General features: G+C 65.5%; 103 protein-coding genes, 1 tRNA gene and 1 pseudogene (1 of these 105 running past the window's edge). 55 read left to right on the forward strand and 50 right to left on the reverse strand.

Annotation, left to right across the window (positions count from 1 at the left end; translation table 11 throughout):
- Together A5779_RS34890 and A5779_RS18995 are read left to right on the forward strand one after the other, a co-directional pair.
- The coding region (locus tag A5779_RS34890) for a non-ribosomal peptide synthetase (protein ID WP_413784926.1) at positions 1-2,820 on the forward strand (2,820 nt) is incomplete at its 5' end.
- Between the two features lie 40 nt (positions 2,821-2,860).
- Positions 2,861-3,526, forward strand: a complete 666-nt coding sequence (locus tag A5779_RS18995; protein ID WP_064884550.1) for a methyltransferase family protein — start codon at positions 2,861-2,863, stop codon at positions 3,524-3,526.
- 16 nt (positions 3,527-3,542) lie between these two features.
- Here A5779_RS18995 and A5779_RS19000 read toward each other — a convergent pair whose 3' ends face one another.
- From A5779_RS19000 to pks2, 4 genes are all read right to left on the reverse strand, one after another.
- Entirely contained in the window at positions 3,543-4,877 is a 1,335-nt protein-coding gene (locus A5779_RS19000) for a WS/DGAT/MGAT family O-acyltransferase (RefSeq protein WP_064884552.1), read from the reverse strand.
- Positions 4,878-4,957: 80 nt separating this feature from the next.
- The gene (gene htpG, locus A5779_RS19005) at positions 4,958-6,910 is read right to left on the reverse strand and encodes a molecular chaperone HtpG (RefSeq protein WP_064884554.1); all 1,953 of its coding nucleotides are present in this window, start codon (positions 6,908-6,910) and stop codon (positions 4,958-4,960) included.
- Between the two features lie 69 nt (positions 6,911-6,979).
- Positions 6,980-7,798: a GAP family protein gene (locus A5779_RS19010; protein WP_064884556.1), complete on the reverse strand. Its 819-nt coding sequence runs from the start codon at positions 7,796-7,798 to the stop codon at positions 6,980-6,982.
- Positions 7,799-8,251: 453 nt separating this feature from the next.
- A complete protein-coding gene (gene pks2 / locus A5779_RS19015) occupies positions 8,252-14,509 on the reverse strand; it encodes a sulfolipid-1 biosynthesis phthioceranic/hydroxyphthioceranic acid synthase (RefSeq protein WP_413784927.1) in 6,258 nt (2,085 codons plus the stop codon).
- 476 nt (positions 14,510-14,985) lie between these two features.
- Between pks2 and A5779_RS19020 the strand changes: the two genes are divergently transcribed.
- The 6 genes from A5779_RS19020 to A5779_RS19045 all read left to right on the forward strand — a co-directional run bounded on the left by A5779_RS19020 (position 14,986) and on the right by A5779_RS19045 (position 24,585).
- Complete coding sequence (locus tag A5779_RS19020) at positions 14,986-16,722, forward strand: AMP-binding protein (protein ID WP_064884558.1); 1,737 nt, start codon at positions 14,986-14,988, stop codon at positions 16,720-16,722.
- Between the two features lie 22 nt (positions 16,723-16,744).
- Positions 16,745-17,542, forward strand: a complete 798-nt coding sequence (locus A5779_RS19025) for an alpha/beta fold hydrolase (protein WP_064884560.1) — start codon at positions 16,745-16,747, stop codon at positions 17,540-17,542.
- Between the two features lie 363 nt (positions 17,543-17,905).
- On the forward strand, positions 17,906-18,325 hold the full coding sequence (locus tag A5779_RS19030) for an MmpS family transport accessory protein (RefSeq protein WP_064884913.1): 420 nt from the start codon (positions 17,906-17,908) through the stop codon (positions 18,323-18,325).
- A complete protein-coding gene (locus A5779_RS19035) occupies positions 18,322-21,240 on the forward strand; it encodes an MMPL/RND family transporter (RefSeq protein WP_064884562.1) in 2,919 nt (972 codons plus the stop codon). Before A5779_RS19030 ends, A5779_RS19035 begins: the two co-directional genes overlap by 4 nt.
- A 35-nt stretch (positions 21,241-21,275) precedes the next feature.
- Positions 21,276-24,110, forward strand: coding sequence for an MMPL/RND family transporter (locus tag A5779_RS19040; protein WP_064884564.1), 2,835 nt, complete (start codon positions 21,276-21,278; stop codon positions 24,108-24,110).
- Positions 24,111-24,366: 256 nt separating this feature from the next.
- The gene (locus A5779_RS19045; RefSeq protein ID WP_330220075.1) at positions 24,367-24,585 is read left to right on the forward strand and encodes a hemophore-related protein; all 219 of its coding nucleotides are present in this window, start codon (positions 24,367-24,369) and stop codon (positions 24,583-24,585) included.
- A gap of 4 nt (positions 24,586-24,589) precedes the next feature.
- Here A5779_RS19045 and A5779_RS19050 read toward each other — a convergent pair whose 3' ends face one another.
- A complete protein-coding gene (locus A5779_RS19050; RefSeq protein WP_064884569.1) occupies positions 24,590-25,495 on the reverse strand; it encodes an IclR family transcriptional regulator in 906 nt (301 codons plus the stop codon).
- Between the two features lie 100 nt (positions 25,496-25,595).
- Here A5779_RS19050 and A5779_RS19055 point away from each other — a divergent pair, with 100 nt between their 5' ends.
- The 4 genes from A5779_RS19055 (at position 25,596) to A5779_RS19070 (ending at position 29,837) form a co-directional block, all read left to right on the forward strand.
- Positions 25,596-26,723 (forward strand): hypothetical protein, encoded by a 1,128-nt coding sequence (locus tag A5779_RS19055; RefSeq protein WP_064884571.1) that lies wholly within the window; start codon positions 25,596-25,598, stop codon positions 26,721-26,723.
- Between the two features lie 3 nt (positions 26,724-26,726).
- A complete protein-coding gene (locus A5779_RS19060) occupies positions 26,727-27,509 on the forward strand; it encodes an SDR family oxidoreductase (RefSeq protein WP_055117783.1) in 783 nt (260 codons plus the stop codon).
- 70 nt (positions 27,510-27,579) lie between these two features.
- Positions 27,580-28,731, forward strand: a complete 1,152-nt coding sequence (locus A5779_RS19065; RefSeq protein WP_064884573.1) for a sulfotransferase family protein — start codon at positions 27,580-27,582, stop codon at positions 28,729-28,731.
- Positions 28,732-28,814: 83 nt separating this feature from the next.
- Positions 28,815-29,837 carry a TIGR03617 family F420-dependent LLM class oxidoreductase gene (locus tag A5779_RS19070; RefSeq protein WP_064884575.1) on the forward strand — a complete coding sequence of 341 codons (1,023 nt, stop codon included), beginning with the start codon at positions 28,815-28,817 and terminating at the stop codon, positions 29,835-29,837.
- Here A5779_RS19070 and A5779_RS19075 read toward each other — a convergent pair.
- The 3 genes from A5779_RS19075 to A5779_RS19085 all read right to left on the reverse strand — a co-directional run bounded on the left by A5779_RS19075 (position 29,834) and on the right by A5779_RS19085 (position 32,219).
- Positions 29,834-30,313: a hypothetical protein gene (locus A5779_RS19075; protein WP_064884577.1), complete on the reverse strand. Its 480-nt coding sequence runs from the start codon at positions 30,311-30,313 to the stop codon at positions 29,834-29,836. The genes A5779_RS19070 and A5779_RS19075 overlap by 4 nt on opposite strands.
- Positions 30,313-31,476 (reverse strand): 3-ketosteroid-9-alpha-monooxygenase, oxygenase component, encoded by a 1,164-nt coding sequence (locus tag A5779_RS19080; RefSeq protein WP_064884579.1) that lies wholly within the window; start codon positions 31,474-31,476, stop codon positions 30,313-30,315. Before A5779_RS19080 ends, A5779_RS19075 begins: the two co-directional genes overlap by 1 nt.
- Positions 31,477-31,583: 107 nt before the next feature.
- The gene (locus tag A5779_RS19085) at positions 31,584-32,219 is read right to left on the reverse strand and encodes a hypothetical protein (RefSeq protein ID WP_064884581.1); all 636 of its coding nucleotides are present in this window, start codon (positions 32,217-32,219) and stop codon (positions 31,584-31,586) included.
- 61 nt (positions 32,220-32,280) lie between these two features.
- On the opposite strand from A5779_RS19085, the gene A5779_RS19090 reads away from it, so the two are divergent.
- The gene (locus tag A5779_RS19090; RefSeq protein ID WP_055120744.1) at positions 32,281-32,805 is read left to right on the forward strand and encodes a gamma carbonic anhydrase family protein; all 525 of its coding nucleotides are present in this window, start codon (positions 32,281-32,283) and stop codon (positions 32,803-32,805) included.
- Positions 32,806-32,889: 84 nt separating this feature from the next.
- On the opposite strand, the gene A5779_RS19095 is transcribed toward A5779_RS19090, so the two are convergent.
- Genes A5779_RS19095 through A5779_RS19115 form a run of 5 tightly spaced genes read right to left on the reverse strand, consistent with a single transcriptional unit; the run spans position 32,890 to position 37,455 of the window.
- Positions 32,890-33,321: a nuclear transport factor 2 family protein gene (locus A5779_RS19095; protein WP_064884583.1), complete on the reverse strand. Its 432-nt coding sequence runs from the start codon at positions 33,319-33,321 to the stop codon at positions 32,890-32,892.
- Between the two features lies 1 nt (position 33,322).
- Positions 33,323-34,201, reverse strand: coding sequence for a TIGR03619 family F420-dependent LLM class oxidoreductase (locus A5779_RS19100; RefSeq protein ID WP_064884915.1), 879 nt, complete (start codon positions 34,199-34,201; stop codon positions 33,323-33,325).
- Between the two features lie 5 nt (positions 34,202-34,206).
- Complete coding sequence (locus A5779_RS19105) at positions 34,207-35,391, reverse strand: thiolase family protein (protein ID WP_064884585.1); 1,185 nt, start codon at positions 35,389-35,391, stop codon at positions 34,207-34,209.
- Positions 35,391-36,452 (reverse strand): thiolase family protein, encoded by a 1,062-nt coding sequence (locus A5779_RS19110; protein WP_064884587.1) that lies wholly within the window; start codon positions 36,450-36,452, stop codon positions 35,391-35,393. The genes A5779_RS19105 and A5779_RS19110 overlap by 1 nt, the downstream gene beginning before the upstream one ends.
- Positions 36,453-36,465: 13 nt before the next feature.
- A complete protein-coding gene (locus tag A5779_RS19115) occupies positions 36,466-37,455 on the reverse strand; it encodes a Zn-ribbon domain-containing OB-fold protein (RefSeq protein WP_064884589.1) in 990 nt (329 codons plus the stop codon).
- A gap of 58 nt (positions 37,456-37,513) precedes the next feature.
- Between A5779_RS19115 and A5779_RS19120 the strand changes: the two genes are divergently transcribed.
- From A5779_RS19120 to A5779_RS33875, 4 genes are all read left to right on the forward strand, one after another.
- A complete protein-coding gene (locus A5779_RS19120) occupies positions 37,514-38,545 on the forward strand; it encodes an LLM class F420-dependent oxidoreductase (RefSeq protein ID WP_064884591.1) in 1,032 nt (343 codons plus the stop codon).
- Positions 38,546-38,655: 110 nt separating this feature from the next.
- Positions 38,656-39,363: an acetoacetate decarboxylase family protein gene (locus A5779_RS19125; RefSeq protein WP_064884917.1), complete on the forward strand. Its 708-nt coding sequence runs from the start codon at positions 38,656-38,658 to the stop codon at positions 39,361-39,363.
- Positions 39,360-40,565, forward strand: a complete 1,206-nt coding sequence (locus A5779_RS19130; RefSeq protein ID WP_064884593.1) for a cytochrome P450 — start codon at positions 39,360-39,362, stop codon at positions 40,563-40,565. The genes A5779_RS19125 and A5779_RS19130 overlap by 4 nt, the downstream gene beginning before the upstream one ends.
- 159 nt (positions 40,566-40,724) lie before the next feature.
- Positions 40,725-40,925, forward strand: a complete 201-nt coding sequence (locus A5779_RS33875) for a hypothetical protein (RefSeq protein ID WP_165609804.1) — start codon at positions 40,725-40,727, stop codon at positions 40,923-40,925.
- Positions 40,926-40,984: 59 nt separating this feature from the next.
- Here the strand turns inward: A5779_RS33875 and A5779_RS19135 are convergent, their stop codons facing one another.
- Positions 40,985-42,265, reverse strand: a complete 1,281-nt coding sequence (locus A5779_RS19135) for a sensor histidine kinase (protein ID WP_064884595.1) — start codon at positions 42,263-42,265, stop codon at positions 40,985-40,987.
- A 113-nt stretch (positions 42,266-42,378) separates the two neighbouring features.
- Positions 42,379-43,179, reverse strand: coding sequence for a crotonase/enoyl-CoA hydratase family protein (locus tag A5779_RS19140; protein WP_064884597.1), 801 nt, complete (start codon positions 43,177-43,179; stop codon positions 42,379-42,381).
- 69 nt (positions 43,180-43,248) lie between these two features.
- On the opposite strand from A5779_RS19140, the gene A5779_RS19145 reads away from it, so the two are divergent.
- The 3 genes from A5779_RS19145 (at position 43,249) to A5779_RS19155 (ending at position 46,973) form a co-directional block, all read left to right on the forward strand.
- On the forward strand, positions 43,249-44,898 hold the full coding sequence (locus A5779_RS19145) for a medium/long-chain-fatty-acid--CoA/3-oxocholest-4-en-26-oate--CoA ligase (protein ID WP_064884599.1): 1,650 nt from the start codon (positions 43,249-43,251) through the stop codon (positions 44,896-44,898).
- Positions 44,899-44,912: 14 nt separating this feature from the next.
- The gene (locus A5779_RS19150; RefSeq protein WP_064884601.1) at positions 44,913-46,034 is read left to right on the forward strand and encodes an NAD(P)H-dependent flavin oxidoreductase; all 1,122 of its coding nucleotides are present in this window, start codon (positions 44,913-44,915) and stop codon (positions 46,032-46,034) included.
- 102 nt (positions 46,035-46,136) lie between these two features.
- On the forward strand, positions 46,137-46,973 hold the full coding sequence (locus tag A5779_RS19155) for a class I SAM-dependent methyltransferase (RefSeq protein WP_110777530.1): 837 nt from the start codon (positions 46,137-46,139) through the stop codon (positions 46,971-46,973).
- A 5-nt stretch (positions 46,974-46,978) separates the two neighbouring features.
- Here A5779_RS19155 and A5779_RS19160 read toward each other — a convergent pair whose 3' ends face one another.
- A complete protein-coding gene (locus tag A5779_RS19160) occupies positions 46,979-48,532 on the reverse strand; it encodes a succinic semialdehyde dehydrogenase (protein WP_064884603.1) in 1,554 nt (517 codons plus the stop codon).
- Positions 48,533-48,659: 127 nt separating this feature from the next.
- Between A5779_RS19160 and A5779_RS19165 the strand changes: the two genes are divergently transcribed.
- Positions 48,660-49,055 (forward strand): VOC family protein, encoded by a 396-nt coding sequence (locus tag A5779_RS19165; RefSeq protein WP_064884605.1) that lies wholly within the window; start codon positions 48,660-48,662, stop codon positions 49,053-49,055.
- Here A5779_RS19165 and A5779_RS19170 read toward each other — a convergent pair.
- A complete protein-coding gene (locus tag A5779_RS19170) occupies positions 48,992-49,717 on the reverse strand; it encodes a helix-turn-helix domain-containing protein (RefSeq protein WP_064884607.1) in 726 nt (241 codons plus the stop codon). The genes A5779_RS19165 and A5779_RS19170 overlap by 64 nt on opposite strands.
- Positions 49,718-49,759: 42 nt before the next feature.
- On the opposite strand from A5779_RS19170, the gene A5779_RS19175 reads away from it, so the two are divergent.
- Positions 49,760-50,314 (forward strand): TetR/AcrR family transcriptional regulator, encoded by a 555-nt coding sequence (locus A5779_RS19175; RefSeq protein WP_064884609.1) that lies wholly within the window; start codon positions 49,760-49,762, stop codon positions 50,312-50,314.
- On the opposite strand, the gene A5779_RS19180 is transcribed toward A5779_RS19175, so the two are convergent.
- Positions 50,300-51,274 (reverse strand): NAD-dependent epimerase/dehydratase family protein, encoded by a 975-nt coding sequence (locus tag A5779_RS19180; RefSeq protein WP_064884611.1) that lies wholly within the window; start codon positions 51,272-51,274, stop codon positions 50,300-50,302. The two genes, A5779_RS19175 and A5779_RS19180, sit on opposite strands and share 15 nt — an antisense overlap.
- Positions 51,275-51,314: 40 nt before the next feature.
- Here A5779_RS19180 and A5779_RS19185 point away from each other — a divergent pair, with 40 nt between their 5' ends.
- A complete protein-coding gene (locus A5779_RS19185) occupies positions 51,315-52,481 on the forward strand; it encodes an NADH:flavin oxidoreductase (RefSeq protein ID WP_061262997.1) in 1,167 nt (388 codons plus the stop codon).
- Here A5779_RS19185 and fadD17 read toward each other — a convergent pair.
- The 3 genes from fadD17 to A5779_RS19200 are packed head-to-tail and all read right to left on the reverse strand — an operon-like array spanning position 52,478 to position 56,284.
- Positions 52,478-53,989 (reverse strand): long-chain-fatty-acid--CoA ligase FadD17, encoded by a 1,512-nt coding sequence (fadD17, locus tag A5779_RS19190; RefSeq protein ID WP_064884613.1) that lies wholly within the window; start codon positions 53,987-53,989, stop codon positions 52,478-52,480. The two genes, A5779_RS19185 and fadD17, sit on opposite strands and share 4 nt — an antisense overlap.
- A 2-nt stretch (positions 53,990-53,991) precedes the next feature.
- Entirely contained in the window at positions 53,992-55,089 is a 1,098-nt protein-coding gene (locus tag A5779_RS19195; RefSeq protein WP_064884616.1) for an acyl-CoA dehydrogenase family protein, read from the reverse strand.
- A gap of 13 nt (positions 55,090-55,102) precedes the next feature.
- Entirely contained in the window at positions 55,103-56,284 is a 1,182-nt protein-coding gene (locus A5779_RS19200) for an acyl-CoA dehydrogenase family protein (protein ID WP_064884618.1), read from the reverse strand.
- Between the two features lie 165 nt (positions 56,285-56,449).
- Here A5779_RS19200 and A5779_RS19205 point away from each other — a divergent pair, with 165 nt between their 5' ends.
- The 12 genes from A5779_RS19205 (at position 56,450) to A5779_RS19260 (ending at position 68,273) form a co-directional block, all read left to right on the forward strand.
- Positions 56,450-56,641 carry a ferredoxin gene (locus tag A5779_RS19205; RefSeq protein WP_036391771.1) on the forward strand — a complete coding sequence of 64 codons (192 nt, stop codon included), beginning with the start codon at positions 56,450-56,452 and terminating at the stop codon, positions 56,639-56,641.
- Between the two features lie 12 nt (positions 56,642-56,653).
- Positions 56,654-57,571, forward strand: a complete 918-nt coding sequence (locus A5779_RS19210; RefSeq protein WP_064884620.1) for a 3-oxoacyl-ACP reductase — start codon at positions 56,654-56,656, stop codon at positions 57,569-57,571.
- 271 nt (positions 57,572-57,842) lie between these two features.
- Positions 57,843-58,607, forward strand: coding sequence for an MlaE family ABC transporter permease (locus tag A5779_RS19215; RefSeq protein ID WP_064884622.1), 765 nt, complete (start codon positions 57,843-57,845; stop codon positions 58,605-58,607).
- A 58-nt stretch (positions 58,608-58,665) separates the two neighbouring features.
- Positions 58,666-59,508 carry an ABC transporter permease gene (locus tag A5779_RS19220; protein ID WP_064884624.1) on the forward strand — a complete coding sequence of 281 codons (843 nt, stop codon included), beginning with the start codon at positions 58,666-58,668 and terminating at the stop codon, positions 59,506-59,508.
- 6 nt (positions 59,509-59,514) lie between these two features.
- The gene (locus A5779_RS19225; protein ID WP_064884627.1) at positions 59,515-60,717 is read left to right on the forward strand and encodes an MCE family protein; all 1,203 of its coding nucleotides are present in this window, start codon (positions 59,515-59,517) and stop codon (positions 60,715-60,717) included.
- A complete protein-coding gene (locus A5779_RS19230; RefSeq protein ID WP_064884629.1) occupies positions 60,717-61,766 on the forward strand; it encodes an MCE family protein in 1,050 nt (349 codons plus the stop codon). Before A5779_RS19225 ends, A5779_RS19230 begins: the two co-directional genes overlap by 1 nt.
- The gene (locus tag A5779_RS19235) at positions 61,759-62,817 is read left to right on the forward strand and encodes a virulence factor Mce family protein (RefSeq protein ID WP_064884631.1); all 1,059 of its coding nucleotides are present in this window, start codon (positions 61,759-61,761) and stop codon (positions 62,815-62,817) included. The genes A5779_RS19230 and A5779_RS19235 overlap by 8 nt, the downstream gene beginning before the upstream one ends.
- Entirely contained in the window at positions 62,814-64,208 is a 1,395-nt protein-coding gene (locus A5779_RS19240) for a virulence factor Mce family protein (protein WP_064884633.1), read from the forward strand. Before A5779_RS19235 ends, A5779_RS19240 begins: the two co-directional genes overlap by 4 nt.
- A 71-nt stretch (positions 64,209-64,279) precedes the next feature.
- Positions 64,280-65,401 carry an MCE family protein gene (locus tag A5779_RS19245; protein WP_110777503.1) on the forward strand — a complete coding sequence of 374 codons (1,122 nt, stop codon included), beginning with the start codon at positions 64,280-64,282 and terminating at the stop codon, positions 65,399-65,401.
- Positions 65,402-67,090 carry an MCE family protein gene (locus A5779_RS19250; protein WP_064884637.1) on the forward strand — a complete coding sequence of 563 codons (1,689 nt, stop codon included), beginning with the start codon at positions 65,402-65,404 and terminating at the stop codon, positions 67,088-67,090. It begins immediately after the preceding gene.
- The gene (locus tag A5779_RS19255) at positions 67,090-67,788 is read left to right on the forward strand and encodes an Rv1363c family protein (RefSeq protein ID WP_064884638.1); all 699 of its coding nucleotides are present in this window, start codon (positions 67,090-67,092) and stop codon (positions 67,786-67,788) included. Before A5779_RS19250 ends, A5779_RS19255 begins: the two co-directional genes overlap by 1 nt.
- Entirely contained in the window at positions 67,788-68,273 is a 486-nt protein-coding gene (locus A5779_RS19260; RefSeq protein ID WP_064884640.1) for a hypothetical protein, read from the forward strand. Before A5779_RS19255 ends, A5779_RS19260 begins: the two co-directional genes overlap by 1 nt.
- Before the next feature lie 53 nt (positions 68,274-68,326).
- Here the strand turns inward: A5779_RS19260 and A5779_RS19265 are convergent, their stop codons facing one another.
- The 5 genes from A5779_RS19265 to A5779_RS19280 form a co-directional block, all read right to left on the reverse strand.
- Positions 68,327-69,778 carry an alpha,alpha-trehalose-phosphate synthase (UDP-forming) gene (locus tag A5779_RS19265; protein WP_064884642.1) on the reverse strand — a complete coding sequence of 484 codons (1,452 nt, stop codon included), beginning with the start codon at positions 69,776-69,778 and terminating at the stop codon, positions 68,327-68,329.
- Entirely contained in the window at positions 69,778-69,942 is a 165-nt protein-coding gene (locus A5779_RS33595; protein ID WP_110777506.1) for a hypothetical protein, read from the reverse strand. The genes A5779_RS19265 and A5779_RS33595 overlap by 1 nt, the downstream gene beginning before the upstream one ends.
- 45 nt (positions 69,943-69,987) lie before the next feature.
- On the reverse strand, positions 69,988-70,377 hold the full coding sequence (locus A5779_RS19270; RefSeq protein WP_082941754.1) for an intersectin-EH binding protein Ibp1: 390 nt from the start codon (positions 70,375-70,377) through the stop codon (positions 69,988-69,990).
- Between the two features lie 104 nt (positions 70,378-70,481).
- A complete protein-coding gene (locus A5779_RS34065; RefSeq protein WP_082941755.1) occupies positions 70,482-70,799 on the reverse strand; it encodes a hypothetical protein in 318 nt (105 codons plus the stop codon).
- A 71-nt stretch (positions 70,800-70,870) separates the two neighbouring features.
- Positions 70,871-71,266, reverse strand: a complete 396-nt coding sequence (locus A5779_RS19280; protein WP_064884646.1) for a hypothetical protein — start codon at positions 71,264-71,266, stop codon at positions 70,871-70,873.
- 268 nt (positions 71,267-71,534) lie between these two features.
- On the opposite strand from A5779_RS19280, the gene A5779_RS19285 reads away from it, so the two are divergent.
- Positions 71,535-72,443 (forward strand): enoyl-CoA hydratase, encoded by a 909-nt coding sequence (locus tag A5779_RS19285; RefSeq protein WP_064884648.1) that lies wholly within the window; start codon positions 71,535-71,537, stop codon positions 72,441-72,443.
- An 11-nt stretch (positions 72,444-72,454) separates the two neighbouring features.
- The gene (locus A5779_RS19290) at positions 72,455-73,291 is read left to right on the forward strand and encodes an SDR family oxidoreductase (protein WP_064884650.1); all 837 of its coding nucleotides are present in this window, start codon (positions 72,455-72,457) and stop codon (positions 73,289-73,291) included.
- A gap of 4 nt (positions 73,292-73,295) precedes the next feature.
- Here the strand turns inward: A5779_RS19290 and A5779_RS19295 are convergent.
- Positions 73,296-74,189, reverse strand: a pseudogene (locus tag A5779_RS19295) (NAD(P)-dependent oxidoreductase); the annotation flags it as partial.
- A 118-nt stretch (positions 74,190-74,307) separates the two neighbouring features.
- Here A5779_RS19295 and A5779_RS33065 point away from each other — a divergent pair.
- The gene (locus A5779_RS33065) at positions 74,308-74,379 is read left to right on the forward strand and encodes a hypothetical protein (protein ID WP_236734822.1); all 72 of its coding nucleotides are present in this window, start codon (positions 74,308-74,310) and stop codon (positions 74,377-74,379) included.
- Here the strand turns inward: A5779_RS33065 and A5779_RS19300 are convergent.
- The 4 genes from A5779_RS19300 to A5779_RS19315 are packed head-to-tail and all read right to left on the reverse strand — an operon-like array spanning position 74,357 to position 78,813.
- Positions 74,357-74,863, reverse strand: a complete 507-nt coding sequence (locus A5779_RS19300; RefSeq protein WP_064884652.1) for a (2Fe-2S)-binding protein — start codon at positions 74,861-74,863, stop codon at positions 74,357-74,359. The genes A5779_RS33065 and A5779_RS19300 overlap by 23 nt on opposite strands.
- The gene (locus tag A5779_RS19305) at positions 74,856-75,740 is read right to left on the reverse strand and encodes an FAD binding domain-containing protein (RefSeq protein WP_064884654.1); all 885 of its coding nucleotides are present in this window, start codon (positions 75,738-75,740) and stop codon (positions 74,856-74,858) included. Before A5779_RS19305 ends, A5779_RS19300 begins: the two co-directional genes overlap by 8 nt.
- Entirely contained in the window at positions 75,737-76,441 is a 705-nt protein-coding gene (locus A5779_RS19310) for an SRPBCC family protein (protein WP_064884656.1), read from the reverse strand. The genes A5779_RS19305 and A5779_RS19310 overlap by 4 nt, the downstream gene beginning before the upstream one ends.
- A 2-nt stretch (positions 76,442-76,443) precedes the next feature.
- Positions 76,444-78,813, reverse strand: coding sequence for a xanthine dehydrogenase family protein molybdopterin-binding subunit (locus A5779_RS19315; protein WP_064884659.1), 2,370 nt, complete (start codon positions 78,811-78,813; stop codon positions 76,444-76,446).
- A gap of 218 nt (positions 78,814-79,031) precedes the next feature.
- Between A5779_RS19315 and A5779_RS19320 the strand changes: the two genes are divergently transcribed.
- Positions 79,032-79,925 carry a DUF5995 family protein gene (locus A5779_RS19320; protein WP_131811660.1) on the forward strand — a complete coding sequence of 298 codons (894 nt, stop codon included), beginning with the start codon at positions 79,032-79,034 and terminating at the stop codon, positions 79,923-79,925.
- Here the strand turns inward: A5779_RS19320 and A5779_RS19325 are convergent.
- Complete coding sequence (locus tag A5779_RS19325) at positions 79,873-81,579, reverse strand: hydroxysqualene dehydroxylase (protein WP_064884663.1); 1,707 nt, start codon at positions 81,577-81,579, stop codon at positions 79,873-79,875. The two genes, A5779_RS19320 and A5779_RS19325, sit on opposite strands and share 53 nt — an antisense overlap.
- Positions 81,576-84,758 carry an ATP-binding protein gene (locus A5779_RS19330; protein ID WP_064884665.1) on the reverse strand — a complete coding sequence of 1,061 codons (3,183 nt, stop codon included), beginning with the start codon at positions 84,756-84,758 and terminating at the stop codon, positions 81,576-81,578. Before A5779_RS19330 ends, A5779_RS19325 begins: the two co-directional genes overlap by 4 nt.
- Before the next feature lie 103 nt (positions 84,759-84,861).
- Between A5779_RS19330 and A5779_RS19335 the strand changes: the two genes are divergently transcribed.
- The 3 genes from A5779_RS19335 (at position 84,862) to A5779_RS19345 (ending at position 87,527) form a co-directional block, all read left to right on the forward strand.
- The gene (locus tag A5779_RS19335) at positions 84,862-85,500 is read left to right on the forward strand and encodes a M15 family metallopeptidase (protein WP_003879835.1); all 639 of its coding nucleotides are present in this window, start codon (positions 84,862-84,864) and stop codon (positions 85,498-85,500) included.
- Between the two features lie 85 nt (positions 85,501-85,585).
- Positions 85,586-86,290 (forward strand): cutinase family protein, encoded by a 705-nt coding sequence (locus A5779_RS19340; protein ID WP_064884667.1) that lies wholly within the window; start codon positions 85,586-85,588, stop codon positions 86,288-86,290.
- A 91-nt stretch (positions 86,291-86,381) separates the two neighbouring features.
- The gene (locus A5779_RS19345; protein ID WP_064884669.1) at positions 86,382-87,527 is read left to right on the forward strand and encodes a glycoside hydrolase 5 family protein; all 1,146 of its coding nucleotides are present in this window, start codon (positions 86,382-86,384) and stop codon (positions 87,525-87,527) included.
- Between the two features lie 197 nt (positions 87,528-87,724).
- On the opposite strand, the gene A5779_RS19350 is transcribed toward A5779_RS19345, so the two are convergent.
- The 3 genes from A5779_RS19350 to A5779_RS19360 form a co-directional block, all read right to left on the reverse strand.
- Positions 87,725-88,129, reverse strand: coding sequence for an HNH endonuclease (locus tag A5779_RS19350; RefSeq protein WP_064884671.1), 405 nt, complete (start codon positions 88,127-88,129; stop codon positions 87,725-87,727).
- Positions 88,130-88,171: 42 nt separating this feature from the next.
- Positions 88,172-88,246 (reverse strand) — tRNA-Thr (locus A5779_RS19355).
- A gap of 21 nt (positions 88,247-88,267) precedes the next feature.
- Positions 88,268-89,083, reverse strand: coding sequence for a hypothetical protein (locus tag A5779_RS19360; protein WP_064884673.1), 816 nt, complete (start codon positions 89,081-89,083; stop codon positions 88,268-88,270).
- Positions 89,084-89,179: 96 nt separating this feature from the next.
- On the opposite strand from A5779_RS19360, the gene A5779_RS19365 reads away from it, so the two are divergent.
- Positions 89,180-89,899: a response regulator transcription factor gene (locus A5779_RS19365; RefSeq protein WP_064884923.1), complete on the forward strand. Its 720-nt coding sequence runs from the start codon at positions 89,180-89,182 to the stop codon at positions 89,897-89,899.
- Between the two features lie 30 nt (positions 89,900-89,929).
- On the forward strand, positions 89,930-91,363 hold the full coding sequence (locus A5779_RS19370; protein ID WP_064884676.1) for a sensor histidine kinase: 1,434 nt from the start codon (positions 89,930-89,932) through the stop codon (positions 91,361-91,363).
- Here A5779_RS19370 and A5779_RS19375 read toward each other — a convergent pair.
- The 10 genes from A5779_RS19375 to A5779_RS19420 all read right to left on the reverse strand — a co-directional run bounded on the left by A5779_RS19375 (position 91,323) and on the right by A5779_RS19420 (position 99,238).
- Positions 91,323-91,739 (reverse strand): HIT family protein, encoded by a 417-nt coding sequence (locus A5779_RS19375; RefSeq protein WP_064884678.1) that lies wholly within the window; start codon positions 91,737-91,739, stop codon positions 91,323-91,325. The two genes, A5779_RS19370 and A5779_RS19375, sit on opposite strands and share 41 nt — an antisense overlap.
- Before the next feature lie 42 nt (positions 91,740-91,781).
- A complete protein-coding gene (locus A5779_RS19380) occupies positions 91,782-92,609 on the reverse strand; it encodes an SDR family NAD(P)-dependent oxidoreductase (RefSeq protein WP_064884925.1) in 828 nt (275 codons plus the stop codon).
- Positions 92,610-92,638: 29 nt separating this feature from the next.
- Complete coding sequence (locus A5779_RS19385; protein WP_064884681.1) at positions 92,639-93,067, reverse strand: nuclear transport factor 2 family protein; 429 nt, start codon at positions 93,065-93,067, stop codon at positions 92,639-92,641.
- Between the two features lie 90 nt (positions 93,068-93,157).
- Positions 93,158-94,291 (reverse strand): NDMA-dependent alcohol dehydrogenase, encoded by a 1,134-nt coding sequence (locus A5779_RS19390; RefSeq protein ID WP_044520554.1) that lies wholly within the window; start codon positions 94,289-94,291, stop codon positions 93,158-93,160.
- A gap of 92 nt (positions 94,292-94,383) precedes the next feature.
- The gene (locus A5779_RS19395; RefSeq protein ID WP_064884683.1) at positions 94,384-94,932 is read right to left on the reverse strand and encodes a nuclear transport factor 2 family protein; all 549 of its coding nucleotides are present in this window, start codon (positions 94,930-94,932) and stop codon (positions 94,384-94,386) included.
- The gene (locus tag A5779_RS19400; RefSeq protein ID WP_064884685.1) at positions 94,929-95,141 is read right to left on the reverse strand and encodes a ferredoxin; all 213 of its coding nucleotides are present in this window, start codon (positions 95,139-95,141) and stop codon (positions 94,929-94,931) included. Before A5779_RS19400 ends, A5779_RS19395 begins: the two co-directional genes overlap by 4 nt.
- 10 nt (positions 95,142-95,151) lie before the next feature.
- Complete coding sequence (locus A5779_RS19405; RefSeq protein ID WP_064884687.1) at positions 95,152-96,549, reverse strand: lanosterol 14-alpha demethylase; 1,398 nt, start codon at positions 96,547-96,549, stop codon at positions 95,152-95,154.
- 7 nt (positions 96,550-96,556) lie between these two features.
- Positions 96,557-97,366 (reverse strand): SDR family oxidoreductase, encoded by an 810-nt coding sequence (locus tag A5779_RS19410; RefSeq protein WP_064884688.1) that lies wholly within the window; start codon positions 97,364-97,366, stop codon positions 96,557-96,559.
- 26 nt (positions 97,367-97,392) lie between these two features.
- Entirely contained in the window at positions 97,393-98,604 is a 1,212-nt protein-coding gene (locus tag A5779_RS19415) for a cytochrome P450 (protein ID WP_064884690.1), read from the reverse strand.
- Between the two features lie 22 nt (positions 98,605-98,626).
- Entirely contained in the window at positions 98,627-99,238 is a 612-nt protein-coding gene (locus tag A5779_RS19420; RefSeq protein WP_064884692.1) for a TetR family transcriptional regulator, read from the reverse strand.
- A 189-nt stretch (positions 99,239-99,427) separates the two neighbouring features.
- Between A5779_RS19420 and A5779_RS19425 the strand changes: the two genes are divergently transcribed.
- From A5779_RS19425 to A5779_RS19450, 6 genes are all read left to right on the forward strand, one after another.
- Positions 99,428-100,897: an aldehyde dehydrogenase gene (locus tag A5779_RS19425; RefSeq protein WP_064884694.1), complete on the forward strand. Its 1,470-nt coding sequence runs from the start codon at positions 99,428-99,430 to the stop codon at positions 100,895-100,897.
- Positions 100,898-100,980: 83 nt separating this feature from the next.
- Entirely contained in the window at positions 100,981-101,733 is a 753-nt protein-coding gene (locus A5779_RS19430; protein WP_003879855.1) for an SDR family oxidoreductase, read from the forward strand.
- On the forward strand, positions 101,730-102,611 hold the full coding sequence (locus A5779_RS19435) for an NAD(P)-dependent oxidoreductase (RefSeq protein ID WP_064884697.1): 882 nt from the start codon (positions 101,730-101,732) through the stop codon (positions 102,609-102,611). The genes A5779_RS19430 and A5779_RS19435 overlap by 4 nt, the downstream gene beginning before the upstream one ends.
- A gap of 10 nt (positions 102,612-102,621) precedes the next feature.
- The gene (locus tag A5779_RS19440) at positions 102,622-103,065 is read left to right on the forward strand and encodes a carboxymuconolactone decarboxylase family protein (protein WP_064884702.1); all 444 of its coding nucleotides are present in this window, start codon (positions 102,622-102,624) and stop codon (positions 103,063-103,065) included.
- Positions 103,055-104,281, forward strand: a complete 1,227-nt coding sequence (locus A5779_RS19445; protein ID WP_064884704.1) for a hypothetical protein — start codon at positions 103,055-103,057, stop codon at positions 104,279-104,281. The genes A5779_RS19440 and A5779_RS19445 overlap by 11 nt, the downstream gene beginning before the upstream one ends.
- Positions 104,282-104,428: 147 nt before the next feature.
- Complete coding sequence (locus tag A5779_RS19450; protein ID WP_064884706.1) at positions 104,429-105,136, forward strand: M15 family metallopeptidase; 708 nt, start codon at positions 104,429-104,431, stop codon at positions 105,134-105,136.
- 14 nt (positions 105,137-105,150) lie between these two features.
- On the opposite strand, the gene A5779_RS19455 is transcribed toward A5779_RS19450, so the two are convergent.
- Both A5779_RS19455 and A5779_RS19460 read right to left on the reverse strand, forming a co-directional pair.
- The gene (locus A5779_RS19455; protein ID WP_064884708.1) at positions 105,151-105,780 is read right to left on the reverse strand and encodes a TetR/AcrR family transcriptional regulator; all 630 of its coding nucleotides are present in this window, start codon (positions 105,778-105,780) and stop codon (positions 105,151-105,153) included.
- A 26-nt stretch (positions 105,781-105,806) separates the two neighbouring features.
- Positions 105,807-107,051, reverse strand: a complete 1,245-nt coding sequence (locus A5779_RS19460; protein ID WP_064884710.1) for a cytochrome P450 — start codon at positions 107,049-107,051, stop codon at positions 105,807-105,809.
- A gap of 101 nt (positions 107,052-107,152) precedes the next feature.
- Between A5779_RS19460 and purD the strand changes: the two genes are divergently transcribed.
- The gene (gene purD / locus A5779_RS19465; protein ID WP_064884712.1) at positions 107,153-108,421 is read left to right on the forward strand and encodes a phosphoribosylamine--glycine ligase; all 1,269 of its coding nucleotides are present in this window, start codon (positions 107,153-107,155) and stop codon (positions 108,419-108,421) included.
- An 83-nt stretch (positions 108,422-108,504) separates the two neighbouring features.
- Here the strand turns inward: purD and A5779_RS19470 are convergent, their stop codons facing one another.
- A complete protein-coding gene (locus tag A5779_RS19470; protein ID WP_064884927.1) occupies positions 108,505-109,338 on the reverse strand; it encodes an alpha/beta hydrolase in 834 nt (277 codons plus the stop codon).
- A gap of 126 nt (positions 109,339-109,464) precedes the next feature.
- Here A5779_RS19470 and A5779_RS19475 point away from each other — a divergent pair, with 126 nt between their 5' ends.
- Together A5779_RS19475 and A5779_RS19480 are read left to right on the forward strand one after the other, a co-directional pair.
- On the forward strand, positions 109,465-110,094 hold the full coding sequence (locus A5779_RS19475) for a TetR/AcrR family transcriptional regulator (RefSeq protein WP_064884713.1): 630 nt from the start codon (positions 109,465-109,467) through the stop codon (positions 110,092-110,094).
- Between the two features lie 17 nt (positions 110,095-110,111).
- Positions 110,112-111,566, forward strand: coding sequence for an APC family permease (locus A5779_RS19480; RefSeq protein WP_064884715.1), 1,455 nt, complete (start codon positions 110,112-110,114; stop codon positions 111,564-111,566).
- On the opposite strand, the gene relZ is transcribed toward A5779_RS19480, so the two are convergent.
- Complete coding sequence (gene relZ, locus A5779_RS19485) at positions 111,563-113,287, reverse strand: bifunctional ribonuclease/(p)ppGpp synthase (RefSeq protein ID WP_064884717.1); 1,725 nt, start codon at positions 113,285-113,287, stop codon at positions 111,563-111,565. The two genes, A5779_RS19480 and relZ, sit on opposite strands and share 4 nt — an antisense overlap.
- 50 nt (positions 113,288-113,337) lie before the next feature.
- Here relZ and purB point away from each other — a divergent pair, with 50 nt between their 5' ends.
- Positions 113,338-114,756, forward strand: coding sequence for an adenylosuccinate lyase (purB, locus tag A5779_RS19490; protein ID WP_064884929.1), 1,419 nt, complete (start codon positions 113,338-113,340; stop codon positions 114,754-114,756).
- Between the two features lie 2 nt (positions 114,757-114,758).
- A protein-coding gene (locus A5779_RS19495; protein WP_064884931.1) for a cytochrome P450 crosses the window boundary here: on the forward strand, positions 114,759-115,343 show its start. Its footprint extends 621 nt past the window's final position; 585 of the gene's 1,206 nt are visible here — the first part of the coding sequence; the start codon lies at positions 114,759-114,761; the stop codon falls past the right edge of the window.

The following is a 115,343-nucleotide window of genomic DNA, read 5'->3' on the forward strand; positions in this document are numbered from 1 at the left end:
TCGGAACGCTGGGACGACGCCGGCGAACCCGCAGGCATCGGCGGCACTGTCGAGTTCCGCACCGATGTATTCGACACGGCCAGTATCGAGGTACTGGTCGAACGGTTCAATCGAATGCTGGCAGCGATGGCGGTGGATCCCAACCGCCGCTTGTCTTCTGTGGACTTCCTGGACGAGGACGAATACAACCGGTTGGATGCCATGGGCAACCGATCGGTGCTCGCGGAGTCGGTGGTGCCGGTGTCTGTTCCGGCGGTGTTCTCGCGGCAAGCAGCATGCACACCCGACATGGTGGCGGTGAGTTTTGAAGGCCGCTCGTTGACGTACGGGCAGCTGGATGAGGCGTCGAACAGGCTGGCGCATCTCTTGGTCTCTCAAGGCGCACAGGCTGGGCGGTATGTGGGTTTGTTGATGGGCCGTTCTGCTGATGCGATAGTTGCGATCCTTGGTGTGCTCAAGTCTGGAGCGGCGTACTTGCCGATTGATCCGGCGGTACCCGACGACCGGGTGCAGTTCGTCCTGGCTGATGCCGAGCCTGTGGTGATGCTGTCCTCAGGTGGTTCCGTCGGCCGATTGGCCGAATGCGATGTGCCTGTCATAGACGTCTGCGATCCGTGTATTGCTGATCAGCCCTGTACCCCGTTGCCGGCGCCCGCACCCGATGACGTTGCCCACGTCATTTATACGTCGGGAACGACTGGAGTTCCGAAAGGTGTTGCGGTTACCCATCAGAACGTGACGCGGTTGTTCGACGGACTGGACGTCGGTGTCGAGATGGGGCCCCAGCAGGTGTGGGCCGCGTGTTCTTCTTTGGCATTCGATTATTCGGTGTGGGAGATCTGGGGGGCTCTCCTGCACGGTGGACGGCTGGTGGTGGTGCCCGATTCGGTCACCCGGTCGCCCGAGGAACTGCAGGCGCTGCTTGTTGAACAACGGGTGTCGGTGCTGAGTCAAACACCCTCTGCGGTAGGGGTGTTAGATCCGAGTCTGTTGGGTTCAGTGACGGCGTTGATGGTGGCAGCCGAGGCGTGCCCGCCGGATGTGGTGGATCGCTGGGCACCGGGCCGGGTGATGATCAACGGGTACGGTCCGACGGAGACGACTGTCTATGCCACGATCAGCGCGCCGTTGAAGGAAGCTGGGCCAGCCGGTCCGGCTGTCGTTCCGATCGGGTTCCCGGTTCCCGGTGCGGCATTGTTCGTCTTGGATCGATGGTTGCATCCAGTGCCTCCAGGTGTGATGGGTGAGCTGTACGTGGCCGGTCGCGGTGTGGGTGTGGGTTACGTGCGCCGGCCAGGTTTGACCGCATCGCGGTTTGTGCCATGCCCGTTCGGGGCCCCGGGTTCGCGGATGTACCGGACCGGAGATCTGGTGTCGTGGGGTCCGGATGGGCAGTTGCGGTATGCCGGGCGAGCCGATGAGCAGGTAAAGATCCGCGGTTATCGCATCGAATTGGGCGAGATCCAAACAACGCTCATCAATCTTGACGGTGTGCGTCAGGCAGCGGTGGTCGTCCGGGAAGATCGGCCGGGCGACAAACGTCTCGTCGGCTACATCACCGGCACGGCAGATCCGGTAGATGCCAGGGCGATCCTGGCAGAGCGATTGCCCGGCTATATGGTGCCGGCCGCGTTGGTGCTGCTCGACTCCCTGCCGCTGACCGTCAACGGCAAGCTGGACAAGCGTGCCCTGCCTGCGCCTGAATACAGCGACAGTGACGGATACCGCGCCCCGACGAATCCTGTCGAAGAGATGCTGGCCGCAATTTACGGCCAGGTGTTGGGGTTGGAGCGCGTCGGTGTCGACGATTCCTTCTTCGATCTGGGTGGCGATTCTCTGTCCGCCATGCGGTTGATCAATGCGATCAACGCCAGCCTCGATGCAGACCTGGCAGTAAGCGCCATATTTGACGCACCGTCGGTGCGGCAGCTCGGCCAACGAGTGGGCAAGGCGAGCAGCGCCGAGCAGGTGGTACCCGTTGAAGTGCTCAAGGAAGGCAGCGGCGTTCCGTTGTGGTGCATCCATGACGGTTATGGCCTGAGTTGGTCCTATCGGGCGTTGGGTGAGTTCGTGGACCGCCCGATTATCGGCGTCAACCAAATTTCCAGAGTCGGTGAAGCCGCAGACTCAACAATTCGGAGTATGGCGGAAAGTTATGCCGACAGGCTCCAGGCCCTTCATGGACGTGGGCCGTATACGCTTCTTGGTTGGTCTTTCGGCGGCATCGTCGCGCATGCATTGGGAGTAGAACTCCAGCGCAGAGGTTGCGAGGTCCGGCGACTGGTGTTGGTAGATGCGGTACTGAGCACAAGCAAATTCAGAGCCAGCGTAGTTCGGGCAATCGCCAATAATCGAAACGCCATCGAGGGCTGGGTTCTGGATTACCTTCTACAGACCAACAATATCGCCGTGCCGTTGCACTGGGGGCCGCTTACATACCGACGGGCTGAAGAACTTGTTCGGCGCCAGAACGCCTCTGGTTTCACCCTGCCGCCGAAGGCGCTGATCGAGTTCATGGCGCAGAGTGTCAGCACTGACCAGATGTGCCTCTTGAAGCACATGCCCGAGGTGTTCCACGGAGATGTGGTCGCCTTCTCTGCACTGCGGCGGGTGAGCCACGGAAACGCGGGTACTCGCTCGCGCTCGGGATGGAGCAGGTTCCGCAGTCGGGCGGCCGTTCGGTCCTGTCTGAAGAGTTGGGGACCGTTTGTCGACGGTGATATCGAGGTGACCACTGTGGACTGCACGCATTTCCAGATGTTCAATGCCGAGTCGCTGAGCGAGTATGGCGGGCACCTTTCGACTTCACTGGATTGCTGACGTAGCCGGTCCAAGTCTCGCGTTTAACCCAGGAGGGGTGATGAGGAACATTTTGCGAATGCTGTTCACGGGCACGCTGGGGCTGGTGTCCTACGCACTGTTCGTGTTTGTGCCGGCCGGCACGCCGAACTACTGGCAGGCCTGGGTTCTTTTGGCCGTGATCGCAACCACCGGATGGGTCTCGAGCATCTATTTCCTGCGGACGAATCCCGAGGTCTTGGAGCGACGAATACCGACCGCGGAGACCCGCCCGTTTCAAAAAGTGGTCGTGAGCGGAGTGTTTCTGCTCGGCGCGGCAATGCTGATCGTCAGCGCCCTCGACCACCGATTTGGCTGGTCCGCAGTGCCGACAGCGATGTCCATAGTCGGAAACATCCTGGTCGCAATCGGAATCACCATTGTCCAAGTGGTGCTCGTCCAGAACAGCCATGCCGCGGTCACGGTGCGGGTGGAAGCCGGCCAGCAACTCGTCTCTACCGGTCTCTACGGGCTGGTGCGGCACCCCATGTACACGTGCAACGCATTTCTGCTGGTAGGTGTGCCTCTGGCGCTCGGATCCTACTGGGGGTTGATCTTCATCATCCCGTCTGTGCTCGTCTTCGCGTTCCGCATCCACGATGAAGAAGCGCTGCTTCAAGAAGAGTTGGCCGGCTATCGCGAATATATGCAGAAGGTTCGCTATCGCCTGGTGCCAGGCGTTTGGTAAGTGGTGGCGTCGCCCTTCACAGAAAAGTGCCGGTGAGCGAGAACTCCTTCAAAGCGGTCGAAAGATCAAGGCGCAGTTCATCGTTCGAGTTAGCGCGTCCAGGCAGGTAAGAAATCAGCGAGATGAAAAACTGTCCGTTCACAGTTCCCGAGAGCATGGTCTGAACACCGCCGTACCGGTGCAGCGTCGACGCGGACACCCCGAGGTGGTGCAACCTCAAGGCGAACAATGCGGCGTCCGTCCCATCTGCCCGGCCGGCGGCGGGATCGACCTCTCCGACGTTCGACGCGCCGACGAGATTGAAGGGGTTGCCTCTGGTCGCTCCCCGGGCGGCGTTGAGGATCCTCTCGGACATGAGGGGTACCAGGGCATTCAGGACCTGCTGAGGGTCGGGCTCTTCCGAGTGCCGAATGAGTTCCTGCTTGACTGCTGCTCGGATACTGCGTAGGTCAGTCGTCGCCGATGCGGGATCGACCGTGGCACGTACGCCGCCGATCGCGTTGGCGCGGGTATCGCCCGGGGTGCGTTCGTTGACTGGGAGCGTGACGACCACCGAACCGTCTGTCGCAACACGTCCGGCACGTTGGGCAAGACGAGCCGCCAGCCCCACCAGCAGCGTGTTTCGGGTACCGCCGAGTGCGTGGGCGCAGGCGTCCCATTTGTCGGCATCGATGAAGATGGTTGCCGTTGGGAGAAGATGAGATTCGTCGGTTTCCGGCGGCGCAGGCGAAGCAGCGGTGGGCGGCGCGGCAGCTCCGGTGCCTTTGCGCCCTTGCTGCCCCAGTCGTATCGCGCCGACGATCGCACGGCCTATGGCCGGAATGTCCCTCACGGTTTGTCCGGCATCTTGCCGGATGGCCTGCCAGCGTCCGCGCGACCCGGCAGGCGGCCAGTTGATCGGGTCGTCCTGGCCGAGCGCGGCCTCCATCATCGCCTGCCACAACCCGACGCCATCGGCCAGACAGTGCGAGATGACCAAACTCACGCCCGCCCCACCCTCGGTGAACGGCAAGGTCGCGAGATGCCAACCGGGTCCGTGCTCGGAATCCAGTGGGCTGGTGACCTGCTCGTTGAGCCAATCATCGAATGCCGCACGCGGGCGCGCCAACTCGACGATCTCCAGCTCAGATGAGTTTTCGGGCTTCACCCACCGGCTGCGGCCGAACGGCAAGGGTGACCGGGCGATGCAGCGAGAAAGCCGCCCTCGCTGGATATGGCCGTGAAACCGCTGTAGACCGGCGATGTCGATCGGACGGTCGTACTCCCAGACACACTGCAGCAGAGTGCTCGATCGGGTGGCTTGGTTGATGTCGTACATGGTCTGATCGAGCAGGTCGAGTACGTTGCTCATTTTTGTACGGTACGAGGCCGAACGCCGATTTACCTGACAATTGCAACGAAATGTTCCGGAATCTGCTGCGATAGCACCTTTTACACAGTGTTGGCCAAGCGGTCGGCGAGAATTCCGGCGAACCTGGCCGGATCGTCGGGCAGCCCGCCTTCGGCAAGAAGAGCTGTGCCGTAGAGCAATTCAGCGGTCTCGGCGAGCCGATGGGAACCGGCATCATCGCCGCTCGTAGAATGTGCCTGACGCAAGCCGATGACCAGCGGATGGCTCGGGTTGAGCTCGAGGATCCGCTTGCCGATCGGAACGGTCTGTCCGGACGCCCGGTACATGCGCGCCAATGCCGGCGTGATTCCGAATGTGGGGGTGATCAGACAGGCCGGGGATTCGGTCAAGCGACTGGACAAGCGCACTTCGGAGACCCGTTCGCTCAGCGTCTCCTTCAGCCAGGCCATGAGTTCGGCGAACTCCTGCTTCTGAGCCTCTCGTGCGGCCTCATGTGCGGCTTTGTCTTCCTCGGAGTCGAGATCGACCTCACCCTTGGCGACCGACTGCAGTGGCTTGCCGTCGAATTCAGGTACCGAGCCAACCCAAACCTCGTCGACCGGGTCGGTGAGCAGGAGCACCTCGTAGCCTTTGGCCTTGAACGCCTCCAGGTGTGGTGACTTTTGGAGTTGCTCTACAGAGGGCCCCGTCGCGTAGAAGATCTGTTCCTGCCCATCCTTCATACGTGCGACGTACTCCGGCAGCGTCGTCACGCCCCTGTCGTTCTCGGGGTCGGAGAACGTGGTGGCGAAGGACGAAATCCGCAGCAGCGTGTCCTGATTGTCCACGTCCGACATCAGACCCTCTTTGAGGACGGCGCCGAATTGTGTCCAGAAGGTGCGGTAGTCCTCGGGCTTGCCGGCCTGCAGATCCGCGATGGTCGACAGGACCTTCTTGGTCAGCCGGCGGCGAATCGCGGTGACCTGCCGGTCTTGTTGCAGGATCTCGCGAGAGACATTGAGTGACATGCCCTGTGCGTCCACGACGCCCTTGACGAAGCGCAGGTAGCCGGGCATGAGCTCTTCGCAATCTCCCATCACGAAGACGCGCTTGATGTAGAGCTGGACGCCGGTCTTGGCGTCCCTGGTGAACAGGTCGAACGGGGCATGCGACGGAATGAACAACAGGGCCTGGTATTCGAAACTGCCCTCGCCCCTCATCGAGATGACGGCGAGTGGATCGTCCCAGGCGTGGGCGATGTGCTTGTAGAACTCGTGGTATTCCTCTTCGGAAACCTCGTCTTTGGGCTTGGCCCACAACGCCTTCATCGAGTTGAGCGTCTGCGTTTCCACCGTGACGGTGTCTGGACCGCCTTCCTCGGCAGCCGGCGTGTGTTGCTCGACCTGCATGCGGACGGGCCAGGCGATGAAGTCGGAGTACTTCTTGACAAGCTCTCTGATCTTCCACTCAGCGGTGTAGTCGTGAAGCTGGTCGTCGACGTCCTCGGGTTTGAGGTACAGCGTGACCGACGTGCCCTGCGGTGCCTCATCGACGGACTCGATGGTGTAGGTGCCGTCGCCGCTCGACACCCAACGGGTCGCCCCACTCTCCCCGGCCTTTCTGGTGAGCAGTTCGACCTTGTCCGCCACCATGAACGTGGAGTAGAACCCGACGCCGAACTGTCCGATCAGTTCCTCGGAGTCGGCCGACTTCTTGGCTTCCTGTAGTTGCCGGCGCAGCTCGCCGGTGCCGGATTTGGCGAGGGTGCCGATCAGGTCGACTACTTCTTCGCGTGTCATCCCGATACCGTTGTCGCGCACGGTCAGCGTTCGCGGATCCCGCCCGACCTCGATATCGATGTGGAGGTCAGAGATGTCAGCGGTCCGGTCCTTGTTCCGCAGCGTTTCGAGGCGGAGCTTGTCCAAGGCGTCGGACGCGTTCGAGATCAGCTCTCGAAGAAACGAGTCCTTGTTGGAGTAGACCGAGTGGACCAGCAGATCCAGGAGTTGGCGTGCCTCCGCCTGAAACTCCAACTGTTCGACAGGTGCAGACATGTGATTCCATCCCCACAGATCAACCTACGTTGGCTAGCAAGGAGGAGAATACCGAGCCGCCGCAATCTCTCAGAGGCCTCCCATACCCCTGGCCATGAGTGACAGCCCCACAACGGCGAGGATGGCCGCGACGAACTTTCGGCGGTGGGTGTGTGCCCATTCGTGCAACCGACGGAGTACCGCTTGAGTTCTCGCCGGTGCGACGACGTTGCTGATGAGGATGAACTCCTCCACGAGCAGTACGCCGAAGACGAAGGCGATCAGCGCGATCAACTGGACTTCGAACGAGGCACCCGAGGCGACGACGATGGCGAGCGCGAACAGAATCCCGTCGAGCGGCGGGACCACGATGACCCCGATGACGAACGGGATCCAGGGGGAGCCGTTCTGCCAGGCTTCGCGAAATCGTCCGATCAACCGCCGTGATTTCGGATCGGCATCGCCGTCGGAATCGGCTGGGGTGGAGTACAACAGCCGGGTGATGGCCGGCGGTGCGCCCGAGTCGTCCACGAGTGTCGAGGTGGCGCCGGCCCCGTCTCCCGCCACCCTCCGATGACTGCCCACGGCGACCGGTTTGCGCATCAATCCGCGGGCCACCATGAACGCGGCGATCGCCAGGAGCAGGACCCCTATGCCGATGGTGATGCGCTGCGTGAGCGGGTCGGCGGTGGGATGAGCGAATTTTCTCGCGAACGCGGACGACGCCGGAGTGGAGTGGAGCACGATCAGCGGAATGACGAGGCTGGCCATTCCGATCAGCACTGCGCCGGCCCAGTAGGCGAGCAGATTCTGCACGGGCCGCGGACGCGAGAGCACCAAGAGGATGATTCCGAGGCGTACCGGATTGATGGTGGTCAAAAGCGCTAGTACTACCAACGAGCCCCACATGACCGGAATCCTACCTTGGTTGTTATTTGCTGTTCGGGTTCTTGAAACTTCATCATGTCTATTCCGAGCTCGATTGGCCATGCGAATCCATGGGGCTGCGCAAGTTGTGATGTGTGGTCTCTCTCGGCTGCGCGCGCCCCTCGGGATCGGCTCCCGTCGCTCTCGGTGCTATTCTGCTGTTCTTCCCCGCTCTTTCAGCAACGTGTACTCCAAATTGACTGCTACATAGTCTATTTAAGCCACTTTATGCACGTGTCCACTGAATCGTGAAGTGGTCGATACCGAACGGCTCGGGGGCTCCCGCGGACCGAGTAAGCGAGCGTTGACGGACGTGTCCGACCCACCTCAAGGGGTTCGGCCCCAGGCTTCGTGGGCCGCTGGGCGCAGCGATTCATATGCCGGTTGCAGAATTTGCTGTAGAGAATCTGGCTCAACCGCTTCCCGCCCGGCATGTCAGGCAGCCCCTGCGGGCAGGAGTTTTTCGCACAGCAGGTCTGCCAAGCCGTGTACGGTCGTGATCCCTGTTGCCGAGATGCGTATTCCGGTTTCGTTCTCGATGCGGGTTCGTAATTCGAGTGCTCCCAGTGAATCCATGCCGTACTCAGAGAGCGGGCGGTCCGGGTCCACACTGCGCCGCAGGATCACGCTCACCTGATCGGAGATGACGTGCCGCAACTTGCCTGCCCACTCTTCCGGGGGAAGCTCGTCGAGCTCGGCGTGCAGCTTGCTTGTGCCCGTTGAACTCTGGCCGGTCGACCGGAATGCCTCGGCGAACGGACTGCGTTCGGCGAACACGCTCAGCCACGGCGCGCCGATGATCGGCGCGTAGCCGGTGTACGCCCGGTCGTGGCGCAGCAGTGCTTCGAACGCATACGCACCTTCGTCGGGCGCGATGGCGATTCCGGCGTTCTCGGCCAGCGCGGTGCCGCGGCCAATCTGCCCCCATGCGCCCCAGGCGATGGCGGTGCCCGGTAATCCCTTGGACCGGCGCCACAAGCTGAAGGCGTCCAGCCAGCTGTTAGCCGCGGCGTAGGCGCCCTGCCCGGGGGAACCGACCAGCGCTGCCGCCGAGGAGAACGAACAGAACCAGTCCAGCGGCTGGTCGGCGGTCGCGGTGTGGAGATTCCACGCGCCGTAAACCTTTGGTGCCCAGTCCCGCTCGATGAGCTCGTCGGTGATGTTGGTCAGCGCGGCGTCCTCGATCACGCCCGCCGCGTGCAACACCCCCCGCACCGGGAGCCCGCCGGCGGTTGCCACTGCGACCAATCGTTCCGCAGTGCTCGGTTCGGCGATGTCGCCGCATTCGACGAGGACGTCGACACCGGTCGCGCGGATGCGATCGATGATCTTCGACGCCGGTTCGCTCGGCTGGGAACGAGAAGACAGCACGATGCGTCCGCATCCGTTGGCCGCCATTCTCTCGGCCATGAACAGTCCGAGGCCTCCGAGACCGCCGGTGACGATGTAGGCGCCGTCCGGCCGGTACACCCGCACCTGAGAAGGCGGAACCACAAGCCGGGTGGAGCCGGTGTGCGGGATGTCGAGAACGAGCTTGCCGGTGTGTTGCGCGCCGCTCATCATCCGGATGGCGCTGGCCGCGTCGGCGAGCGGATAGCGGGTGAACTCGGGCATCGGCAGGTCGCCTTCGGCGCTCAGCAGATACACCGTGGACAACAGCTCCCGCAACTGGTCCGGATGGCTGACGGACATCAGCGCCAGGTCCACGGCATAGAACGACAGGTTGCGCCGGAAGGGGAAGAGCCCCAACCGGCTGTCACCATAGATGTCGCGCTTGCCGATCTCCACGAATCGCCCACCGAACGCCAGCAATTCGAGCCCGGCCCGTTGGGCTGCACCGGTCACCGAATTGAGCACGATGTCCACCCCGTAGCCCTGGGTGTCCTGACGAATCCGATCGGCGAACTCCAGGGTTCGCGAGTCGTAGACATGTTCAACGCCCATGTCCCGCAGCAACTGCCGGCGCTGCTCACTGCCTGCCGTGGCGAAGATCTCCGCGCCGACGGCGCGGGCGATGGCCATGGCGGCCTGGCCGACCCCGCCGGTGGCCGAGTGGATCAGTACCTTGTCGCCCGCCTTGATGCGGGCCATGTCGTTGAGACCGTAGTAGGCGGTCGCAGTCGCGATGGTCAGCGCCGCTGCCTCGGCATCGGACAACCCGGTCGGCAAGGTGGTGGCCAGCCGCGCGTCGCAGGTGACGAATGTGCCCCAACAGCCCTCGGCACACAAACCGCCCACATGGTCACCTACCTTGTGATCGGTGACGTCGGGTCCGACCGCGGTCACCACCCCGGCGAAGTCGATGCCGAGCTGGGGAAGCCGGCCGTCGAAGGCGGGGTAGCGGCCGAAAGCGACCAGCACATCGGCGAAGTTGATGCTGGAGGCGGTGACCGCGACTTCGATCTGTCCCGGGCCCGGCGGAACATGTTCGCAGGCCACGAGTTCCATCGACTCCAGGTCCCCGGGGGTGCGGATCTGCAGCCGCATCCGATCGCGTTCGTGATGGGCGATGGTGGTCTGTCGCTCCTCGGGACGGAGGGGGGCCAGGCACAGCCGGGCGGTGTACCACCGCCCGTTGCGCCATGCGGTCTCGTCTTCCTCGGATCCGCTGAGCAGCTGGGCACCCAACTGCTCCACGTCGACGGTCTGGTCCACATCGATCTGCGTGGCGGCCAGATGCGGGTGTTCGGTGCCGATGACCCGGATCAGGCCGCGTAGTTCGGCTTGATCCAGATTGGCCACATCGCCGGCCAGCACGGTCTGTGCATTACGGGTCACGACGTACAGGCGGGGCAGTTCGCCGCTTATCTCCGGCAGTTGGCGGGTCATGTGGACCAGATGACGAACGTATTCACGACCCAACAACGGTGACTGCTCGGCGTGTTCACCGTCATTCGGCGCCGTCACGATGACCACCCCGGTGAAGCGGCCGGCCCGTAGATGGTTGGCGAGCTGCTCACAGGTGAGTGAGTCGTCGGCCTGGTTGGGCCAACTCATGCTGGTGCACAGTGCGCCACGGTCTTTCAGGATGTTGCACAGCTTGTCGGCAACCACGTCCGGGCCGGCGGCGGCGCTGATCACCAGCCATGAACCGGCATCGGCGTACTCCACCTCCGGCAGCTCCCGCTGACGCCATTCGACGGCGAGCAGTCTCTCGCTGAGAACCTGGTCGTCATGCGCGCCTGCGGATGCGCCGGTGCCCAGGCGTAAGCCCTGCACACTCAGTAGCACGGTGCCGTCGGTGTCGAGAACGTCGATGTCGGCCTCGATGCCCGTGGTGTCAGCGGCGGTCAACCTTGTGTAGCAGTAGTGCGCGTTGCGGGCCGGGCCGTATGTGCGCAACCGCCGGACCCCCAGCGGCAAGCCGAGCACGTCTCCGCCGAGCGCCTGGACATCGGGATGAGCCTCGACCGATTGGAAACAGGCGTCCAGCAACGCCGGATGTACCCCGTAGGCGTCCTGCTGTGAGCGGATCGAACGGGGGAGCACCACCTCGGCAAGCACCGTGCGTGCCTCTGTCTCGCCGGTGTACACGGTGACCAGACCGGTGAACGCCGGACCGTACTGAATACCGTGCCGGCCCACCCGGTTACGGACCTCTGAGCCATCCTCGTCGCAGGGATGGACGGTCAGGATCGCGGAGATGTCGTAGCTGGGCGGAATCTCATCCGCCGCGGCCCGCAGGACGGCCGTTGCGTGCCGCCTCTGCTGGCCCTCCTCGTCGGTTTCCACGGTGAAGTCGGCCACGCCGGGAGCCGATACCGTCGCCGAGGCGCCCACCACCGTCTGTTCGTCCAGCAGCAGCGCCTGCTCGAACCGGATGTCACGGACTTCGGAAACCTCACCGATCACGGTCCGTGCAGCAGCCAGCGCCATCTCGCAGTACGCGGCACCGGGGAGCACGGCGACCGAGCGAACCTGATGATCCTCGAGCCACGGCTGGGCTCCGGTGCCGACATCGGACTGCCAGACGTACCGTTCCGGTTCCTCGTGCAGTCGGACGTTGGCCCCCAACAACGGATGCACCGCGATGGTGCAACCGCCGTGGGTCGGAGCTTCCTGTCCACCGCCGCTGAGCCACAGCCGGCGGTGCGTCCAGGTCGGCAGCGGTGCGTCCACCAGCTGCCCGGTGGGGCACAGCACCGAGAAGTCGACCTCGGCGCCGGCGCTGTGAAGGTCTACCAGGAGATCGCGCAGTCCGTTCGGCATCGATTGTTGACGGCGCATCGCGGCCAATGCGGCCATCGGTGTCTCGCGCGCGGCGGCGGTCTGTTCCAGTGCGCGGGTGAGCAGCGGATGGGGCGAAAGTTCGGCGAATACCCGGTGGCCGTCCTCCAGCGCAGCTTGTACCGCGGTGGCGAAGCGCACCATCTTGCGCATGTTGGTCACCCAGTACTGGGCATCGCACACCGGCTGTTCCCGCGGGTCGAAAAGGGTCGCCGAATAGAACGGGATCTCCGGTGTCATCGGCTTGAGATCCGCGAGAGCCTCGGTGAGATCGCTGACGATCGGTTCCACCTGGGGCGAATGGAAGGCCACGTCGACGGGGACTTCGCGGGCCATGATCCCACGTTGTTCCCAGTCCGCCACCAGGTCTCGCACTGTCTGCGTGGTACCGGCGACGACAGTGGACTTCGGCGAAGCGACCACTGCCACCACGACGTCGTTGATGCCGCGGCCCGTCAACTCCGAAAGTACTTGTTTCGCAGGCATTTCCACGGCTGCCGTGGCGCCCTTGCCGGCGATCCTGGACATCAGCCGGGACCTGCGGCAGATGAGTCGTAGGCCGTCCTCCAGCGAGAGCGCCCCGGCGACGACAGCTGCTGCGCCCTCACCCAGGGAGTGGCCGATGACGGCACCGGGGTGCACCCCTTGCGCCCTCATGGTGGCGGCCATGGCGACCTGCATGGTGAACAATGTCGGCTGCAGCCGGTCCTGGCCGGTCACGGTTTCCGGCGACGACATTGCCTCGGTCACAGAGAATCCCGACTCTGCGGCAATGATCGGTTCGGCCTGCGCCACGGTGGCGGCGAACACGGGTTCGGTCGCCAGCAGATCGGCGCCCATTCCCGCCCATTGCGAACCCTGGCCGGAGAACACCCAGACCGGTCCCCGGTCGTCGCGCCCCACTGCGGCTTGATGGGGGGTGTCACCCTCGGCGACCGCACGCAGGGCGGCGACCAGTTCCGGTCGGCTGCCGGCGCTCACGGCGGTGCGTACCGGCCGGTGTACCCGGCGGCGGGCCAAGGTGTAGGCCAGATCCGTCAGGGCGACATCGTCATGTGCGTCGACCCAGTCGGCCAGCCGGCCCGCTGTGCGACGCAGCTCTCCGGCCGAGGTTGACGACAGTGGGAACAGCAGGGACACCGGCGACTGGGCCGCTACCGGCTCCTGGGCCGATACCGGTGCCTGCTCCACGATCGCGTGAACGTTGGTACCCGAAAGGCCGTACGAGGACACCGCTGCGCGCCGGGGGCGGTGCCCGTTGGTGCACCACGGAGTAGTCTGCTGCGGCACAAACAGATTGGTCGGAATCGCGGCGAGTTTGTCCGGCAGGCGGGTGAAATGGAGGTTCTGCGGAACCTCGCCGTGCTGCACGGCGAGGACCGCCTTCATCAGCCCAACGGCACCCGAGGCCGCCTGCGCATGTCCGAGGTTGGTCTTCACCGACGCGAGTGCGCAGGGGCCGTCGATGCCGTAAACCTTGGCCAGACTGGCGTATTCGATGGGGTCGCCCACGGGTGTCCCGGTGCCGTGCGCCTCGACCATTCCGACGGTGCCGGGATCCACGCCGGCTGCGGCCAGGGCCGCCCGATAGACAGCGGTCTGGGCGGCATCCGAAGGGGTTGCGATGTTCACGGTGTGGCCGTCTTGATTGGCGGCGGTGCCACGTACTACCGCAAGGACACGGTCGCCATCCCGCACGGCGTCGTCCAGTCGTTTGAGCAACATCACGACGCAGCCTTCCCCGCTGACGAACCCGTCGGCCGCGACATCGAAAGCGTGGCAGTGCCCGGTCGCCGACAGCATGCCCTCCGCCGAACCGGAAGCGAACTTGCGCGGATCCAGTGCCAGAGTTGCGCCGCCCGCCAGGGCGAAATCACTCTCACCCTCGTGCAGGCTGCGACACGCCAGGTGTACCGCCGTCAGACCGGAGGAGCATGCCGTGTCGACTGTGAGCGCAGGGCCGTGCACCCCGAGCGCGTAGGCGATCCGGCCGGAAGCCAGGCTGAAGTTGTTGCCGCTGAAGCCATATGCCGCTTCCAGGACTTGAGCGTCGGCTGCCAGCATCTGGTAGTCGGCGTGCGTCAGTCCGACGAACACACCCGTCAGTGAGTCGGCAAGCGCATCCCGTGTGAGTCCGGCGTGCTCCATCGCCTCCCAGGCGGTCTCCAGCAACAGCCGTTGCTGCGGATCGAGTGCGGCACTTTCACGTTCGTTGATGCCGAAGAACTCGGCGTCGAAGCCGGCAACGTCATCCAGGAAGGCACCCCACTTCGACACCGACCGGCCGGGCACCCCAGGTTCCGGGTCGTAGTATTCGTCGGCGTCCCAGCGGTCTGACGGAACCTCGGTGACCAGATCGTCGCCTCGGATCAAGGCCTCCCACAGGCGCTCCGGGGAGTCGATGCCGCCCGGGAGCCGGCAGGACATTCCGATGATGGCGACCGGCGTGACGGGTGCGGCAGGCACACGGGCGGTACCGATCCCGGTATCCGATCCCGGAAGCCCTCCACGCACGATTTCGGATGCATTCAATTCGCACTCCTCCCGGCAGGCCTTTCCGCGGTTCATCCGCGATGAGGCCAGATACCTGCATTCGAACGCCGGGCCGCAGAATTTGATCGCCGGTAGCGAGCGTCCAATAGCGGCTCAACGCCCGTCGCGGGCGCTCACAAACGTTAACAGTATGTTCGCTGCGCAAAGTTGTCTCGCGATCGGATCAATCCACAGGTGAGATGCAGGCGATTTCAACTACTTCGGGGTCTTTCGCCTGCTCAAGCCTTAACAGTCAAGATCAGAGGCGTTTCGCCGCCGTCGTGGTCCTGTTTCGCTCATTTCGTCCCACTAGTGCGGAATGACGTGGCTGTGATTCATAAGGCTACTCAAATATAGTTTGCTGACGGTTCTGGATATCTCGGCGCGCTTACCGCGATACCCTGACTCCCGTGGGCGAGGCATCCATTTTGACGTTGCTGCAGGAGCGAGCGGGTCTGCAGGGCGACGACACGGCGATGACGTTTGTTGACTATGAACATAATTTCGACGGGTCGGCAGAGAGCCTGACGTACTCGCAGCTGTACCGGCGTGCGTGCAACGTGGCGCGGGCGCTCGGCGGCTTCGGCTCACCCGGCGACCGCGCCCTGATCCTTGCGCCACAGGGGTTGGACTACATCGTCGCCTTCTACGGCGCGCTACAGGCGGGCCGGATCGCGGTTCCGTTGGCGGTTCCCATGGGAGGTGTCAGCGATGAGCGGGTCAGCTCGGTGCTGCAAGATGCGGAGCCCACGGTGATCCTGACCACCTCCGCGGTCTCCGGTGCAGTCACCGACTACCTCAGGGCCAATTCCCTGGCCGCACCGGCGATCGTCGAGGTCGACACCCTGGATCTCGACGCTGCAGGCGGGCTGGCATCACACAGCGAAAATCCCACGGATACCGCGTATTTGCAGTACACATCCGGGTCGACCCGGCAGCCGGCCGGGGTCATGATGTCGCACCGAAACCTCTTGGCCAACTTCGAACAGCTGATGTCCGGTTACTTCGCCGACTTCGGAAATGTCGTCCCAGAGGGCTCGGCCATCGTGTCGTGGCTGCCCTTCTATCACGACATGGGTTTGTACCTCGGAGTCTGCGGGCCGGTGCTGGCAGGAGTCCCCGCCGTCCTGATGAGCCCGGTGGCATTCCTGCAACGCCCCGCACGGTGGATGCAGATGCTCGCGACCAACGGCCGTACCTACACGGCTGCACCGAACTTCGCGTTCGAACTGGCGGTGCGCAAGACGTCGGACGCGGACATGGCCGGGCTCGATCTCTCTCAGATTCTCGTCATCATCACCGGTAGCGAGCGGGTTCACCCCGCAACGCTCGAGCGCTTCACCCAGCGGTTCGCCAAATTCAACCTGGACCCCGCGGTGATACGGCCTTCCTACGGGATGGCCGAGGCCACGGTGTACATCGCAACCCGCGAAGCGGGTGAACCGCCGGCGATCGTGCGTTTCGAATCCGAAACGCTGACCGCCGGCACCGCGCAGCGCTGTGAGGCCGGAACGGGCACCCCGCTGGTCAGTTACGGCATCCCGGTCTCGCCGACGATCAGGATCGTCGACCCCGAGACCAACGCCGAGTGTCCGCCCGGAACCGTCGGGGAGATCTGGGTATACGGCGACAACGTCGCAAGCGGCTACTGGAACAGGCCGGATGCAACCGAGTCGACCTTCGGTGCGAGGATTGCCGCTCCGGCGGTGGTTACGCCCGAAGGCCCGTGGCTGCGCACCGGGGATTCGGGATTCATTTTCGACGACGAGTTGTACGTCATCGGCCGGATCAAGGATCTGCTGATCGTGTACGGGCGTAATCACTCTCCCGATGACATCGAGGCGACCATCCAGGAGATCAGCCGGGGCCGGTGTGCGGCCATCGCGGTCCCGGACGGCGCTACCGAAAAGTTGGTCGTGATCATCGAATTCAGGAAGCCGTCGGAATCGGTCGATGGACCGGCCGAGCAAATCTCGGCGGTCAAGCGTGATGTCACCTCGGCCATCTTCAACACCCACAGTCTGGGAGTGGCCGACCTTGTTCTGGTGCCTCCAGGTTCTATCCCGATCACCACGAGCGGCAAGGTCCGGCGTGCGGCCTGTGTCGATCAGTACCGGCAGGGCGAATTCGCCAGGCTGGACGCGTGAGTGCCTGTTCGGGGAATGGAACGTGAACCTTGCCTACGCCGATCACGGCGGCGACGGGGAGCCAGTGTTGTTCATCGCCGGTCAGGGCGGGGTAGGGCGGACCTGGGATCTCCATCAAGTACCCGCATTCCGCGCCGCCGGATATCGGGTGATCACGTTCGACAACAGAGGTGTGGGCGCGACGTCGGACGCCGAGGGCTTCAGCTCGGCGACAATGGTTGCTGACACGGCCGAGCTGATCGAGCGACTCGATCTTGGGCCCGTCCGGGTGGTGGCGGTCTCGATGGGCTCATATATCGCACAGGAATTGATGCTGTCCCGTCCCGAACTGATACGGCAGGCCGCATTGATGGCAACCCGGGCCCGTCACGACCGCACGCGGGAATTCTTCCGTACCGCCGAAGAGGATTTGGCCGGTGCCGGGGTGCGGTTGCCGGCCACCTATGATGCGAAACTACGCTTGCTTGAGAGCTTTTCACCGAGAACGCTGAATGATGAGGAAGCCGTACGTGACTGGATCGACATGTTCACCAGGTGGCCGGCGAAGGTGACACCAGGTATTCGCGCTCAATATGGCGTCGCGCCGCGAAGCGATCGGCGACCCGCCTACCGTACGATCACCACCGACGTCCTCGTCATCGGATTTGCCGACGATCTCGTGATGCCGCCGTACCTGGGAGCAGAGGTGGCAGATGCGTTGCCCAACGGGCGATATCTCGAAATCGCCGATACCGGACACCTCGGTTTTCTGGAGCGGCCGAACGTCGTAAACGAGGTAATTCTGGACTTCTTCCTGGTTGGTGCCTGCGGACGTGCGTAGAAATCGCGAAATGACCCCGACCCACAGCTGTCCCGCAGCGATTGCTCAGAGATGCGAGACTATTAGCTGCGTTAAATTCCGTTCCCACTTCGACGGTGTGCGATATGGATTACGATCCCGTATCACCTTGGGAATGGGCCGATATGGAGGTGGCCTGAATGATCTACTTGTCAGGTTCGAACTGTCCTGCCCGAGCTACCGTGTGTCTGCCGTGACCACAGCGCCCGGCTGGGTTCGAATGCCAACCGCATCAGTGTTGCCGATGCCTCGCCGAGGATCGCGGTCGATGTACTTCGCCGGCTCCTGTGGCGTGGATGGTCCGGACTAGACCGCGGATTCAGGGGGTACTTGAACGTGGGGGTTCTGAAGCGGGTTTGGATTCCGCTGTTGATATTGGTGGTCCTGGGTGCAGGAGGATTCACCGTCCTTCGGCTGCATAAGGTTTTCGGTTCCGAGACCCGCCCTGCTTATGCCGACACCGAGCTTGAGGAGCGCAAGCCCTACGACCCCAAGCAGCTGGTGTACGAGGTATTCGGCCCACCTGGGACGGTCGCCAACATCAGCTATTTCGACGTCGACGCCGAGCCGCAGTTCGTCGAAGGTGCAAGCCTGCCATGGTCATTGAAGTTCCCGATGAGCGAGGCCACCTCGATGGTCAACGTCATCGCGCAGGGCGACAGCGACAGAATCGGCTGCCGCATCATCATCGATGACAAGGTGAAGTCGGAAAGAGTCGAGAACGGCGAAAGTGCCTTCACCTACTGCCTTCTGAAGGCCGCATGAGCAGCCCGACGGCGAGCCCGAATCCGAACCCGACGGAGAGTCCGACGCCAGGGGCCAAACCGCCGTTCATCGCGAGGATGATCCGCACACTCGCGGTCCCGATCATCCTCGGCTGGGTGGTGATCGCATATGTCCTGAGCGCCGTCGTACCTCCGCTGGAGCAAGTGGAGAAGGAGCACTCCGTATCGCTGATCCCCGGCGACGCGCCGTCGTTCGAGGCGGTCCAACGCATGGGGAGGAACTTCCACGAAGCCACCTCGAACAGCGCGGCGATCATCGTGCTCGAGGGAGAGCAACCACTCGGCGATGAGGCGCACCGCTACTACAACGATCTGATCCGCCAGCTGAAAGCCGATCCGGCCCACATTCAGCATGTGCAGGATTTCTGGGGCGACCCGCTCATGGCCGGCGCGGCCCAGAGTGCCGACAACAAGGCCGTGTACGTCCAGATGGGTCTTGCGGGCGATCTCGGCCAGCCGCTGTCGAACGAGTCCCTGGAAGTGGTCCGCGGCATCGTCGACCGCAGTTCACCTCCACCGGGGGTCAAGGCCTACGTCACCGGGCCGGCGGCGATGGTCGCCGACCTGAGCGCGAGTGGCAACAAGACTGTTCTGCTGGTGACGGGTCTGAGCCTGGCAGTGATCCTGACGATGCTGCTGTTCTTCTTCCGCTCGATCTTCACGGCCGTGATCCTGCTGTTCCTGGTGGGTATCCAATTGCAGGTGGCCCGAGGTGTGGTGGCCCTTCTCGGCGATCAAGGACTCATCGGCCTGTCCACCTATGCGGTCAACCTTCTGGTGACTCTCGGCATCGCGGCCGGAACCGACTACGGAATCTTCTTCGTCGGGCGCTACCAAGAGGCACGGCAGGCGGGCGAAGACCGAGAGTTGTCCTTCTACACCACGTATCGCAGCGTCGGCAAGGTGGTGTTGGCCTCCGGTCTGACCATCGCCGGCGCCGTTTTCTGTCTCAGCTTCACCCGGTTGCCCTACTTTCGGACTCTCGGCATCCCGTGTGCCCTCGGCATGATGGTGGCGGTGGCGGTGGCGCTGACGCTGATCCCGGCGGTTCTTGCGCTGGGCAGCCGATTCGGCTTGTTCGAGCCCAAGCGCAAGATCATCGCCCGGCGATGGCGCCGCATCGGCACGGCGATCGTCCGCTGGCCTGCGCCCATCCTCGTCGCCGCCTGCGCGGTGTCATTGATCGGCTTGTTGGCGCTGCCCGCCTACCAGGCCGGCTACAACGACCAGAAGTATCTGCCCAAGGACATACCCGCCAATGCCGGGTATGAGGCCGCCGGCCGGCATTTTCAGCAATCGCTGATGGCCTCGCCCGACGTGTTGCTGGTCGAGGCCGACCACGACATGCGAAACGCATCCGATTTTCTGGTGCTGAACAAGCTGACCAAGGGCGTGCTCGCCGTTCCCGGGGTGGCCCGCGTGCAGGCCGCGACCCGGCCGGAGGGTATTCCCCTCAAGCACACCACGATTCCGTTCATCATCAGCTCCTCGAATGCCGGCCAACTGCAGCTCTTGCCGTTCCAGAAGGCCCGCATGAACGACTTGCTCACCCAGGCCGACGAGATCTCGAAGACCATCGCCACGATGCAGCGCATGTACGGGCTCATGCAGCAACTCGCGCTTACGACCAACAGCCTGGTGGGCAAGACACACGAGCTCGAAGACACCACGCTCGAGTTGCGCGACCACATGGCGGATTTCGACGACTTCTGGCGCCCCGTCCGCAATTACCTGTACTGGGAACCACACTGCTTCAACATCCCGCTGTGCTGGTCCATCAAATCGCTTTTCGAGGCACTCGACGGTGTCGACAAGCTCACCGTCTCCATGCACCAGCTGATCGGCAACCTCGATCAACTCAACCTGCTCATGCCGCAGATGATCGCTCAGTTCCCGGCGATGATCGCCACCATGGAGAGCACCCGGACCATGATGCTGTCGATGCGCAGCACCATGGCCGGAATCCTGGCTCAGATGGACGAGATGTCCGATGGCGCAACGGCTATGGGCCGCGCCTTCGACGACGCCCAGAACGACGATTCCTTCTACATCCCGCCTGATGTGTTCAAGAACGCGGACTTCAAGCGAGTCATGGACGTGTTCCTGTCGCCGGATGGGAAGACGGCGCGTCTGCTCATCTCCCAGCGAGGGGATCCGGCCACCCCCGAAGGCATTTCGCGAGTCGAACCGATCCGAACCGCGGCCGAGGAGGCGCTCAAGGGAACACCGTTGGAGAACGCCCGGCTCTATCTCACCGGCAGCTCGGCGATGGCCAAAGATCAGGTGGACGGGTCGACCTACGACCTGCTGATCGCCGGAATCGCCGCACTGTGCCTGATCTTCATCATCATGCTGATCATGATCCGGAGTCTGGTCGCCGCGATGGTGATCGTGGGAACGGTCGCGCTGTCCCTCGGTGCGGCTTTCGGCCTGTCAGTCCTGATCTGGCAGCACATTCTCGGCATCCAGCTGAACTGGATCGTGCTCGCGATCGCCCTCATCATCCTGTTGGCGGTCGGCTCCGACTACAACCTGTTGTTGGTGTCCCGGATGAAAGAGGAGATCCCGGCGGGCATCAACACGGGCATCATTCGCGCGATGGCCGGCAGCGGCAAGGTCGTGACAATCGCCGGCTTGGTGTTCGCCTCGACCATGCTGGCGATGTTGGCCAGCGACGTGCGCACCATCGGCCAGGTCGGTTCGACCATCGGCATCGGTCTGCTCTTCGACACCTTGGTCGTACGTGCGTTCATGACGCCGTCCATCGCGGCTCTGCTGGGCCGGTGGTTCTGGTGGCCGTTACATGTCCGGCAGCGACCGGCCAGCGCGCTGCTGAGGCCCATCGGGCCCCGACCGCTGGTCCGCTCCCTGCTGCTCAACCCCGATGAACGCTGATCGTGGCGCGCAACGGTCCACCGCGTATTGCGAGGATGATTCACCGCTTGGCGGTGCCGATCATCCTCGGCTGGTTGGTGTTCGTCGCGATCGCGACCTTCGCCATTCCGTCGCTGGAACAGGTCGGCAGGCAGTATTCGGTGTCGCTGGTTCCCAAGGACGCGCCGTCCTTCCATGCGATGCAGCGCATCGGCAAGAATTTCGGCGAATCGGATTCCGACAGCGTGGCGATGATCGTCGTGGAGAGTCAACAACCTCTCGACGACGAGGCGCACCGCTACTACGACGACCTGATGCGGCAGTTGAAGGCCGACACCCGCCACGTGCAGCACGTGCAGGACTACTGGGGCGACCCCCTCACCGCACCGGCGGTCCAGAGCGCAGACGACAAGGCGGTCTATGTCCAGCTGAATCTGGCTGGTAACCAAGGCGAATCCCTTGCGAACGAGTCGGTGGAATCGATCCGCGACATCGTGGCGCGCACACCGTCTCCGGTGGGGGTGAAGGCCTACGTCACCGGACCCGCGCCGTTGGTCGCGGACATGAACCACGCCGGGGACAAATCGATCATCAAGATCACCATCGTCACCCTCGTGGTGATCCTTGCGATGCTGCTGTTGGTCTACCGTTCGGTGGTCACCGCCGTCCTTCTTCTCCTCATGGTGGGTATTCAGGTCCAGGCCGCTCGTGGAGTGGTCGCGTTCCTGGGACTGCACCAGGTCATCGGATTGTCGACGTTCGCGGTCAATCTGCTGGTGTCGCTGGGCATCGCGGTGGGCACCGATTACGGCATCTTCTTCCTCGGCCGATATCAGGAGGCGCGGCAAGCCGGCGAAGACCGGGAAACCGCCTTCTACACCACATATCGAAGTGTGGCCAAGGTCGTCCTCGGCTCCGGCCTGACCATCGCCGGCGCCATCTTCTGCCTGAGTTTCGCCCGATTGCCGTACTTCCAGACCATGGGTATTCCGACCGCCGTCGCCATGGTGGTCGCGGTCGCGGTCGCACTCACGCTCGTACCCGCCGTACTCGCGGTGGGGGGTCGGTTCGGGCTCTTCGAACCCAAGCGCAAGATCATCGTCCGGCGCTGGCGACGGCTGGCAACGGCGATCGTGCGGTGGCCGGCCCCCATTCTCGTCACCGCGTGCGCCATCGCACTGACCGGGTTGCTGGCGCTACCGGCTTATCAGACCAGCTACAACGACCGCCTTTACGTGCCCTCAGACATTCCGGCAAACATCGGGTATGCGGCTGCCGAGAGGCACTTCCCGCAGTCCCGAATGACCCCGGACATCCTGATGCTCGAGGCCGATCACGACATGCGTAACCCCTCGGATCTGCTGATCTTGAACAAGGTGGCCAAGGGGATCTTTGCCGTCCCGGGCATCTCGCGCGTGCAGGGGATCACCCGGCCCGAGGGCAACCCGATCGACCGGACATCGATACCGTTCCTGCTCAGCTTGCAGAGCGCCAATCAGAAACAGGTCATGCCGTTCCAGAAGGATCGCATGAAAGACCTGTTGAAGCAGGCGGACGACATGACCACGCTGATCAATATCACGCAGCGGCTCTACGGTGTGGGGCAGCAAATGGCCACCACGACACATCGGATGACGGAGAACACGCGCGAGTTGGAAGTTGTCACCGATGAGCTACGGGACCACGTCGCAGATTTCGACGACTTCTTCCGGCCGATCCGCAACTATTTCTATTGGGAACCGCATTGTTTCGACATCCCGTTTTGCTGGTCGACGAGATCCCTTTTCGACTCGATCGACGGTGTGGATGCGGTCTCCGACAAGTTGCGTGAGCTCAGTCAGGAGACCGACAAGCTCGATGTGCTGATGCCGCAGTTGATGGCGCAGTTCCCGAAGATGATCGCGAGCATGAAGGCGATGAGAGCCGGGCTTCTGACCATGCACAGCACCATGGCCGGCACGCTGGCGATGATGGACGAGATGAGCGCGAACGCCACCGCGATGGGCCAGGCATTCGACGCCGCCCGAAACGACGACTCCTTCTACCTGCCTCCCGAAGTCCTTCAGAACGAGGATTTCCAGCGTGCGATGACCCTGTTCTTCTCGCCCGACGGGAAGTCGGCTCGTTTCATCATTTCGCATCGGGGTGACCCCGCGACACCGGAAGGTATCTCGCGGGTCGACGCGGTGGTCAAGGCGGCCGAAGAGGCGCTGAAGGTCACTCCGCTGGAGAGCGCCAAGATCTACCTGGCGGGCACCGCACCGACTTTCAAGGACATGCGGGACGGCTCGACCTACGACCTGCTGATCGCGGGGGTCGCTGCGCTGTGCCTGATCTTCGTCATCATGCTGCTGGTGACGCGCAGCCTGATCGCTGCGCTCGTCATCGTTGGCACGGTGGCACTTTCGCTGGGTGCGGCCTTCGGTCTCTCGGTACTGATCTGGCAGCACATTCTCGGGATAGACCTGCACTGGCTCGTGCTCGCGATGTCGGTGATCATCCTCTTGGCGGTCGGGTCCGATTACAACCTGCTGCTGGTGTCGCGGATGAGAGAAGAGATCGGCGCGGGAATCAACACCGGCATCATTCGTGCCATGGGCGGTAGCGGCAAGGTGGTGACGGCCGCGGGTCTGGTCTTCGCGTTCACCATGATGTCGATGGTGGTCAGTGACTTGCGGATCATCGGCCAGGTGGGTTCCACGATCGGCATAGGCCTGCTGTTGGACACTTTGGTGGTGCGTGCGCTCATGACGCCGTCCATCGCCGCACTGCTGGGACGTTGGTTCTGGTGGCCGCAGCAGGTGCGCCAGCGCCCGGCGAGCGCGTTGTTGAGAGATACGGCGCCTCGGTCGGTGGCGCGCTCGCTAATGCTTCCGCCCGACGAACGCTGATTTGCCCGCGTTTGTTCTGCGTCGCGGCGACCAATCGCCAACTTGGGCAAATCGCAGAATCTGTGGGTGCTGTAGCAAATTGTTAAAACCCCAAGAGAATTCACTTTGGGCGGGTAGAGTCCGGGCATCGGGGGGAGGAGGTCTACGCATGATTGAACTATCGCCGATCAAAGTGGCAGTCGCCGTCGGTGCTTTGGCAATATCTCTGTCTGCCGGCGCGGGGGTCGCGTCTGCAGATCCCAGGCTTGACTCGGCTGTGAACACCACCTGTAGCTATTCGCAGGTGATGGGCGCGCTCAATGCGCAGAGCCCCATGGCCGGTGCATCACCCGCAGTCCAGTCGGTTCTGGGGCAGTTCCTCGAGGCGCCGCGCGATCAGCGTCAGCGTATGGCCGAGGGCATAGCCGCTCAACCGGCCAATCAGCCCTATCTGGGGTTGCTGCAGACGGTCTTTGACACCTGCAACAACTTCTGAGTAGTCAGCGCGTCGGCTTTGTTCCGCCGAGTTGCGTCGTCAACGCATCGGCGGTCGTCATCAGTGCCTGGGCCCGGTCGGCGATCTCCTTGTCTGTCAAGGCCGTTCCGATGTGCAGTGACACCGCCATCACCTGACGCCGGTAGTGGTCGAACACCGGGGCCGAGATGACGCTGATGTCATGGCGGGCGTTGCCACCCGGGCCTTCGTCGCGCAGGTACACCCGCTCGCCGATATCGGACACCAGTTCGCTCAGCAGCGCACGCAACTCGTCGGGCAGGTTGGTCGACATCCCCGCCATCAACGCGTAGAGCCGGCGACCTCCGGGGGTCAGGCGTTCCACGAGATAACCGTCGGTGCGGCAGCTCTCGATCACTCGCTCCAGCCGGGCAGATTCGGTGCGCAAGGGAATCGTCGGCACCTTGGCCAGCCACGCCCGTAGGGCGTCGTCGTCCCACAGCACGAACATCAGGCCGACGGGCGGTGCGAACGGATAGCTCTGCCCGACCCGTACTCCAGGGTCCCGGCCCGGCGGGCCGACCAGCTCCAGCACGGTGATCCGGTCATCGACGACGGCGGTCAGGCCCGCTGAGGTGTCGAAAGCGGCTGACAGCGCGTGCAACTCGGCTCGGGCCGCCGGATTGACACGCATCGATTCCTGAGCCGCGTGGCCGAGCGAGATCAGGCTCGGCCCGAGGCGGTACGTCTTGTCTCCGCTGTCGCGGATCAGATAGCCCGAGTCGGCGAGGGTGCTCAGGATGCCCAGGCAGGTCGGCTTGCTCAGACCGACCCGGCGGGTGAGTTCGGACAGCCCGAACCGCTCCTGTGGATGGCGGGACAGGAAATCCAGGATGCCCACCACTCGGGCAGTGGGTGGTGAGGTGCGACCGGCCGCCTCGGCGTCTGACATCGATCCTCCTGGGCGTTGACTCGAATTGGAACGCGTTCTAGTGTCAGGTAGGAAACTCTACCACTGCGGTCCAATAATGGACCGAGAGAGCAGATGCTGGATGTACTCACAACCACTGGCCGATGCCATTGCCGAGGCAGAACACCTGGTGACCACGGCGCCCTTCATCGAAACCGAGGCCGATCTCCTCGAGGGCCTGCAGTACCTGGCCGGATGCATCGCTGCCTGCACGCATGTCGCGTTCGACTACGACCGCGAACACCCGTTCCTGCACAGCGGAACCGGGCCGTTCACCAAGATGGGTCTGGACAACCCCGACACCATGTATTTCGGCACCCGGGTTCAACCCGGCCACGAGTACGTCGTCACCGGACGCCGGGGGACCACCACCGACGTCAGCTTCCAGCTGCTGGGCGGGGAGTACACCGACGAGAACGTGCCGGACAGTGAGACCGCGTTCGACGATCGCAAGCTCGACCTCGCCGCCGACGGCACCTTCGAGTGGCGGTTCACTCCGGCCACGCCATCGCAGCTGGTGATCCGCGAGGTCTACAACGACTGGTCCGCGCAGCGCGGCACCTTCGCGATCTCGCGTACCGACACCGCAGGCACCGCGCCGGCGCCGCTGACCCGCGAGCTCATCGAGAAGCGTTACGCCACCGCGGGTAAGCAGCTCGTGCAGCGCGTCAAGACGTGGCTGCAGTTCCCGAAGTGGTTCTACGACAACCTGCCCGTCAACACGCTGACCGCGCCGCGCCTGACCCCCGGCGGGCTCGCCACCCAGTACTCGTCGGTCGGGCACTACGACATGACACCGGAGCAGGCGATGATCATCACGCTGCCGGTGTCGGATGCACCCTATCTGGGCTTCCAGCTGGGTAGCCTCTGGTACATCTCTCTCGACTACATCAACCACCAGACGTCGCTGAACGGCACCCAGGCGCAAGCTGACCCGGACGGCAAGATCCGGATCGTGGTGTCCGAGAACAATCCCGGCGTCACCAACTGGTGTGAGACGCTGGGCCACGCCAAGGGGTATCTGCAGTTCCGCTGGCAGCGGGTTTCCCGTGAGTTGAGCTCCGAGGACGGTCCGACCGCAGAGCTGGTGGACATCGGTTCCGTGGCCGGCAAGCTGCCGTACTACGAGAGCAACAAGATTTCCGACGACGATTGGCGGGCGCGCATTGCGCTGCGTCAGAAGCTTATTGGCGAAAGGATGGTGGGCTGACCGATGGCCGGACTGCTGGATGGCAAGGTAGTGGTGATCAGTGGGGTCGGACCCGGGCTCGGGACGACGCTGGCCCGCCGATGTGCGGAGAACGGGGCCGACGTCGTGCTGGCCGCCCGCACGGTGGAGCGACTCGAGGACGTGGCCAAAGAGGTGACGGCCCTGGGCCGTCGCGCGCTGGCGGTGGGCACGGACATCACTGACGACGAGCAGGTCGCCAACGTGGTGGCCCGCACGACCGAGGAGTTCGGCAAGGCCGACGTGTTGATCAACAACGCGTTCCGGGTGCCGTCCATGAAGCCGTTCGCGAACACCACCTTCGAGCACATGCGGGATGCGATCGAGCTGACCGTGTTCGGCGCACTGCGCATGACCCAGGGCTTCACTCCAGCCCTGGAAGCTGCCAAAGGCTCTGTGGTGAATGTCAATTCGATGGTTGTGCGGCACTCGCAGGCCAAGTACGGCGCTTACAAGATGGCCAAGTCAGCCCTGCTGTCCATGTCGCAGACCCTGGCCACCGAGCTGGGGGAGAAGGGTATTCGGGTCAACTCGGTGCTGCCCGGCTACATCTGGGGTGAGACCCTGGAGGGGTACTTCAACCATCAGGCGCAGAAGTACGGCACCACCGTGGAACAGATCTACAACGCGTCGGCGGCCGGGTCCGATCTCAAGCGGCTGCCGACCGAGGACGAGGTGGCCTCCGCGATCCTGTTCATGGCCAGCGATCTGTCCAGCGGCATCACCGGTCAGGCTCTTGACGTGAATTGCGGAGAATACAAGGCATGATGCGAAGCCGACGACGAGTGAGGATCGCAGCGAGGAGCGAGCGAGGCCCGGAGCGAGAAGGAGTCGAGCCATGAGCGGCGCCCCGCGCACCAACGTGGGCACCATCGAGGATCTGCACGCCTCGGCGGTAAAGGCCTGCGGGCTGGAGGATTTCGGCACCGACGACGACAACTACATCGAAGCGCTCGGGGTGCTGCTGGAGTCCTACCAGCGTGACGCCGATCTGACCGAGCTCGGCAGCAAGATGCAGCGCTTCTTCACGCGCAATGCTCTGGTGGCCCGGCTGGTGTCCAACGCGGCGTTCACGCAGTACCCGCAGCATGCCGAGGTGCCGATCGAGCGGCCGATCTTCGTCACCGGCCTGCCGCGCACGGGGACCACGGTGATCCACCGGCTGCTCACCGCCGATCCCGCGCATCAGGGGCTGGAGATGTGGCTGGCGGAGTTCCCGCAGCCGCGGCCACCGCGGGAAACCTGGCCGGACAACCCGGTTTTCAGTGCACTCGATGCCCGGTTCAAGCAGGCGCACGAGGAGAACCCCGACTACACGGGTCTGCATTTCATGACCGCCGACGAGGTCGAGGAATGTTGGCAGTTGCTGCGGCAGTCGTTGCACTCGGTGTCCTACGAGACGCTCGCGCATGTGCCGACCTACTCACAGTGGCTGGCGCACCAGGACTGGACCAAGTCGTATCAGCGGCACCGCAAGAACCTGCAGCTGATCGGTCTCAACGAGCCCGAAAAGCGTTGGGTGCTCAAGAACCCCAGCCATCTGTTCGCCCTCGACGCGCTGTTCGCGACGTATCCGGACGCGCTGGTCGTACAGTGCCACCGCCCGGCGGAGACCATCATGGCCTCGATGTGTTCGCTGTCGCAGCACACCACCGCCGGCTGGTCCAACACCTTCACCGGCAACGTGATCGGCGAAGATGCCATGGAGACCTGGTCGCGTGGCCTGGAGCTGTTCAACAGCGAACGGGCCAAGCACGATCCGGCCCAGTTCTGCGATGTGGACTACTTCGAGTTCATCAAGGATCCGGTGGGCGCTGTGGAAGGCATCTACCGCACGTTCGGGCTGGATTTCACCGATGCCGCGCGACAGGCGATGATCGACAGTCACACCGCGAGCCAGCAAGGGCCGCGCGCACCGAAGCACAGCTACTCACTGGCTGACTACGGGTTGACCGACGAGGCGGTCAAGGAGCGGTTCAAGGGGCTCTAGTTCCTTCGCGAGCAGACGCAGAATCGCATTACCCGAAGGGATATCGTGCGATTCTGCGTCTGCTCGCGGGAGGGAACTGATCCATGAAGGTCTATCTGGCGCTCGACCCGCGTACGCCGCTGACCACAATCGCGGACTATGCGCGGCGCGTCGAACGCCTGGGCTGTGACGGCCTGCATGTTGCCGAGACCGTGCACGACTCCCTGGCGGTCGCCCTGCTGGCGCTGGAACACACATCGGGCATTACGGTCCGCACCGCCGTGACACTGGCATTCGTGCGCAGCCCCACACTGACGGCGTACACGGCGTGGGATCTCTCGATACTGTCCGGCGGCCGATTCGAGCTGGGCCTCGGCACTCAGATCAAGCAGAACATCGTCGACCGGTACGGCATGCCGTGGTCCGATCCGATCACCCGGCTCCGGGATTACGTGGGCGCGCTCGATGCCCTGTTCGATGCGTTCCGCACCGGCGGCACGGTCCATTTCGAGAGCGAGAACTACCGGCTGTCCAGGATGCAGCCGTATTTCAACCCTGGGCCGAGTGACGCGGTCCGCCCACCGATCTGGCTGGGCGCGGTCAATGCCGGGATGTGTGAACTCGCCGGGGAGCTCGCTCGCGGAATCGTCACCCATTCGACCAACTCCGATCCGGACTACCTGCGGGACGTGGTGCGCCCGGCGATGGCCCGTGGCGCCGACGCGGCGAACAGGGCAGACGCACCGCTTGTCATCGCGTCGACGGCGATCGCCACCGGCGACACCGACGAGACGGTCGCGCGGGAGCGGGAACGGCAGCGCCGGATGTTGGCCTTCCTGTATTCGACGCCTGCGTATGCCACCGGCCTGGCCTGGCGCGGCCTCGCTGACCTCCCGGAACGGCTGCGGTCGCTGGTGCGTACCGAGTTGTGGGACGAATTGCCTTCGGTGCTAACCGATCCCATTCTGGATGAGCTGTTGGTGTGTGGGCGCCATGATGAGCTGCCTGCGATGTTGAGGGCGAGATTCGGCGGGATCGCCGACGGTATCGTGCTGCCACCACTGGGTGACGGAGCTGACGACGAATCGCTGGGGGCCTGCGTGGCCGAACTGCAGACGGTGAACTAGCCGTCGCCGGGGGAGGGCGCCGTGGACACCTCTTCGAGGCACCCTTCGGCGACGGCATGCTTGATGCTGTCGGTCAGCCGCGGGCACGAGCGGGCGCGGGCCGGATCCCCTCCGGCGGAGCGGATCTCCTCGAATGTCGCACAACGCCGTACCGCCTCGGAATTCCATTGCACCGAGGTGTGTTCTGCGCTGAGCTTCTTCACCTGCACCGCCACGTGACAGAACCGGCAGTCCACCGAGACCAGGCCTGAGGTCAGGTAGCGCTCGCGGTCGCGCGCGCTGGATTCGCGGACCGCGGCGGCGCGTTCCGGATCGGAGGCGAAATTCGGTGCCTTGGCCCATGATCCGCCTGCCGGACCGCCGCCGCTGCCGGCGTGATGATCGTCGTCATCGTCATGGCCGCCGTGCAACAACAGCATCGAGCGGGCCAGGTCGTCGACATCCGGCGCCTGGCTCCGCTCGTTGCGTGCGGTCATCAGCTGGACTGCGCTGTTTCTTTCTCGGCCGCTTTCTGCTCGGCCTGGACCTTCAGGTTCTCCTCGACCTCCACATGCCACTTCTCGTTGGCGGCGGTGGTGTCGATCTCCATCTCGAAACGGTCGGTCATGTCGGGCGTGATATCCGCGACATCGACGTAGAACTGCTGGTACCAGCGGCGCATCTGGTAGACAGCGCCGTCCTCCTCGACCAGCAACGGGTTGTCGATGCGGGTCTTGTGCTTCCAGATTTCGACGTCCTGCAGGAAGCCCTGGCTGACGCCGTCCGTCATCGCGTTGGCCAGCTTCTGGGTGGTCTTCTCGTCCATGCCCTTGGGCTTCTCGACGATGACGCCCCACTGCAGCATGAAGGCATCCTGGCTCACCGGGTAGTGGCAGTTGATCAGGATCGACTCGGCCTTGTAGCCGCTGTAGTTGTTGTGCAACCAGTTGATCATGAACGACGGGCCGAAGTAGGACGCCTCGGAATCCAGGTGGGACTCCCCGTACTGGGTGCCCATGCCGCCGATGTCCTGACGGCCCACGTTGTGCAGGTACTGCGAGGCGATGTGCCCCTCGAAGACGTTCTTGAAGTACGTCGGCAGTCCGTAATGGATGTAGAAGAAGTGCGCCATGTCGGTGACGTTGTCGATGATCTCGCGGCAGTTACTGCCTTCGATCAACATCGAGTTCCACTGCCACTCGGTCCACTCGTCACTGGCGGCTTCGGGGATCTCGGGGATCTGCACCTCGGGCTGCGGGTCGTTGCCCTCGTGGTCGTGCCAGACGAACAGCAGGCCGCCGCGCACGTCGGTGTGCCAGGCCCGGGTGCGGGCCAGACGAGGGGTGCGCTTGGCGTAGGGGACGAGCTTGCACTTGCCGTCGCCGCCCCAGCGCCAGTCGTGGAACGGGCAGGCCACGGTGTCGCCCTTGATGCTTCCCTGCGAGAGGTCGCCGCCCATGTGCCGGCAGTAGCCGTCGAGGATCTTCAGGTCGCCTTGGGAATCGGCGAACACGACCAGCTTGGTGCCGAAAATCTCGACGGAGTGCGGCTGACCGTCAAGGAAGTTCTTGACCGGTCCCAGGCAGTGCCAACCCCGCGCGTAGCGGTCTGGCAGGGCGCCGGTGTCGATCTCTCTGATGCCGGCATGTTCGGTAGTCACGGTGGGCCTCCCGTATCGGTGCTCTTAACTAGAACACGTTACAGTTTTTGGCGCCCTCCTGGCAATAATTTAGGCGTGACCTGCGGCATACCCGTCGTGAACGGCTTTTACTCTCGCTCCGGAAGTCCGATTCGCAGAGCGATCTGCTGCATGCGTCCCACGCTGGCCACCGTCTGCAGCGGCACCGGATCGTCCGGGTTGCTGTCGAACTCCAGGCGCACCACCGCGCGGCCCTGGGTGTACATCAACAGCGTCACCGCCTTGGAGCCGTCGGGTGCGGTCCCCGAGATGACGGTGCCGTTCGAACCCACCGGCACCGGTTGCGGCTGTCCTCCGGTGACCATCGTGCTGACGGCCGCAGAGGCCTGCTTGAGCGTGGCCGAGGCGGTCGCGGCGTCCGGATAGATCAGGATCGTGTCGGCGATCGCCCTGGTGTCGTCGGCGTTGACGAACAACGCACTGGCGCCGGACTGACCGTCGGGATTGACGTTGCTGGACCGCGCGGTGAACGATTCCGGCGGAATGCTGACATCCTCGGCCTGCAGCAGCAGATGGCTGTAGTCGGACGCCTCTGATTTCGACGTCTTCGGCGCTGCCGTCGAGGACGGTGCGGACGGCGTGGCCACCCACGGTGAACTCGGTGAATCAGCGACCGGAGAGCACGCTGCAGCCGTGCCGACGATGGCCGTGGCAAGACCGATGGTGAGCAGGAACTTGGGGCGGGTAATTGTCGTGAGCGACATAGTTACTGTTCAGGGTACGCGTCGTCGCGCTGACGCCGGTTTCCTGCGGTATATGTGGACGATGCCGCTGTATTCGTTCGAGGGCCGTTCGCCCGTGGTTGACCCGAGTGCGTTCGTGGCCCCAACGGCGACGTTGATCGGCAACGTGACCGTCGAGGCGGGCGCCTCGGTGTGGTTCAACACCGTGCTGCGCGGCGACTTCGCCCCGATCGTCGTCCGTGAGGGCGCCAACGTTCAGGACGGGTCGGTGCTGCATGCGCCACCGGGGATCCCGGTCGACATCGGTCCGGGCGCGACGGTTGCCCACATGTGCGTCGTACACGGCGCACACGTGGGCGAGGAGGCCCTGATCGCCAACCACTGCACGGTGCTCGACGGGGCGGTGATCGGGCGACGCAGCCTGATCGCGGCACATTCGCTCGTGGTCGGCGGCACCAAGATTCCCGACGAGGTGTTGGTCACCGGTGCGCCCGCGAAGATCCGGGGACCGATCGCGGGCACCGGCGCACATACCTGGATACAGAGCAACCCGGCGGCGTACCGGGAGCTGGCCCAGCGTTACCTGTCGGGCCTTGCCGAGCTCTAGGCGTCAGCGTCCCCTCCGCCGAAACGGCATTCCGGCAGGTCTCTACTCGCATTTCTTCTGCTGGAATGCCATTTCGGCGCGAAGCTAGGCGTCGATCTTCTCGGCGCTCGCGCGGTCCACTTCCCAGAACGCGCGCAGCGCGACCATCTGCCCCTCGTCGTTCACCCGGTAGGTGAACACACCCGGGGTGGTGATCCGGTGCCCGCCCATGGTGGTGACGATGCTGCCGACGTTGGCTTCCTCGTTGCCGCACTGGAACGTGTCGAGAAACTTGAACTCGAGGTTGTCCGTCGGGGCGATGGCCTTGTCCCAGAACGCCGCGATGGCCTCCTTGCCCTGGTGACCCTTGCCTTCGGGATCGAAGAACGAGGGCCCGATGGGATCCTGGACGATCGCGTCGTCGGCGAAATTGTCCAGCCAGGCCTGCTTGTCCCGAGCAGCAACCGCATCCCGCGATCGCTTGCCTGCCAGATGCGCCGGGTGCAAGGGATCGGTGACCCGATTAGATTCAGCCATGTCAGTCCTGCCAGCCGGAGTGGATGTAGGTGTCGGCGAATCGCTTGAGCGAATCCTGCTTCTTCTCCAACGGGGCATCGAAGCCCAGGCCCTCGAGCATCCACGGGATCACGATGTTGTCGGTGATCCCGGCCGCGGCGAGTTCACGGTGTCCGTCGAGGTCGAACTTGTCGATGCACACCGCCTGGAACTCGAAAGGCTCGTCAGCCCGGCCGTATTCGGCCCGCAACTTGTTGAGCGCCGTCACGGTCTCACCCAGCTGTGCACACGTCATCATCGCGCTGGTCCAGCCGTCACCCACCCGCGCCGCGCGCTTGAGGGCGACCGGGGTATGCCCGCCGACGTAGAACGGGACGGGCTCGGACGGCGCCGGGCTCATCTGCAGACGCTCGAAATCGTAGAACTCACCGTGGAACTCGACCATGCCGCCGCCGAGTACGAGCTTGAGTACCTCGATCATCTCGTCGACCCGCGCGCCCCGCTTGGCGAACGGAACCCCACACCACTCGAATTCCTCCGGTGCCCAGCCGATTCCGACGCCGAAACCGAACCGGTTGTTGGTCAGGTTGGCCACGGAACCGACCTGGCGGGCCAGCAGCAGCGGATTGCGCGAGCCGAGCTTCATGACGTTGGTGTAGAACCGCAACGTCGAGGTCGCCGCACCCATCGAGGCCGCCGCGATCAGCGGGTCGACCCAAGGGGTGTCGGCGTTCCACATCCGCGAGCCATCTGGGGTGTACGGATAGTCCGCGGCCTGCTTTTCCATGTAGAACAGCGAGTCCGGCAACGCGACCGAATCGAACCCGACTTCCTCAGCGGTGCGGGCCAATCCGGTCAGATGCTCCAGCGGGCCCATGGCCACGCTGAGCGTGTACTTCATGCGGGTCATGAGGCCGGCTTGTCCGCAGGCTTGTCGCTCGAGACCACCCACATCGAGTAGTACTGCGCGCCACCGCCATAGGCGTGACCCAAGGCTTTGCGGGCACCCTCGACCTGGTGGTCACCGGCCTTGCCCATCACCTGGATCGCCGATTCGGCGAACCGGATCATGCCCGAGGCGCCGATCGGGTTGCTCGAGAGCACCCCGCCGGAGGCGTTGAACGGGATCTTCCCGCCGATGGCCGTCTCGCCCGCCTCGGTGAGCTTCCAGCCCTCGCCCTCGGCAGCAAAACCAAGGTTCTCCAACCACATCGGCTCGAACCAGGAGAACGGCACGTACACCTCGGCCACGTCGATCTCGTCGATCGGGCTGGTGATACCGGCATCGCGCCACAACGCGGCCGCAGCGTCCCGGCCGGCCTGCGGGTTGACCTGGTCGCGACCGGAGTAGGCCAACGGCTCGGTCCGTAGCGCGGTGGCGTGGATCCAGGCCACCGGATGCCCGTCGGCCACGCGAGCGTCGGCTGCTTCCTCATTGCCGATCACCATGGCGGCCGCACCGTCTGACGACGGGCAGGTCTCGTCGAAACGGATCGGGTCCCACAGCATCTGCGAGGCCATCACCTTTTCCAGCGTGATGTCGGGCTGATGCAGGTGAGCCAACGGGTTCTTGGCGCCGTTGAGCCGGTCCTTGACCGCGACCATCGCGCCGATGTGGTTCGGGGCGCCCGAGCGGCGGATGTAGGCCCGCACGTGCGGAGCGAAGTAGCCGCCCGCACCTGCGCCGACCGGCTTGGTGAACGGTACCGGAATGCTCAACGCCCACATGGCATTCGATTCCGACTGCTTTTCCCAGGCCATGGTCAGCACCCGGCGGTACTTGCCGGACTTGACCAGGCTGGCGGCCACGATTGCGGTCGATCCACCCACCGAACCGGCGGTGTGCACCCGGATCAGCGGCTTGTTGGTGGCGCCCGTGGCGTCGGCCATGAACAACTCGGGCATCATCACGCCCTCGAAGAAGTCCGGTGCCTTGCCGACCACGACGGCGTCGATGTCGTCCATCGTCGAGCCGGAATCGGCGAGTGCCCTGTCGATGGCTTCGCGCACCAGGCCGTTCATCGACACGTCGTGACGCTTGGCCACATATTTGGTCTGCCCGGTGCCCAGGACCGCTGCTTTGTTCGCCATTATTTGCCCTCCAGGACCGCGACCAGATTCTGTTGCAGCGCAGCGCCACTGGTGGCGTGCGCGAGCACGCGCCCGGCCGAGCCGGAGAAGATGTGCTGCGCGGCGAAACCGATGCGCTCCAAGCCTGCGGAGAACATCGGGTTGGCGGCCAGCGCGCCGCCGGAGGGATTGATCTTGGTGGCATCGCCCAGACCGATCGCCTCGGTGAGGATCAGCTGCTGATGGGTGAACGGGGCGTAGATCTCGGCCACTTCGATCGAGCTGACGTCGCCACGGGTGGCGACCTGCGCCGACGCGGTGGTCGACGTGGAGACGGTCAGGTCACGGGCGCCCAGCACCGGAGTCTCGATGCGGTGCTCGAAACCGGTGATCCAGGCCGGGTTCTCGCGTAGCTCACGGGCCCGGTCGCCTGCGGCCAGCACGATGGCCGAGGCGCCGTCGGTGATCGGAGCGATGTCGTGGCGGCGCAGCGGGTCGGCGAAGAACGGGCGGTCCAGCAACTCGGCGACCGACGACGCGGATTCCACCGAGTCCACCCGGTCGGCCACTGCGAACGAATCTAGAGCCACCTGCGCCATCTGCTCAGCGGTCCACTTGCCGGCGTCCAGGCCGAACCGGGCCTGCAGTCCGGCAGTCGACACCGCATCGGGCCACAGCGGCGCAACGGTGTAGGGGTCGGTCTGCAGAGCCAGCACCCGGCGCAGCACACCTGCCGAGGACTTGCCGAAGCCGTAGACCAGCGCGGTGTCCACCTCGCCGGTGAGGATCTTGATGTAGGCCTCGTACAGCGCCCAGGCCGCGTCCATCTCGACATGCGATTCATTGATCGGCGGCACTGCGCCGATCGAGTCGATCGCCGAGATGAACGAGAAGGCCCGGCCGGCAAGGTAGTCCGAGGATCCGGAGCACCAGAAGCCGATGTCCGTCTGCTGAAGGCCGAGTTCGTCGAAGAGCCGGCCGAAGCAGGGCATCAACATCTCGACGCCGTTGGTGGTGCCATCAGTGCGGCGCACATGCGGAGCATGGGCGAAACCGACGACAGCGACATCACGAAGAGTCATGTAGGGGTTCCCTTTACAGGTGGTGCTTGTAGCTGTCGTAATCGGCGTCGGGCTCACCCGTCGGCCGGAAATGCGAGATGTTGTCGATGCCGAGGCCCCATTCCTCCTGGGGCTTCCATACGGCTTCGACCCTCATCCCCATCCGGACTTCGGACGCGTCGATGTCGGTCACGAGATGCAGGAACGGAATGTCGGCACCGTCGAGCAGCACGTAGGCCGCGACGTACGGCGGCTTGATGCGCTGGCCGGCGAACGGGATGTTGATGATCGCGAACGTGGTGACCGTGCCCTTGTCGACGAGCTCCACGAACTGGTCGAGTTCCTTGCCGGTGGCGGGGTCAGCTTCCTTCGGTGGGAAGTACACCTTGCCGGTGTCTCCGGTGCGTGCGCCCAGCAGTTTGCCGTCGCGCAGACCCCGGAGGTAGGTGCTCTCCGGCTGAGAAGCCGTGTGTTGGATCTCGATGTTGGACGGGGTGACCTGCATGGTGACCGGATCCCGATCGTCGCTGACGGGCGGAACCTCTTCAGGTGTCTCGCCAGGGACGAAGTAGGCGATGTCGGTGATCGCACCCACTGGCTCGTCGACCCAGTGCGCGTGCACCCGGGCACCTGAACTGAGCTCGCCTTCTTTCACGTCCACGGCATGCAGCAGCGGCGTATCGGCGCCATCGAGCTTGATCAACGCCCAGGCGAACGGCCGGTCCAGCGGCTGGCCTTCCAGCGGCGTGGGTTGCCAGGTCCAGGACACCACGGTCCCCACACTGGACACGGGAACGACCTCGGTCAGGGCCTCGTAGGTGACCGGGTCATACTCAGCGGGTGGCACGTGCACGCGTCCGTCAGAACCGCGCACGCCGACGATCCGGCGCTCACGCAGGGCAGTGAAGAACTGGCTGAGCAGTGGGCCCACTGAACGGGTGTAGTCAAAAGACAGTTTCAGTGGCGCGGAAAGTGGCGGCTCACGGTGATCTGTCGAGGCCGGGCGGCTTTGGCTGGCTGTCACCCATCGAGTAGAACAGGTTCTAACAATCGTGGCAAGGACACGTGGGAAGGCAATCTAAATGAAGCTGGGTCTGCAACTCGGATACTGGGGCGCACAGCCGCCGACCAATCACGCCGAACTCGTCGCTGCCGCTGAGGCGGAGGGCTTCGACACGGTCTTCACCGCCGAGGCCTGGGGCTCGGACGCCTACACGCCGCTGGCCTGGTGGGGCCGGGAAACCACCCGAATGCGGCTGGGCACCTCGGTCATCCAGATGTCCGCCCGCACCCCCACCGCGTGTGCGATGGCCGCGCTGACGCTGGACCACCTCTCCGGTGGTCGCCACATCCTCGGCCTGGGTGTGTCCGGACCGCAGGTGGTCGAGGGTTGGTATGGCGCCAAGTTCCCGAAGCCGCTGGCCCGCACCCGCGAATACATCGACATCCTGCGTCAGGTCTGGGCGCGCGAGGCTCCGGTGCACAGCGACGGCCCGCACTACCCGCTGCCGCTGACCGGCGAGGGCACCACCGGCCTGGGCAAGAACCTCAAGCCCATCACCCATCCGCTGCGCGCCGACATCCCGGTGATGCTGGGTGCCGAGGGGCCCAAGAACGTCGCGATGGCCGCCGAGATCGCCGACGGCTGGCTTCCCATCTTCTACTCGCCGCGTATCGCCGGCATGTACAACGAGTGGCTCGATGAGGGCTTCGCCCGGCCCGGGGCCCGGCGCACCCGGGAGACCTTCGAGATCTGTGCCACCGCGCAGGTCGTGGTCACCGACGACCGGCCGGCGATCATGGAGCTGATGAAGCCGCACCTCGCGCTGTACATGGGCGGGATGGGGTCTGAGGACACCAACTTCCACGCCGAGGTCTACCGCCGGATGGGGTACGCCGAGGTCGTCGACGATGTCACGAAGCTGTTCCGTAGCGATCGCAAAGATGAAGCCGCCAAGGTCATTCCCGACGAATTGGTCGATGATTCGGCGATCGTCGGTAACCTCGACTACGTCAAGGAGCAGATCAAGGCGTGGGAGGCCTCGGGCGTGACGATGATGGTCGTCGGTGCCCGGTCTGTCGAACAGATCAAGGACCTTGCCGCCTTGGTGTAGACCGCTCTGTAGACACTTCTTGAAATCTGTTTACTGCTGGGTCTAGATTCAGTGGTGTGACTGACGCCACTCCTGTCTCGCAGCACACCGTGCTCGGCACCGTGTTGACGATGCCGGTGCAGATCCGGACCGCCGAACAGCACATGGCGATGTTCTCGGTCGATGCCGACGCCGCGCAGCGCATGATCGACTACAGCGGCCTGCGCGTGTATCGGCATCGACCGCACCGCGCGATCGTCGTGCTGATGCTGATGCACTACATCGACGGTGACCTCGGCCCGTACCTGGAGTACGGCACCAACGTCATGGTGAACCGCCCTGGATCGGAGGCGTCGGGTCTGCGCGGCCTGGGCTCGGCCGGCGCCTTCGTGCATCACCTCCCGGTCGATGGCGAGTTCACGCTGCAGGCCGGCAGGCAGATCTGGGGCTACCCGAAGGTCCTGGCGGACTTCACCGTTCGCGGTGCGGACAATCAGGCTGGGGTCCGCGGCGACAAGCCGTTCAGCTTCGACGTGAACATCGACGGCAAGCCGGCGGTGGGCATGGACTTCAAACCCGGCCTCCCGGTCCCGTCCCGGTTCACCGCCAAGCCGCAGGTGCAATCCACCTTCTCCCATCTCGACGGCGTCCTGCGCGAAACCGAAGGCGAGATGCGGCTTTCGGGTGTGCGGTACCGCCCGGGGGGCGCCACGGTGCGGCTCGGAGAACACCCGTACGCCAAAGAACTCGCGGCCCTGGGCCTGCCCAAACGGGCGATGTTGTCCAGTTCGGTACGCAATGTGCAGATGAAATTTGCTGACGCCAAGGAGATTCCGTGACCCAGGTACTGCTGAAGCCCGATGTCGACCTCACCAACGGCAATTTCTATGCCGACGGTGGCGCGCGGGAGGCCTACCGATGGATGCGTGCCAACGAGCCCGTGTTCCGCGACCGCAACGGGTTGGCTGCGGCCGCCACGTATGCGGCGGTGATCGACGCCGAACGTAACCCCGAGCTGTTCTCCAACGCCGGCGGAATCCGGCCCGATCAGCCCGGTATGCCCTACATGATCGACATGGACGATCCGGCACATGTGTTGCGCCGCAAGCTGGTCAACTCCGGCTTCACCCGTAAGCGCGTCATGGACAAGGTGCCCTCGATCGTGAACCTGTGCGACACCCTGATCGATGCGGTGTGTGAACGCGGGGAATGCGATTTCGTCCGCGACATCGCCGCGCCTCTGCCGATGGCGGTGATCGGTGACATGCTCGGGGTGTTGCCCACCGAGCGCGAGATGCTGCTGAAGTGGTCGGATGACCTCGTCTGCGGGCTGAGTTCGCATCTCGACGAGACGGCCATCAACATGCTGATGGAGACGTTTGCCGCCTACACCGCGTTCACCATGGAGGTGATCGCCAAGCGCCGCGCCGAGCCGACCGACGACCTGTTCTCGATCCTGGTGAATGCCGAGGTCGAGGGCCAGAAGATGAGCGATGACGAGATCGTCATGGAGACGCTCCTGATCCTCATCGGCGGCGACGAGACCACGCGCCACACTCTCTCGGGCGGGACCGATCAGCTGTTGCGTAGTCGCGATCAGTGGGAACGTCTGGTCGCCGATCAGTCGCTGTTGCCCGGCGCGATCGAGGAGACCCTGCGCTGGACCTCGCCGGTGAAGAACATGTGCCGGACCCTCACGGCCGACACGACCTTCCACGGGACCGATCTGAAGGCCGGCGAGAAGATCATGCTGATGTTCGAGTCGGCCAACTTCGACGAAGCGGTCTTCGAGAATCCTGACGAATTCCGCATCGACCGGAACCCCAACAGTCACTTGGCGTTCGGCTTCGGCACGCACTTCTGCCTGGGGAACCAGCTGGCCCGCCTGGAGCTGCGCCTGATGCTCGAACGACTGCTCGAACGACTGCCCGACCTGCGGTTGGCCGACGCCAACCAGTTGCCGTTGCGCCCGGCGAACTTCGTCAGCGGCCCGGAATCGATGCCGGTGGTGTTCACCCCGGTGGCGCCGGTGGGGGCCTAGCGGCAGATCGCGCGAGCGTGGGCTCGGCGTGACTGTGTACTCCTATGCATTGGTTAAGCATCAGCTGTGTAAGGCGCTCACAGGTTTCGCATAGGCAGTCTAATTAGATAGTCTCGCGATATCGGGGGATATGACGCGACGACTAGAGGAGTGCACGAGATGGCACGACATTTACCTGTGCGAAGTGTGTTGAGCGGAGTGGTGCTGGGTGGGACGCTCCTGGCCGGGGCCATCGGGTTGGCCGGGCAGGCCAATGCGGCGCCGGCGCAAGGGATCGCGCCGGCGCCGGCGAGCGTGATGTCGGTGGTTCCGGCACCGCAGTTCCCGCCGCCACCGCCTCCGCCCAGGCACTGGCGCTAGCGTTGCCCGAAACTGAGGTCCTGCTCGAAACGTCGAGCAGGGCCTCGGTTTTGCAACCGCTACTTCATCTGAAAGTGGGGCGGCCGCTTCGCCGCGAATGCTCCGGTAGCGTCGGCGGTGCCTTTCGCAGGAACCGAGATCGACACGGTGGTTCCGGGTGCGCCCGTCACCGCGAAGGTGCCGCCCGCGGCCAGAACCTTGGCGCAAATCGAGGCGAAGCCGATGTGGCCATCCTCGATGCTCTGTGCAAGCCGCTCGGGCGGAATGCCGACGCCGTCATCTGCGATGCACATCGCGGCCTGAATGCCGTTGTAGCCCAGGGTGAACCGCAGGTTCTGTGCCTGTGCGTGCTTGATGACGTTCGTGGAGAATTCCCGAGCCGCGCTGTAGATCAGATGATCGGCGTCCGTGCGTAGGTCGTCGGGCCAGCCATCAGCGTCCAACTGGACTGTCAGGTTGGTGCGCGTCGCGATGCCGTCAGCCAGCGAGGTCATCGCCGCCTTGAGGCCGGCCCGGGCCAGAACCTCGGGATGCAGTTCACGGACCACGTCGCGTAGGAGGCGGGAGGACTCCGCCAACGCGAAGTCGACGCGGTCCATCCCGTCGACCGATCCGTCCCTGACCTCTTCCATGTCGCGTCGCGCCACCAGGACGTACTGGAGCGCACCATCGTGCAGACGTTCGGAGAGCGATTGGCGTTCACGCTTTTCCAGGTTGATCACTTCTTCGAGCAGGCGGGTGCGCTCGAGGGCCAGGGCGGTGATGGTCCTGGTCCTGGATTGCTGAATCCACGACAACGCGACCGAACCGGCGGCCAGGCCGAACAGCACCGCGGTCCGCGCCAGAATCGATCCCCAGGGCTCATTGCCGTTGGCGGCCTTGTCGACCCAGCTCACCACGAAGAACGTGACGACTGTAGGGACCGCGATCGTGGCGCTGACGACGGGATCGAGTTGCGCTGCCGCGATCAGCGGGATCAGGAACAGACCGTGCTGTACCACGTCGGAGGTCCAGGTCTCTGCCGAACTGATCCCGGTTTCCGTCGAAATGATCGCGACCGCAAGGAGATCCACGCACAGCATGAGCAGTGCGACCGATCGCCGGGTTCCGCCGCCCAACCGGTCGGCGGAGCGCAGCGTCCACCAGCTCCACACCGCGACCGCCACGACGTAGCCGACGAAGATCGCGCGGTGCAGCCACAGGTTCGAGTGCGGAGGCTGCGACACCAGGGCGACGCCGATGAACATCGCCATGAGCATCCGCAGAGCGAGTTGCAGTAGCAGGCCACGGCGTACCGAGTTATCGGTGGTTGGCGCAGACGCCTCATCGCGTTCAGGCATGCCCGGCTCCCGTCCCGGCAAAGTTGGCACGAGTATAGGGCTGCTCAGTGCCGCAATGAGGACAGTTGGCGGGCGAAATCAGCGATGAGGGCGGTCTGCACCGGCAGCGCGGATCAGCGCATCTGGAACTTGGGTGCGCGCTTCTCCTTGAAGGCCAGCGGGCCTTCCTTGGCGTCGGCGGACAGGAACACCGGGATGCCGTTGGCGGTGTCGGGCTTGAACGCCTCGTTCTCGTGCATGCCCTCGGTCTCGCGGATGGTCTTCAGGATCGCCTGCACGGCCAGCGGGCCGTTGTTGTTGATCACCTCGGCGATCTCCAGGGCCTTGTCCAACGCGGTGCCATCCGGAACGACATGACCGATCAGGCCGTACTCCAGGGCCTGAGCAGCGGTGATGTGCCGTCCGGTCAGCAGCATGTCGCACGCGATGGTGTAGGGAATCTGGCGCACCAGGCGCACTGCCGAGCCACCCATCGGGTACAGGCTCCACTTGGCCTCGGAGATGCCGAACTTGGCGCTCTCGCCGGCCACGCGGATATCGGTGCCCTGCAGGATCTCGGTGCCGCCCGCGATGGCCGGGCCCTCGACCGCGGCGATCAGCGGCTTCGTGAGCCGACGGCCCTTGAGCAGACCGTCGATGCGTGACGGGTCGTAGCTGCCGTCCTTGAAGGAATCGCCCGGCGGCTTCTTGGTGGCGCCCTTGAGGTCCATGCCCGCGCAGAAGTACCCGCCGGCGCCGGTGAGGATGCAGGTGCGGATCTCCGGATCGTTGTCGACGCGGTCCCAGGCCTCGACCATGATCGAGAGCATCTCGGTGGAAAGCGCGTTGCGCGCCTCGGGCCGGTTCAGCGTCAGGATCAGGGTGTGTCCGCGCTGCTCAATGAGGGCGTCGGGCCCCTTCTCGGTATCGCTCACGGGTGTCGGCTCCTCTGCATTTTCAACCCAGACTTGTATCGAAATGTAACACGTTCTAGTTTAGGTTCTGTGGCTCTGAATATTGCCGATCTTGCCGAGCACGCCATCGACGCTGTGCCTGACCGTGTCGCCCTGATCTGTGGCGACGAACAGCTGACCTATGCGCAGTTGGAGGAGAAGGCCAACCGCCTGGCCCACTATCTGATCTCCCAGGGTGTGAAGAAGGACGACAAGGTCGGCCTCTACTGTCGCAACCGCATCGAGATCGTGATCGGGATGCTGGGCATCGTGAAGGCCGGCGCGATCCTGGTCAACGTCAACTTCCGCTACGTCGAGGGCGAGCTGAAGTACCTGTTCGAGAACTCGGACATGGTCGCGTTGATCCACGAGCGCCGTTACGCCGACCGCGTGGCCAACGTGCTGCCCGAGACGCCCCTGGTCAAGACCGTCCTCGTGGTGGAGGACGGATCGGACGACGACTACCAGCGGTACGGCGGTGTCGAGTTCTACTCGGCCATCGCCGAGCACTCACCCGAGCGCGACTTCGGCCCGCGCAGCGAAGACGACATCTACCTGCTCTACACGGGCGGCACCACCGGATTCCCCAAGGGCGTCATGTGGCGTCACGAGGACATCTACCGAGTGTTGTTCGGCGGCACCGACTTCGCCACCGGCGAGCCGGTCGCCGATGAGTACGACCTGTCCAAGCAGGCCGTCGCCAACCCGCCGATGATCCGGCTGCCCATCCCGCCGATGATCCATGGTGCGACGCAGTCGGCCACCTGGATGGCTTTGTTCACCGGCCACACCGTGGTGCTGATGCCGGAGTTCGACGCCGACGCGGCGTGGCGGATGATCCACGAGCACAAGGTCAACCTGCTCTTCTTCACCGGTGACGCGATGGCCCGCCCGCTGCTCGATGCGCTGCTGGCGCATCAGGACGCCGGCAACGAATACGACCTGTCGTCGCTGTTCCTGCTGGCCAGCACCGCAGCCCTGTTCTCCACCAGCCTCAAGGAGAAGTTCCTGGAGCTGCTGCCCAACCGGATCATCACCGACTCGATCGGCTCGTCCGAGACCGGTTTTGGTGGTACCTCCGTGGTGGCCAAGGGGCAGAGCCACACCGGTGGTCCGCGGGTGACCATCGACAAGAACACCAAGGTGCTCGACGAGGACGGCAACGAGGTTGTTCCGGGTTCGGGCGTTCGCGGCATCATCGCCAAGTGCGGCCACATCCCGGTCGGCTACTTCAAGGACGAGAAGAAGACCGCCGAGACCTTCCGGACGTTCAACGGGGTCCGGTATGCCATCCCCGGCGACTACGCCGAGGTCGAGGCCGACGGCAGCGTGACCATGCTGGGCCGCGGCTCGGTGTCGATCAACTCCGGTGGCGAGAAGATCTACCCCGAAGAGGTCGAGGCCGCGCTGAAGGGGCACCCGGACGTGTTCGATGCGCTCGTGGTCGGTGTGCCCGACGAACGCTTCGGTCAGCACGTCGCCGCGGTCGTGCAGGCTCGCGAGGGGTCGCGCCCGACCCTGGCCGAACTCGACACCTTTGTGCGCAGCGAGATCGCCGGATACAAGGTGCCGCGCAGCCTGTGGCTGGTCGACGAGGTCAAGCGCTCACCCGCGGGCAAGCCCGACTACCGGTGGGCCAAGGACACCACCGAGGAGCGTGCGGCCGACGAGGTGCACGCGAATCATGTTGGAGCGAAGTAGATGAGGACTCGACCGTGAAGACAGAATTGAGCGAAAGATTCGGGGTCGAATACCCGATCTTCGTCTTCACCCCGTCGGAGAAGGTGGCCGCGGCGGTGACCCGGGCCGGCGGTCTGGGTGTGCTGGGCTGCGTGCGGTTCAACGATCCCGACGAGTTGGACAACGTGCTGTCCTGGATGGACGCCAACACCGACGGCAAGCCGTACGGCGTCGACGTGGTGATGCCCAGCAAGATCCCCACCGAGGGCAGCGCCGTCGACATCGACAAGCTGATTCCGCAGGCGCATCGGGACTTCGTCGCGAAAACCCTTGCTGATCTTGGTGTTCCGCCGCTCCCCGAGGAGGGCGAGCACAACACCGGTGTGCTGGGCTGGCTGCATTCGGTGGCGCGAAGCCATGTCGAGGTGGCGTTGCGCCATCCGATCAAGCTGATCGCCAACGCGCTGGGATCCCCGCCCAACGACGTCATCGAGCAGGTCCACGAGGCAGGCGTGCCGGTGGCCGCGCTGGCCGGCAGTGCGAAGCATGCACTCAGCCACGTCGCCAACGGTGTGGACATCGTGATCGCCCAGGGCCAGGAGGCCGGCGGGCACACCGGCGAGATCGGTTCGGTGGTGCTGTGGCCGGAAATCGTCGACGCCGTCGACGGCAAGGCCGCGGTGCTCGCGGCCGGCGGGATCGGCAGCGGCCGGCAGTTGGCCGCGGCGCTGGCGCTGGGTGCCCAGGGAGTGTGGATGGGCTCGGCGTTCCTCACCGCGGCCGAATACGACCTGGGTGTGCGTCGCGAGTCGGGTGCCTCGGTGATCCAGGAGGCGTTGCTGAACGCCACGTCCGCCGACACCGTGCGTCGAAAGATCTACTCCGGCAAGCCCGCCCGAATCCTGAAGAGCCGCTGGACCGACGCCTGGGACGCACCGGACGCCCCCGAGGCATTGCCGATGCCGCTGCAGAACATCCTGGTCGGCGAGGCGCATCAGCGGATGAGCCTGTCCGATGACCCGACCGCGGTCGCGATGCCGGTGGGCCAGATCGTGGGCCGGATGAACGAGATCCGGCCGGCCGCCGACATCATCGCCGAGCTGGTCAGCGGTTTCGAGGCGGCGACCAAGCGCCTGGACGGTATCGCCGGAAGCTGAGTCTGCGCTCAGCGCACCGAGCCTGCGTCCAGATCGCGATCACTCACGACTTCGCGATCTGCACGCAGGCTCGATGTCGTTGGGATGGGTATGGTCGAGCTGGTGAACGTAGCGGACGCCCTGGCGGCGAACCGGGCCAACTGGGACGACCGGGCCGATGTGCATGTCCGGTCCGAGATGTATGACGTGGCAGGGTTTCTCGCCGATCCCACCGACATTTCCTGGGTGGTGCGGAACGACCTCGAGGTGCTCGCGCCGCACCTGCCGGAAACGGGCGTCAAAGACCGGTCACTGCTGCACCTGCAGTGCCACATCGGCACCGACACCATCTCCTGGGCGCGTCTGGGTGCCCGCGACGTGCACGGCGTCGACCTTTCGCCGAATTCGCTGCGGCACGCGGCCCGGATCGCCGAGGCCGATGGTCGTGACGTCACCTGGGTCGAGGGCGATGCGCGCTTCGCGTCGACGTTGATCCAGCGCCGCTTCGAGATCGTGGTGACCAGTACCGGAACCATCGTGTGGTTGCCCGAGCTGGTCAACTGGGCGCGGTCGATCCATGACCTGCTCGAGCCGGGCGGGGTGTTCATGATCCGCGACGACCATCCGATCCTGAGCGCCCTGGACTATGAGCCGTGGGACATCACCGACGACTACCTCAGTGGTGGGGGAGCCCGAACCTACGACGACGACGGGACGTACACCGAAGACTCGGCAGGGCAGATCCAACATGTGCGCAACCACGAGTGGCGCCACGATCTGTCCGAAGTCGTGACGTCGTTGCTGCAAGCCGGGCTCGTCATCGAGGCCCTGGCCGAACTGCCTTACATGGACTGGCAGGCTTTCCCGGCTCTCGTGCCCTGCCCTCAGGGCTGGGCGCTACCGCCCGGGGCGCCGCGGATTCCGCTGAACTTCGCGGTCGTCGCGCGGCGTCCCGAATAGCAGTTCTAGCGGCCGGGCAGCTTCTGCAGTGCCCTGATCATCGGGGTGAGCGCCTTCTGCCAGACGGTCTGCGAGATCCCCAGCGGCGGATCGAGATTGATCACCCGGGCCGTGGAGACGGTCTGAGACTCGGTGTACTTGAGGATCCCGTCGGCGCCATGGCGCCGCCCGACGCCGGAGGCCTTCATGCCACCCATGGGGGCCGCGGTGCTGCCGAACGCCAGGGCGTAGCCCTCGTCGACGTTGACCGTGCCGGAATTGACCCGGGCCGCGATCGCCTCGCCCTCGGACTTCGATCCAGCCCACACGCTGGCGTTCAGGCCGTACTCGGTGTCGTTGGCCTTCTCGACGGCCTCGTCGACCGAATCGACCGGGTAGATCGACACCAGCGGACCGAATGTCTCGTTGCGCGCGCATTCCATCTCGTCGGTGACGCCGGTCAGCACGGTCGGCTCGAAGAACAGCGGGCCGATGTCGGGGCGCGCGTGGCCGCCGGCAACCACCTTGGCGCCCTTGGCTTTTGCATCGTCAACATGGCCGGACACGGTCTTGATCTGGTCTTCGGAGATCAGACTGCCCATGTCGGCGGTGAAGTCGTAGGCCGCCGAGAGGTTCATGTTGCGCACCTGCTCGGCGAACTTGGCGGTGAACTCGTCGGCGACGTCCTTCTCGACGTAGATCCGCTCGATCGAGATGCACAGCTGACCGGCATTGGAGAAACAGGCGCGGGTGGCGGCCTTGGCGGCGACCTTGAGGTTGGCGCCCTTGGTGACGATCATCGGGTTCTTGCCGCCGAGCTCGGCAGAGAAGCCGATCAGCCGGCGGCCGCATTGCTCTGCCAGCGCCCGCCCGGTGGCCGTCGAACCGGTGAACATCATGTAGTCGCAGTTCTCGACGATCGCGGTGCCGACCACCGAACCCGGCCCCGGCACCACGGCGAACAGATCACGCGGCAGGCCGGCCTGATACAGCAGCTCGGCGTTGGCGAGCGTGCAGTACGGGGTCTGGCTGTCGGGCTTGACCACCACCGCGTTGCCGGCCAGCAGGGCCGGGATGGAATCCGAGATCGACAGGGTCATCGGGTAGTTCCACGGCGAGATGACGCCGATGACGCCCTTGGGGTGATGGTTGACCACGGTCTTGACGAACCCGGGCAGCAGACCCTGGACCCGCTTGGTCGAGAGCAACCGGGCCGCCTCGCGGGCGTAGTAGCCCGCGTTGAGGATCATGTCGACGATCTCTTCCTGCGCGGCCGACCTGGCCTTGCCGGTCTCGGCCTGAGCCACGTCCATCAGGAAGTCACGATTCTCGGCGAGCAGCGCGCCGAAGCGCTTGATGATGGCGGCGCGTTCCTTGACCGGACGCTTGGCCCACTGTGCCTGCGCGGCCCGGGCTTTGGCGAAGGCTGTGGTGACATCGTCGGCGGTGCCGACCGGGATGGTGGTCAGTTCCTTGCCGGTGAAGACCTCGTCGATCGGCTTGGACTGCCGGGCTCCGACGTCGTCGATGGCGACGAGCGCGCGCAGGCGGGCGAAGTCAGCGGCGGACGGAGCAGGCATCGGGGACTCCCTACTGGCAAGTAACTAACAGTCAGGCTCAACCTACTCGGTACCGGCAGTCCGACAAAGGCACACCTTGTCCGATCTGTTCACGACTGCGGGCGGTCCAGCATCCTAACCTGCAGGTATGGCGTTGAACCTGAACTCGGCGGTCATCGAGATCGTCACCAGAGACCTGCCACGAGCCCTGGATTTCTACCGGCTGCTGGGCCTGGCGGTTCCCGAACCGGACGGGCCGCACGTCGAGGTGGCATTGCCCGGCGGAAACCGGCTCGCCTTCGACACCGAGGAGGTGATCGCCGGGATGCACCCCGGCTGGACACCTCCAACCGCGCCCGGACGGGTGGCCCTGGCTTTCGGGGTTGATGCACCCGCCGACGTCGACGCGCTCTATGCGCGGCTCACCGGCGCGGGGTACCTCGGAACGCTCGAGCCGTTCGACGCGCCGTGGGGGCAGCGCTACGCGACCGTCGAGGACCCCGACGGGACCTCGGTGGACCTGTTCGCCGCACTGGATGACTGACGTAGTTGGTGTAATCCGACGCCGGCCAGCGCGCGGACCTCGCGGTACAGATGGGGCTGGTCGGAATAGCCGGCCCGCGCTGCGGCCGCGCTTGAGCTCGCGCCGGTGCCGAGCAGCCCGACCGCGCGACGGAACCGGAGGACGCGGCGCAGCGTCGCCGGCCCGTATCCGTAGACCGCGGCGCACTGCCGCTGCAGCGTTCGGCTCGACCATCCGGCGTACCGCGCTGTCGCAGTGACCGATTCGCCGGCTGCCAGCCGGCGCGTGACGTCACGAAGCATCGGCAGGGGCCACGGCGCGGTCTCGGTGCGGGGCTGCTTCGATGCCAGCGCTTCGGTGAGCTCGTCGAGTGAACGGCCCTCCTCGATCCGGCAGAGTTCGCGTAGATCGACCCGCGTATTGCGCAGCTCGTCGGCTGGGGCGCCCAGTAGCCGCGGCAGGACTCCGGGACGAAACCGCAATCCCTGCACCGGATCCCGACTGCCTGCCGCGATGAACGCCATGGTGTCGGGTCCGGCGACGATGATCGTGTCGTCCATCTGGATCAGGTCCATGCAGCCGTCGGGCAGAACCCGGCCGGGTTCTGCCGGCCCGGTGCGCACCCACCGGCATTCGACGAGCTCGCTCAGGCGTGGCGGCGGATCGTGTTCGCGGTAGCCCACGTCAACGACGCTACCCGTGCCGCCATGCGGTTGAATCGGGGAATGACCGGCCGGCCACGCGACACATCGATCGACGAGCGCGTGCTCGCGGTCACCCGCGAGTTGCTGGTCGAAGTGGGCTGGGACGACCTGAGCGTCCGGTTGGTGGCGGTACGGTCCGGGGTGGGCAGGTCCAGCCTGAACCGGCGCTGGGCGTCGAAGGCCGAGCTGGTGCTGCACGCGATCCTCGGCGAATCACCCGACATGTCACCGTTTTCCGGCACCGACCTGGCGGGCTGGATCGACTGGGTGGTGCGTGGCAGTCATCAGCTGTTCAGTCGCCCGGACGTGAGCGAGGCCGTGCCGGGGCTGCTGCTGGCCCTGAGGGAGAACGCCGCGTTGCGAAAAGCGTTGTGGGACGGGTTCAGCGGACCTGCGATCGAGATGTTCGCCGCCAGGGGATACGGAACCGAATCGGACGCGAAGGCTGTGCTTTCCATGGCGGCCGGGGCGGCGTTGTTCACGACCACGGTGGCGACCGACGACGATTCGCCCGAACTGCAGGAGCACCTGGTGCGCCTGCTCAGCCATGCCCTCGGGGTGTCACCGGCCGAATGACGCCAGCATGGCGGCCTGAGGTGAACGCCAGGCCTCGATATCGAGGTCGGTGAGCGTGCTCTTGTCGTCGGTCGGGGTGGCAGCGGTCAGCAGCGTCGCTGCCTCGTAGCTGATACCGTCACCGAGTGGCAGTACCCCACCGACCAAATCGGACAACCAGCCGATACCGCGGAACAGTCCGCCCGGCACCGGAATCCGGCGGATCCTGTGTCCTCGGCCCTGCTCGAGCACATCGATCATCTCGTTGAACGACACCATCACACCGCCGCAGACATAACGTCTGGGGCCGAGCCCCGACACCATCAGCCGCTCGTGGACGAGCGCGACGTCGCGCACGTCGATCATCTGCATGCCACCGGTCATCCGCGGTGCCACACCAGCCTTGGCGATCGGTGCCCAGCCGCGCTCGGTGACCCCGGCGGCGGTGAAGAACGCCGGGCCCACCACGCTCGACGGGTAGGTGACCACGACCGGGGCGCCGTCGTCCTGCAACCGTCGGGCCACCCGATCGGCATAGGCCTTGGTCTGGGCGTAGGGGCTGCGGCCCGGCGCGGGTGGGGTGTCGGCGGAGATCACCCCGTTGGGTGGTGGGAACAGTGAGCTGTAGCTGCTGACCGAGACGATGGGGTCGAGCCCGGCCTCGACGGCGCGATTCAGCACGGCCTCGGTCGCGTGCGCGTTGATCTCCCACATCAGCTTTTCGCGCCGGCGATCGGTCCCGACGATGCCTGCCGCGTGGATCAGGGCGTCGCAGCCTGTGAGCAGCTTCCCGACGGTTTCCCCGTCGCGGATATCGCCCTCCAGCACCGACATTTCGCCCATGGCGGCTAGGTGTCCGATCACCTCGTCGTCGCCGCAGCCCGGTGCGACCAGTAGGCGGATCCGATGCCCGGCGGCCAGCAGGCCCCGAACGGTGTGGGCCCCGAGATAGCCGGTGCCTCCGGTCACTGCGATGTGCATGATCCGTCTCCCGTTTGCCTGCTACGTTGTTTCGATGCCAATGGTATCGAAACCGTTCACGCCGATGCAGCTGGGGCCGTTGACCCTCAAGAACAGGTTCATCAAGGCCGCGACGTTCGAGGGAGTCATGCCGCGTGGCCAGGTCACCGATGACCTGATCGACTTCCACACCGAGGTGGCCCGCGGCGGCGCGGCGATGACCACGGTTGCCTACTGCGCGATCTCGCCGGGTGGCCGGGTGCATCGCGACACCGTCATCCTCAACACCGACGCGGTGCCTGCGCTGGGGCGACTGACCGACGCGGTGCACCGAGAAGGCGCACTGGTCTGCGCCCAGATCGGACACGCTGGTTTGGTCGCCAACACGCTGTCCAACCGCACACCCTCGCTCGCGCCGAGCACCAGGATCAGTGCGCCGGCAATGGGACTGGTGAAGGCGGCCACAACGGAACAGCTCGACACCGTGGTCGACCAATTCGGCACGGCCGCGCGCAACGCTGTCGAGGCGGGGTTCGACGCCGTCGAGATCCACATGGGTCACGGCTACCTGCTGAGCTCGTTCTTCAGCCCCGGCCTCAACAAACGCCACGACATCTACGGCGGCAGCACCGCCGGACGCGCAGAACTGGCCCGCCGCGTCGCCGAGCGGGTCCGCGGCGAGGTCGGCCATTCCGTCGCGGTGACCGCGAAGTTCAACATGGATGACGGTGTGCGCCGCGGCTTCTGGCTCACCGACAGTCTGCCCACGGCGAAATTGCTGCAGGCCGACGGTCATCTGGACGCCCTGCAACTGACCGGTGGCAGCTCGCTGCAGAACCCGATGTACTACTTCCGGGGCGAGGTCCCGATCGACGAGTTCATCGCCTGCCAGCCGAAGGCGGTGGGGCTGGGTCTACGGGTACTCGGCTCGAGGCTGTTCAAGACCTATCCCTTCGAAGAGGCGTACTTCCTGCCGCTGGCTCGGCAGTTCCGCGCGGCACTGACCATGCCGTTGATCCTGCTGGGCGGCGTCAACGAGCTGGCCACCGTGCAGGCGGCCGTGGACGAGGGATTCGAGTTCGTCGCCATGGGTCGGGCACTGCTGCGAGATCCAGCCCTGGTCAACAGGTTTGCCGAGGGCTCGGCGACCGCGGGACTGTGTGTGCACTGCCAGAAATGCATGCCGACGGTGTACATCGGCGGCACCCGCTGCGTGGTGCGTGGCTAGCGGGAGATCGGCCAGACCGGGTCGGCGCAGTCGGTGCCCTCGGCCGTCAACTGCCGCTTGATCACCTTGAACGTCTCGGTGCGTGGCAGCGCATCGCCGATCCGCACATACGACGGCCACTGTTTGGGGCCCAGATCGGACTGCTCGGCCAGGAAGGCGCTGAACTTCTGCGGGTCGAACGGCGTGCCTGCCGTCAGCACCAGCGCAGCCATCACCTGATCACCCACATCGGGGTCGGGGATCGGATACACCGCCACCTCGGCGACATCGGGGTAGCGCAACAGGATTCGTTCGATCGGCGCGGTTCCCAGGTTCTCGCCGTCCACCCGCATCCAGTCGCCGAGCCGTCCGGCGAAGTGCGCATACCCGTCCTCGTCGAGGTAGGCCAGATCGCCCGTGTGGTAGACGCCGCCGGCCATGCGGTCCGCTTCGGCCTCGGGATCGTTGTAGTAGCCGCGGAACCAACCCGCGCCGGTCGGGTTCACCAACTCGCCGACCACCCCGGGCGGGCACGGTTCACCCGTGTCCACATCCACGATCGCCACCTGGTCGGTGAGTGGGCCCAGGGCGCCCTCGGGGGTGTCGGGCGTGCGGGCGATCGCGACACCGCCCTCGCTGGAGCCGAACCCGTCGACCACCGTCACGCCGAACCGCTCGGCGAACCGGCTCAGGTCCCGCGGCGCGCCCTCGTTGCCGTAGAGGATCCGCAACGGATTGTCCGCGTCGTCCGGCGCAGGTTCGGTGGCCAGGATGTAGGACAGCGGCTTGCCGACGTAGTTGGCATAGGTGGCACCGAAGCGCCGGATGTCCGGCATGAAACCGGATGCGGAGAACTTGCGCCGCAACGCAATCGACGCACCGGCCGCGGCGGCGACGGCCCAGCCCGCCATGATCGCGTTGGAGTGGAACAGCGGCATCGAGAGGTACACGGTGTCGGCCGGACCAAGCCCGAAGCGGACGGCCAGCATCCGGCCCGGGAACGCCACCTTGTCGTGGGTGACCCGTACCGCCTTGGGATCCCCGCTGGTTCCCGAGGTGAAGATGAGCATGAAAAGGTCGTCGGCCGACAGATCGGCGAACGTCACCGGGGTGTCCCGATACGACGCGAGTTCGGCTGCCCAGTCTTCGGATTCGACGTCGATGAAATCCACTCCGGTCGGGACCGCGTCCGGATTGTCGGCCAGGACGAGCTGACAATCGGCCTTGGCGATGTCGCGGGCCAGCGCGTCGCCGCGGCGGGTCTGGTTGAGCCCGACGGGGACCAGCCCGTCCAGGCCCGCGGCCACCAGCAGGCTGGAGAAAAACGTGGTGTTGCCGAGCAGTGCCCCGACATGCGGGGGTTTGGAGGGGTCCAACCGGGCCCGCAGCGCCGCGGCCAGTTGTGCACCGGCGGCGATGTGGTCGGCCCAGCTGACGAACGAATCCTCTTGGTAGAGGCCACGGTCGGTGACCTGTGCCAGCGGGACCAGCAGCTCGGTGACCGTCGGGCCTGCGGTTGGACCTCCCATCCCTAGACCGGCGTGTCCGCGAGTTCGCGGCCGATGCGCAGCAACTGCCCGGTCGCCCCGCCGAGGTTGAACTCGGTCTGCTTGGCGGCCAGGAAGTACCGGTGCACCGGGTGGTCCATGTCGATACCGACACCGCCGTGCACGTGCACCGCGGTATGCGCGACGCGGTGGCCCGCCTCGGCCGCCCAGAACGCCGCACTGGCGACATCGATGTCGGCGGGCAGATCCTCGGACAGCCGCCACGCCGCCTGGGTCAGTGTCAGGCGCAGGCCCTTCACGTCGATGTAGCCGTCGGCCAGCCGTGACGAGACAGCTTGGAAGCTGCCGATCGGCCGGTCGAACTGCTCGCGCTCGCGGGCGTACTCGGAGGTGAGCTCCAGCGCGCGTTCCAGCACGCCGAGTTGGAACGCGGTGCGGGCCAACGCCGCATGCGTGGTCAGCCAATCGGCGACCTCGGCACCGCCGACGACGCGCGCGGCGTCCACCGTGGTGCCCTCGAGCTCCAGCAGGGCCACGCTGCCCTTGCCGGTGGTGCTGAGCAGGCTGACCGTCACACCGGGATCATCCCCGGACACCAGAAAAACGCTGACTCCGGAATCGGTTTCGGCCGGAACCAGGAACGCGTCGGCGATCGGCCCGTAGTGCACCTGGGTGCGGGTACCGGTGAGTTTGTATCCGGCGTCGTCAGCTTGAGCCTGTACCGGTCCCTGGCCCATTTCGCCGTCCAGGGCGACAGTGAGGATCTTGTTGCCGGACACCGCGGGCGCGGCCCACTGGGTGCGCAGTTCCTCGGATCCGAACGCGGCCAGCGCGCCCGCGCCCAGTACCACCGAGTCCACGTAGGGCACGGCAGCCAGCTGGCGGCCGAGCGCCGTCAGCACGGCGGTCTGCTCGAGCACGCCGAGACCACCGCCGCCCACCGATTCGGGAGCCGCCGCCGACAGCACATCGGCCTCGACCAGCTTGGCCCACAGATTGGCGTCGAACCGCTGCTCGAGCCCGTCGAGCTCACGCTGACGTTCGGGTGTGCACACCGATTCGGTGATCGTGCGCACCAGGCCACCCAGGTCGGTGGCCTCTTCGGTCGTCTTGAAATCCATTGGTGTGCCGTCCTTACCGGTTGACCCTGGGCAGGCCCAAAGCGACCATGCCGATGATGTCACGCTGAATCTCGTTGGTGCCGCCGCCGAAGGTCAGGATCAGCGCCGACCGGTGGAACCGCTCGATGCGGCCACGCAGGAGCGCGCCCTTGCTGTCCGGGCGCAGCGTCGCCGCCGTGCCCAGCACCTCCATCAGCAGGCGGTAGGCCTCGGTGGCCAGCTCGGTGCCGTACACCTTCGCCGCCGACGCATCCGCCGGAGAAGGAGCCTCGTCCTGGGCAGAGGCCAGCTCCCAGTTGATCAGCTTGAGCACCTCTGCCTTGGCGTGCACCCGGGCCAGGTTGAGCTGCACCCACTCCGAGTCGATGACCCGCTTGCCGTGCACGTCCTTGGTGTTCTGGGCCCACTCGCGGACCCCGTCCAGCGCGACGTAGATCGGCTGCGAAGAAACGAGAGCCACCCGCTCATGATTGAGCTGATTGGTCACCAGCTTCCAGCCGGCGTTCTCCTCGCCGACCAGGTTGGTGACGGGGATGCGCACGTCCTGGTAGTAGGTGGCGCTGGTATCCACACCCGACATGGTGTGCACCGGGGTCCAGGAGAAGCCCTCGGCCGTCGTCGGCATGATCAGCATCGAGATGCCGCGGTGCTTCTTGGCCTCGGGATTGGTGCGCACCGCGAGCCAGACGTAGTCGGCGTAGGCGATCAGCGACGTCCACATCTTCTGGCCGTTGACCACGTAGTCGTCACCGTCGCGGACGGCCGTGGTGCGCAGTGCCGCCAGGTCGGTGCCCGCGCCGGGCTCGGAGTAGCCGATGGAGAAGTGCAGCTCACCCGCGGCGATCTTGGGCAGGAAGAACTTCTTCTGCTCCTCGGTGCCGAAGTGCATGATCGTCGGCGCGACGCTGTTGATCGTCAGGAACGGCACCGGCGCACCGGCGATCGCGGCCTCGTCGGTGAAGATCAGCGACTCCATGGGCGTACGCGCCTGGCCGCCGTACTCCTCGGGCCAGTTCAGCGTCAGCCAGCCGTCCTTGCCCATCTGCGCGACGGTCTCGCGGTAGATGTTGCCGCGTCCCATCTCGCCTTCGGACGAGCTGAGTGCCTCAACCCGTTCGGGTGTCATCAACTTGGAGAAGTACGCGCGCAACTCGCGGCGCAGCTCCTCCTGCTCGGGGGTGTAACCGATCCGCATTGCGCTGCATCCTCACTGCTTGATAGACCTGCGTTCTCACCTGGTTGTAACACGTTCTAGTCTTAGGATCCAGGCCGGTGCCTGACCGGTATCCGTCAGGTGTGGTCGTATTCTGTGGCTGCACGCACGCAGCCCCGTGTGCGCACACGTCGTGAGGAGGTCGCCATGCGAGTAGAAGTTGACCGTGACCGCTGTGAAGGTAATGCGGTCTGCGTGGGTATTGCCCCCGATTTGTTCGATCTTGACGACGACGACTATGCCGTGGTCAAGTCCGATCCGGTGCCTGCCGACCAGGAGGATCTGGCCGAGCAGTCCATCGCCGAATGCCCCCGTGCAGCCCTGATCCGAAAAGACTAGAGGTATTCATAAATGACCGACGACGCTCAGATCGATCTGTCCGGAAAAGTGGCCGTGGTCACCGGCGCTGCAGCGGGCCTGGGCCGCGCCGAAGCCATCGGCCTGGCCAAGGCCGGGGCGACCGTGGTGGTCAACGACATGGCCGCCGCGCTGGAGGGCTCTGACGTCCTCGACGAGATCGCTGCCGCCGGCGCCAAGGGCGTCGCGGTAGCCGGAGACATCAGTGCGCGTTCGACAGCCGATGAGCTGGTCGCGACCGCCGACGGGCTGGGTGGCCTGGGCATCGTCGTCAACAACGCGGGCATCACCCGCGACCGGATCCTGTTCAACATGAGCGACGAGGAGTGGGACGCGGTCATCGCCGTGCACCTGCGCGGCCACTTCCTGCTGACCCGCAATGCCGCCGTCTACTGGCGCAACAAGGCCAAGGCGGGGGACGGGACGGTCTACGGCCGGATCATCAACACGTCGTCGGAGGCCGGGCTGTCGGGCCCGGTCGGCCAGCCCAACTACGGCGCCGCCAAGGCGGGCATCACTGCACTGACCGTGTCGGCCGCCCGGGCCCTGGAACGCTTCGGCGTGCGGGCCAACGCGATCGCGCCGCGGGCCCGCACCGCCATGACCGCAGGCGTCTTCGGCGACGCGCCCGACGGGGCCGAAGGGCAGATCGACCCGCTGTCGACCGACCATGTCGTCACGCTGGTACGTTTCCTGGCCGCTCCGGCCTCCGAAGCTGTGAACGCTCAGCTGTTCATCGTCTATGGTCCAACTGTCACGTTGGTCGCGCCGCCCACCGCCGAGAAGCACTTCACTGCAGACTCCGACGCCTGGAACGCCGCAGACCTCAGCGGGACACTGCACGACTACTTTGCTGATCGTGACCGGACGCGTGGATTCTCGGCCACCGAGCTGATGGCTTCACGAGACTGACAGTCTCGTTGGAGGTCGCTCAACGCAACTGAAACGTGTTTCAGTTGATAGTCGGCCTAACATGTCCTGAGCTGGGAAAACCGCTGTTGAAGCTAATATTTTGAATTCTTTGACAGTGCGAACATGTTCTAGTTAATATGATCCGGCTCACTAAGAGCGCACTAAGACCAAGGGGTGGGAGGGCAGCCACGACATGTGGCCGTCAATTTTTCGCTAACGCGAGTTTCCGCAAAATTTCCCCATCCGAAGTACCCCGAGAACGGAGCCCAGGTTGATCGAACAGCTTGCGGTTCCGGCCCGGGCCGTGGGCGGCTTCGTCGAGATGTCCTTGGACACCTTCGCCAAGATGTTCCGTCGACCGTTCCAGTTCAAAGAGTTCCTGGATCAAACCTGGATGATCGCCCGGGTCTCGCTCGTGCCGACCCTGCTGGTCGCCATCCCGTTCACGGTTCTGGTCGCGTTCACGCTCAACATTCTTCTTCGCGAGATCGGTGCGGCCGATCTGTCCGGCGCCGGCACCGCCTTCGGCACCATCACCCAGCTCGGCCCCGTCGTGACGGTGCTGGTGGTGGCCGGTGCAGGTGCCACCGCGATCTGCGCCGACCTCGGCGCCCGCACCATTCGCGAGGAGATCGACGCGATGCGGGTGCTGGGCATCGATCCGATCCAGCGCCTGGTGGTGCCCCGTGTGCTCGCGTCGATGTTCGTGGCGCTGCTGCTCAACGGTCTGGTGTGTGCGATCGGCATCGCAGGCGGCTACGCCTTCTCGGTATTTCTCCAGGGCGTGAACCCCGGAGCTTTCATCAACGGACTGACCGTGCTGACCGGGCTCGGCGAGCTCGTGCTGGCCGAGATCAAGGCACTGCTGTTCGGCGTGGTGGCCGGCCTGGTCGGCTGCTACCGCGGGTTGACCGTCAAAGGAGGCCCGAAGGGTGTCGGTAACGCAGTGAACGAAACGGTGGTCTACGCCTTCATCTGCCTGTTCGTGATCAACGTGATCATGACGGCTATCGGGGTGAGAGTGCTGGTGCGTTGATGAGCGCTTGCGCGAAGAACCTAGATCTGATGAGCGCTTGCGCGAAGAAGAGACAACAATGAGCTATGACGCCACCCTCCGCTTCCGGCGGCTGTTCCGGGGCGTGCCCAAGACCGTCGACAACATCGGCGAGCAGGCACTGTTCTACGGCGAGACGATGCGGTACCTGCCCAACGCGGTCAACCGCTACCGCAAGGAGACCATCCGCCTGGTAGCCGAGATGACCATGGGCGCAGGCGCGTTGGTGATGATCGGTGGCACCGTCGGTGTCGCGGCCTTCCTCACCCTGGCCTCGGGCGGTGTCATCGCGGTTCAGGGCTACTCGTCGCTGGGCAACATCGGCATCGAGGCCCTGACCGGCTTCCTCTCGGCATTCCTCAACGTGCGCATCGTGGCACCTGTGATCGCCGGCATCGCCCTGGCCGCCACGATCGGCGCAGGCGCCACCGCCCAGCTCGGCGCGATGCGGGTGGCCGAGGAGATCGACGCCGTCGAAGCGATGGCGGTCCACGCGGTGTCCTATCTGGTCTCCACCCGGTTGCTGGCCGGGCTGATCGCGATCGTTCCGCTGTACTCGCTGTCGGTACTCGCCGCATTCTTCGCAGCGCGGTTCACCACTGTGTTCATCAACGGGCAGTCGGCCGGCCTGTACGACCACTACTTCAACACCTTCCTGATACCCAGCGACCTGCTGTGGTCGTTCCTCCAGGCGATCGTGATGGCCATCGCGGTGATGCTGGTGCACACCTATTACGGCTACAACGCCTCCGGCGGGCCGGTCGGCGTGGGTATCGCGGTCGGTCAGGCCGTGCGCACCTCCCTGATCGTGGTCGTCACGATCACCCTGTTCATCTCCCTGGCCGTCTACGGCGCGTCCGGCAACTTCAATCTCTCCGGGTAGGCGGCGATGTCAGACGCAACCTCCAAGCACCGCAGGCATGTGAGGATCGCGGCCGCGATCCTGGCGGCGATCGTGGCCGCCGCCGTGGTGTTCACCTACCTGTCCTACACAGCGGCATTCACGCCGACCGACACCGTCAGCCTGACTGCGCCGCGGGCGGGCCTGGTGATGGAGCGCGACGCTAAGGTGAAGTACCGCGGCATCCAGATCGGCAAGGTCTCCGAGATCGCGTACGCCGGCCACGAGGCGAAGCTGACGCTGTCCATCAAGCGCGGCGAGATGCGCTACATCCCGTCCAACGCCACCGTGCGGATCGCCGGCAACACGATCTTCGGCGCCAAGTCGGTGGAGTTCCTGGCGCCGGACAAGCCGGAGGGCTCGCTTCGGCCGGGCAGCACGGTGGCCGCCAAGGACGTGCAGCTGGAGGTCAACACCCTTTTCCAGACGCTGTCGGATGTGCTCAACAAGATCGACCCGGTCAGCCTGAACGCCACGCTGTCAGCACTCGGTGAGGGCCTGCGGGGCCACGGCGACGATGCGGGTGCGGCCTTGTCGGGCTTGAATTCCTACCTGCAGCAACTGAACCCGAAGTTGCCGACGCTGCAGGAGGACTTCGCCAAGGCCGCGGTGGTCGCCAACATCTACGGCGACGCCGGCCCCGACCTGGCCCGGATCATCGACAACGTGCCCGCGCTGAACAAGACCATCGTGGATGAGAAGACCAACCTCAACGCCACGCTGCTGTCGGCGACCGGGTTGGCCAACAACGGCACCGCCACTCTGGAGCCCGCGGCCGACGACTACATCGCGGCGATCCAGCGGTTGCGTGCACCGCTGAAGGTGGCCGGAGATTATTCGCCGGAATTCGGCTGTCTCCTGCGCGGTGTGTCCATCGGTGTCGACCGGTTCGCCCCGATCATCGGCGGTATCCGGCCCGGCCTGTACGTCAACTCCAACTTCCTGCCCGGGTCCCCGGCGTACACCTATCCGGAGAGCCTGCCGATGGTGAACGCCTCCGGCGGGCCGAACTGCCGCGGACTTCCCGACGTGCCCACCAAGCAGTTCGGCGGCAGCTGGTACCGCGCCCCGTTCGTGGTCACCGACAACGCGTACGTGCCGTTCCAGCCGAACACCGAGGTGCAGTTCGACGCGCCGGCGACCCTGCAGTTCCTGTTCAACGGTGCTTTCGCAGAAAGGGACCGATTCTGATGGCGACCGGCGCAGGTACTGACCGGACCATGCTCAAGGTCGGCATCTTCACTGTGGCGATGCTGTTGGTGGCGGCCATGCTGGTGGTGGTCTTCGGCGAGTTCCGCTTCGCCTCGGCCAACAGCTACCACGCCACGTTCAGCGAGGCGTCGCGGCTGAAGGCCGGGCAGGACGTCCGCATCGCCGGCGTTCCGGTGGGCAAGGTCCACGACGTGAAGCTGAACGACGACAACACCGTCGACGTCGCGTTCGACGTCAACAAGCGGTACCAGCTCTACACCTCGAGCCAGGCCAAGGTGCGCTACCTGAACCTCGTAGGTGATCGTTTCCTGGAAATCACCTCGGGCCCAGGGGAACTGCGCAAGCTGGCGCCCGGCGGGACGATCCCGGCACAGAACACCCAGCCGGCCCTGGACCTCGACGCGCTGCTGGGCGGATTGCGGCCCGTGCTCAAGGGTCTGGACGGCGCGAAGGTAAACGAGATCTCCAACGCGGTGATCGAGATGCTTCAGGGCCAGGGCGGCGCGTTGGCGAACATGCTGACCAGCACGAGCGCCTTCACCCAGAACCTGGCCGCCCGCGATCAGCTCATCGGCGACGTCATCACCAACCTCAACACCGTGCTGAGCACGGTGGACGAGAAGGGCTCGCAGTTCGACACCAGCGTCGACGAGTTGCAGAAGCTGATCACCGGTCTGTCCGAGGGACGCGATCCGATCGCCGGCGCGATCGCACCCCTGGCCTCGGCCGAGAACGATCTGACCGACATGCTGGAGAAGTCCCGCCGCCCGCTGCAGGGGGTCATCGAGAATGCCCGGCCGCTGGCGCAGCGCATGGACGAGCGGAAGGGCGACATCAACAAGGTCATTGAGCCGCTGGCCGAGAACTACCTGCGGCTCAACGCACTCGGTGCCTATGGCTCGTTCTTCAACATCTTCTACTGCTCGGTTCGGTTGAAGGTCAACGGACCGGCAGGCAGCGACATCCTGATTCCGTTCGGCGGTCCGCCGGACCCATCCAAGGGGAGGTGTGCGCCGACCAATGGCTAGTTCGCGCGAGTCGAATCCCGTGCGCACCGGGATCCTCGGCATCTTTGTGGTGGCATGCCTGGTGCTGGTGTCATTCGGTTACACCGGCCTGCCGTTCTTCCCGCAGGGCAAGCAGTTCGAGGCCTACTTCAGCGATGCCGGTGGGATCTCTCCGGGCAACGACGTCAACATCTCGGGCATCACGGTCGGGAAGGTCACCGACATCGCCTTGGCCGGTGACTCGGCCAAGGTCAAATTCACCGTGGACCGCAACATCAAAGTCGGCGATCAGTCGCTGGTGGCGATCAAGACCGATACGGTGCTCGGCCAGAAGTCGCTTTCGGTGACCCCGAAGGGTGTAGGTACGTCGACGGTTATCCCCTTGGGACGCACCACGACTCCGTACACGCTGAACACTGCGCTGCAGGACCTCGGGCAGAACGTCAGCGAGTTGGACAAGCCGAAGTTCGAGCAGGCGCTGCAGACACTGACCGACACGTTGCGCGACGCCACCCCGCAGTTGCGCGGTGCCCTGGACGGCGTCACGAATCTGTCCCGCACCATCAACAAGCGGGACGAGGCCCTGGAGGGGCTGTTGACCCACGCCAAGCGGGTGTCGGATCTCCTGGCCAACCGCGCCGGGCAGGTCAACCAGCTGCTGAACGACGGCAATCAGCTGTTCGCCGCGCTCGATGAGCGCCGGCAGGCGCTGAGTAACCTGATCGCCGGCATCGACGATGTGTCGCACCAGCTTTCGGGATTCGTGGCGGACAACCGCAAGGAATTCAAACCGGCGCTGGAGAAGCTCAATCTGGTGATGGACAACCTGCTGGAACGGCGCGAGCACATCGGTGAGGCGCTCAAGCGGTTGCCGGGATATGCCACCGCGCTCGGCGAGGTGGTCGGTAACGGCCCCGGCTTCAACATCAACCTGTACGGCCTGCCGCCGGCAGCGATGTCCGAGGTACTGCTGGACACCTACTTCCAGCCGGGCAAACTGCCCGACAGCCTGTCCGATATGTTGCGCGGCTACATTTCCGAGCGAGTGATCGTTAGGCCGAAATCGCCATGACCCAACAGAACCCGGCATCCGGCCGCAACCGGTGGATGCGTATCGCACTGGCCGTGGTGCTGCTGGCGGTCCTGGCCGTCGGCGTCTACCAGGTGTGGCCGTCACGCACCGGCCCCAAGCTCACCGCGTACTTCACCAACGCCGTCGGGTTGTACCCGGGCGACGAGGTGCGGATCGTCGGCGTGCCGGTGGGCACGATCGACTCCATCGAACCGCGGCCCTCGGATGTCAAGATCGAAATGACCCTGGACCGCGGCGTCAAGGTGCCCGCGGACGCGAAGGCGCTGATCCTGTCGCCGAACCTGGTGTCGGCCAGATTCATTCAGTTGACCCCCGCCTACACGGAAGGCGACGTGATCGCCGACGGCGCGTCGATCGGACTCGACCGCACCGGAGTGCCCGTCGAATGGGACGAGGTCAAGGAGCAACTCACCCAGCTCAGTTCGCAACTCGGACCGCAGGCCAACTCGGTGCAGGGCCCGATCGCGGCGTTCGTCGACCAGGCCGCGACCACGTTCGACGGCAACGGCGACTCGTTCCGCAATGCGCTGCGTGAGTTGTCCCAAACCGCAGGCCGGTTGGGTGATTCGCGGACCGATCTGTTCGGCACGGTGAAGAACCTGCAGATCCTGGTCGACGCGCTGTCCAACAGCAACGAACAGATCGTGCAGTTCACCAATCACGTGGCGTCGGTGTCGCAGGTGCTGGCCGACAGCTCCAGCGGGCTCGACCAGACACTGGGCACGCTCAATCAGGCACTCGGCGACGTCCGCGGATTCCTGAACGAGAACAACGAGGCGCTGATCGCCCAGGTGGGCAAGCTGGCCGACTTCACCCAGATTCTCACCGACCACAGTGACGACATCGAGCAGATCCTCCACGTCACGCCCAACGGCCTGGCGAACTTCTACAACATCTACAACCCGGCGCAGGGCACCGTCGGTGGTCTGTTGTCGCTGCCCAACTTTGCCAACCCGGTGCAGTTCCTGTGCGGTGGCAACTTCGACACCGGCTCGACCCCGGACAACTACAAACGCGCCGAGATCTGCCGGCAGCGAATGGGTCCGGTCCTGCGCCGCATCACGATGAACTACCCACCGGTGTTGTTCCATCCGGTCAACACCATCACCGCCTACAAGGGCCAGATCCAGTACGACACCCCCGAAACCGAAGCGAAGTCGGAGACGCCGGTGCCTTACCTGCAGTGGCAGAACGCACCCGGCGTCACGCCGCCGCAGATCCCGCCGGACGCGACGCTGAGCTCGTTGATCCTGCCGCCGGATGCACCCGCGCCGGCACCTGGAACCGGAGTCGGGCCCGCGCCAGGACCTGCGCCCGCGCCGGGGCCCGTGGCCGCGCCTGCACCCGCTGAGGCTGGTGCCGGCGGATGATGAGGGGTAAAGCATTGAGGGGTAAGGCATCCCGCATCGGCAGTCGCACCCTGGCGATCGGCAGTGGCGCCATGCTGCTGGCCGGCTGCCAGTTCGGCGGTCTCAACTCGCTGAACATGCCCGGTACCGCCGGGCACGGGTCCGGCTCCTACACCGTCACGGTGCAGTTGCCCGACGTGGCGACCCTGCCGCAGAACTCGCCGGTGATGGTCGACGACGTCACCGTCGGCAGCGTGTCGGGTGTGGATGCGGTCCAGCGCCAGGACGGCACCTTCTATGCGGCGCTGCAACTGTCGTTGAACGGTGACGTGAAGCTCCCGGCGAATGCCGTTGCGCGCGTTGCCCAGACCTCGCTACTCGGCTCCCAGCACATCGAGCTGTCCGAACCTGTCGATCAACCGGCCGAGGGGCGACTGGCCCAGGGTTCCAACATCTCGCTGTCCCAGACCGACCGTTATCCGACCACCGAGGAAGTCCTCTCCTCGCTGGGCATGGTGGTCAACAAGGGCAATCTCGGTGCGTTGCAAGACATCACCGATGAGGCCTACGCGGCCGTCGCCGGCCGGGCCGGAACCTTCGCCGATCTGATTCCGCGGCTGGCCGAGCTGACCGCGTCACTGGACCGGCAGACCAACGACATCATCGCGGCCGCGGACGGGCTGAACCGGTTCGCGTCGATCCTGGCCCGCAGCCAGGACAGCCTGGGCCGCACACTCGACACCCTGCCCGGCGCGCTCAAGGTGCTCAACGACAACCGGTCCAACATCGTCGACGCGTTCACCGCGCTGCGCAGCTTCGCCCAGGTCGGCTCGCGGATCCTGTCGCAGACCAAGGACGATTTTGCGGCCGATCTCAAGGATCTCTATCCGGTGATCAAGGCGTTCAACGACAACGCCGACGACTTCATCAAGGACCTGGAGTTCCTGCCGACCTTCCCGTTCCACTACAAGTATCTGCGCCAGGCGGTGCGAGGCGACTACCTGAACGTTTACGTCACCTTCGACCTGACCCTGCGGCGGTTCGGTGAGTCGATCTTCACGACCGGAGCCTTCGACCCGAACATGCAGCACCTCAACGAGGTGATCAATCCGCCGGACTTCCTGACCGGGGCGATGGCCAACTTGTCCGGCCAGGCGGCCGATCCGTTCAAGATCCCGGCCGGAACTGCGACCCAGCACGAGGAGAAGCCGTAGATGATCGACCGGCTCACCCGTATGCAGCTGATGATCTTCGGGGTCGTCACCATCCTCACCGTGGGTGCCATCTCGCTGTTCTATCTGCACCTGCCCGCTGCGGTGGGTATCGGCACCTACCACGTCAACGCCAACTTCCTGGCCGGTGGCGGGATCTACCAGAACGCCAACGTCACCTACCGTGGCGTCACGGTCGGCCGGGTGGATTCCGTAGGCCTGGCACCCGACGGCGTGGTCGCCAAGATGCAGCTCAACAGCAACACGGCGATACCCGACAACGTCATCGCCACGGTCAAGAGTGTCTCGGCCGTCGGCGAGCAGTACATCGACCTGATCCCGCCGGAGTCACCGTCGACCAACAAGCTGCGCAACGGCGCCACCATCGAGCAGGACAACACCCGGGTCGGCCAGGACATCGCAGGGATGCTGCACGAAGCCGACACACTGGTCAGCAGTATCGGCAACAGCCGGCTGCAGGATCTGCTGCGTGAGACGTTCAAGGCGTTCAACGGGTCGGGGCCCGAACTCGCCCGGTTGATCCAATCCTCACGTCTGCTGATCGACGAGGCCAACGCCAACTACGGCGAGACCACTCAGCTGATCGACCAGGCCGGGCCGTTCCTGGAAGCCCAGATGCGTAGCGGCGACAACATCCGCTCGCTGGCCGACGGGCTGGCCCGGTTCACCGGTGAGGTGAACAAGGCCGATCCGCAGCTGCGCGCCACCCTCAAGACCGTTCCGGGCACCACCGAGGCGGCCAACACCGCATTCAGCGGTATCCGGCCGACCTTCCCGGTGCTGGCGGCGAACCTGGCGAACTTCGGCCGCATCGGGGTGATCTACAGCAAGTCCCTGGAGCAGGCGCTGGTGATCTTCCCGGCACTGATGGCGGCGCTGAGCACGGTCGCCGGCGGGGCACCTGCCGACGAGGGCGCCAAGCTGGACTTCAAGATCGACCTCGGGGACGCGCCGCCCTGCTTGACCGGGTTCGTCCCGCCGACCCAGATCCGATCTCCGGCCGACGAGACGCTGCGTGAGCTGCCGTCCGATCTGTACTGCAAGACCGCACAGAACGACCCGGCGGTGGTGCGTGGTGCGCGCAACTACCCGTGCATGGAGTTCCCCGGAAAGCGGGCGCCCACCATCCAGCTGTGCCGCGATCCCAAGGGCTATGTGCCGGTGGGCAGCAACCCGTGGCGCGGCCCGCCGGTTCCGTACGGCACGCCGATCGAGGACGGGCGTAACATCCTGCCGCCCAACAAGTTCCCGAATATCCCGCCGCAGGTGGATCCGGATCCGGGCCCGCCCGTCGTGCAGTTGCCACCCGGGGTCGAACCCGGCCCGGGCCCCGCGCCGCACGCGCCGTTCCCGCTGCCGGTGCCGCCGAACAAGCCGGGCACACCGCCTCCGCCGTGGCCGTACTTCGCACCGCCGGACCAGATCGTGCCGCCGTACGGCCGGACGCCTCCCGGGGCTCCGGAAGCCCCGGCTCCGGCGCCGGCTCCGGAAGCGCCGTTGCCGGCCGAGGCACCACCTCTGGCCAGCGCACCGATGACGGGCACCTACGATCAGCACAGTGGGGTCTTCGCCGACGCCGACGGAGGCACCGGCGTGTACGCAGCCGGCGCCGACAAACTGGCGCCAGCGGAGACCTGGGTAGACCTGATGTTGGATCCAAGGCAGGCTTGATGATCGAAGAAACCGCCTCGAATACGAGGCCGGTCCGTAGGCGCGCGTCAAGGGCGGCCGGCCCGACCGGGGCCGGGACGGCAGGCGAGGTGACCCAGACCGTGCCTTTGGTGGAGCCTTCCACCAAGGCGGCGGCCAGGGCCTCGCAGCCGACACCGCTCAAGGCGCCGCCCCGTCGGCGCGCCCACCGCACCCTGGTGGCCCTGGTGGCAGCACTGACTTTGGGTCTGGGGACCGCTGCGCTGGGTGCGCTGGCCTATGTCATGCGCGATCAGCAACATGCGGTCGATGCCCTGCAGGCCCGCGACGAGAGCTTCGTCGACACCGGCAAGCAGACCGTGATCAACATGTTCAGCTACACCCAGGACACGATCGACGAAAGCGTCAACCGCTTCATCGACGGCACCAGCGGCCCCCTGCGCGACATGATGAGCCAGGGCAACAACGCCGACAACCTCAAGGCGTTGTTCCGCGACACCAACGCCAGCTCGGAGGCTGTGATCAACGGCGCGGCGCTGGAGAAGGTCGACGAGATCGCCCGGAATGCCTCGGTACTGGTGGCGGTGCGTGTCACGGTCACCGACGTGGACGGCGTCAATTCGCCGACTCGCCCGTACCGGCTGCGGGTGATCGTGCACGAGGACGACGACGGGCACATGACCGGATACGACCTCAAGTACCCCGACGGCGGAAACTGATGCGCTCTAAACTCACTGCCCTCCTGATCGGCCTGTTGACGGCGGCCTTCGTCGGGTTGGCCGCCGTAGGTGGCTCGCTGTACTGGAACCGCGTGGCGCAGCAGGGTCAGGAGACGGCCAGGACCGAACTCCCTGCGCTGGCCGCCGAACAGATCCCGAAAGTGTTCGGTTACGACTATCAGACCGTCGAGCGCAGCCTGATGGAGACGTACCCGCTGCTCGCCCCGGACTTCCGGCAGCAGTTCGAGAAGGACGCCACCGCCAAGGTGATCCCCGAGGCACGCAAGCGTCAGCTGGTGGTGCAGATCAGCGTCGTCGGCATCGGTGTCATGACGGCGCAGCGTGATTCGGGGTCCGTCATGGTGTACATGAACCGCACCGTGACCGACCAGTCCCGCCAACCGCTCTATGACGGCAGCCGACTGAAGGTCGATTACCGCAAGATCGGCGGGAACTGGCTGATCAACGCGATCAACCCGATCTAGTCACCTGACCCGAAGCGGGCCGGCGCTCAAGGAATTCGCGCGCCGGCCGGCGCTCAGGCTGAATTCGCGCTTCCGAGCGCGGCTAAAAACGCGCGCGCCCAACGGTCCACATCATGCGCCAGCACCTGGCGGCGCAGCGCACGCATCCGGCGCCTGCCCTCCTCGGGGCTCTGCTCCAGCGCCGCCTCGATGGCATCCTTGACGCCTTCGAGATCGTGCGGGTTGGTCAGGTAGGCCTGACGCAGCTCGGCCGCCGCCCCGGTGAACTCCGACAGCACCAACGCGCCGCCGAGGTCACTGCGGCACGCCACGTACTCCTTGGCCACCAGGTTCATGCCGTCGCGTAGCGGGGTGACCAGCATGACGTCGGCTGCGACGAAGAACGCGATGAGCTCATCGCGTGGCACCGGCCGGTGCAGGTAGTGCACCAGCGGATGCCCCACCTCACCGTATTCACCGTTGATGTGGCCGACCTGCCGCTCGATGTCCTCGCGCATCGCGATATAGCTCTCGACCCGCTCGCGGCTCGGTGTGGCCAGCTGGATCAGAACGGTGTCGTCGCGTTTGATCCGGTCCTCTTCGAGCAGTTCGGTGAAGGCTCGCAGCCGGACGTCGATGCCCTTGGTGTAGTCGAGCCGGTCGACGCCGAGCAGGATCTTGCGCGGATTGCCGAGCTCAGCGCGAATCTGCCGGGCGCGTTGGCGCACCGATCGGTTGCGGGCCTTGGCGTCCAGATCAGCCGAATCTATCGAGATGGGGAAAGCGCCGACCTTGACCGTGCGGAACCCGTAGGAGACCTCACCGAAGCGCGAGCGGACCCCGATCGATGCGCGTGAGGTATTGGCGCCGACGAGGCGGCGGGCCAGGACCAGGAAGTTCTGTGCGCCCCCTGCCAGGTGGAATCCGACCAGGTCGGCTCCGAGCAGGCCCTCGACGATCTCGGTGCGCCACGGCATCTGCATGAACAGTTCAACGGGCGGGAACGGGATGTGGAGGAAGAAGCCGATGGTGAGGTCGGGACGCAGCATGCGCAGCATCTTGGGGACGAGCTGCAGCTGATAATCCTGGATCCAGACCGTCGCGCCGTGGGCCGCTGCCCGGGCCGTGGCCTCGGCGAAACGCCGGTTCACGTCGACGTAGCTGTCCCACCACTTGCGGTGGTACACGGGCTTGACGATGAGGTCGTGGTAGAGCGGCCACAGGGTGGCGTTCGAGAACCCCTCGTAGTAATCCGCGACGTCCTGCGCGGACAGCTCCACCGGGTAGAGCTGCAGGTCCTCCTCGACGATCGGCTCCTCGCCGCTGTCGGGGACACCCGCCCAGCCGATCCACGCGCCGCGGCGTTTACGCAGCAGCGGCTCCAGCGCGGTGACAAGGCCGCCGGGACTGCGCTTCCAGGTCGTGCTGCCATCCGGCAACCGCTCCATGTCGATGGGCAGCCGGTTGGCGACCACGACGAAGTCGGAGTTACCGGAGGCGGCCGGCGGGCCGGCCTCCGGACTCATTACGCCTCGGTCTTCGAGGGCCCAATGCCGAGCATCGACAGGAACATGCGGCACTCGTCGGCGTCGGTGGCGTAGGTCGCTACGACGCGGCGAGCCTGGCTGGCGGTGCTGTCGGCGAGGGGTTCGACGTCGTCGATGTCGGCGGTATCAGTTTTCGCAGGCATGACATAACTGTAGGCGACCCGGAGAGCCCGGGTCGCCGCATGCCATCAGCCGATGGAACCGTGCACGGTCGGGCTGCTGCCGACGGTCGACTCCGGCACCGGCTGGGGTCCCTCGGACTGCTGCTCTTCGGCCAGGCCGATGCATTCGCCGGTGTTGGCGCCGGTGCACGGGATGGAGCCGCCGCCACCGGGCTCGTTCACGGCCGGCAGGTTGGGGTTGCCCGCGATGCTGCTGAAGTTGCCGGGGGAGTTCGGCACGGTGTGCGGGACGCACATGTTGGTGTAGAGGTCTTCCTCTTCGCCTGTCGGGCAGGCGATCGCCGGGCCGGCGGACACGGGTACGGAGAACGCGGCGATCGCCGGGGCGGCGGCCGCAGCGACTGCAAATCCGCCGGCAAAGATCAGACGTCGCATCGAGATCGGGAAGGTCGCCATCGTCACGCTTTCTCTAGTTATTCGATTGTTCGTTGCAGGGATTCTAAGGAAGCTGGGAAAAATCTGCACTGCTTCTATGCGGTAGCTGGCAACCCTCGGAAGTGCTAAGGGCTGGCGCTGATGGTCGAGCGCGGAATGGGTTGCGGTCCCTCGGCCTCGTCTTCCTCGGCCAGGCCGATGCACTCGCCGGCGTTGTGACCGGTGCACGGGATGGCGCCGCCTCCGCCGGGCAGGTCCACCGCAGGCATGTCCGGATTGCCGGGGATGCCGCTGAACGGGGACGGTGAATTCGGCACCAGGTACGGGGTGCAGGTCGTCGTGTAGACGTCCTCCTCCTCGCCGGAGGTGCAGGTTGCTTGTGCGACCGGCGCGCCGAGCCACAGGAGCAGCGCACAGCCGACGCCGGACAGTACGGCGGGCACGACAACTGATTTCACCTCAGCAGTCTAGGACTGCTGAGGGTTTACTGTGCGGTGTCTGGAGCCGTGCTGTGTCAGCCGATGGAACCGTGCACGGTCGGGCTGCTGCCGACCGTCGACTGCGGAACTGGCTGGGGTCCCTCGGACTGCTGCTCTTCGGCCAGGCCGATGCACTCACCCGAGTTCGCGCCGGTGCACGGGATGGCGCCGCCCCCGCCGGGCATGTTCACGGCAGGCAGGTTGGGGTTGCCTGCGACGCTGCTGAAGTTGCCGGGGGAGTTCGGCACGATGTCGGGTACGCACACGTTGGTGAACGTGTCCTCGGTTTCGCCGTTGGGGCACGAGGCCAGCGACTGGGAGGGCGTCGACAGCACCGTCAGGGCAGGGGCCGCGGCGATGGCTGCGGCGATGCCGGCCGCGACGACGAAACGGCGGGGGCCGGCCGGGAAGCCGGACGGGAAGATAGCCATTGGCGTGCTTTCTCTTCAGGGCCTGAAAAGGTTTGCTGGTTACCCGGCCTCGGTGATCCGACCACGGTGATCCGTGAAGTCGTCCTGCGTTGGATATTTTACGCTCTACAAGGGGAAATGGCTGTCACTGCGATTGTGGTGCAGTCATGCCGAACCACGTGCTGTGAAGCTGCTGAGCGGTAGCTGTGATCCCGGTGTGAGCCGGGTTACGTGATACACGTAATGTGCAGTTCGTAACTTACTTACCTTGACTAAGAGGTGGTCCGATATGGCCGATCCCGATGAGGCAACGCCTCAGGTCGAATACGAGACACTCGATGACGGGCGCATCGCCAGGATCTGGCTGAACCGTCCGAATGCGCAGAACGCCCAGTCGCGGACCCTGCTGGTGCAACTCGACGAGGCATTCGGCCGGGCCGAGGCCGACGATGCAGTCCGTGTGGTGATCCTGGCCGCGCGTGGCAAGAACTTCTCGGCCGGCCATGACCTCGGTTCCGAAGAGGCGTTGGCCGAGCGCGCGCCCGGGCCGACTCAGCACCCGACGTTCCGATCCCACGGTGCCACCGCCGCCGGCGTCACTGAGCGAACCTACCTGCAGGAGTGGCACTTCTACTTCGAGAACACCCGGCGGTGGCGTGATCTGCGCAAGATCACCATCGCCCAGGTGCAGGGCAACGCGATCTCGGCGGCACTGATGCTGATCTGGGCCTGCGACCTGATCGTGGCCGCCGACGACGCCAAGTTCAGCGACGTCGTCGGGGTTCGTATGGGGATGCCGGGCGTCGAGTACTACGCCCACCCGTGGGAGTTCGGCGCCCGCAAGGCCAAAGAGCTACTGCTGACCGGTGATTCGATCGACGCCGATGAGGCGTACCGGTTGGGCATGGTGTCCAAGGTCTTCGCGCGCGACGAACTCGAAGACAAGACACTGGAATTCGCGCGTCGCATCGCCGAGCGGCCGACGATGGCGGCCCTGTTGGTCAAGGACTCCGTCAACGCGGCCAGCGACGCGATGGGCTTCACCGAGGCGCTGCGTCATGCGTTCCACATTCACGAGCTGGGGCATGCGCACTGGGCGTCGGTGAACGAGAACCGCTGGCCGGTGGGAATGCCGCCCGATGTTCCCGACTGGCGGACCTTGGGGGCCCCGAAACCGGCCCGGCGAGATACACCATAAGGATGACGCAAATGGAACTGTCGTTGAAGGATCGCACGTACCTGGTCACCGGAGGCGGCAGCGGAATCGGCAAGGGTGCCGCGGCGGCCATCGTCGCCGCCGGTGGCAACGCCCTGTTGATCGGGCGCAATGCCGACAAGCTGAGTGCGGCTGCGGACGAATTGAGCGCAGGAGTCGCTGGTGGTGAGGTGCGCTACGAACCCGCCGATGTCACCAACGAGGACGAGGTCCGCCGTGCGGTCGACGCCGCCACTGCCTGGCACGGCCGACTGCACGGTGTGGTGCACAGTGCCGGTGGGTCGCTGACCATCGGTCCGATCACCCAGATCGATTCCGAATTGTGGCGCCAGACCGTCGATCTGAACGTCAACGGGACGATGTACCTGATCAAGCACGCGGGTCGGGAAATGGTCCGCGGCGGTGGCGGGTCGTTCGTCGGCATCTCGTCGATCGCGTCGACCAACACCCACCGCTGGTTCGGTGCTTACGGTGTGAGCAAGGCGGCGTTCGACCATCTGATCAAGCTGGCCGCCGACGAACTCGGACCGTCCTCGGTGCGGTTCAACAGCATCCGGCCCGGTTTGACCCGCACCGAGATGGTCGGCCCGGTTTTCGAGCTGCCGGCCGCCAGTGAGGACTACAAGGCCTGCACGCCGATGCCGCGGTTCGGTGAGGTCGAGGACATCGCCAACCTGGCGGCATTCCTGCTCAGCGACGCCGCGGGCTGGATCACCGGTCAGTCCATCGGTGTCGACGGTGGGCACAGCCTGCGCCGCGGACCCGACATCTCGGCGATGCTGGAGCCGCTGTACGGCGCCGACGGCCTGCGCGGGGTCGTTGCCGAGTAGCGAGTCAGGCCGGAGGTTTTCCTCCGGCCTCCCACGCGCTCAGCGCGCCCACTGCGGACCAGTCGAGCTCGCCGCCGCCGGTGGCCAGCAGGGTCAGGAAGCGATCGCGCAACAAGCTCGCGACGGGCAGGGGCACCTGTAGTTCCTCGCCCGCACTCAGTGCGAGTTTGACGTCCTTGAGTCCGAGTGGGGCGGCGAAACCGGCCGGGCTGAACTCCTCGCGTGCCAGCAACCCGCCATAGGTGCGGTACACCGGCGCATCGAACAGCGTCGATGTCAGCAACTCCAGATATTGCTGTTTGTCCACTCCGGCCTTGCCCACCAGTGCCATTGCCTCACCGAGGGATTCGATCACCGAGGCGATGAGGAAGTTGCCGCTGATCTTCACCAGGTTCGCGGCGCGGGGTTCCTCGCCCAGCACAAAAGTGCGTTGCCCGATCGCATCGAAGATCGGCGACACCGTCTCGACGGTGGCCGGGGCGCCCGCCGCCACCACGTACAACTTGGCAGCTGCGGCGGCCTCCGGACGTCCGAACACCGGCGCAGCGACGAAACCCTGCCCGGCATCGGCATGGGCCGCGGTGAGACGGTCGGCCAGGGCGACACTGACGGTCGACGACGAGACGTGAACGGCGCCGCCGGGCAGGTGGGCAAGGATGCCGCTGTCGCCGAACGTGACGGCCTCCACCGCGGCGTCGTTGGAAAGCATGGTGAGGACGACGTCGCCATGACACGCATCCGCCACCGATGCCGCGGGCACTGCCCCCTGGGCAGCCAACGCGGTCACCTTGTCGGGGGAGCGGTTGTACACCGTGACCTCGTGCCCGGCGGTGAGGAGGTTCGCGGCCATGGCCGAGCCCATGTTGCCCAGCCCGATGAATCCGATCTTCATGTCTCCACTCTTACCGGCTGACCGGTGAGTTTGGGGACCGGGAGGGGCATGAGGTTCCCGACGGAAATGCTCCGGATGGGCGGAGCGCCTGTCCTACAGCAGGCAGAAGGCGCACGTCACGTCGGTGCAGAGCGCCAAGGCCGCTGAGACCAGGGCCCGGCGTATCGCGAAAGTTATTGCTGACCTAGAGGCTTGAGCTCGGAGCGGTCCTCGGCGTGGCCGCAAACCCGGTGGACGGCGTTGACGATCCCCTGGTAGCCGGTGCACCGGCAGAAGTTGCCCGACAGTCCCTCGCGGATCTCCTCATCGGTGGGGTCCGGGTTGTCGCGCAGGAGCGCGGTGATCGACGTGACGAATCCCGGTGTGCAGAAGCCACACTGGAGGCCGTGGCACTCCTTGAGGGCGGACTGCACCGGGGACAGCTCGCCGTCCGGGCCGGCGATGCCCTCGACCGTCGTCACGTCCTGGCCGTCGACCTGTACCGCGAACACCAGGCACGATCGGACCGCCTGGCCGTCCAACAGGACCGTGCAGGCACCGCATGCGCCGTGCTCGCAGCCGAGGTGGGTGCCGGTGAGGCCGCAGTTGTCGCGGAGGAAATCGGCGAGGGTCACCCGGGGCTCGACCACCCCCTGGTAATCACGCCCGTTGACCGAAACCGCGACCGGCAGTTCATGCATTGAGGGCCTCCTCGGCGTGGGTGGTTGCCTGGGTCCAGGCTCTGGACACCATGGCCGCGCCGACCCGGGCCCGGTATGACGCGGAGCCCTGCAGATCGGAAGGAATGTCGGTGAGCTCGGACATCGCCAGCCGGCCGATCTCGTCGGCACTGATGCCACCGATCGGGGTGCCGATCAGGGCCGTTTCGGCCGGGACGGCCCGCAGCGGTGTGGAGCCGAGTCCGAGCAGGCCGATGCCGCAGCGGGTGATCCGGTCGTCCTCGTCGAGATCGAACCTGACGACCGCGCCGGCTATCGCGAAATCGCCATGGCGACGGGCGAATTCGGCAATCCCGAAGCCACTGCGACCCGACGCCACCGGGAAACGCACCGCGGTCAGGATCTCGTCGGTGGCCAGTGCGGTCTCCCACAGGCCGGTGAAGAACTCCGCGGCTGGGATCTGGCGGACGCCGCGTGCCGAGGTGGCCTCGATGGTCGCGTCGAGTGCCAGTGCGACCGCCGCGTACTCGGCAGCGGGATCGGCATGCGCGATCGCGCCGCCAAGCGTGCCGCGGCTGCGGATCTGGAAGTGCCCGATGTGCGGCGTGGCCAGGGTCAGTAGCGGCACCGAGTCGGCGATCTCGTCGTCGAGTCCGACCATGGCGTGCGGGGTGGCCGCACCGATCCGAACCTCGTTGCCGTGCAGTGTGATGTCGTTGAGTTCCGGCACTCGCGAGATGTCGATCAGGTTCTCGAAGTGCGTCAGGCGCATGGCCAGCATGGGTACCAGGCTCTGGCCGCCGGCGAGGATCTTGGCGTCCTCGCCGAACTCACCGAGCATGGCCACTGCCTCGGTGACGGTGGCGGGCCGGTGATAGGCAAACGGGGCGGGCTTCATGACACCAACCGGAGCAGCGCTGCGTGCAGATCTTCGGTGCTCAGCCCGGTGCTCTTGCGCTTGGTGCGGCCGGCCCGGCCGACCAGGAACCCCAGCACGCCTGCGGCCGCGACCGCCCCGATGGCCGGAGCGAAGCGCTTGGCCATCGGTACCGCCATCACCTTGGCCAGAGCGAGCGCATTGATCGGGGCGGCCTCCTGTGGTGCCTGCGCGGATGTTGCTCCGGCAGAGCTGGTTTCGTCCGAGGGGGTAGCCCCACCGAGTAGTTCGGCTTCGAGGCTCTTCGCGAACTGGTCGATCAGGCTGCCTGCCACATCGGCGAGCACGCCGCGGCCGAACTGGGCGGCCTTGCCGGAGATGGCCAGGTCGGTGGTGACCACCACGAGGGTGGAGTCGGCGCCCTCGTCCTTCAGTTGGGCGGTCACGATGGCCGAGGCGGTGCCGTTGCCGCGGGTCTCCTTGCCGTTGGCCTTGAGCACCACCCGCTGCGCTGCTGCGTCTTTTTCCTGGAAGGTGGCATCACCCTTGTAGGACACCGTGATCGGACCGACCTTGACCTTGACCGCACCCGTGAAATCGTCTCCGTCGACGCTCAGGAGGGTGGCACCGGGCAGGCAGGGGGCGACGCGTTCGACGTCGGTCAGCACCTCCCAGGTTTTCGCCGCCGGTACCGCGACCCGGAATTCGTTGTTGAGCTCCACGATCAGTGATCCCTTCCTGATGGTTTCTGCGAGCCGAGTTCCTGTGCCTGCTCGATCGCTTCGACGATGGCTGCCGGGGTGGCAGGCAAGGTGGTCAAGGTGACGCCGAGCGGGGCCAAGGCGTCGTTGACGGCGTTGATCACCGCGGGGGTCGAGCCGATGGCACCGCCCTCGCCTGCTCCCTTGTAGCCGCCCACGCCGGGGCCGGGGATCTCGACGTGGCCGTACTCGATCGTCGGGACCTCGGTGGCGGTGGGCAGCAGATAGTCGACAAAGGTTGAGGACAACGGGTTTCCGGCGTCGTCATAGGACAACTTCTCCAGCAGTGCCCCGCCGATGCCCTGGACGGTGCCGCCGGCGATCTGGCCCTCGACCACGTTGGGGTTGATCATCGGGCCGACGTCCTCGCTGACGATGTAGCGGGTCAGGGTGACGTGGCCGGTGACGACATCGACCTCGCAGGTGCAGGCGTGGGTGGCGTTCGCCCAGTGGATCGGGGCGGTCGGTGGCGCGGTGTAGCGGGCGGTGGCCTCGAGGTTCGCCGACATGCCCGGCGGCAGCATCTGCGGCTCGTAGTGCGCGCGGTAGGCCAGATCGGCGAAGCTCACGCTCTTTTCGGGATCGTTGCGCGCGACGGCCCGCGACCCGCCGAGCTCGATCTCGGCTTCGGAGACCTCCAGCCTGGCGGCGGCCATCGCCACCAGCTGGTTGCGCAGGATCGTGCCGGCCTCGTTGACCGCCCCGGCCGTCATCGGGGCGCTGCGGCTGCCTTGGGTGCCCGCGCCGTACGGCGTCACCGCGGTGTCGCCCTGGATGGTGGCGACATCGTCGATGTCGGCGCCGAGTGCGTCGGCGGTGAGCTGAATAACGGTGGTTTCCAAGCTGTTTCCGGTGGACCCGCCGTTGACGTAGACGTTGATCTTGCCGGTCGGCTCCATCCGGATGGTGCAGCCCTCGCTGGCCAGGTGCCCGGTGGCCGCGCCGGTGGGCTCGATGTAGGCCGAGAAGCCCAGCCCGAGGTACCTGCCCTGGGCCAGTGCCTCGGCCTGCTCCTTGCGGAACCCTTCGTGGTCGAGGATCTTGACCGCCTGCTCGAACGTCTCGATGGGGGCGACGTGGTCATACGGCATACCGTTGGGGTTGAAATACGGCATCTCGTCGCGGCGGAGCAGGTTCTTGCGCCGCAGCTCCACCGGATCCATGTCCATCTTGCGCGCGGCAATGTCGAGAAGTATTTCGCGGGTGAGGGTTTCGTACTGCCACGGGCCGCGGTAGGCGTGCAGGCCGGCGGTGTTGGAGAACACCGTCTTGTAGTTGAAGCTCGCTTTCGGTACCCGGTAAGGGCCAGGGAAGAACATGCCGATGGCCGCGGTGGTCAGCACCGGGTACGGGGTCGGGTAGGAGCCGACGTCCTGGACGAAGTCGATGTCGGCGGCCAGGATGGCGCCGTCGTCGTCGAACGCCATGCGCACGTCGCCGTCGACGTGGCGGGACTGACCCGCCGACATCAGGTTCTCGCGGCGGTCTTCGATCCACTTGAGCGCGGTGCGTACCTTGCGCGCGGCCAGCATGATGCACATGTCCTCGCGCATCGGGACGACCTTCTGGCCGAACCCGCCGCCGGTGTCGCGCATGATGACCCGCACATGCTGGGCCGGGATGCCGAGCAGACGGGCCGCGAAAGCCCGCAACTCGTGCGGGGTCTGGGTGGAGGCCCAGATGGTCAGCTCGCCCGTCGCCTGCGCCCATTCGGTGACCATGCCGCGGCATTCGATCGGCACCGGCACGTGCATCTGCTGGTAGATGTGCTCCTTCACCACATGTGCGGCGGCGCCGAAGACCTCCTCGTCCGGGGGCATGCCGGCCATGCCGCCGGCATTGTTGTCCGGGAAGGCCTCATGGACGGACACGTCGGAGGTCAGCGCCTGGCGGAAGTCGGCGATTGCGGGCAGCGGTTCGTAGTCGACGTCGACCAGATCCACGGCGTCCTCGGCGATGTAGCGGCTTTCGGCGATGACCAGGGCCACCGGATCGCCGACGAACTTCACCTCACCCTCGGCCAGCGGTGGCCTCGGGGTGTCCGGGACGTCCTTGCCCGCGACGGCGTGCCAGGCCTCTTTGACCTCGGGATTCAGATCGGCGGCGGTGAGCACCGCGTGCACACCGGGCAGGGCCAGGGCCGCGGTGGCATCGATGGCGGTGAACTTTGCGTGCGCGTAGGGGCTGCGGACGAAGCAGGCGTGCAGCATGCCGGGGCGCGTGATGTCATCGACGTACGTGCCGCGTCCGGTGAGCAGGCGGGTGTCCTCCACCCGTTCGACCCGTCTGCCGGCATAGCGGGTTGCGACGGTCTCCGGTACGGCTGACGCCATAGGATCGCTCCATTCCGTCGGTTACTTCTGCGCGTAAGTAAAAGGCCGCCGGAGGGCTCCGGGGCCGGATCAAGAGTGCGATTATCGTACATCGGAAAGCGACATGGCTGAAGAAGAGAGTGTCATTTCCGCTCGAAACTAGGGTAGGCGGCTACTCACGACACCGTGTCCGAACCGCGCGAATCTGTATTCGATCGGACAACGGAGGTGGGATGACGATGACCACACAAACTCTGGTTCTGGAACCCTTGAAAGACGCTTCCACCTTCGATGACGTGGTGCGCAATCTGGACCTCGTCATCGACTGGTCGATCCGGGCGGACAGCACGATCGGCTACTTCGCCGCCTTGTACAAACGGGGCACGATCGCCATCCAGCGCGCAGCCCGCGCCGGCGAGTTCACCGATGCGCAGTGGATCGAGCAACTCGACTGCGTGTTCGCGAGGCGGTACTTCGACGCGTTGAACGCCTTTTTCCATCCGCGCTCCCACGACCCGGAGGCGCTGACCCTGCCGTGGGAGATCGCGTTCCTCAACCAACACAACCGCAAAGCGTCGATGCTGCAGCACATGGTCGCCAGCCTGAACGCCCACATCTGCTTCGACCTGGGAATCGCGGTGGTCGACCTCGCCGCGAACCGGCTGCCCGACATCCACGCCGATTTCGAACACGTCAACGAGTTGGTGTCCCTTCAGACGCCGGACATGCTCGACATCGTCCAACGCCGGTCGCCGGGGGTGCGGTGGCTGCGCTGGGCGATCCCCAAGGAAGACCTGTTCATCAAGGACACTCTGACCAAGTTCCGGGAGGGGGCTTGGAACTTCGCGACCAGTCTGGCCGTCTATCCGGAGGCTGCGCACGAGAAACGGGTCCACCAGCTCGCGTGGGCGGCCGGCCTGGGCGCCTTCTATCTGGAGCCGCCGGCGAAATGGCCGCCGATCGCGCTCCTGCTGCGAAGCATCACCACAGGTGAGAACCAAGACGTCGCCGGCAACCTGTGCGCACTTGCCGGCATCACCGAGCAGCCGCACATGTCGGCGCAGTCCAGCGTGCGAAATCTCAGGCGGAGCCACCCAGCACCGCGAGCAGGCCGCGTGCGAGGGCGCCGGTAGTCCCCGGTATCCCGGCCAAGTCGATCTTGATCGGCGGTGTGACGGGTCCCTGACCCAGTCGCCAGCGCAGCTTGTCCCATCGGCGGAACGGCTCCAACGCCCGCGGCTCGTGCAGCGGCCACACCGGGCACCTGGTCGCGGGCGACCCGGTGGCGTCGAGTATCCCGTTGACCGCGCGCCGCGCGGCCTCGTTGGCGGCCTCCATCGTCGCCAAGTCGGTGTAGGTGCGCACGAAATCGGCCGCCAGGAAGAAGTTGGGGAGGGCGGTCACGGCGTCCGGGCGGTCCGCCCACGAGCCCTTGGTGTTGATCAGCAAGGGCTCGTCGTTCTTCGACTTCGGCCGGTTCGGTCCGGTGCCGAACGTGATCGCCGGATCGAGAAAGAAGTCGATGACGTTGGCCTCGGTCAGGGAGCCGTCATCAATGTGGTCGGTGATCTGCTTCCACACCTCGGTACGAATCTCGTCCCGACTGCACACGTTGGCCTGGTACGGGGTGCTCCCCGGTACATCCCAGGCCGAGATGTCCACGGAGAGAATGCCTTCCACCCGGCCATCACCGCGATTCGACCAGTTGAAATTGCGCCAGAACTGCCCTTGGGAGATAGCGGTCAACGACCACTTGGAGTCGATGAAGATGGCGTGGCCGTGGACCAGGGGCTTGTCGACGTCGAGGTAGAACATCGCGCCGTTCATCCAGTCGGTCTTGAGCTTCGACAGGCCGGTGAGTCGCGGCTCGGCGGCGCAGAGCGCGGGCGTCAGCAGCAGCTCAAGGCGCTCCTTGGGCATCGCCGCCACGTAATGGTCGGCCACGATCTGCTCGGTGTGGCCGTCGACGGACATGGACACACCGGTGATCTGTTTTCCGTCACAATCGATCCCGGTGACCTCGTAGCCGTCACACAGGTTCACCCCGAGGCCGGCGAGATGGGTGAGCCACGGATCGATCCAGACGTCACTGGTCGGCCCGTCCAACACCCGGTCCATCTTCCCGTTCGGGCGTACCAGGTCGAACATCAACTGGCACAGGATCAAACCGCCGGTGCGTGCCGAGATCTCGGTGGCCTTCGCCGCCACCAGCGTGCGGGTCATCCCGTTGGCCAGAAACTTCTGAAACTGCGGCGAGCGGTTGGCCGCGCCGATGAAGTCCCACCAACTCGTCTGCTCCCACTGGCCAAAGCGACGCTCGTCGCACGAGGCCAGCAGGGTGAGCAGCCGTTCCACAAACGCCGTCATCTCCTGCGGCGGGATACCCAGTCCCACGCCCAGTTGCCAGATGGCCTTCATGGTGGCCGACAGATCGTCGAGTGCAGACGAGACCTGGGTGGCCACGATGATCTCGTTGGCGCCCATGTGCTGCGCCAGCATCATCTGCGTGGCCGTGACCAGATGGTCGGCGACGGTCTGACTGTTGTGGGGGATTCGCACCATCGTGTCCGGAACATGTCGATAAAACCCTGGAAAGAACCGGAATCCATGTTCGCCCGGCAGATCCTTGCGCCCACCGGTGGCCGTCCCGGGGAACGGCATCGACCGGGCCTTCCCGCCGAACGCTGTATGCCGCTCGTAGACGGTTACGTCGAATCCGCGGTCGGCCAGTTCATGGGCCGCGGTCAACCCGCCGACACCGCCCCCCAGCACCGCGACCTTGGTCATGACAGGATCCGTTCGGCCCGTGCCTGTTCGGGCCAGCCGGCGTTCCCGGGTAGCCGGTTCACCGCGGAGGTCAAACCTTCACGGTCCCCGTCCCCGAGCAACTCGAAAGAGTCGATCAGACAACGTAATTCGAACAACACCGCATGTTGACGCCGCGCGAAGTCCAACGCATCGGCCAGAGCGGCCCGACGCTGGTCCGGTGGCACGGTATGGGCTCGCAGCCGCATCAGTTCCGCATCGTGAAAGTGCATTCCGGTCTCCTCTGCGAGGCTCAGTGACATTTCCAGCCGTTCGCGTGCCTTGTCCGGCTGACCGGCCGCGATGAGCAATCGGCCGATGACCGCGTCGTGAAAGGTCAGATAGACGTTGAGGTGCATGAGTCGTGATCCGTCGACGCCTCTGGCGATCTTCGCGGCGGCGGCCTCCAACGTGGCGGCATCGGCGCCGGCGCGCATCGCCGCCACCGCCTTGACGGTGGCGTACTCGGTGGCGCTGACGAAGCGCCACAGGTCCAAGCCGGAATCCTCGGTGCAGCGACGCATTTCGCCGGAAAGCAAGAGCGCCTCATCGAGTTGGCCGGCCTCCAGACACACCCAGATCTCCTTGAAATAGGTATGTGCCCGGTTGAAGGCGTTCAGCGGGAAACCTAGCTGTTCACAGCGGTGGACCGAGGCGGCCAGGTCGGCCTTTGCTCCCGGCAGATCTCCGGAGATCAGATCGGAAAGAGCCAGGTAGGTGTAGGCACCCGAGATCGGATCCGTGTTGCCCCGCCAGGTGTCGTCCAGTTCGCGGGGATCCGACGGAGACGGGTCGGCGAGCGCGGTCAACAGGTGTTCCCGGGCCACCGTGAAGCTGCCCTCCAGCCAGGTGATGGAACCCATCGAGGAGGCGATCGCCCGATGGAACCATGGCCGCTGCGTCGTGATGCCTGCGGCCATGGAGTCGAGGAGTTCGTGGGCCCGGCGCAGGTCTGCCCGGGGGACGTAGTAGCTGATCAGCGCGGTCAGCGTTGCGAAGATGTCGTCCTGATGTCGTCCGTCGGCGGTCAATTGCAGGCAGCGCTCGAAGTCGGCGGGAGCATCGCCACTCATGCTTCCGTGCGCGGCCCCGATCAGAAATCCGCGCTCTAGGCGCAGTGCGATCTCGACCTCGTCGCGTTGCGGCCCGGCGGCGCACCGGTTCAGCAGCTCTAGTGCATGTGTCAGATATGCGCAGGCTTCCGACGCGGACGCGCGTCGCCGGGCCTGCACACACGCCTTCCGGTACGCGGAGACGGCGTCATGGAAACGCTGCGCACCCTCGTAATGGCGCGCCACCAGCCGCCAATCGGGCTCCACTCCCGCGGCCTGGTCAACCAGCTCGCGTGCCACCCGGGCGTGCAGGTCACGTTCCAGAGTCGGTGGCGCCAGCTCGCCGGCCACCTCGCGCAGCAGCTCGTGACGGAATCGCCAACGCTCGTCCTCGATCTGGAACACCTGCGCCTCGGCCAGCGCGGCGACCACGGTGTCGGTGTCGACGTCGGAGCCCACCACGGACCGGAGCAACGCGAGGTCACCGCTTCGCCCGATGACGGCTGCGGCCTCGACCACCGGCACCACATCTGGCCGGGTGTGAAGTCGGGCGAACAACGGTTCGTACAGCGCCTCCGGTACCTGCTCGTCGTTGGCTGCGGCATCCAGGCCGGCCACGACGTGCTCGATGTAGAACGGGATCCCATCGCATCGACTGCACACGGCGGCCTTCTGCGAATCCGTCACGGCCGGGTCCAACGCTTCGATCAGCTCGTTGCACTCGTCGGTGCTCAGCGCCGTGAGCTCGAAGAGCTTGACCGGCCAGTCCGGCCTGAGCCACTTGCCCTCGCGTCCGGTGAGCACGATCAGCCGCCGCCCGTCGGCCCCGGTGAGCAAGGCGTCGACCACATCCATGGTGGAGGGGTCGAACCAGTGCATGTCCTCGGCGATGACCAGGCCGGCAGCACCGTTCAGGCATGCCAGCAGGTATCGGAGCACGGTCGCGCCGATGAGCTCATACAGGGTGCGGCCCTCAGCGATCGCGGGTTGGTAGCCGTGTTCTGGTCCCACGCCCAGCACCGGCGCGAGAAACGGAATAGCTGCCGTGGGATCCATTGCTTGCGAACGTAATTCAGACTCCAGGAGGCGGATCCGCTCAGCGGCTTCGGTGAGCCGGTCGATGCCACAACGGCGTTCCAGCAGGCGGCGCACCGGATACAGGCCGGCGTCGACGTGTAGCGGGGAGCCCCTCAGCTCGATGACGGTTCCGCCCGATCCCGTGACCAGATCCGCAGCGACCCGGCCCAACCGGGTCTTACCGATGCCCGCTTCGCCACGGAACGCCACGCCGGCACACCTCAACGTGCCGTCTTCGGCCTGCTGCCAGGCGGACTCCAACCAGTCCCGCTCGCGGTGCCGTCCGACCAGAGCAGCGGTACGGGTCGCTACCGCGGTCGGATAGTCGGACAGCACCCGATGATGGGTCACAGGTTCGTCGACACCTTTGACCGGTGCGGCCGGGCAGGCCGCGAGTTCGAACGTGCCGCCGATCAGAGCCGCCACCGCGTCCGACACGGCGACGGTTCCCGGTGCCGCCAGCGAGGAAATGCGGGCGGCCAGGTTCGCGGCGAAACCGTAGACGTCGTCTTGCGCGGTGTCGAGGTAGACGACTCCACGGTGCACGCCCACCCGCACGTCGATGGTGACGCCGAATCTACGGATTGCCTGTTCGCTGATTCGGGCCACCGCGTGGGTGATCTCCAACCCTGCGGCGACGGCTCGTTTGACATCGTTCTCGTGGGCCTTGGGGTGGCCGAACACGGCCAGCAGTCCGTCGCCCTTGGTCGAGCTGATGTGGCCCTCATAGTGGTTGACCAGGCGGATCGCGTCCTGGCGATACCGGCCGACCAGCGTGCGGTAGGTCTCGGGTTCGACGCGCGTGGACAGCACCGTCGAGTCGACGAGATCGATGAACATCAACGTGAGGCGTCGGATTTCCCCGTGACCGTCGGAGGCGGCGAGTAGATCTTCGGCGTCCGCGTTGCCGCGGTCCACCGCCAGGACCTGCTCGGCCAGGGAGTTCGCGGCAGCGCGGTCGCCGCGATTGCAGGCACGCACAGCCCGATCGAGCAGCTCGTCGATCGATGTCTGGTTCCCGTCGAGGCTCATGTGATCCTCCTGCGCAGACGGGCAAAGCCTATCGCCGCGGTCGCTCACCTCCCAGGCAATTGACGGGATGGCTGAAATGATGCTTGAGCAGGCAATTAAGTGGATGTGGTGCAATTTGTCCGTGCGCATCGCATTCGCTGCCCTGGTTCTGCTGGCCGGTGTCCTCTGGGCCCCACCGGCGTCCGCCCGGCCCGCTGCCGAAGCCGGGCTGGTCGACGTGCGCTCGGTCGTGCCCGACGCGGTGATCGACCTGCGGTACGCAACCAGTGACAACTTCGTCGGCCGGCAGCTCTATCCAGCGGGTGCTCCCTGTCTCGTGCACGAGTCGATGGCCCCCGGCCTTGCCGCGGCGGCGGCCGCCCTGCGGCCCGACAAGCTGGTCTTCTGGGACTGCTACCGGCCACACGAGGTTCAGGTCAGGATGTTCGAGGTGGTGTCCAACCCGAATTGGGTGGCCCGCCCGAGCGCCTATGCCCGCAGTCACGAGGCCGGTCGCTCGGTCGACGTCACGATCGCCCGAGGGGGGTCGCTCGTCGACATGGGCACCGGGTTCGACGACTTCACCCCGCGCAGCCTCGCGTACGCCACCGACGGGGTGAGCCCTGCAGCCCAGGCCAATCGGGCGCGACTGCGCGAGGCCATGAAAGCCGGCGGGCTGAACGTGTACTCGGGGGAGTGGTGGCATTTCGACGGACCCGGCGCGGCCGACCCGCGGCCCTACCTGGATGTTCCGCTGGGATAAGTCCCGGGCCCTGTTCTCCGCGTTTGGAATGTGCCAGCATGGGGAACCGTAACGTTCGTCACGATCCGGTAGGCGTGGAGTCGAAATGAACGTCTTCAGATATTTCCAGGGCGCGGCGCTGATCGCTGCCTGCACCGCCCCGTTCGCACCCATGCCGGCCGCGTCGGCGCAGCCGCCGTGTCCAGATGTCGAGGTGGTGTTCGCTCGCGGCACCTACGAGCCGCCCGGCGTCGGTGGCCCGGGACAGTCCTTCGTCGATGCCTTGCGTGCGCGCACCGGGGAACGTTCGGTCGAGGTGTACCCGGTGAACTACCAGGCCAGTGGAAACTTCGGTGACCGGATCGAGTTCGCCAGAACCGTCGTCGACGGTATCCGCGACGCGTCCGACCATGTCAAGGCGACGGCCAGGGACTGCCCCAAGACGAAGGTGGTGTTGGGCGGCTACTCGCAGGGCGCCGTCGTAGCGGGCTACACCACTGCCGCCACCGTTCCCGACGGGATTCCGGCTGAGTACAAGCAGTACATCCCCGAGCCCATGGCGCCGGAGATTGCCGACCACGTGGCATCGGTGGTGCTGCTGGGCACACCGTCCGACGAGTTCATGCGCGACATCGGCGCGCCGCCGATGGTGATCGGTCAGCGATACAAGGACAAGACGATCGAGCTGTGCGAGCCCGGCGACACGATCTGCGACGGAACGCCGGCCGGGGTTCCCAACTTCGCACACACCGCATATGTACTCAATGGCATGCCCGGTCAGGCCGCCGATTTCACGGTGGGCCGGCTCTGACGGTGCCGAGTTGATAACAATCTGAAACCTCAATGGTTGCAATGTCATCCGTGAGGCCGAGGTCTTTGCTGAGCGCCACTATGTTCACTAGGTGCACCGTCGAACGGCCCTCAAGATCCCGCTGGTAATGGCAGCTGCGGCCGCTCTTCCTCAGGTGCTGGCCCCGCTTTCGGTGATCCCGCGGGCGAGTGCCGCACCCGGTCAGTGGCCGGTGGAGCGAGCCAACGCGTGGTATCAGGCGCAGGGTTGGTTGGTCGGCACCAACTTCATCACCTCGAACGCGATCAACCAGATCGAGATGTTCGGCGCCGGCACCTATGACGCGCGGCGCATCGACAGTGAGCTGCAGGCGTGCCGCCTACTCGGGTTCAACACGGTAAGGGTGTTCCTGCACGATCTGCTGTGGGCGCAGGATCGCGCCGGATTCCAAAGCAGGCTCGCGAATTTCGTCGGGATCGCGGCGCGTCAGGGCATCAAGCCGCTGTTCGTGTTCTTCGATTCGTGCTGGGATCCGAACCCGCAGCTGGGCGCGCAGCGGGCACCGACGCCGGGCGTGCACAACTCGGGCTGGGTGCAGAGCCCCGGTGCGCAACGCATCGACGACCCGCGTTACCGGCCTGTACTGCGCGACTACGTGGTCGGCGTGATGAGTCAGTTCCGCAACGACAACCGGGTCCTGGGTTGGGACCTGTGGAACGAGCCGGACAACCCCGCCAAGCAATATCGCAAGGTCGAGCGCAAGGACAAGATCGCTGCGGTCGGAGGACTGCTGCCCCAGGTGTTCGCCTGGGCGCGTTCGGTCAACGCCGTGCAGCCGTTGACCAGTGGCGTGTGGCAGGGCAGCTGGGACCGCGGAAGCCGAAGCGAGATGGACAGCTTCCAACTCGACAACTCCGACATCATCTCCTTCCACTCGTACGCCGGGCCTGCTGAATTCGAGGCCCGCATCGCCGAACTCGCTCCCTTGGGCCGGCCGATCATGTGCACCGAATACCTGGCCCGAGACCAGGGCAGCACCGTTGAGGGTGTGCTTCCGGTTGCCAAGCGGCACAACGTTGCTGCCTACAGCTGGGGTCTGGTGGCCGGCAAGACCCAGACCTACTTCCCGTGGGATTCGTGGGACAAGCCCTACGCCAAGGTGCCGAACGTGTGGTTCAGCGATCTGCTGCAGCCCGACGGACGGCCCTACAAGGAAAGCGAGTACCAGGCGTTCCGGAAGCTCACCACTCGCGTATAGGTGTTTAGCCGTGGTCGATGCGGGTGACTCACCAGGCTATGGACCAACGTGACGGTGGCAGGCCGATACCGAAAGACGCCCGTAAGGTGACTGAGGGGCAGGAGGAGCTGCAGGACGAATTCGACCGTCGGGGTGAGGATCCCGACGGGCCGGGACTACACGAGAGTCACGAGAACATCGCCGACGAGACGTGAACGCTAGAACGACTGCCCGTTGGCGTAGCGCTCACGGCGGTAGTAGCGCCCGTTGCCCCGGTTACGGCTCTTGTATGTCGGCAATTGTGAGTCGCAGTTGGGGCAGACCAGTCTGAGATTGTCCCGTCGGTTGTTCGTAGGGTTCCCGTCGATGTGATCCATGATCAAGGTCAGGGGTAGCTCCTGCCACACGCTGGCTGCGCCGCAGATGGCGCAACAGCCCGACTGAGCCTCGATGAGGTAGAGCCGGATGTAGTTGCCTTGCTCGCCGCGGACGCGCGCTTCGCCGGATGTGAGCCAGCGCTCCGTCATGACCTTTCGGCGGCTGGCTGCCTGACATGCATTAGCGCAGTAGATTTTCTGACTGCGCTTCGAAAGTGGTGAACCACAACCGCGACAGAGCCTCATATGTGGAAGTTACTGGCAGACACCGACAACCAAATCGATGCGTGGAGCCCCCTATCGGGATTGAACCGATGGCCTACGCATTACAAGGGCGTTGCTCTACCACTGAGCTAAGGGGGCCTGGGGGCAGAGTCTAACGGGTCACTCCTCGGCGTCGATAACTCGCTGCGAACTGACCGGCCGCGGGGAACTCCGCCGGGACGAACGGCGAGGCAGCGGGATGCGGTCGGCGATACTGCTGAGGGGGTTGACCACCTGGCTCAGCGTGATGACCGCGTCGTGCAGCGCATCGATGGTGGGGGCCAATGCCTCGAGCCCGGGAGCCAGCCGGTTGAGGGTGTCGGCCACATCGGCGAGCTTGAGCAGCGGGCCGTCGGGGTCGGTCAGGGTGTCGAGTAGGCCGCCCTCGGCGAGCAGCCGATCGGCCACCCCGTCCTCACGCAGTACCCGCTCGAACAGGCCATCGTTGGCGAGCAGTTGATCGGCCAGCCCGCCCGGGGCGATCACCCGGGACACGGCGCCGTCAGCGGTGGTCAACCGGTCCAGCAGACCGCCCTCCATGGTGACCTGGTCCACCAGGCCGCCGGGGGCGACAGCCCGGGCCACAGCGCCGTTGTCTGCGGTCAGCCGGTCCATCAGGCCACCCTCGGCAGTCAGTTGGTCGACGATCCCGCCCGGTCGCAGCAAACGGTTGATCGGGCCTTCGGGCGCCAGTGCCCGGCCGAGCGGCGCGTCGTCGTCCAGCAGTCGCGCCAAGCGGTTCGCGCGCTCCACCGCATCATCGATGCCGAACAGCGAGGCCATCGATGACCTGCCGTTGAGGGGATTTGCGTCGGTGATGCCGCGTTGCACCGCGTTGAGAGTCTCGTTGGCGATGCCGAGACCGGCGTCGGCCACCGCCAGCCCGATTCGCACCGGCGCAGTAGCAACCTGGATCAGCGTCTTGCCGAGGTTCATGGGCGTCAGTGTAGTTACCCCGATCACAGTTAAACTCACAGGAAGTGCACAGCGTGCATGCAGGTTGAGTTCAACAGGTACTACCAACATCAGGGAATGGCCATGCCTGCATTACCTGAGAGCGTCCCGGAGGCCCGGGTTCTCGTCGTCGACGACGAGGCCAACATCGTGGAGCTGCTGTCTGTCAGCCTGAAGTTCCAGGGTTTCGAGGTCTACACCGCGTCCAACGGCGCCGCCGCCCTGGACAAGGCCAGGGAAGTCCGGCCCGACGCCGTGATCCTGGACGTGATGATGCCCGGCATGGACGGCTTCGGTCTGTTGCGCCGGCTGCGCGCCGACGGCATCGACGCCCCTGCACTGTTCCTCACCGCGCGCGACAGCCTGCAGGACAAGATCGCCGGCCTGACGCTGGGCGGCGACGATTACGTCACCAAGCCGTTCAGTCTCGAAGAGGTGGTGGCCCGGCTGCGGGTGATCCTGCGCCGGTCCGGCCGGGGCGTCGAGGAACCCCGCAGCGCCAAGCTGTCCTTCGCCGACATCGAACTCGACGAGGACACACACGAGGTCTGGAAGGCCGGCGAGCCCGTCTCGCTGTCGCCCACCGAGTTCACCCTGCTGCGCTACTTCATCATCAATGCGGGCACCGTGCTGTCGAAGCCGAAGATCCTCGACCACGTGTGGCGTTACGACTTCGGCGGTGACGTCAACGTCGTCGAGTCTTACGTGTCCTACCTGCGCCGCAAGATCGACACGGGCGACAAGCGTCTGCTGCACACTCTGCGCGGCGTCGGTTACGTTTTGCGCGAGCCACGCTGACGCCTCGTTCGTCGGCGGCATAATTCTGGAGTGTTTGACCGGGTAGAGCGGCACGGAGTGCCGCTGCGGGTCGGGCTGGTGGCGGTCGCGCTGGTCCTGGTGGCGTGCGGGTTGCTCGCCTCCGGCGTCGCGGTGACCTCGATCATGCGGCACACCGAGGTGAGCCGCATCGATCAGACGCTTCTCGACGCCGCGGGAAGTTGGGCCCAGGAGCCCCGCCAGCTGCCGTCGACGCCACTGGAAGGGCCGAACCCGGCCCGCCCGCCATCGAACTTCTATGTGCGCGGTGTCGACCAGGACGGCAGGACCTGGATCGCGGTCAACGACCGTGAGGCGGAGCCCGAGCTCCCCGATGACAACGATGTCGGTCCGGTGCCGGTGACCGTCGAGTCCGTCGGGGCCTCCGACGTGCAGTGGCGGGCCATGACCGTGCAGGGTCCGAACGGCGAGCTCACCACCGTCGCGATCGACCTGTCCGACGTCCAGTCGTCGGTCCGTGCGTTGATCTGGTCGCAGGTCGGCATCGGCACGGTCGTGCTGGTGGTGCTCGGGGTGGTCGGCTACGCCGTCGTGCACCGCAGCCTGCGTCCCCTCGTGGAGGTGGAACAAACAGCCGCGGCCATCGCGGCCGGACAGCTGGATCGCCGTGTCCCCGAACGTGATCCGCGGACCGAGGTGGGACGACTGTCGTTGGCGCTGAACGGCATGCTCGCGCAGATCCAGCGGGCGGTGGCGTCTTCGGACGCCTCGGCCGAGCAGGCGCGGACTTCCGAGGAACGGATGCGCCGCTTCATCACCGATGCCAGCCACGAGCTGCGGACCCCGTTGACCACGATCCGCGGATTCGCCGAGCTCTACCGCCAGGGCGCGGCGCGCGACGTCGAGATGATCATGGGCCGGATCGAGAGCGAATCCCGACGGATGGGCCTGCTGGTCGAGGACCTCCTGCTACTGGCCCGACTCGATGCGCAACGGCCGCTCGATCAGCACCGGGTCGACCTGTTGACGCTGGCCACCGATGCCGTCCACGACACGCAGTCGATCGCCCCGAACCGTCGGGTGCGGATGGAGGTGTTCGACGGTCCGGGGACCCCCGAGGTGCTGGGCGACGAGGCCCGATTGCGTCAGGTGCTGAGCAACCTGGTCGCCAACGCCGTGCAGCACACACCGGAAACCGCCGGGATCACGGTGCGGGTGGGCACCGACGGCGACGACGCGGTGATCGAGGTGTGCGACGAAGGCCCCGGCATGAGCCAGGAGGACGCGCGACGGGTCTTCGAGCGGTTCTACCGAGCCGATACCTCACGCACCCGCGCGAGCGGCGGTACCGGGCTGGGCCTGTCGATCGTGCATTCTCTGGTGCTGGCCCACGGCGGCACGGTGAACGTCACCACGGCGCCCGGTCAGGGCTGCCGGTTCACCGTCAGCCTGCCGAGGATTGCAGATCTGCCAGCGCGGCTTTGATCTTGGCCTGAGCCTCGTCGAGCGACTCGGCCGACGGGTTGTTGTCGACGTGGGCGAAACCGAAGTCGGCCAGGTTGTAGGCCGGGAACACGTGCACGTGCAGGTGCGGCACCTCAAGACCGGCGATGATCACGCCGGAGCGCTGTGCGCCGAATGCCCGGCAGACGGCCTTGCCGATCAGCTGCGACACTTCCATCACCCGGGCGAACACCGCGGGTTCGACGTCCTGCCAGTTGTCGATCTCGGCGCGGGGAACCACCAGCGTGTGGCCCTGCGTCATCGGGGCGATGGTCAGGAACGCGACGATCTCATCGTCTTCATAGACGAATCGTCCGGGCAGTTCTCCGTTGATGATCTTCGTGAAGACGGACGCCATGGAGACCAAGCATAGTGGAGGCCACCGCGTCCTGAACTCCGGTTATGTCCCGGAAATGGCCTCGTGCAGTTCCTCGACGGTCCACGGCGGCGCGCTGTGGTGATCGCGGTATCCGATGAAACCGGTTGAGGGCCGGGCGAATTCGCCGATGAACCCACCCGCGGCGATGAAGATGCGGCCCGTCACGTCTTTGGCCTGGTCGCTGGCCAGGTAGGCGTACGTGGGGGCGACGTAGTCCGGCGGCGCGGCGTCCAGCGCGCCCTGCATGCTGACGTCGTCGAGCAGTCCGCGCCGGTTGAGGTCTGCGATGTGCTGCTCATAGTCCGATCCGGTGGACAGCCGGGTGCGGGCGCCCGGGCACACCACGTTGGCACGCACGCCGTGTTCCTTGAGTTCGGCGGCAATCGCCAGGGTCAGCCCGTTCACCGCGCCCTTGCCCGCCGGATAGCCGCTGCCGCCGTAATCGCCCAGGAATGCAAAGGAACTGGTGTTGACGATGGCGCCACCCCCTTGAGCCACCATCTTGGGCGCCGCTGCGCGACAGGTCTCGAACACCGTGCCCAGATGCGCGTCGAGCAGGCTCCGGAACTCGGCGCTGGTCACGTTCAAGATCGAGGACCCCGCCGGCTCCGCGGTGCCGGCGCAGTTGATCAGGATGTCGACGCGACCGAACTCGGATACGCAGGTGTCGACGAGTGCGTCCGCCACCACAGGGTCGGCCGGTGAACCGGCATGGGCGACACCGGAAATGGATTCGGCCGCGGCTGAGGCAGCCCCCAGGTCGCGGCCGTTGACCACCACACCCGCACCCTGAGCGGCCAGGAGCTCGGCGACCGCCAGGCCGATGCCGCGGGTGCCGCCGACCACGATCGCGCCGCGGCCGGCGAGCGATCCGGTGGTCAGTTTTCGTCCGCCTCGGCGAACTGCATCGCTTCCAGATTCCAGTAGCCGCGCAGGTTGGTGATCAGCCCTTCGTCGTTCACCTTGTAGGTGAAGACGCCTCGCACCGTGGCGGTGAACCCGTTGGGAAACTTGGTGCGCAGCACCAGGATGTAGGCGATCTCGGTCGGCGAGCTGGACGGGAACGTCTCCTCGCACGTGACGGTCAGCTCGTTGGGGCCGATGTTGGTGTCGTAGAAGGCGGCGAGAGCTTCCTTGCCGCGCACCCCGGTGCCGTCGGGGTTGGTGACGGCCTCACCGATCGGGTCCTCGACCAGGACGTCATCGGCCATGAGGGCCAGCCAGCCCTCCCGGTCACCGGATTGCACGCATCTCCACGACGACCGCGAGGCGACGACGACGGGTGTCTCAGTGGTTGTCTCGGTCACGAAATTCCTTCCTCCATATGCCGAAATGGCATTCCAGCAGGTGGTTACTCGACCTTTGTCTGCTGGAATGCCATTTCGCGGGTAAGGGGTTTAGCGATCGGCGTCGGTGTAGCGGATGACGCCGCGGATGTTGCGGCCCTCGAGCATGTCCGCGTAGCCGTCGTTGATCTGCTCCAACTTGTACTGGCGGGTCACCATGTCGTCCAGGTTGAGCCGGCCGGCCTTGTACATGCTCAGCAGCTGCGGGATGTCATGGTGCGGGTTGCCGCCACCGAAGATGGTGCCCTGCAAGCGCTTCTGCAGCAGGGTCAGCATCGACAGGTTGAGCTTGACGTCGTTGCTGGCCATGTTGGCGACCGCGGTGGCCACGACCGTGCCGCCCTTTGCGGTGATGTTCATGTAGTGGTCGATGTCCTCGCCCTTGAGCTCACCGACGGTGACGATCGTCTTGTGCGCCATCCGGCCCTGGGTGACCTCGGCGACCCCGGCCATCGCGGAGAAGATGTCCGGGTAGGCGTGGGTGGCACCGAACTTCAGCGCGTTGTCGCGCTTGAACTCGACCGGGTCGACGGCGAAGACGTTGCGTGCGCCGGCGGCCAGGGCGCCCTGCAGCGCACCGGTGCCGACACCGCCGACGCCGACGATGACGACGTCGTCACCCGGGCGGACGTCACCGCTGCGCACCGCCGAGCCGTAGCCGGTGGTGACGCCGCAGCCCACGAGGCAGGCCACCTCGAACGGGATGGACGGATCGATCTTCACGACCGAGCTCTTGTGCACGACCATGTACGGGCTGAACGTGCCCAGCAGGGTCATCGGGATGACGGGCTGACCGTTCTTGACGGAGTGGATGCGATGCGTGCCGTCGGAGACCGCCGTGCCGGCCAGCAGCCCCGCGCCCAGGTCGCACAGGTTGCGCAGACCCTCCTGGCACGCCGGACACTCGCCACACGACGGGATGAACGACAGCACGACGTGATCACCGGGCTGGATGTGGTCGACGCCCGGGCCGACCTCCGTCACGATGCCTGCGCCTTCGTGGCCGCCGAGCACCGGGAAACCTGCCATCGGGATGTCGCCGGTCACCAGGTGGTGATCGGAATGGCACATGCCCGAGGCTTCCATCTGAATCTTGACCTCGTCCTTGACGGGGTCACCGATCTCGATCTCCTCGATCGTCCAAGGTTGGTTGAACTCCCAGATGAGAGCGCCTTTGGTCTTCATCGCGTGTGCCTTCCACTAGAGCCGTTGACCACAGACTAGAGCCATTAGTTGCGTGGGTCACACCCACCCCCAAGCAACTGCTTGGCCGGGAACTACCAGATCTTGACCGGCGCTTCGCCGCGCGGGTAGTAGCCGGGCAATTTCTCGCCGGCGAGGCTGCGCTCGATGCGCTTCTGCATCGTCGGGGTGAGGTCGCCGGAGCTGATCAGGTTCATGAATGCCTTCTGCACGTGCCCGAAGTCGAAGAAGTCGCGCTGCCACTCGATGAGCAGCTGATCGTTGAGCCGGAACCAGCTACCGCCGATGCCGTAGATCTCGGCGGTGCTGCCGTCGGACTTGTGGGCGATCTGCTTCCAGAAGCCGACGATCTCGTTCTGCTTCTCGTCGATCAGCACCCGCTGGTACTCGTAGACCCAGTTCTCCAGGCCTTCCATCTCCAGGCCCAGTGCGGTGTCCCGGATTTCGTCCTTGCCGATGCACATGACGTCTTCCTTGGGCCCGATGTTCCAGCCGTAGGTTGCATCGTCGGTGTAGAAGTCGGCCAGCGGCTTCCAGTCACCGGCCTTCTCGGCCTCCTGGTTTGCCTTGAGCCAGCGATCGGACCAGGCTTCGAGTTCTTCTCGTTTAGAGGATGAAGTCATTGTTCCGCTTTCTCTGTGATGGATAGTGCTCGGGTAGGACACATCTCGACGGCCATCTCGACGGCATCGCGGAGCTCGTCGGATGGTTCGTGATCGAGGATCTCGACGACGCCGCGTTTCGGCACCCGGAACACGTCCGGCGCTTCGAGCTCACACATGGCGTGGCCCTGGCACAGATCCTCGTCGACCTCAACGCGGTAGCAGCCCATGAGTGCGCTCCTACTCGATTCCCCGGTCGCTGCGCTCATGCCCGCCGGAAACCCGCTTCCGATAGCGAACCTTGGCCGGCTGAGCCAGCTGCACGACCATCTTGGAGTGGTCGTTCTGGTAGCTCTCGGCCGGCTGGGCCATCTCGAACTCATACTCGCGCAACAGAACCGAGAAGATCGCCTTGATCTGCATCTGCGCGAACGCCGCACCCACGCAACGGTGTTTACCGGCGCCGAAGGGGATCCAGGTCCACCGGTTGATCAAATCTTCCTGACGCGGCTTCTCATAGCGGGCAGGGTCGAAAGTGTCGGGCTCGGGGAAGTCCTCCGGGATCCGGTTGGAGATTGCCGGGGAGGCTGCCACCATCTGGCCCTTGTGGATCGGATGGCCCGCCACCTCGAACTCGTCCTGAGCCACGCGCATCAGGATGATCAGCGGCGGATGCAGGCGCAGGGTCTCCTTGAGCGAGTTGTCCAGCTTCGGAATCTGCCGCAGCGCATGGAAACTCACCTCCTGGCCGTCGGCGTAGAGGTCGTCGAGCTCCTGCTGCACCTGTGCGTACACCTCGGGGTTGCGCAGCAGTTCGATGAGCGTCCACGAGGACGTGCCCGAACTGGTGTGGTGCCCGGCGAACATCAGGGAGATGAACATCCCGGTGACCTCGTTGGCTGTGAACCGGGGGTTGCCCTCGTCGTCCTTGATCGACACCAGAACGTCGAGCAGGTCGCGATCCTCCTTGCCCTTCGGCGGATTGGCGATGCGACCGTCCATGATCTCCTGCACCAGCGCTACGAGTTTGACGCGCGACTCGTCGCGGATGCGGAAGCTCTCGATGTCAAGGTAGGGATCGACGTAGCAGAGCGGGTCGGTGCCCCGCTCCAACTGGTGGTAGTACTCGGCGAACCGGCGATCGAGTTGCTCGCGGAACTTCAGCCCGATCAGGCACGCCGTCGAGGTGTAGATCGTCAGCTCGGAGAAGAAGTCGAGCAGTTCGATCTCGCCCTCGTCGCCCCAATCGGCGATGATCTTCTTGACCTCGTTCTCGATGGTGGCGGCGTGGCCCTTCATCTGCTCACCGCGCAGCGCGGTGTTGTGCAGCATCTCGGCGCGGCGCTCGGGATCGGCGTCGAACACCACGCCCTCACCGAAGATCGGCGTCATAAACGGGTAGGCCTCGGCCTGGTTCAGTTCGCTGTCGCTGGAGCGGAAGAAGAACTCGTTGGCCTCCGCACCGCTCAGCAGCACCACCTGCTTGTCGGCCAGCTGGAACCAACCGACGTCACCGCATTCGTCCCGGATGCGCTGCATCAGGCCGATCGGGTCGGTGCGAAATTCTTCCAGGTGGCCGTGTTCGTCTGCTTCACCGCCCGAGACGCGCTGTACTTCCTTGAGTTCTGAGCTCGTCATGTTCTTGTCAGCCTTCCACTCTCAGCTTCTGGCGGTCCTTGACATCGGCGAGCGGAGCTTCGGGCTGAATCTCCAGTTCGGCGATGAAGCCGCCGCGGGGGGTTTCCGCGACGAAGGTGATGGCCCGCGCGAGGTCTGCCGCGCGCAGGAAGTAGTCGTGCCGGGCCTGGCCCCACTTGGCCCAGTCCTCGAGCATTTCGCCGACCTTGTCCATGGGCGCACTCCAGCCCATGGCGGTCTTGGTGGGCCCGGGATGGACCACGGAGGCGCGCACGCCGGTGCCCTCCAGTTCCATCTGCAGGGTCTTGGCCATGCCCAGCAGGCCGGCCTTGGCTGCGCCATAGCCGCCCATGTACGGCCGCGGCCGCAGGGACACGTCAGAGCCGACGAAGATGATGTCGCCGCGCCGCCGCTCGACCATGCCCGGAAGCACAGCGGTGGCAAGGCGATTGGCGCCGATGAGGTGAATCTGAACCTGATTTTCGAACTCGTCGGTGCTGATCTCGTGGAGCTGGCCGAAGAAGGTGTCACCGGCGCCTGCCACCAGTAGCTCGATGTCGCCGAGCGCCTCGGTGGCGCCGTGCACGAACGACTTCACCGACTCGGCGTCGGTGACGTCGAGCGGCAGCGCGATTGCCTCGCCGCCATTGGCGATGATCTGCTCGACGAGCTCCTGGCATTTCTCGACGCGGCGGGCGCCGAGGGCGACCGGGAAGCCTTGCGCGGCAAGCTCGGTCGCCGTGGCGGCGCCGATGCCGGACGACGCGCCGGCCACGATGGCCGGTCGGCGGTCGGGATGGGGTTCGAAACGTGCCATTTAGCGTGCCTTTACTGTGATGGGCTTCAGCGGTGGGACACCGCAATGGGAAGATGCGCGAATCCTCGTACGGAACTGGAGTGGACGCGGACAGCGTTGGCCTCGTCCACCTCGTATCCGCGGATTCGCTTGAACAACTCGGTCAGTGCCACCCGCGCCTCCATGCGCGCCAGGTGCGCGCCGAGGCAGAAATGGGCTCCACTGCCGAAACTCACCAGTTTCGGGCCGATCTCACGATCGATCCGGTATTCGTCGGGGTTCTCGAAGGCGCGCTCGTCTCGGTTCGCCGAGCCGATCAGCAGCACCAGCACATCGCCGGCGGGCACCGTGGTGTCGTAGTACGTCTGGTCCTCGGTGACCAGCCGCGCCAGGATCTGGCTGGAGGCGTCATAGCGCAGGGTCTCCTCGACCCACGGCACGACCAGGGCGTGGTCGTCGAACACCGGGGCCAGCTGGTCGGGATTCTTGAAGCCCCAGTACGCGGCGTTGGCAAGAAGTTTGGTGGTCGTCTCGTTACCCGCCACCACCATGAGGAACAGGAAGGCCATGATCTCGTCGTCGGTGAGTCGGTCTCCGTCGATCTCGGCCTCCACCAGTGCCGACGTCAAGTCGTCGGTGCGGTTCTTGCGGCGCTGCTTCACCATGTCGGCGTAGTAGACCAACAGTTCCCCGGAGGCGGCGATCGCGGATTCGGGGACATCGGCGACACCGTCCTCACGGTGCATGACACCGTCGGCAAGCGCCCGGATGCGAACCCGGTCCTCGTCCGGCACGCCCATCAGTTCGGAGATGACGTCCATGGGCAGCTTGCCTGCGAAATCGTCTACGAAATCGATGGAGCCGGACGTTCCGATCTCTAGGGCCGTATCCAGGTGCTGATGGGCGATCTCGGTGACCCGGCCCTCCAGTTCGCGGATACGCCGCGGGGTGAATCCCTTCGAGACCAGGGTGCGCAGCCGGAGGTGACCGGGATCGTCGAGGGCGAGGAACGACATCACCCGGTGGGCTTCGTCATTGCGGGAGATCGGATCCAGGGACACGCCGTGCTTGTTGGACAGCGTGACGCTGTTGCGGAAGCCGGCGACCACGTCCTTGTGCCGCGACAACGCCCAGAACTTGAGCTCTTCGTTGTGATACAGCGGTGCCTCGTCGCGCAGTCGGCGGTAGTAGGGGTACGGATCCTCGTGGAATTCGTAGTCGTACGGGTCGAGGATCGGTTTGACTATGTCCAAGCTCATCAGTGCTCTCCCAGGCTCATGCTCATTTGTCCTCTCCGAGGACGAGGCCGACGACATAGGTCAGCCGATCGGCGATCTGGTGGTAGGTGAAGGCGCCGCTGCCGGCGTTGACCAGCGCGCCGAAGAACGTCATCTCGAGGGCAGAGACGATCCGCGAATCGGCATCGGGCCCGACGGCTGACCGGATGCGCTTGTGGATCTCGGCGCCGATACGGTCGCGCACCTTGCGCACCGCCGGATCGGTGCCGCCGCCCAGCAGGGCCGTGGTGCAGGCAGCTGCCACCTCGGGCTCGTCGGCGACGACCAGCGTCAGTGCCCGGAGCGCTTTGTCGACGCGCGTGGTCATGGAGTCGTTCACGTCCGTGAAGTACGGGCACTGGCTGACCAGATCCAGGTACATCTCGGCGATCAGATGATTCTTCGACGAGAAGTATGTGTAGGCCGTGGCCGGCGCTACCCCGGCGCGTGCCGCGACTGCGCGCACGGTCAGATCGGCGTAGGAGGACTCGCGCAACATCTCGGTCCCGGCGGTCAGGACCTTGCGGAAGGTCTCCTCCTGCCGGCGGTTGCGCGGGGACTCCTTGTCTGGCTCGGGAGCTGGCTCTGTGACTGCGGACACCGCATCGCTGGACACATGTCCAAGTTATCGGACGATGTCGCGGTTGGGCAAGTGCGTATCCTGAAAGGGGCGGATGAACTGCGTATTTTTCGCTATTCGCGGGGCGGTTGGGGGCCGCTCTTGCGGCTTGACATTGTCTGCGGCTATCGTTCGAGACGAGACAGCCGGACAGTTGTCCAGAATCTTCTGAAGTGGAGTTCACCAATGCCGGTACTGGCCGATCGCCAGAGTCAACTGCTGATCGACGGCAAGCTCGTCGCTGGACGCGGCGGAGTGTTCGAGACCGTCAACCCCGCTACCGAGGAGGTGCTCGGCGTTGCCGCCGACGCCGACGCCGAGGACATGGGCAACGCCATCGAAGCGGCTCGCCGTGCGTTCGATGACACAGACTGGTCGACGAACACCGCGCTCCGGGTGCGCTGTCTGCGGCAGTTGCGTGACGCGCTGCGCGAAAACATCGAGGAACTGCGGGAACTGACCATTGCCGAGGTGGGCGCACCCCGCATGCTCACCGCCGGCGCGCAGCTGGAAGGCCCGATCGACGATCTGGCCTACTCGGCCGACACTGCCGAGAACTACGAGTGGACAACCGATCTCGGTTACGCCACCCCGCAGGGCATCCCGACCAACCGCAAGATCGCTCGCGAGGCGGTCGGTGTCGTCGGCGCGATCACCCCGTGGAACTTTCCGCACCAGATCAACCTGGCCAAGGTCGGCCCGGCGCTGGCCGCGGGTAACACCCTGATCCTCAAGCCGGCCCCCGATACCCCGTGGGCAGCCGCGGCTGTCGGCCAGATCATCGCCGAGCAGACCGATTTCCCGCCCGGCGTGATCAACATCGTCACCTCGAACGATCACTCCGTCGGCGCGCTGCTGTCCACAGATCCTCGGGTGGACATGGTTTCGTTCACCGGCTCGACCGCGACCGGGCGCGCCGTGATGACCGATGCGGCGCTCACACTCAAGAAGGTGTTCCTCGAGCTGGGCGGCAAGTCGGCCTTCCTGGTGCTCGACGACGCCGACCTGGCCGGGGCCTGCTCGATGGCCGCCTTCACGGTGGCCATGCACGCCGGCCAGGGCTGCGCGATCACCACCCGCCTGGTGGTGCCGAGGGCCGATTACGACAAGGCGGTGGAATCTGCGGCGGCGACGTTGTCGGGCATCAAACCTGGTGACCCCAACAGCAAGCGCACCGTGTGCGGCCCGCTGATCTCTGCCCGCCAGCGCGACCGGGTGCAGTCCTACCTGGACCTGGCGCTGCAGGAAGGCGGCCGGTTCGCTTGCGGCGGTGGACGTCCCGCGGACCTGGACACCGGCTTCTTCATCGAGCCGACCGTGATCGCCGGTCTGGACAACACCGCCCGGGTGGCCCGCGAGGAGATCTTCGGGCCGGTGCTGACGGTGATCGCCCACGACGGCGACGACGACGCCGTGCGCATCGCCAACGACTCGCCGTACGGCCTGTCCGGCACGGTGTTCTCCGGTGACGACGCCCGCGCCCAGGCGGTGGCCGCCCGGATGCGCGTCGGCACCGTCAACGTCAACGGCGGCATCTGGTACTCGGCCGACGCACCGTTCGGCGGCTACAAGCAGTCCGGCATCGGCCGCGAGATGGGCCTGGCCGGCTTCGAGGAATACACCGAAATCAAGTGCGTCGCGACGCTCGCCAATTAGAACGGGTGCCGAGCGGCCAGTTATGACACGCAAACTCGTGAGAACCGTGCACTAACTGGCCATTCGGCGGGAAAGGAACAGACATGGGACAGTTCACAGACAAGGTCGCCATCGTCACCGGTGCCGGTGGCGGAATCGGCCAGGCCTATGCCGAGGCGCTGGCACGTGAGGGTGCGGCCGTCGTGGTGGCCGACATCAACACCGAAGGTGCGCAGAAGGTCGCCGACGGCATCAAGGGCGAGGGCGGCAACGCGCTGGCGGTGCGGGTCGACGTCTCCGACATCGACTCGGCCAAGGACATGGCTGCACAGACACTTTCGGAGTTCGGCGGCATCGACTACCTGGTCAACAACGCCGCGATCTTCGGCGGGATGAAGCTGGACTTCCTGCTCACCGTCGACTGGGACTACTACAAGAAGTTCATGAGCGTGAACCTCGACGGCGCGCTGGTGTGCACCCGTGCGGTGTACCGCAAGATGGCCAAACGGGGCGGCGGTGCGATCGTCAACCAGTCCTCGACCGCGGCGTGGCTGTACGCCAACTACTACGGTCTGGCGAAGGTCGGCATCAACGGTCTGACCCAGCAGCTCTCGCGCGAGCTCGGTGGCCAGAACATCCGGATCAACGCCATCGCGCCCGGCCCGATCGACACCGAGGCCAACCGCACCACCACGCCCAAGGAGATGGTGGACGACATCGTCAAGGGAATCCCGTTGTCGCGCATGGGCCAGCCGGAGGACCTCGTCGGCATGTGTCTGTTCCTGCTGAGCGATCAGGCCAAGTGGATCACCGGCCAGATCTTCAATGTCGACGGCGGACAGATCATCCGGTCATGAGCACCGACGAGCGCGTGCACGAGGAGCCGGCCAGCACAGTGAAATACGGCTACATCGGCCTGGGCAACATGGGTGCCCCGATGGCGAAGCGCCTGGCCGCATGGCCCGGCGGGTTCATCGTGTACGACGTGCGGGCCGACGCGATGGCGCCGTTCGAGGAACTCGGGGCCAGGCTGGCGGGCGACGTCGCCGACATCGCCGAGGCCGACATCATCAGCATCACGGTGCTCAACGACGAGCAGGTGCGTTCCGTGATTGCCGAATTGGCGGCAAAGGTCAAGCCGGAGACGGTGATCGTCATCCACTCGACGATCAGCGATACCACCGCCGCTGAACTTGCCGAGCAGTACAAGCCGCAGGGTATCCGCATCGTGGATGCCCCGGTCAGTGGTGGCGGCGCCGCCGCGGAGAAGGGTGAGCTGGCCATCATGGTCGGCGCCGAACGGCCTGTCTACGAGCGGATCAAGCCGGCGCTCAAGCAGTTCGGCTCGATGGTGATCCATGCCGGCGAGCCCGGTGCCGGTACCCGGATGAAGCTGGCCCGCAACATGCTGACCTTCACCTCCTACGCCGCCGCGTGCGAGGCCATGAAGTTGGCCGAGGCGGCCGGGCTGGATCTGGGCGCGTTGGGCCGCGTGGTGCGCCACACCGATGCGTTGACCAGTGGGCCCGGCGCCATCATCGTCCGCGAGAACATGGCCGAGCTGACCCCGGATCATTGGCTCTACGACGCCTTCACCCACACCCGTGGACTGGGGGAGAAGGACCTGAGCCTGGCTCTCGGGTTGGGTGAGGTTGTGGGAGTAGACCTTCCGTTGGCCCAGGTGGCCCTGCAGCGGCTCGCTGAGGGCCTCGGCGTACCGCACGAGAACGACTAGGAGAACTTCGATGGACGAGTTGCGCGCCAAGGGCCTGGCCAAGATGAACGAGGTCTACGGCTGGGAGATGCCGAACATCGAGGGAGATCCGTACTTCGATCTCACCGTCGACCACCTGTTCGGCACCATCTGGAGCAAGCCGGGACTGTCGATGCGCGAGAAGCGGCTGATGACGTTGTCCGCTGTGACCGCCGTCGGCTCGCAGGACCTCGCCGAGATCCAGGTCAATGCCGCGTTGCTCAACGGTGAGTTCACCGAGGAAGAGCTCAAGGACATCGCCATCTTCCTCACCCAGTACCTCGGCTTCCCGCTCGGCTCCGGTCTCAACGGAACCGTGTCCAAGGTGGTGGCCAAGCGCCGCAAGGCCGCCGAGAAGGGGCTGGCCGAGGATCGGAAGGCGAACGTCAACGCCGCCGTCAAGATGAACACCGGGAGCGAGCTCGATGACAAGTAGGTATGCGTCGCTGACGCACGACGAGCTGGTCAAGCTGGTCCCCGAGCTCCTGCTCATGGGGCAGATGATCGACCGCTCCGGGATGGCCTGGTGCATCAGCAATTTCGGGCGCGAAGAGATGCTGCAGATCGCGATCGAGGAGTGGGCCGGGTCCAGCCCGATCTACACCAGGCGGATGCAGAAGGCGCTCAAGTACGAGGGCGTCGACATCATCACCATCTTCAAGGGGCTGCAACTCGACATCGGCGCTCCGCCGCAGTTCATGGATTTCCGCTACACGGTCCATGATCGCTGGCACGGCGAGTTCCACCTCGACCACTGCGGCGCGCTGCTCGACGTCGAGCCGATGGGCGAGGAATACGTGCGCGGCATGTGTCACGACATCGAGGACCCGACCTTCGATGCCACCGCGCTGGCCACCAACCGCAAGTGCCAGGTGCGTCCGATTCACCGGCCGCCCCGGACGCCTGCGGACCGACAGCCACACTGCGCCTGGACGGTCATCATCGACGAGTCCTACCCCGAGGTCGACGACATCCCCGCGCTCGAGGTGATCGGCCGGACTCGCGCAGCCCAAACGGTTCTGGATCCGATCGACCCTTCCGATGAGGGTGCGGCCGACTACTCGGGCCCACTGCTGTCGGACTTCGATTTCGCGGCGTTCTCGCATTCCGCACTGGTTCGGATCGCCGACGAGGTGTGCCTGCAGATGCACCTGCTGAACCTGTCGTTCATCCTCGCGGTGGGGGCACGCGCTGGTGCCGACACCGCGTTGGCCACCGATATCTGCGCCAAGCAGCTCATCGGGGTGGCGGGTGTCGGTGCCGAGCGCATCCACCGAGCTCTGGGCCTGCCCGGCGGCATCGAGGGTGCGGTGCGCGTGCTGGAACTGCACCCGTTGTTCAACCCGGCCGCCTACGTCGACGCCGAGTTCGGTCCCGACACGGTGTCCGTGCGTCGGTCGCCGGCACACGAGGACGGTTCCTGGGTGGCGCTGGTTTCGCCGGCCGAGACCCGGCCCCTGCAGGCCATCGTCGCCGCCATCAACCCGCACCTTTCCGTCGAGGTGATCGGGTCGGATGCGGAGTGGACCGCACGGGTGATCGAAACCGAGACCGCGGCAAAGGAATTCGGTGAGGTCGCAGTAGTCAAATTCAGCGGTGGGGCCGAGTTCGTGTTCGAGCCGAGGAAGTCGTTGCCGCTGACCGTGGTGTGACGCGCAGCGTCAGGATTTCGCCCGTTCCAAGGCTCTGGCCCCTGCGGTCGAGGCATCAATCAAAGTTGCGGCAAACGTCCGCTCATGGGCCGATTTCCCGTCTCTGAGACCATATGGATGTCCATCTCGGCGATCTAGAGTCGCAGGGTGGGCATCGCAACCGTCCGCGTATGTGCCCTGGTGGTGGCAGTGTTCACCGGGTGCACGGCGGCGTGCGCCGGTGGCGCGCCCGAACCGGTGCGGGCACCCGAGAGCATCTCTGCCTCGCCGCAGAATCCGCGGCCCAGCGTGGAGCCGGAGCAACCCGCCCGGGTTCAGCCCGTCGACGAGGCCGCGTTGGGCGCCAGTTGGCGGCCGGGATGCCCGGTGCCGCCGGCCGACCTTCGCCGAATCACCTTGTCGTATATCGGTTTTGACGGTCGATCCCACCGGGGTGAGTTGGTGGTGCACCGTGATGTGGTGAGCGACGTGATCGAGATTTTCGGGGATCTGTATTCGGCGCGATTTCCGATCGAGAAGTTGCGCACGGTGGACCACTATCCGCGCGCCGACGACGAGCTGTCCATGGAGGACGACAACACCTCGGCGTTCAACTGCCGGCCGCTGCAGAGTGGAGCATGGTCGTTGCATGCCTACGGTCGTGCGGTCGACATCAACCCGCTGGTCAACCCGTATATCTCAGCCTCTGGCGACCTTCAGCCGCTTACCGCGCGGGCTTATCTGGACCGCACCCGCACCGATCCGGGGATGATCCACGACGGAGACGTGGTGGTGCGGACCTTCGCCGAGCGTGGCTGGCGCTGGGGCGGGCACTGGCATGACCCGGTCGATTACCAGCATTTCGAACGACGTTGACGGGCCGAACCCGGCTAAAGCCCCGCGGACGGCCGTTCGGGCGCCAAATTACCGGCCACCACGGCCGAGCCGACCCACCGGCGCAGGTAGCTGCGCAGTGCCTCGCCGGTGCGCGGAGGCCGACCCGGGTCGATGACGAATGACTGGATGATCCGCAGCAGATGCTCGGCGAGCTCGTCGAGTTCGGCGTCGGTGTATCCGAGGCCCGTCCAGTCGACGTCCAGCTTGCGCATCAACGCGCGGGCAAAGTCGACTGCGACATCGGAGGTGACCGATTCGGTGTGGGCGTTCGCGCGTCCGGGAGCGACGAGCAAACCGATGTGCTTCTCCTGGGGTAACCACTCCAGCGCGGTGGCGATGGCCTCGGCGACCGCCTCCACCGGGTCGGTCACACCCCGAAGGTGAGCGGCGACGCGGTCGAGGAAATCGCTGGCCGCGTTCACCGCGGACGCCACCAGCAGGGCGTCGGTGCTGGGGAAATAGCGGTACACGGTCTGCCGGGTCACGCCGAGGGTGCGCGCCACGTCGGCGATGGAGAAGTCGGCGCCCCGCTCATCGATGGCGTTGCCCGCAGCGACGAGGATGCGGGCAATCGCCTCCTCGTCGCTGGCCGGCGCGGAGCCGGACCACCCGTGCGTTCGCATGGGCGAATCCTAGAACAAACAGCGGATCACCTGCGGTAGGAGACCGGCAGATCCTTGACGCCGTTGATCCATCCCGACCGGAGACGTTGGGGCTCACCCAGTTTGGCGATATCGGGGATCTGATCGGCGATCTCGTTGAACATCAGCTTGATCTCCATCCGCGCCAGGTTGGCACCGATGCAGAAATGCGCGCCGTTGCCGCCGAAGGCCAGGTGCGGATTGGGGTTGCGCAGGATGTTGAAATCGAAGGGCTTGTCGAAGACCGATTCGTCATAGTTGGCCGAGCTGTAGAACAGGCCGACGCGCTGCCCGGCTTTCACAGTGACATCGCCGACCTGGATGTCGGACAGGGCGGTCCGCTGGAAGCAGTGCACCGGAGTCGCCCAGCGGATGATCTCGTCAACCGCGGTGTCGGGACGCTCGCGCTTGAAAAGCTCCCACTGGTCGGGGTTTTCGAGGAAGGCGTTCATCCCGTGCGTCATGGCGTTGCGGGTGGTCTCGTTGCCTGCGACGGCCAGCAGGATCACGAAGAAGGCGAACTCGACTTCGGTGATGGCCTCGCCGTCCCCGCCTTCCGCATCGGCCTGCACCAGGCGGGTCACGATGTCGTCGGCCGGGCACTTCCTTCGTTCCTCGGCCATGTTGTAGGCGTAGCCCATCAGCTCGGCATTGGCCATCGTCGGATCGGCGTCGAAATCCGGGTCGTCGGTGTTGATGATGGCGTTGGACCAGTTGAACACCTTCTCCCGGTCTTCCTCGGGTACGCCGATCAGGTCGGCGATGGCCAGCAATGGCAGGCCCACCGCGATGTCGTCGACGAAATTGCCGGCGTCCTTCTGGGCGGCCTTGGCCACGATGTCGCGGGCCGCCAGGGCCAACTTCTCCTCGAGTGCGGCGACCGAGCGCGGGGTGAACAGCCGCGACACCAGCTTGCGAAGCCGGGTGTGCTCGGGCGCGTCGTGGTTGATCAGCAGGGCCTTGGTCAGGTCGAGTTGCTCGGCGGTCACGCTGTCCGGCAGCCGCATGACGGCGCCCTTGGCGTTGGTGGACCACAGGTCACCGCCGTTGCGGGAGATCGTCTTGATGTCCTCGTGGCGGGTGATCACCCAGTAACCGCCGTCGTTGAAGATCGATTCGCCCTGCTCGTTCCACCACACCGGGGCGGTCTGGCGCAGTTGGGCGAACTCCTCGACGGGGATTCCGCGGAGCAGGACGTCGGGGTCGGTGAAGTCATAGCCGGCGCCGAACGGGCAGGCGCTCATCGTTGTCATGCCGGGGTCATCTCCTTGTGTGACGGCGGGCACATTCCTGCATTCGACCATACACCGTGGCGTCAAGTGTATGCCCGTAGGTTTCCCGCTACGCTACGACCGTGCGCGTCCTCGTTATCGGATCCGGAGCCCGTGAACACGCCCTGCTGCTGGCCCTGCGCCGCGACCCGCAGGTGGAGGAGTTGGCGGTGGCCCCCGGCAACGCCGGAACCCAGTCCATTGCCGACCAGTACGACGTCGACATCACCTCTGGTGAGGCCGTCGTGAAGCTGGCCCAGCGCCTCGGCAGCGACCTGGTGGTGATCGGACCCGAGGTTCCGTTGGTGCTCGGCGTGGCCGACGCCGTACGGGCCGCCGGTATCGCCTGCTTCGGCGCGAGCAAGGACGCCGCCCGCATCGAGGGCTCCAAGGCGTTCGCCAAGGACGTCATGGCCGCCGCCGGGGTGCGGACGGCGACCAGCGAAATCGTCGACAACCCGGCCCACCTGGACGCCGCGCTCGACCGCTTCGGGCCCCCCGCCGGCCAGGCCGCCTGGGTGGTCAAGGACGACGGACTGGCCGCCGGTAAGGGAGTGGTGGTCAGCGCCGATCGCGATGCCGCCCGGGCGCATGCCGCCAGCCTGCTCGACTCCGGACACCCGGTGCTGCTGGAATCGTTCCTGGACGGGCCCGAGGTGTCACTGTTCTGTGTGGTCGACGGCGCCACCGTCGTGCCGTTGCTGCCCGCGCAGGACTTCAAACGCGTCGGCGACGGCGACACCGGGCCCAACACCGGTGGCATGGGCGCCTATGCACCGCTGCCGTGGCTTTCGGACTCGGTCAAAGCGCAGATCGTCGACGACGTCGTCAAACCCGTTGCGGCAGAACTGGTTGCCCGGGGCAGCTCGTTCTCTGGCCTGCTCTACGCCGGCCTGGCGATCACCTCGACCGGTCCTTCGGTGGTGGAATTCAACTGCCGCTTCGGCGATCCGGAGACGCAATCGGTTCTGGCTCTGCTGGATTCGCCGTTGGCGCAGCTGCTTAACGCTGCGGCCACCGGGGAGCTCGCCTCCTTTGGTGACCTGCAGTGGCGCGACGGCTATGCCGTGACCATCGTGGTGGCGGCCGAGAACTATCCGGGCCGGCCGCGCGTCGGCGACGTCATCCAGGGATCGGAAGCCGACGGCGTGCTGCATGCCGGTACCGCGCGCCGCGAGGACGGCGCGGTGGTTTCCTCGGGCGGCCGGGTGCTCTCGGTGGTCGGCACCGGAGCGGATCTGCCCGCCGCGCGCGATGCGGCCTACGCGCTCGCCAAGTCGATCCGGTTGCCGGGCAGCCACTTCCGCGGCGATATCGGTCTGGCCGCCGCCGAAGGGCGGATCACCCTTTAGGGGTCACCTTCCCTCGCGACCAGACGCAAAACTGCCCATTTTGGCTGAGAAATGGGCAGTTTTGCGTCTGCTCGCGGGAGGGATCAGGCGACCAGTAGCGGTGCCATCCAGGAGATCTCGGCGGGCAGCTGCGAACTCCAGAAGCTGCCATCGTGTCCACCGGGGGAGAACCCACCGGCCGGCGGATTGGGCAGTTCGGAGATGAACTGCTTGGTTGCCGAATAGAACGGATCGCTGTTGCCGCAATCGATCCGGATCGGAATCGATCCCAGCGCGGGCTGGCCCCACACAGTGTTGGCGGCATAGTCCGCTGCGCTGTCGAAAGCCCCGGGCGCTGCGGCGCCCGACGACGTCCACAGCGCGGGGCTGACGGCACAGATCGCGGCGGTACGTGCCGGCCCCAGCCGCGAACCCAGCAGCAGTGCACCGTAGCCGCCCATCGACCAGCCCAGGAACCCCACCCGTGAGGTGTCCAGACCCTGATCGCCGAGCATCGGGATCAGTTCGTCGAGCACCATGGCGCCCGAGTCCTCACCGGATGCGCGCTTGTGCCAGTAACTTCCACCGCCGTCGACGGCGACCACTGCGAACGGCGGCAGTCCCGCGGCCACGGCCTCGGCCAGGCCCTGCTCGACTCCGCCGGCCATCACGCCGGCGGCATCCTGCCCTTTGCCGTGCAGGGCGATGACCGGACGGAGTTTGCCGGTCTGGCCGGGCGGGCGCGCGATGGCCCAGTTGGTCTTCGCCCCGCCGCGTGCGGCCGAGGTGAACGAGCCGCTCGTCATAGTGGGGGCTGCGACGGGACTGGCCACCGAACCCGGGGCGGAGGCGAGGGCCAAGGCGCCGGCGGCGCCGGCGGCTGCACCGACGCCGAGGCGCAGGACTGCGCGACGACTCAAGTTGGGCATGCGGGCCATCTTGCCATCGCCCGACAAAGGCATCGGTCAGTGGCATTCTCGCGGCGTGACCGACGTGCCGGCAAAACCTGAGTAAAGGCTGATGATTGACCGAAAGCCCCATGTGGAAGGGGTCCGACTGGCACGATGCTAAAGGTGACGGCAGCGGTCACCCCTAAAGGGGAGCGTCGGCGGTACGCCCTCGTCAGGGCGGCCGCTGAATTGCTCTGTGAGGGCGGCTTCGACGCCGTCCGGCACCGCGCCGTGGCCCGCCGCGCCGGCCTCCCGCTGGCTTCGACGACGTACTACTTTTCTTCACTGGACGACCTCATCGCGAAGGCTGTCGAGTACATCGGCACCCAGGAAACCGAACATCTCAGTGCCGGTGTGGCTGCGCTCTCGCGGCGGCGTCGCGGTGCCGAATCGACCGCCGACGTCCTCGTCGACTTGTTGCTCGGGGCGTCTCTGGAACGGCGTGGCACCGAGGAGTTGATCTCGCGCTACGAGCGCTACATCGCCTGTGCCCGGCAGCCCGGACTGCGTGACATCCAACGGCGCATCCTGCAGCAGCGGACCGACGCCGTCGTCGAGGTGGTGGAACGCTCGGGCCGCTCGGTGCGGGCCGAACTGGTCACCGCCCTGGTGTGCGCCGTCGACGGAGCTGTGGTTGCATCGTTGGTCGACGAAGGGGAGGGGCCCCGGGCCAGCGCCAGGGCCACGTTGATCGACGTCATCGACGTATTGGCGCCCGTCGACGAACGGGCGGTGCGCGTCTGACCGGTGAAGGAGGGGGAATGTCGCAACCCGCAACCGCGGCGCAGCCACAGCTCAAGCGGGTGATGGGACCCGGCCTGCTACTGCTGTTCGTCGTCGGTGACATCCTCGGCACCGGTGTGTACGCGCTCACCGGTCAGGTCGCCAAGGAGGTTGGCGGCGCAGCTTGGCTTCCCTTCCTGGCGGCGTTCCTGATCGCCACCATCACCGCGTTCAGCTACCTCGAGCTGGTCACCAAGTATCCGCAGGCCGCCGGCGCAGCGCTGTACGCGCACAAGGCCTTTGGCATCCACTTTGTGACGTTCCTGGTGGCGTTCATCGTGATGTGTTCCGGAATCACCTCGGCCTCAACGGCTTCGCGCTTCTTTGCGATCAGTTTCTTCGACGCGATAGAGGTCAACTTCGGGCAGTTCTATACCGATAACGTCGCTCACCTGAAGGTGATCGGAGTCATCCTTCTTGCGCTGTTGTTCATGGCTCTGATCGCCGCAGTCAACCTGCGCGGCGTCAGTGAGAGCGTCAAGCTCAACGTGGTCCTGACGTTCATCGAGATCACCGGCCTGGTGCTCGTGATCGGGGTGGGGCTCTGGGCGATTGTCAGCGGCGTGGACGTCGACTTCTCCCGCGTCGTCGCATTCGATACCTCGGGGGAGAAGAACGCGTTCATCGCGGTCACCGCCGCGACGTCACTGGCCTTCTTCGCGATGGTCGGATTCGAGGACTCGGTCAACATGGCCGAGGAGACGAAGGATCCGGTGCGAATCTTCCCGAAGGTCTTGCTGACCGGGTTGGGTATCGCCGGGCTCGTCTACGTCGTCGTGGCTGTCATCGCGGTCGCGTTGGTGCCGGTCGGAACGCTCGCCGAGTCGGACTCGTCACCGCTGGTGAAGGTTATGGAAGCCGCCGCGCCGGGACTCCCGTTCTCGAACATCCTGCCTGTCATCTCGATGTTCGCCGTATCGAACACCGCATTGATCAACATGCTGATGGCCAGCCGGCTGATCTACGGCATGGCCCGTCAGCACGTCCTGCCGCCGATGCTCGGCGCGGTGCACCCGAAGCGTCATACGCCGTGGGTGGCAATCGTTTTCACCACGCTCATCGCGTTCGGCCTGATCTTCTATGTGTCGGCGTTCGCGAGCGGCGACACCGTCGCGATTCTCGGCGGGACCACCTCGTTGCTGCTACTCGCGGTCTTCTCGGTGGTCAATGTCGCGGTCCTGGTGCTGCGCCGCGATGTGAAGAGAGAGGGCGGGCATTTCAAGACACCGACGGTGCTGCCCGTCATCGGTTTCATCGCGTCGTTGTACCTGGTACTGCCGACGTCGGGGCGGCCGGCCGTGCAGTACGTGCTGGCGCTGGCCTTGGTCGCCACCGGCGTGGTGCTGTTCTTGATCACCAAGTTGATCAACCGCCAACTGGGTATCACGGGGCCCGGCATCACCGATCCGACCCATCTGGCCGACGCGCCCTAGGAGTCGGTGCGCAGCTTCGCAATCCGGTTCTGCAGCAACGCGACCCGGTGGGCATTACCGTCCAGCCCGATGTAGCGGTCGTCGAACACCGCCAACAACGCGTCGTCGAGGCGACGCACCGCGCCGGGCGGATACCGGTAGTCCATGAGCCGGTTGATCTCGTCGGTGTCCACCGAATCCAGAAGACCGGTCAGCGCTTCTAACGTGGTGATACCCAGCTCGAGCAGCAGCCCCGAGATCCAGGCGTAGTGGTCGGTTCGCGACCAACCGGCGTCCGCGAAGCGGTTGCCCAGATAGGTGGCGAGCACCGGGGTGGGGATACGGGAATCCCTGGAAAACCCCGGAGACTCGGCCTCCTCGTCTTCGGACATGGTCAGCCGCAGGCGTTCCCGGATCTCGGTGAACTCACGGTCGGCGAGTTCCAGAAGCCCGGCGGCCAACGTGAACCGACGGTCCAGCTCACTCACGTGCTCGGCCGGTATCGAACCCTTGTACCGCACATCGTGTTCGAACTCGGCCCACGCATGCTGCAGGACGGTACGGACCTGGATGGATGCCGGATACTGTTCGCCCTCGACCCCGAACAGCAGATGCCGGCTCGCATACCCCCACCGGCCCTGCCGGGCGGTCTGCAGGCCCATGTCCTGGTCGTCGAGCAGCCGCATCTCCTCGGCCAGCAGATTGGCCACCGCGTCGACATCCTCACGCAGATAGGTGATGACGCGCAGACCCACCTGATCGGTGATCTCCACCAACGGATCGCTGTACAACGGAGTGCCGTCGCCGGCGCGGCGGTTGGCTTTCGCGGCGAACGAATCGATGCTCTTGGTGCGGGCCGTGATGCTCAGGTAGTTGATGCCCGCCTCGTCGAGTAGGCCGGTGACCAGCTTGAGGTACTGCTCGGTGGCGGCCACCAGGTCCGGGCGCCGCGAGGCGTACTCGGCCACCGCCGTCGACGGGGCGGTCTCGCGTACCGGGGCCGGCCGCGGCCGGGGGAGCCGATCAGCAGGCAGAGACGGGGTGACGATGTACCCCGAGGCGAAGTCGCCGTAGATCGTCACATCCTCCGGCCGGTCATACCAGTACAGCGCGATGTAGGCACAGAGCATCGCATCGACGGGATCCTCGTCCCGGTCGAGCTGGCCCGGCCGGGTGGCCGCCTCGATCCGCCGCCGCAGCTCCACCCAGTTGACATTGCGATTGGCCCGCAGCCTCGGCGTCGCCGTGTCGAGTTCCTCGATGTACGTCATCAACTTGAGCAGCTCCCGCTGCCGGTCGCCGAAGGCGCCTCGCTTGTACTTCAAGGTCTTGTCGAGTCCGAACAGCACCACGCTCGCCGGATGTGGATACACCTCGATGGCGCGCCGATTCGACTGCGACGACGGATCCATGTCGAGGCCAAGGGCCGTCGCGATACGCGCGCCGCGCGGATGCTTGAACTCGGGTCGCTCGGTGAATGCGGGGCGCGCCCCGGCGTCGAACCGCTGGAAATCCCGGTTGAGATCTCGCTCGCACGGACGGTGGCCCGTCGGGTTGTTGACGATGAGCGGCGCATCGATCGCAACCAGGCAGTCACCGCTGACATAGGGCTCGATCGCCGCGCCTATGTCGTCGTCGTCCTGTGCCACCCCGACGTGAAGGACCCGGCCACTGGAGTCGATGACAGCGACCCCCGTCTGATTCTTCTCGCCCCACGCGAGGTCGAGCCCGACGAAGTACATCCGTCCACTGTCTCATTGGTGGTCCGGCCCGGGCCGTAAGCTGTGTGTTCGTGACGATCCCGAATGTTCTGGCCAACCGCTACGCCAGCGACGAAATGGTCGCGATCTGGTCGCCGGAGGCCAAGATCGTCGCCGAACGCCGACTCTGGCTCGCCGTGCTGCGGGCCCAGGCCGAGCTGGGTGTCCCGGTGCCCGACGGTGTGGTCGACGACTACGAGCGGGTTCTGGAGAACGTCGACCTGGCCTCGATCGCGGCCCGCGAGCGGGTCACCCGCCACGACGTCAAGGCGCGCATCGAGGAGTTCAACGCGCTGGCCGGCCACGAGCATGTGCACAAGGGCATGACCAGCCGCGACCTCACCGAGAACGTCGAGCAGCTGCAGATCCGCCGCTCCCTGGAGCTGGTGTTCGCCCACGGCGTCGCCGTCGTCGCCCGACTGGCCGAGCGCTCCGTCGTCTACCGCGACGTGGTCATGGCGGGCCGGTCGCACAACGTGGCGGCCCAGGCCACCACGCTGGGCAAGCGGTTCGCCTCGGCGGCCGAAGAAACCCTGCTGGCGTTGACCCGGCTGCGCGAGCTGATCGACCGGTACCCGCTGCGCGGCATCAAGGGCCCGATGGGCACGGCCCAGGACATGCTCGACCTATTTGACGGCGACACCGAGAAACTGGCCGAGTTGGAGCGGCGGGTCGCCCAATTCCTCGGATTCACAGACGTTTTCATCAGCGTCGGGCAGGTCTACCCGCGCTCGCTGGATCACGACGTGCTCTCGGCGCTGGTACAGGTGGGTGCCGGGCCTTCCTCGATGGCGCACACCATCCGGCTGATGGCCGGCCACGAACTGGTCACCGAGGGCTTCGCACCAGGTCAGGTCGGGTCGTCGGCGATGCCGCACAAGATGAACACCCGGTCGTGTGAGCGGGTCAACGGCCTGCAGGTGGTGCTACGCGGGTATGGCTCGATGGCCGCCGAATTGGCCGGTGCCCAGTGGAACGAGGGCGACGTGTTCTGCTCGGTGGTGCGCCGTGTTGCGCTGCCGGACGCGTTCTTCGCCGTCGACGGGCAGACCGAGACGTTCCTGACCGTGCTCGACGAGTTCGGCGCCTACCCGGCGGTGATCCAGCGCGAGCTGGACCGCTACCTGCCGTTCCTGGCCACCACCCGCATCCTGATCGCCGCGGTGCGGGCCGGGGTCGGCCGCGAGACCGCGCATGAGGTGATCAAGGAACACGCTGTCGCCGTCGCGTTGGCGATGCGCGAGCAGGGGCGTGAACCCGACCTGCTCGACCGCCTGGCCGCCGACCCGCGGCTGCCGCTGGACCGGGCCGCCCTGGAGGCCGCGCTGGCCGACAAGCAGGCCTTCACCGGCGCCGCCGGCGCCCAGGTCGACGGGGTTGTCGCGGCCGTCGACGAACTGGTCAGCCGCTACCCGGAGGCCGCCAAGTACACCTCGGGCGCCATCTTGTGACGTTGGCGGCCGACCTCACCGACCTGGACAACTTCGCTGCCGGTTTTCCGCACGAGTTGTTCGCCGCGCACCGCCGCGAAGCGCCGGTGTACTGGCACGAGCCGACCGAGCACACCCCGGACGGCGAGGGCTTCTGGTCGGTGGCCACCCACGCCGAAACCATTGCGGTCCTACGGGACGCCGAGACCTATTCCTCGGTGACCGGCGGCTCCCGGCCCTACGGCGGCACGCTGCTGCAAGACCTGGCCATCGCGGGCCAGGTGCTCAACATGATGGACGACCCGAGGCATGCCGAGATCCGGCGACTGGTCAGCTCCGGGCTGACCCCGCGGATGATCAGGCGGGTCGAAGACGACCTGAGGGCGCGGACCCGCCGGCTGCTCGACGGGATCTCCCCGGGTGATCCGTTCGACTTCCTGGTCGACGTGGCCGCCGAGCTGCCGATGCAGATGATCTGCATCCTGCTGGGAGTGCCTGAATCCGAGCGGCATTGGCTGTTCCACGCGATCGAGCCCCAATTCGACTTCGGCGGTTCCCGTTCGGCGGCCATGCCGCAGATGTCGGCCGAAGAGGCCGGATCGCGGATG

Source organism: Mycolicibacterium peregrinum (assembly GCF_001665625.1).
Taxonomy (GTDB): Bacteria; Actinomycetota; Actinomycetes; order Mycobacteriales; family Mycobacteriaceae; genus Mycobacterium; species Mycobacterium peregrinum_B.

Excerpts from the sequence above, each read along its gene's own strand:
- A5779_RS18995 (WP_064884550.1), top strand. The coding sequence starts at position 2,861 with ATGAGGAACATTTTGCGAATGCTGTTCACGGGCACGCTGGGGCTGGTG.
- A5779_RS19000 (WP_064884552.1), bottom strand. The coding sequence starts at position 4,877 with ATGAGCAACGTACTCGACCTGCTCGATCAGACCATGTACGACATCAAC.
- htpG (WP_064884554.1), bottom strand. The coding sequence starts at position 6,910 with ATGTCTGCACCTGTCGAACAGTTGGAGTTTCAGGCGGAGGCACGCCAA.
- A5779_RS19010 (WP_064884556.1), bottom strand. The coding sequence starts at position 7,798 with ATGTGGGGCTCGTTGGTAGTACTAGCGCTTTTGACCACCATCAATCCG.
- A5779_RS19035 (WP_064884562.1), top strand. The coding sequence starts at position 18,322 with ATGAGCAGCCCGACGGCGAGCCCGAATCCGAACCCGACGGAGAGTCCG.
- A5779_RS19040 (WP_064884564.1), top strand. The coding sequence starts at position 21,276 with ATGATTCACCGCTTGGCGGTGCCGATCATCCTCGGCTGGTTGGTGTTC.
- A5779_RS19050 (WP_064884569.1), bottom strand. The coding sequence starts at position 25,495 with ATGTCAGACGCCGAGGCGGCCGGTCGCACCTCACCACCCACTGCCCGA.
- A5779_RS19055 (WP_064884571.1), top strand. The coding sequence starts at position 25,596 with ATGTACTCACAACCACTGGCCGATGCCATTGCCGAGGCAGAACACCTG.
- A5779_RS19060 (WP_055117783.1), top strand. The coding sequence starts at position 26,727 with ATGGCCGGACTGCTGGATGGCAAGGTAGTGGTGATCAGTGGGGTCGGA.
- A5779_RS19065 (WP_064884573.1), top strand. The coding sequence starts at position 27,580 with ATGAGCGGCGCCCCGCGCACCAACGTGGGCACCATCGAGGATCTGCAC.
- A5779_RS19070 (WP_064884575.1), top strand. The coding sequence starts at position 28,815 with ATGAAGGTCTATCTGGCGCTCGACCCGCGTACGCCGCTGACCACAATC.
- A5779_RS19075 (WP_064884577.1), bottom strand. The coding sequence starts at position 30,313 with ATGACCGCACGCAACGAGCGGAGCCAGGCGCCGGATGTCGACGACCTG.
- A5779_RS19085 (WP_064884581.1), bottom strand. The coding sequence starts at position 32,219 with ATGTCGCTCACGACAATTACCCGCCCCAAGTTCCTGCTCACCATCGGT.
- A5779_RS19090 (WP_055120744.1), top strand. The coding sequence starts at position 32,281 with ATGCCGCTGTATTCGTTCGAGGGCCGTTCGCCCGTGGTTGACCCGAGT.
- A5779_RS19095 (WP_064884583.1), bottom strand. The coding sequence starts at position 33,321 with ATGGCTGAATCTAATCGGGTCACCGATCCCTTGCACCCGGCGCATCTG.
- A5779_RS19100 (WP_064884915.1), bottom strand. The coding sequence starts at position 34,201 with ATGAAGTACACGCTCAGCGTGGCCATGGGCCCGCTGGAGCATCTGACC.
- A5779_RS19105 (WP_064884585.1), bottom strand. The coding sequence starts at position 35,391 with ATGGCGAACAAAGCAGCGGTCCTGGGCACCGGGCAGACCAAATATGTG.
- A5779_RS19110 (WP_064884587.1), bottom strand. The coding sequence starts at position 36,452 with ATGACTCTTCGTGATGTCGCTGTCGTCGGTTTCGCCCATGCTCCGCAT.
- A5779_RS19120 (WP_064884591.1), top strand. The coding sequence starts at position 37,514 with ATGAAGCTGGGTCTGCAACTCGGATACTGGGGCGCACAGCCGCCGACC.
- A5779_RS19125 (WP_064884917.1), top strand. The coding sequence starts at position 38,656 with ATGCCGGTGCAGATCCGGACCGCCGAACAGCACATGGCGATGTTCTCG.
- A5779_RS33875 (WP_165609804.1), top strand. The coding sequence starts at position 40,725 with ATGGCACGACATTTACCTGTGCGAAGTGTGTTGAGCGGAGTGGTGCTG.
- A5779_RS19135 (WP_064884595.1), bottom strand. The coding sequence starts at position 42,265 with ATGCCTGAACGCGATGAGGCGTCTGCGCCAACCACCGATAACTCGGTA.
- A5779_RS19160 (WP_064884603.1), bottom strand. The coding sequence starts at position 48,532 with ATGCCTGCTCCGTCCGCCGCTGACTTCGCCCGCCTGCGCGCGCTCGTC.
- A5779_RS19165 (WP_064884605.1), top strand. The coding sequence starts at position 48,660 with ATGGCGTTGAACCTGAACTCGGCGGTCATCGAGATCGTCACCAGAGAC.
- A5779_RS19175 (WP_064884609.1), top strand. The coding sequence starts at position 49,760 with ATGACCGGCCGGCCACGCGACACATCGATCGACGAGCGCGTGCTCGCG.
- A5779_RS19180 (WP_064884611.1), bottom strand. The coding sequence starts at position 51,274 with ATGCACATCGCAGTGACCGGAGGCACCGGCTATCTCGGGGCCCACACC.
- A5779_RS19185 (WP_061262997.1), top strand. The coding sequence starts at position 51,315 with ATGGTATCGAAACCGTTCACGCCGATGCAGCTGGGGCCGTTGACCCTC.
- fadD17 (WP_064884613.1), bottom strand. The coding sequence starts at position 53,989 with ATGGGAGGTCCAACCGCAGGCCCGACGGTCACCGAGCTGCTGGTCCCG.
- A5779_RS19195 (WP_064884616.1), bottom strand. The coding sequence starts at position 55,089 with ATGGATTTCAAGACGACCGAAGAGGCCACCGACCTGGGTGGCCTGGTG.
- A5779_RS19200 (WP_064884618.1), bottom strand. The coding sequence starts at position 56,284 with ATGCGGATCGGTTACACCCCCGAGCAGGAGGAGCTGCGCCGCGAGTTG.
- A5779_RS19205 (WP_036391771.1), top strand. The coding sequence starts at position 56,450 with ATGCGAGTAGAAGTTGACCGTGACCGCTGTGAAGGTAATGCGGTCTGC.
- A5779_RS19210 (WP_064884620.1), top strand. The coding sequence starts at position 56,654 with ATGACCGACGACGCTCAGATCGATCTGTCCGGAAAAGTGGCCGTGGTC.
- A5779_RS19220 (WP_064884624.1), top strand. The coding sequence starts at position 58,666 with ATGAGCTATGACGCCACCCTCCGCTTCCGGCGGCTGTTCCGGGGCGTG.
- A5779_RS19225 (WP_064884627.1), top strand. The coding sequence starts at position 59,515 with ATGTCAGACGCAACCTCCAAGCACCGCAGGCATGTGAGGATCGCGGCC.
- A5779_RS19230 (WP_064884629.1), top strand. The coding sequence starts at position 60,717 with ATGGCGACCGGCGCAGGTACTGACCGGACCATGCTCAAGGTCGGCATC.
- A5779_RS19235 (WP_064884631.1), top strand. The coding sequence starts at position 61,759 with ATGGCTAGTTCGCGCGAGTCGAATCCCGTGCGCACCGGGATCCTCGGC.
- A5779_RS19240 (WP_064884633.1), top strand. The coding sequence starts at position 62,814 with ATGACCCAACAGAACCCGGCATCCGGCCGCAACCGGTGGATGCGTATC.
- A5779_RS19245 (WP_110777503.1), top strand. The coding sequence starts at position 64,280 with ATGCTGCTGGCCGGCTGCCAGTTCGGCGGTCTCAACTCGCTGAACATG.
- A5779_RS19250 (WP_064884637.1), top strand. The coding sequence starts at position 65,402 with ATGATCGACCGGCTCACCCGTATGCAGCTGATGATCTTCGGGGTCGTC.
- A5779_RS19255 (WP_064884638.1), top strand. The coding sequence starts at position 67,090 with ATGATCGAAGAAACCGCCTCGAATACGAGGCCGGTCCGTAGGCGCGCG.
- A5779_RS19260 (WP_064884640.1), top strand. The coding sequence starts at position 67,788 with ATGCGCTCTAAACTCACTGCCCTCCTGATCGGCCTGTTGACGGCGGCC.
- A5779_RS19265 (WP_064884642.1), bottom strand. The coding sequence starts at position 69,778 with ATGAGTCCGGAGGCCGGCCCGCCGGCCGCCTCCGGTAACTCCGACTTC.
- A5779_RS33595 (WP_110777506.1), bottom strand. The coding sequence starts at position 69,942 with ATGCCTGCGAAAACTGATACCGCCGACATCGACGACGTCGAACCCCTC.
- A5779_RS19270 (WP_082941754.1), bottom strand. The coding sequence starts at position 70,377 with ATGGCGACCTTCCCGATCTCGATGCGACGTCTGATCTTTGCCGGCGGA.
- A5779_RS19280 (WP_064884646.1), bottom strand. The coding sequence starts at position 71,266 with ATGGCTATCTTCCCGTCCGGCTTCCCGGCCGGCCCCCGCCGTTTCGTC.
- A5779_RS19285 (WP_064884648.1), top strand. The coding sequence starts at position 71,535 with ATGGCCGATCCCGATGAGGCAACGCCTCAGGTCGAATACGAGACACTC.
- A5779_RS19290 (WP_064884650.1), top strand. The coding sequence starts at position 72,455 with ATGGAACTGTCGTTGAAGGATCGCACGTACCTGGTCACCGGAGGCGGC.
- A5779_RS19300 (WP_064884652.1), bottom strand. The coding sequence starts at position 74,863 with ATGCATGAACTGCCGGTCGCGGTTTCGGTCAACGGGCGTGATTACCAG.
- A5779_RS19305 (WP_064884654.1), bottom strand. The coding sequence starts at position 75,740 with ATGAAGCCCGCCCCGTTTGCCTATCACCGGCCCGCCACCGTCACCGAG.
- A5779_RS19315 (WP_064884659.1), bottom strand. The coding sequence starts at position 78,813 with ATGGCGTCAGCCGTACCGGAGACCGTCGCAACCCGCTATGCCGGCAGA.
- A5779_RS19320 (WP_131811660.1), top strand. The coding sequence starts at position 79,032 with ATGACCACACAAACTCTGGTTCTGGAACCCTTGAAAGACGCTTCCACC.
- A5779_RS19325 (WP_064884663.1), bottom strand. The coding sequence starts at position 81,579 with ATGACCAAGGTCGCGGTGCTGGGGGGCGGTGTCGGCGGGTTGACCGCG.
- A5779_RS19330 (WP_064884665.1), bottom strand. The coding sequence starts at position 84,758 with ATGAGCCTCGACGGGAACCAGACATCGATCGACGAGCTGCTCGATCGG.
- A5779_RS19335 (WP_003879835.1), top strand. The coding sequence starts at position 84,862 with ATGTGGTGCAATTTGTCCGTGCGCATCGCATTCGCTGCCCTGGTTCTG.
- A5779_RS19340 (WP_064884667.1), top strand. The coding sequence starts at position 85,586 with ATGAACGTCTTCAGATATTTCCAGGGCGCGGCGCTGATCGCTGCCTGC.
- A5779_RS19350 (WP_064884671.1), bottom strand. The coding sequence starts at position 88,129 with ATGAGGCTCTGTCGCGGTTGTGGTTCACCACTTTCGAAGCGCAGTCAG.
- A5779_RS19360 (WP_064884673.1), bottom strand. The coding sequence starts at position 89,083 with ATGAACCTCGGCAAGACGCTGATCCAGGTTGCTACTGCGCCGGTGCGA.
- A5779_RS19365 (WP_064884923.1), top strand. The coding sequence starts at position 89,180 with ATGGCCATGCCTGCATTACCTGAGAGCGTCCCGGAGGCCCGGGTTCTC.
- A5779_RS19375 (WP_064884678.1), bottom strand. The coding sequence starts at position 91,739 with ATGGCGTCCGTCTTCACGAAGATCATCAACGGAGAACTGCCCGGACGA.
- A5779_RS19390 (WP_044520554.1), bottom strand. The coding sequence starts at position 94,291 with ATGAAGACCAAAGGCGCTCTCATCTGGGAGTTCAACCAACCTTGGACG.
- A5779_RS19395 (WP_064884683.1), bottom strand. The coding sequence starts at position 94,932 with ATGACTTCATCCTCTAAACGAGAAGAACTCGAAGCCTGGTCCGATCGC.
- A5779_RS19400 (WP_064884685.1), bottom strand. The coding sequence starts at position 95,141 with ATGGGCTGCTACCGCGTTGAGGTCGACGAGGATCTGTGCCAGGGCCAC.
- A5779_RS19405 (WP_064884687.1), bottom strand. The coding sequence starts at position 96,549 with ATGACGAGCTCAGAACTCAAGGAAGTACAGCGCGTCTCGGGCGGTGAA.
- A5779_RS19410 (WP_064884688.1), bottom strand. The coding sequence starts at position 97,366 with ATGGCACGTTTCGAACCCCATCCCGACCGCCGACCGGCCATCGTGGCC.
- A5779_RS19415 (WP_064884690.1), bottom strand. The coding sequence starts at position 98,604 with ATGAGCTTGGACATAGTCAAACCGATCCTCGACCCGTACGACTACGAA.
- A5779_RS19425 (WP_064884694.1), top strand. The coding sequence starts at position 99,428 with ATGCCGGTACTGGCCGATCGCCAGAGTCAACTGCTGATCGACGGCAAG.
- A5779_RS19430 (WP_003879855.1), top strand. The coding sequence starts at position 100,981 with ATGGGACAGTTCACAGACAAGGTCGCCATCGTCACCGGTGCCGGTGGC.
- A5779_RS19435 (WP_064884697.1), top strand. The coding sequence starts at position 101,730 with ATGAGCACCGACGAGCGCGTGCACGAGGAGCCGGCCAGCACAGTGAAA.
- A5779_RS19440 (WP_064884702.1), top strand. The coding sequence starts at position 102,622 with ATGGACGAGTTGCGCGCCAAGGGCCTGGCCAAGATGAACGAGGTCTAC.
- A5779_RS19445 (WP_064884704.1), top strand. The coding sequence starts at position 103,055 with ATGACAAGTAGGTATGCGTCGCTGACGCACGACGAGCTGGTCAAGCTG.
- A5779_RS19455 (WP_064884708.1), bottom strand. The coding sequence starts at position 105,780 with ATGCGAACGCACGGGTGGTCCGGCTCCGCGCCGGCCAGCGACGAGGAG.
- A5779_RS19460 (WP_064884710.1), bottom strand. The coding sequence starts at position 107,051 with ATGACAACGATGAGCGCCTGCCCGTTCGGCGCCGGCTATGACTTCACC.
- A5779_RS19470 (WP_064884927.1), bottom strand. The coding sequence starts at position 109,338 with ATGGCCCGCATGCCCAACTTGAGTCGTCGCGCAGTCCTGCGCCTCGGC.
- A5779_RS19475 (WP_064884713.1), top strand. The coding sequence starts at position 109,465 with ATGCTAAAGGTGACGGCAGCGGTCACCCCTAAAGGGGAGCGTCGGCGG.
- A5779_RS19480 (WP_064884715.1), top strand. The coding sequence starts at position 110,112 with ATGTCGCAACCCGCAACCGCGGCGCAGCCACAGCTCAAGCGGGTGATG.
- relZ (WP_064884717.1), bottom strand. The coding sequence starts at position 113,287 with ATGTACTTCGTCGGGCTCGACCTCGCGTGGGGCGAGAAGAATCAGACG.